This window comes from Lentzea sp. NPDC059081 (assembly GCF_042738015.1).
Lineage (GTDB): Bacteria > Actinomycetota > Actinomycetes > Mycobacteriales > Pseudonocardiaceae > Lentzea.
Genome location: NZ_JBHYGW010000004.1, coordinates 198,379 through 300,952, shown reverse-complemented (window position 1 = coordinate 300,952; position 102,574 = coordinate 198,379). Strand labels below are relative to the sequence as shown.

Below are 102,574 nucleotides of genomic sequence, written 5' to 3'. Positions count from 1 at the left end.
AGGAGCGGGTGTGGTTGTGGGGGGGGGAGGGGTGGGGGGGGGGGGGGGGAGGGGGGGGGGGGGGGGGGGGGGCCCCTCCCTCCTCAGTGGGTGGGGGGGCCGGGGGTGGGGGGGGGGGGCTCCCTCCCCCCACCACTCCCTCTCTTCACCCGGACAGGTGAACCTCGTCCTGATCCACGCGTGGCCGCGTCTGTTAGTCGTCCGGAACTCTTGATCGCCTTCCCCGCAAGCGGAAGGGGGCGGGCGGCGGCAGCGAGATGGCGGCGAGGCGAGGGAGCAAGGTGAGGGAGGTGAGGCGACGACGACCTGGCATCGGCGTTCTGTGGCGACACGGGTGCGGCGAGGCAGCGCCACCGGTGCGGCAAGGCCACGCGGCGGCGGCCGCGGGACCTGCCAAGGAAGAAGGAGGCGTGGTGCGAGAACTGACCGATGAGATGGCAGTCGACCACTGCCCACCACCCCAGACCAAGCAGCCGCCGACCGACATCAGGATCCCGGGCCGTCACGTGGCCGAGGTGGCCACGCACCCGGACGGGCGGCGGGCGGTGATCACCTGGTCCAGCACGAAGATCGATCCCGGTCTGCTCAACCCGGCGCTGCACGTCGTCCACCCGGATGGCACCGTCGTCGACCTCGGTCCGACACCGGCTGACGCGGGCAATCCGGTGTGGTGGGGCGACGAGGTCGTGTACCTGGCGCTGACGCCGCCGCATCTGCAGGGCGGCAACGCCGTCTTCGACCAGCGCCACCGCAACCTCACCGCAGGCATGCGGGCCTGCCCCGTCGAGCTCGTCCAGGACGACGGCGACGCGCCGATCATGGTGGTTGCCGCCGGCCTGGACACGGAGTTCCACCGTCTCAGCCGAACCAACGGCCAAGCCGACGGCGGGCGCGAAGGCAAGATCGACAACGCGAGCGAGCACGACAGCACGAGCGAGCACGACAGCGCGAACGAGCAAGGCGGCGCGAGCCCACAGAACAGCACGACCGGACCCAAGAGCGCGCCACAAAGCCACACCAGAACGGAAACCCTCCTGGCCCGGATCAATGGCTCCCACCGCCCATCCCACCGCCCACCCCCGAACGCCGACTGGGGCACCCAATCCCGCCTCCGCTACCAAGCCGAAGACGGCCTGCAACTGGACGCCCTACTGGTCCTCCCGCCAGGCAAGACCGAAAACGACGGCCCATTCCCCCTGGTGACCCTGATCCACGGCGGCCCCTACGACCGTTGGGCCGACGACCTGCAACTCCACTGGGTCCCGTCCGCCCAGTGGTTCGCCCACCAGGGCATCGCGGCGTTCCTCCCCAACCCGAGAGGAAGCCTGGGCAGAGGCCACGAGTTCGCCCAAGCGGTCGAGAAACGAGTCGGCCGAGAAGAGTGGCAAGACGTCGAAACCGGCATCGACCACCTGATCGGCAACGGAATCGCCGACCGGACGAGGCTCGGCATCTCCGGCTGGAGCCACGGCGGGTTCCTGGCCGCCTGGGCCACGACGAGAACCGACAGGTTCAAGGCCGCGCTCGTGGGCGCCGGCATCTCCGACTGGCCGAGGCAGATCACGAACGGCGAGTGGGGTGCGTTCGAGGCCGCTCTCGGTGACAGTCCCGAGCACAGTCCGATCACCTACGCCCACAAGATCACCACGCCGATGTTGATCGTGCACGGGGAGAAGGACACCAACGTGCCGTTGGAGCAAGCCGAGCTCTTGCACGCGGCGGTGAAGCACTCCGAGCTCGTCGTCTATCCGGGTGAGGGGCACTCGCTGCGGCAGCGTGAGCACAGGCTGGATCTGCTGAACCGTGCCAGAAGATTGTTCGCGGCGCTGTGAAACTTGCGCAAGCTTGCGGAAGCAGTCGCAAAGAGACCGCAAGCGGCCGCAAACCGGGACCACCGCGCAAACACCAATTTCCGCAGGACGTTCGGGCACGAACCTGACCGCGGCGCAACCAATTCGCCGCTGGTGGTCGGCGTCGTGCACGCAGCGGAGCCGACCGGACACCCGAACGAACCAGCGTCTTTCCAGCAGAAAGCTGGATGTCGCAAATTTGCGCAATCACGTCGAGATATTGCGGTAATCTGCTAGTCACTTCTACGGTGAGGCGCGCCACACCCCCTCGCGTCCCCACCGAGAAGGGCCAAGCACGCCATGTCATCGACGACACGCGCTCGCTCCCTGCTAGCCCCGCTGACGGCCTTGGTCACGGCCGCGGCGACCTTGACGATCACCCCTGCCGCACAGGCCGCGGCGGTCAGCCTCGACCTGGCGAAGCCGACCCGCATCGACCAGGTCACGCTCTCCGCGCCGCGCACCGGCACCGAGACCTTCGCCATCCAGACCAGTCTCGACGGCAGAGGCTGGTCGACGCTGGTGGCGGAAGGGCCGCACGACTTCCAGAACGGCAAGGCGACCTTCAAGGTCGACCCGACGGTCACGAAACACGTCCGCGCCACCAAGACCACGGCCAAGATCGAGGTACGCGAGGCCGCGGCGAGCGCGCAGCTCCAGGCCACCTATAGCGCCAGCAGCACCAACCAGAACTACGGCCCCGGCAACGCCGGCGACGGCAACCAGAACACCTACTGGGAGAGCGCTAACAACGCGTTCCCCCAATGGATCCAGGCCGATCTGGGCTCGGCGGTCAAGGCCGACCGGGTCGTGCTGAAGCTGCCGACCAACGGCTGGGGCACGCGCACCCAGACCCTCTCGATCCAGGGCAGCACCGACGGCACCAACTTCACCGACCTCGTCCCCAGCAAGGGGTACGAGTTCAACCCCGCGAGCAACAGCACCGCCACCATCGACTTCACCGCCGCCACCACGCGGTACGTGCGAGCGAGGATCACGGCGAACACCGGCTGGCCCGCCGGGCAGATCAGCGAGTTCGAGGTGCAGGGGCCGACGGGGGGTGACACGCAGGCGCCGTCCGCGCCGCAGAACCTCGCCCTCACCCAGCCGCAGTCCGGGCAGATCCGGCTGACCTGGAACGCCAGCAGCGACAACGTCGGCGTCACGGCGTACGACGTCTACGCCAACGGCAGCCTGCGCACGACCGTCACCGGCACCACCTACACCGACAGCCAGCCGGACGGGCTGCGGGTGACCTACCACGTGGTCGCGAAGGACGCGGCGGGCAACCAGTCCCCCGCCAGCAACACCGTCACCCGCGAGGGCGCCGGCGGCACGAACCTCGCCCAGGGCAAGCCCGTCACGGCCAACAACAACGTGCACGACTTCGTCGCCGCCAACGCCAACGACGGCAACGTGCAGACCTACTGGGAGTCCAACGGCTTCCCCGGCACGCTGACCGTCCAACTGGGAGCGAACGCCGACGTCAGCTCCGTCGCGGTCAAGCTCAACCCCGACACGGCGTGGGGTGCCCGCACGCAGAACGTCGAGGTCCTCGGCCGCGAGCAGAACGCCACCGGTTTCACGAGCCTCGTCTCCGGCCGCGACTACCGCTGGGACCCGGCGAGCGGCAACACCGTCACGATCAGCGCGAGCGCGCGGGTCGCCGACGTCCAGCTGCGGTTCACGTCCAACACCGGCGCGCCCGGCGGCCAGGTGGCGGAGATCCAGGTGTTCGGCACCCCTGCCCCGAACCCCGACCTCACCGTCACCGGCACGTCGTTCTCGCCCACCAGCCCCGTCGAGACCGACCCGATCACGTTGAACGCGACGGTCCGCAACGCGGGCGCGGCGGCCAGCGCAGCCACTGACGTCACGTTCTTCCTCGGCACCGCGAGTGTCGGCACCACCCAGGTCGGCGCTCTCGCCGCCGGCGCACAGGCGAATGTCAACATCACTACCCAAGCACGTCCGGAAGGTTCCTACGAGTACACGGCCAAGGTCGACGAGACCAAGAAGGTCGCCGAGCAGAACGAGTCCAACAACGCCCGCGTCCACCCGGACCGGATCGTCGTGACGCCGGTGCCGAGCTCCGACCTCGTCGCGGTGCCGTCCTGGTCGCCGAGCAACCCGGGCAACGGCCAGACCACCACGTTCACTGTCGCGATCAAGAACCAGGGCACCAGCAACAGCGCGTCCGGCGCCCACGGCATCACGGTCACGATCCTGAACAGCAGCGGCCAGGCCGTCCGCACGCTCACCGGCAGCCACTCCGGCACGATCAACGCCGGCGCCACGACCGCCGCGGTCAACCTCGGCACGTGGACCGCCGCCGACGGCCGCTACACGGTGCGCACCACCATCGCCAACGACGGCAACGAGATCCCCGCCAAGCAGGGCAACAACACCAGCGAGCAGTCGCTGTTCATCGGCCGCGGTGCCAGCGTCCCGTGGCAGCACGTCGAGGCCGAGGCCGAGGACGCGACCGTCGGCGGCGGCGCGCAGGTCCTGAGCCCGAACAGGACGATCGGCGACCTCGCCGGTGAGGCGTCCGGCCGCCGGGCCGTCACGCTGAACGGCACGGGCCAGTCGGTCGAGTTCACGACCGCGGGTCCGACCAACACCCTCGTCACCCGGTTCTCCATCCCGGACAGCTCCGGTGGCGGCGGCATCACCAGCACCCTCAACGTCTACGTCAACGGCCAGCTCCACAAGGCCATCGACCTGACGTCGAAGTACATGTGGCTCTACGGCAACGAGGCGTCCCCGAACAACTCGCCGGGGTCGGGCGGGCCGCGCCACATCTACGACGAGGCGAACGTCATGCTCAACCAGACGTTCCCGGCGGGCACGAAGATCAAGCTGCAGAAGGACGCGGCCAACACCACGAACTACGCGATCGACTTCGTGAACTTCGAACAGGTGACGGCCGCCGGCAACCCCGACGCGGCGAAGTACGCCGTGCCCGCCGGGTTCACCCACCAGGACGTGCAGAACGCGCTCGACCGCGTCCGGATGGACACGACCGGCACGCTGGTCGGCGTCTACCTGCCCGCGGGCACCTACCAGACGCAGCAGAAGTTCACCGTCTACGGCAAGGCAGTCAAGGTGATCGGCGCCGGCCCCTGGTTCACCCGGTTCCAGGCCCCGACGACCCAGGAGAACACCGACCTCGGCTTCTCCGCCCAGTCGTCCGCGAGCGGGTCGACGTTCAGCGGGTTCGCCGTGTTCGGCAACTACACGCAGCGCAACGACGGCCCCGGCAAGGTGTTCGACTTCGCCGGCGTCCAGAACATGACCATCGAGAACATCTGGGTCGAGCACATGATGTGCCTGTTCTGGGGCAACAACGTCGACAACAACGTCATCAGGGACAGCCGCATCCGCGACATGTATGCGGACGGCCTCAACATGACGAACGGCTCGTCGGGCAACCGGATCTCCAACATCGAGGCCCGCTCGACCGGTGACGACGCGTTCGCGCTGTTCGCCGCCACCGACAACGGCGGAACCGGTCAGCAGAACAACGTCTTCGAGAACCTGAGCGTCACGACCCCGTGGCGTGCCGCGGGCCTCGCGGTCTACGGCGGCAAGAACAACACGTTCCGCAACATCTACATCGCGGACACGCTGACCTACTCCGCCGTGACGATCAGCTCGCTCGACTTCGGCTACCCCATGGAGGACTTCGGGCCGGAGCCGACGACGTTCAGCGGCCTCACCCTGGTGCGCTCCGGCGGCCACTTCTGGGGCCAGCAGACGTTCGGCGCGATCTGGATGTTCTCCGCGTCGAAGAAGTACACGGGGATCCGCGTCAGCGACGTGGAGATCATCGACCCGACGTACAGCGGGATCATGTTCCAGACCAAGTACAACGGTGCCGCCGAGAACGTCTTCCAGGACACCGTGCTGTCCAACGTGAGCATCTCGGGCGCTCGCAAGTCCGGTGACGCCTTCGACGCCAAGTCCGGCTTCGGCATCTGGGCCAACGAGATGCCGGAACCGAACCAGGGCCCCGCCGCCGGCGAGGTCACGTTCAACGGCCTGAGGTTCAGCAACAACTTCCAGGACATCCGGAACACGACGTCCACCTTCAAGATCAACATCAACTGATACTCCCTGCCGCGAAGGAAAATCGATGAAATCCACGCTGTTCAAGCGTGCGGTGAGCGCTGCGGTCGTCAGCGCACTCGCACTGTTCGGACTGACCCCCACGGCAGGAGCAGCAGTCGTCCGGCTGTCCGCGAACCTGACCGCGTCCAGCAGCAACGGCCCGTACGGGGCCGGGAACGCCGGTGACGGCAACCAGGGCAGCTACTGGGAGAGCACGAACGGTGTGTTCCCGCAGTGGATCCAGGCCGACCTGGGCGCCGCGAAGAGCGTCAGCAAGGTCGTGCTGCGGCTGCCCGCGAACTGGGAGCAGCGCACGCAAACGCTTGCCGTGCAAGGCAGTTCGAACGGGTCGCAGTTCAGCGACCTCGTCGCGTCCGGCGGCAGGGTGTTCGCGCCCGGCTCGAACAACACGGTGACGCTCGACTTCACGGCGACCAGCGCCCGGTACGTGCGCGTCACGGTCACCGCGAACACCGGCTGGCAGGCCGCGCAGCTCAGCGAGTTCGAGGTGCACGGCGAGTCCGGCTCGGTGGAACCCCCGCCCACCGGCGACAACCTCGCGGCGGGCAAGCCGGTCGAGGAGTCCGGGCACGTGCACGACTTCGTGGCCGCCAACGCGGTCGACGGCAACACCGGCTCGTACTGGGAGTCCAACGGCCTCCCCGGTCACCTGACCGCGAAGCTGGGCTCGAACGCGGACGTCACCTCCGTCGTCGTGAAGCTCAACCCCGACTCGGCGTGGGGTGCGCGCACGCAGAACTTCGAGGTGCTGGGCCGGGAGGCGAGCGCGACCGCATTCGCGACGCTGAAGGCGCGGGCGGACTACCGGTTCGACCCGGCCACCGGCAACACGGTCACCATCTCGGTGAGCGGGCGGGCCTCGGACGTGCGGCTGTACTTCTACTCGAACACCGGCGCACCCGGCGGCCAGGTCGCCGAGTTCCAGGTGTTCGGTTCCTCCGCACCGGCACCCGACCTGACGGTCACGAACCTGACGTGGTCGCCGGCCAGCCCCAGTGAGGCGGACTCGATCAGCCTCACCGCCACCGTGCGCAACGGCGGCACGGTCGCCTCGGGCGCGACGACCCTGAACGTCGCCCTCGGCGGCACCACCGCGGGTACCGCGCAGGTCGGCGCGCTCGCGGCGGGAGCAACGACCACCGTCACCGTCAGCGCCGGCCGGCGGGGTGCCGGGTCGTACGCGGCCTCGGCCACCGTCGACCCGGCCAACCAGGTCGCGGAGACCAACGAGGGCAACAACACCTTCACGTCCGGCTCTCCCCTGGTCGTCGGCCAGGCACCGGGACCGGACCTGCAGATCACCGGCGTCACGCCGAACCCGTCGTCCCCGGCGGCCGGCCAGCAGGTGACGTTCGCGGTGCAGGTCAACAACCGCGGCACGTCCGCGGCGGGTGCCTCCGTGACCCGCGTGGTCGTCGGCGGCAGCACGCTCAACGCGAACACCGGCGCGATCAACGCCGGTCAGACCGTGACGGTGAACGTCGGCACCTGGACCGCCACCAACGGCGGCGCCACGGCCACCGCGACCGCGGACGCGACCGGTGTGGTCGCGGAGACCAACGAGAACAACAACACCGCGACCCAGTCCATTGTGGTCGGACGCGGCGCGGCCGTGCCGTTCACCAGCTACGAGGCCGAGTCGGGCCGCTACCAGGGCACGCTGCTGGAGGCGGACGCGGAGCGCACGTTCGGGCACACCAGCTTCGGCAGCGAGTCGAGCGGCCGCAAGTCGGTGCGGCTGGACGCGCAGGGCCAGTTCGTGGAGATCACCTCGACGGTCGGCACGAACTCGATCGTCGTGCGCAACTCCATCCCGGACGCCGCGTCCGGCGGTGGCCAGGAGGCGACGATCAGCCTCTACGCGAACGACCAGTTCGTGCAGAAGCTCACCCTGTCGTCACGGCACAGCTGGCTCTACGGCACCACCGACGACCCCGAGGGCCTCACGAACCGGCCGGGCGGCGACGCCCGCAGGCTGTTCGACGAGACCTCGCAGCTGCTCGCGAGCTCCTACCCCGCGGGGACGAAGTTCAAGCTGCAGCGCGACTCCGGTGACAACGCCCAGTTCTACGTGATCGACCTGATCGACCTCGAGCAGGTCGCGCCGGCCGCGGCCAAGCCCGCGGACTGCGTCTCGATCACGCAGTACGGTGCCACCGCGAACGACCAGACCGACGACGCGGACGCGATCCAGCGCGCCGTGACGGCCGACCAGAACGGGGAGATCCCCTGCGTCTGGATCCCGGAGGGGAAGTTCCGCCAGGAGAAGAAGATCCTGACGCAGTTCAACTCCGGCGGCTACAACCAGGTCGGCATCCGCAACGTCACGATCCGCGGCGCCGGCATGTGGCACTCGCAGCTGTTCTCCCTGACCCAGCCGCAGGACGCGGGCACGATCAACCACCCGCACGAGGGCAACTTCGGGTTCGACGTCGACGACAACACGCAGATCTCCGACATCGCGATCTTCGGCTCCGGCCGGATCCGCGGCGGTGACGGCAACGCCGAGGGCGGCGTCGGCCTCAACGGCCGGTTCGGCAAGAACACCAAGATCACGAACGTGTGGATCGAGCACGCCAACGTGGGCGTCTGGGTCGGCCGCGACTACGCGAACCTGCCCGACCGCTGGAACCCCGGCGACGGCCTGCAGTTCAGCGGCATGCGCATCCGCGACACCTACGCCGACGGCATCAACTTCACCAACGGCACCCGCAACTCCACCGTCCACAACTCGTCGTTCCGCACCACGGGCGACGACGCGCTGGCGGTGTGGGCGTCGAAGTACGTGAAGGACCAGAACACCGACATTGGCAGTGGTAACGCGTTCCTCAACAACACGATCGCACTCCCCTGGCGCGCCAACGGGATCGCGATCTACGGCGGGTCGAACAACCGCGCGGAGAACAACATCGTCTCCGACACGGCCAACTACCCCGGCATCATGCTGGCGACCGACCACGACCCGCTGCCGTTCGGCGGGACGACACTGCTCGCCAACAACGCCCTGTACCGCACGGGCGGCGCGTTCTGGGGTGAGGCGCAGGAGTTCGGCGCCATCACGCTGTTCTCCCAGAACCTGCCGATCCCCGGCGTCGTCATCCGCGACACCGAGATCCTGGACTCCACCTACGACGGCATCCAGTTCAAGGGCGGCGGCAGCGGCATGCCGGACGTGCAGATCACCAACGTCCGCATCGACAGGTCGAACAACGGCTCCGGCATCCTCGCGATGGCCCAGGCCCGCGGCTCGGCGAAGCTCACGAACGTGACGATCACCAACTCGCGGGACGGCAACATCACCATCGAGCCGGGCTCGCAGTTCGTCATCAACTAGATCACAGTTGAAGCCACCTCCGATCGGGTACTCCCCGGCCGGAGGTGGTTTCATGTCTGCCATCGTCGTCGGGTTCGACGGTTCCGACCTCGCCAGGCGCGCCGTCCTGTGGGCTGCCGAGGAAGCCGGGCGCAGCGGCGCGGACCTGGTGGTCGTGCAGGCCGTGCGCAGGCCGTTGCCCGAACCCGTGTTCACCCCGATGTCCACCCCGGTGCCGGAGTTCGTCACCGAGGAGACGATGTCCCGAGCCGCCGAGGAGCACCTGGCCGAGCTGGCCGGTGAGCTCCGGCAGAGCTTCCCGTCGTTGAACGTCACCACGCACGTCCGCCTGGGCCGTCCCGCCGACGTCCTCGCCGAGGAGCCCGGCGGCCTGCTGGTGCTCGGCTCGTCCGGCCGCACCGGCATCGCGGAGATGGTCCTGGGCTCCACGTCGGTGGAACTGGTGTCGAGCGCCGGCCGCCCGGTCGTCGTCACCCGGTCCGGCCCGCTGGAGGGCCGCGTGGTCGTCGGCGTCGACGGCTCCGACACGTCCACGGACGCCATCGCGTTCGCCTTCGAGTACGCCGCCCGCCACGGCCGCGAGCTGCTGGCCATCCACGCCTTCAACGACTCCGGCTGGGCCGAGCTGCCCGAACCCGACGTCGACCACGTCCGCGCGGACCTGGCGAAGCTCCTCGACGAACAACTGGCCCCGCACGCCGCCCGGCACCCCTCGGTGCACGTGGCGCAGGAGGTCGCTTTCGACGCGCCCGCCCGCGCGTTGCTGAACGCCGCCGACGGTGCGGCCCTGATCGCGGTCGGAAGTCACGGCCGCGGCGTGGTCACACGTGCGATCCTGGGTTCGGTGAGCCACGCTGTGCTGCACCACGCGCCGTGCCCGGTCGCGGTGGTCCATCGGAGGTGACGCGAGATGCGCGGGTTGGCGGCGGTGTTGCTGTGCCTGGTCCTGGCTTCGTGCGGTCAGGTGCCACCGGCCGAGGTGCCCGCGTCGCGCACCCAGGTCGTCTCCACCGCGACGCCGCCGAGCTCACCCGCGCCCAGCGTTCCCAGCAGCGTGGCGTCCTCGCCCGTTCCGACCACCACGCTGCCGTCGCGTGCCGGTGAGCCCGGTACGACGACCGTCCGCGGCACGGTGTCCGGCGGCGTCGAGTCGGGGTGCCTGATCCTCACCACCGGCACCGAGTCCTACCTGCTGCTCGGCGCCGACCCCGCGATCGCGGTGGCCGGCGCCGTGGTGGAGGTGAGCGGGCGGGCTGATCCGGGGGCGATGACGACGTGCCAGCAGGGCACGCCGTTCCACGTCACCCGGACGCAGCGCGGTTAGTCGTTCAGCGCCTTGCCGAGGAACGCGATCGCCTGGCTGATCGCACCCTCAGCGGCGTGCGTGCCGCGCAACGCGTTCAACATCACGAAGTCGTGGATCGCGCCCGCGTACCGGACCGCGGTGACGGGCACACCGGCCGACCGCAGCTTGTCCGCGTAGGCCTCGCCCTCGTCACGCAGCACGTCGGCCTCGGCAGTGATCACGAGCGCCTGCGGCAGGCCCGCGAGCTGGTCCAGGGAAGCCCGCAGCGGTGAGGCGGTGATCTCGGCGCGCTCGACCGGGTTGGTCGTGTACTGGTCCCAGAACCACTGCATCGCGTCGCGGCGCAGGAAGTAGCCCTCGGCGAACTGCAGGTACGAGTCGGTGTCGAACGACGCGTCGGTCACCGGGTAGAAGAGCACCTGGGCCTTCAGCGCCACGTCGCCGCGTTCCTTGGCCTGCAACGTCAGCGCCGCCGCCATGTTGCCGCCGACCGAGTCGCCGGCGACCGCGATGCGGGTCGCGTCGAGGCCGTGCGTCGCGCCCTCGCTCACCACCCACTGCGCCGTGGCGTAGTTCTGGTCGATGGCGACCGGGTAGCGGGCCTCGGGCGAGAGCGAGTACTCGGGAAAAACGACGGCCGCGCCGGTGCCTACCGCGAGCTCGCGGACCAGGCGGTCGTGGGTGTGGGCGTTGCCGAAGACCCAGCCCGCGCCGTGGATGTAGAGGACCACGGGCAGGGTGCCCTCGGCGCCCGCGGGCTTCACCACGCGGACCTTGAAGCCGTCGAGCTCGACCCACTGCTCGTCGACCTCGGGCTTGGCGACCTCACCCGACTGCACCTCGTCGACCGTCTTGCGGCCCTGCTCGGGGCCCAGGTCGAACAGGTACGGCGGCTGGGCGGTGGCGGCGGCGAACTCGGCTGCGGCGGGCTCGAGCACTGGGCGCTTCATGGCTGGCTCCTTCGATGAGGTCCGATGCCATGAAACTAGTGCGCGATTAAATCGTGCACAACGTAATCATGGCATCACCGGAAGCGGGAATAGTTCCGCGGTCGAACGAAGCGCGGCAACGACGATGTCGAGACAGGCAACGAAGTCTTCCCCCGTGTCGATCCACCGCTCGATCGCCTCCTGGAAGCACACGGCGACCAGCCGCGACACGAGCCGAGCCTCGTCCGCCGGACCACGTTCGGCCAGGGCGTCGCACAGCGCGGCCGTGATCGCGGCGGACTTGGTGCGCTCACGTTCCTGCAGCTCAGGGCTCGACGCGATCACCGCGCGACGTTCTGCGGTGCGGTCGACGCGTTCCACCAGCAGGGCACCGACCTGGCGGACGGCGTCGAGGGCGATAGCCGGCAACGACGTCTCGGACGACGCGCGCACCGCCTCCACGAGGGCCGGCGGGAGCTGTTCCGAACCGCCGAACAGCACCTCACGCTTGTCCGGGAAGTAGCGGAAGTACGAGCGACGGGTGATGCCCGCGCGTTCGGCGATCTGCGTGACGGTCACGTTGTCGTACCCGTGCTCGCCGAACAGGTCGAGCGCCGCTCGCCTGAGTCGGTCTTCGGTTCCGGGATCCCACCTGGCCACGACTCATCCTACCAAGTGATGTCTCACTGTGCCGTCACCCGTGCTAACGTCGGTGACGACACAGTGAGACATCACGAGGAGAACGATCATGAGCATCTGGGTCCTGGGCGCCACCGGACGTGTCGGCCGCGCTGTCCTCCCCCGCCTGCTCGACCGGGGCGAGACGGTGGTGCTGGTCGGCCGGGAGAGCGCGCGGCTGCGGGAGCTGGCGGCGCGCACCGGGCTGCGGGTCGTCATCGCGGACACGGCGGACCGCATCGCGAAGGCGATCGAGGCGGACCGGCCGGCCGTCGTGATCAACACGATCGGCGACTACGCCGAGACCGCGACCACCATCGCCCGCGCCTGCGTGTCCGGCGGCGGGCACTACCTCGACCAGGCCAACGACCTGGCCTCGGCGACCCGGCTGCTCGCTCTGCACGACGAGGCCGCGGCGGCGGGCAGCACGCTCGTCACCGGGGTCGGTTTCGGCGTGCTGGCAACGGAAGCCGTCGTGGCGAAGCTCTGCGAGGACCGCCCTGCGGCCGCGGAGGTGCGGGTCGACGCCGTCGCGTCGGTGGCCGTGGAGGCGGGCGCGCTGGGCGCCGCTCTCGCCGCGTCGATCATCGACGTCATGGTCACCGGCGGACGCCGTTACCGCGGCGGGAAGCTGACGAGGTCGCGGCTCGGCGCGGGCGCACACCGGCTGCGGCTGCCCGACGGTGAGCAGGCCACGACGTCGGAGGCGCCGACGGCGGAACTGCTGGCGGCGCGGAACGCGAGCGGTGCGGCCGACGCCACCGCCGCCAGCGCGATGATGCCGGCCTCGGCCGCGGCCAGGGCGGTGCTGCCCCTCGCGGGGCGGCTGTTCGCGCTGGAACCGGTGCGCCGCTTCGCCCTCGGCCGGCTGGCCGGGGTCGAGGGCAAGGCGGCGCCGAAGCCGCGGGCGCACTCCTGGGGTCACGCGGTGGTCACCTGGCCGGACGGCACCACCCGGGAGGGATGGCTCAAGACCGGTGACGGCATGGACTTCACGGCCGCGGTGAACGCCGAGGCAGCCGTGCGGCTGGCCAGGGGCGAAGGCAAGCCCGGCGCGTACACGCCCGCGGCCGCCTTCGGCCCCGACCTCGCCGTCGCGGCGGGTGCGGAGATCAGCTGACGGTGAAGCCCGCCGTCGCACCGGTGAAGCCGGTGATCTTGCCGGTCCAGCCGGACTTCTCGTCGCCGTGGTGCACGATCCGGTAGGTGCCCGCGGGCGTGTCCGCCGGGATCTGCCAGGTGATCGTGGCGTTGGAGAAGGCGATGCCGACGCGTTCCCACCTGTAGCGCGTGGACCAGTCGCCGTCGTCGGCGACGCGCACCCACTGGCCGTTCACCTGCCGCTGCACCTCCAGGAAAGTCCCGTTGCGGTGCAGGTTGTTCTTCGGGTGGCCGGTGACGAACACGGACGTCACGGTCTCGCCGCGGCCGTACGACGCCTTGGGAGCGCTCAGAACGTCGCCGTACCGCTTGTCGGCGGGCTTGTCGTCCAGCACGACACCGGTCTGCAGGTTGATCTCCGTGAACGGCGGCTTGCCGGGGTTCGGACCGGCGGGCAACGACGAGCCCGACCTCATCGACGCGGCGAGCTTGCCGAACTCCTGCTGGTACGCGGGCGTGGTGTTGCGACCGAACAGGGTCGACCCGCCCTCGTACTGCTGCGAGTCGTACTCCTCCGGCGTCGTGACGTACTGGCTGTAGTCGTTGGCATAGCCCTGGATCAGCACGTTCTGCACCGGCACGCCCAGCTCGGACGCCACGGCCTTGCGGATGCGCAAGCCCGCGGTGATCGTCACCTCACCCGGCATCGCGACGAGGTGCACCTGTCCGATCCGGACGATCTGCAGCGGCACGATGTTCGGCGTCGCACCGATCAGACCGGTCGGGACGAGGGAGGCCTTCGGGAACTGGCAGTCCCGCAGCCACTGCGGGACCTCCATCTGCAACGGCTCGAACAGCTTCTTCCACGGTGACTGCATGCCCTCGGAGAAGCCGGGGATCGCGGGACCGTCCTCGACGCTGCCCGCGATCGTCGAGGCGCCGACGACGCCGGAACAGGTCGTGCCCGCTTGGCCGTCGGAGGTGAACCGGCCGTCGACCTGCACGGCCGACATGTCCACGAACCGCATCCGGGAGTCGACGCCACCGGCGACCGCGGTCTGCGCGCCGTTGTAGATCTCCTGCGCCTTGCGGTTCTGGCGCTCGCCGATGATGCGGGCGTTCTCCCACTCGTTCTCGGTGGGGCCGGAACCGGGCTTCAGGTTGAGGTTCGGCGACATGTCGCCGGCGTTGGTGTTCGGGAACGCCGCCACGAAGCCCGCGGTGTCGTCCAGGTAGCGCACGCCCTTGTCGTCGTGCTCCCACTGGTAGGCCGCGTAGCCCTTGTTGTCCGGGCTGATCAGCGTGTTGGCGTTGGTGACCGACGTGTTGTGCGTGGCGAACCAGCTGATCGCGCCGACGTCGGTGCCGGACTGCCGGAACCTGAGCACGGTCATCTGCGGGTCGATGCCGGCGGGGAACGCGCCCCTGTCCGGGTTGCGGTCGAACGCGACGCGCGACCGGTTGACCGAGGCGGTCGTGAGCTCGCCGAAGCCGAGGCTGATCGAGCCCGGCTTCACGTCCTCGTGCGCCTCGACGACCGACTCGGTGATGCCGTCGACCACCGCCGCGAGCGCCTGCGGCTGCATGCCCAGGATCGACAGGTTGTAGGCGAGGTTGTGCGACTGGCCGCCGGGGCCGCTGTGCGTGTGCGTGGCCGAGAGCAGCAGGTTCTCGCGGGTGTAGGTGCTGCCGTACTTGGCCTGGAGCTTGGCGAGCACGCCCTCCTGGACCGCGCGGAAGATCATCGCGAGGTCGGCGTTGACGTAGGCGACGCGCTTGTTCGTGGCCCGGTCGACCACGACGTAGGCCCGCGACCGCAGCCGCTGGTGGATGCCCGTCGTCTTCTGGTCGAACTTGGAGTAGCCCATCATGCCGTTCTCGGCGGCGGGACCCGTGACGTCCGAGATGCCCCTGCCCACCAGGTACGGCTCGGGTTCCGCCCACGCGAACGGGCCGCTGACCAGCACCGCACCGACGAGTGCGGCTACCACCGTCAAGACTGTCGTCCGCATGAGCACCCCGCTGAAGTGAATTGGATTCACGTTTCTCGGGTCACGGTAGGTGATCCAGACCACGGAGAGCAAGTGACGGCCAGTGCGTTGGCGGTGACCACGAGCAAGATTCCGGCCCAGTGGTGGAGCTCGAGCCGCTCCCCCAGCAGCACCAGGCCGGCCAGCGCGGCCAGCACCGGGTGCACGCTCATCGCCAGCCCGAACAGGCGCGCGGGCACCTTCCGCAACGCGATCAGGTCGACGGCGTACGGCACGACGCTGCAGAAGACGCCGGCGCCGATCGCGTAGAGGACCGCCATCCCGGTCAGCTTCCCGTTCAGGACCAGCAGCACGGCGACCGGGACGTAGAGCATCGCCGACATCGCGGTCGCCACGGCGGGCGCCTGCAGGCCGGGCAGCCGCGCGCCGACCAGGCGGTTGAGCAGGATGTACGCCGCCCAGCAGGCCGCCGCGAGCAGCCCGAGCCCGACGCCGAGGTAGTCGCTGCTCGGACCCGGCAGCACCAGCACGTACACGCCGACAGCGGCGATCACGACGAACAGGAAGTCCCGGCGGGTGCGGGACCCGGCCAGCGCGACACCGAGCGGTCCGAGCACCTCCAGCGTGACGGCGAGGCCGAGGCCGATGCGGTCGATCGCCGTGTAGAGGCTCAGGTTCATGGTCGCGAACACCAGGCCGAGCGCGACCGTCGGCCACCACTGGGCGAGGGTGAACCTCCGCACGTCCGGCCGGGCGACCGGCAGCAGCACCGCGGCGGCCACGAACTGACGCACGGCCACGACCCCCGCCGGGCCGATGGAGGCGAACGCGTGGGCGCCCACCGCGGCGCCGAGCTGGTTGCTGGCCGCGCTGGCGGTCATCGTCGCGAACCCGCTGATGCTCTTCATGACACCCAGCCTGCGACGCGGGCATCGATACGGGAAATGCATGAGCCGCTGCACCTATACGCTGGACGCATGGATCTGCGGCACGTGCGGGCGTTCGTGGCGGTGGTCGACGCGGGCACCTTCACCGACGCGGCACGGGAACTCGACCTCACGCAGGCGTCGGTGTCGCGGTCGGTGGCCGCGCTGGAGGCGGCGCTGGGCGTACGTCTGCTGCAACGGTCCACCCGGCACGTCGCGCTCACGGCCGTCGGCACGCAGGTCCTCGAAGGCGCGCGACGGGTGCTGGACGAGGTCGCCCACCTGCACCGGATCGCCGCGCAGTCGCTGACCGAGCTGCGGATCGGCTACGCCTGGGCGGCACTGGGCAAGCACACCCGGCGCGTGCAGAAGGCCTGGGCGACCGAACATCCCGGGCTGCCGCTGGTGTTCGTCCAGTCGAACTCGCTGACCGCCGGTCTCGCCGAGGGCACCGCCGAGGTCGCCGTCGTGCGCAGGGCACTGGAAGACCCGAGGTTCGAGACCGCGTTGCTGGGCACCGAACGGCGCTACGGCGTGGTCGCGACGGACAACCCGTTGGCGCGCAAGCGTTCGCTCAAGCTCGCGGACCTGGCCCGCTACTCGCTCGCGGTCGACGACCGCACCGGCACGACCACCCTGGACCTGTGGCAGCCGGGCACCGCACCCGCCGTCGTGCGCAACACGAGCAGCGTCGACGAGTGGCTGACGCTGATCGCCGCCGGGCAGGCCGTGGGCATGACGTCGGAGGCCACCGCGAGCCTCAACCCACGCCCCGGCGTCGCCTATCGCGCCGTGGCGGACGCACCGCTGATCGCGGTCTGGCTAGCGTGGTGGAAGGACCAGCCACCTCAGCACCTGACCGACCTGATCACGCTGGCGTGCGACGCCTACCGCGCGTGACCCGTGCCCCCGCACACGTCCGCGCGAAGGCGAAGCCGAGCAGTCCGAGCTTGAATCGGGAGGTTCCGGTGGGGTGGTCCCGTCCCGAGCCGTGGCACACCCCTCCCTGCTTGTGGCTCGCTCTTGCCTCGGTTCGGGACGAGACCACCCCACCCGAACCGCACCACGCACACAGCCGCAAGCCGCCGAAAGCAACAGGCGTGCCATCAACCCGCCCACGGCGCTGGCCGGTCTTTGATCAGTTGGCGGGGTCCGGGGCAGAGCCCCGCGCACGAAACAGGAACCCTCAACGACAACAGGACCACAACGACCACCCGTGGAGGAAATCGCCGCCACAACACCAGAACAAGTGGAACTTTCCTCCCTCTCCCCGACCCGAAAGCTAACTTAGGGTCACATCCCATGGACGGGCTGATGCAACCTCGGCCGCTCACCATCGCGCACATCCTGGAGCGGGCCGAGCGACTCCACGCGCACAAGACGGTCGTCACAGCCGGCACAGAGCGGGTCACCTTCGCCGACGTGGCCAAGCAGACGCGGCGCCTCGCGACAGCGCTCGACTCGCTCGGTGTGCCGGCCGGTGCGCGCGTCGCCACGTTCGCGAGCAACACGCGGCGGCACCTGGAGCTGTACCTCGCGGTGCCGGTCACCAAGCGGGTGCTGCACTCGATCAACATCCGGCTGTCGGCCGAGCACCTCGAGTACATCGTCAACCACGCCGAGGACGACGTGGTGTTCGTCGACCGCGCGCTGCTCCCCCGGATCTGGCCGAGCGCCGACCGCATGCCCAAGGTGCGGCACTGGGTCGTGCTGCCCGACGACAGCGACGTGGAGATCCCGGCCGACCCGCGCGTCCTGGACTACGACGAGCTGGTCTCGGACGCCGAGCCGGTCACCGGGTCGTTCGAGGACACCTTCACGCTCGCGGACGAGAACCTCGCCTCCGGGCTCTGCTACACCTCCGGCACGACCGGCCCGCCCAAGGGCGTCCTCTACAGCCACCGGTCGACCGTCCTGCACTGCCTGGGCACGCTCGCGGCCGGGTTCATCGGCCTGTGCGAGAGCGACGTCGTGATGCCGATCGTGCCGATGTTCCACGCCAACGCCTGGGGCCTCCCGTACGGCGCGATGATGACGGGCGCGTCGCTGGTGCTGCCCGGCCCGTCGTCGGACCCGACCCACCTGCTGTCGCTGATGGAGTCCGAACGCGTCACCGTCGCCGGTGCCGTGCCGACGGTGTGGACGAGCCTCGTGCCCCAGCTCGCGTTCCACGACCTGGGTTCCACGCGGTTCCTGCTCGGCGGCGGGTCGGTGATCGCCCCGGCGTTGTCGGAGACCTACCGCGTCGCGATCGGCGTCCCCATCACGCACTCGTGGGGCATGACGGAGATCAGTCCGGTCGGGACGATCGGCGGCACCCGCACGCGGCACCAGGACGCGACCGCCGAGGAGCTGGTCGCGGTGCGGGCGGCGCAGGGCCAGCCGCTGCCGCTGGTGAACCTGCGGATCGCCGACGTCGAGACGGGCGTGGAGCTGCCGCGCGACGGCCAGGCGGTCGGTGAGCTGCAGGTCGCGGGTCCGTGGGTCGCGGGCGGCTACTTCCAGGTCGACTCGGCCGAGAGCTTCACCGACGACGGCTGGCTGCGCACCGGTGACCTCGCCACCATCGACACCGACGGCTACATCCGCCTCGTCGACCGGATGAAGGACCTGATCAAGTCCGGCGGCGAGTGGATCTCCTCGGTCGAGCTGGAGAGCGCGCTGACCTCGCACCCCGACGTCGTCGAGGTCGCGGTGATCGCGCGGCCGGACCCGAAGTGGGGCGAACGCCCGGTGGCCTACGTCGTGCTGCGCGACGGCAGCGCCGCCACCGGTGACGACCTGGTCCGCCACATCACGCCGAAGGTCGCCAAGTGGTGGCTGCCCGACGAGGTCGTGTTCCGGACCGCGCTGCCGAAGACGGGCACCGGCAAGCTGTCGAAGAGCGCCCTGCGCGACTCAGCCCGGATCGCGTAACCGGTAGAGCTGCAGCCCGAGCTGCAGCTCCAGGTCGTTCTCGCTGCGCCAGTCGGCACCGAGCACGTCGCTCACCCGGTCCAGCCGTTTGAGCAACGTGTTCACGTGGACGTGCAACGCGCGCGCCGTCGCCGCGACGTTCGCACGGTGGTCGTAGTAGGCGCTCAGCGTGCCGACCAGGTCGGTGCCGCGGCGCTGGTCGTAGTCCACCAACGGGCCGACGGACGCCTCCAGGAAGCGGTCGAGCTCGCGGACCCGTTCGGTGTCGAAGATCAGGGCGTAGAGCGCGTAGCGGGCGGTCGTGACGCCCCGGTCGGTGTGCCCGATCGCCCGCATCACCGAGGCGCAGCGGTGGGCCAGGGAGAACGCGCGCGCCCAGTCGTGGCCTGCCGCCCGCTCCCCCACGACGGCGACGGGCACGCCGACCGCGCGCCGGAGCCTGCGGTGGACCTGCTCGGCGGTGTGGTCGTCGTCGGTGCTCGGCACGATCGCCGTCGCCCGGCCGAGGTGCTCGCCAGCGAGTCCCGCGCTGTCCCTGGCGATGTCGTGCAGGTGCCGGGCGAGGTCGGTCGAGGACAGCGCCGGCGACTCGGCGACGAGGACCAGGGTGAGCCGGTCGGCGTCGATGTGACGAGCCGCGGCGCGGGTGCGCTGGGACGGGCTGATGCCGGGGCTGCCGACCATCAGCTCGGTCAGCAGCTCACCGCTGAGGCGTTCACTCGCGTCGGCGACGGCGCGTTCCTTGAGGATCAGCAACCCGAGGATGTGCGTGGCCCGTTCGAGGGTGCGCAGGTCCATGTCGTCGGAGACGCCGCGCTCCGCCACCGCCTCCCGGCTCCACGAGAGCGCTCCCAGGTAGCTGTCGCCCGCGCGGATCGGGGCCACGCTGTGCGCGACGCCGCGGGCGTCGACGGTGGTCGTGACCCGGCCGGAGTGGTGCCCCGCGGCCCGGTCGAGCACGACCACGGTGCCGCCCAGCTGCCCGGCGAGGAGCTGGGCGACGTCGGCCGGTGTGCCGCCCTGCAGCACCACACCCGTCAACGTCTCGTGGATCGCCTGCGCCCGTTCGACGACGGCGACGTGCTCCCGCAGCTCCCGCAACGCCGTGCGGCTCTCCTCGTACAGACGCGCGTTGTCGAGTGCCACGGCGGCGTGGTCGGCGAACGCGCTCAGCAGCGCGATCTCGCCGGGATGGAACGACCGCTCCGACCGGTCCGCGGCGAACAGCGCGCCCACCACCTCGTCGCGGATCACCAGCGGCACGCCCAGCAGCGCCACCAGGTCCTCCGTCACGACGAGGCGGTCGAAGCCCGCGTCGTGGTCGATCAGCGTCGAGGCGGCGTAGTTGCTCACCCACTGCGGGCGCCGGGTGGCGAGCACCTTGCCGCCGAGCCCGACACCCGCCGGGATGGTGGCGCTGAGGAACGCCCCCGAGATCGTGCCCTCCGCCGCCTTGGCCGACAGCCGGCCGTCCGCGACCAGCGAGAGGTAGGTGAAGTCCGTGCCCATCAGGTCGTGGGCGTGCCGGACGATCGACTGCAGCACGTCGTCCAGTTCGCCCAGCGCGGTGAGCGACTTGGCCGTCGCGTACAACGACGCCAGCTCCCGCTGCCGGCGCACGAGCGCGTGCGAGTCCGGTTCCTCACTCGGGTCGATGGTCACCCGGCACATTCTTCCCCAAGCGGAGGTGGAGGAATGGTCCACCGAACGCGGGCCAGGCGTGTGTGATCCAGACCTCAACCACATCGTGGTGCCGCCCTAGCATTGGCCGTCATCACCTGCCGGTTCATCGACGAAGGCGGCATGTATGGCAACCCCTCTGGCCCAGCCCGACGAACAGTCCGCCGAAGAGTCCGCACAGTCCCCGGTGCGGCGCCGAGGTTTCCGGAAGCTGCTGACCGTCGGGCTGATCGGCAGCTCGATCGAGTGGTACGACTTCTTCCTCTACGGCACCGCGGCCGCGCTGGTGTTCCCCAAGGTGTTCTTCCCGCAGTCCTCGGCGCTGACCGGGACCCTGCTCGCGTTCAGCACGTTCTGGGCGGGCTTCGTGGCGCGTCCGATCGGCGGCGTGCTCGCCGGGCACTTCGGTGACAAGTACGGCCGCAAGCCGGTCGTGGTCACGTGCCTCGCGCTCATGGGCGGCGCGACGTTCCTGATCGGCTGCCTGCCGACGGCGTCGGCCGTGGGAGCGCTCGCACCGATCCTGCTGGTGACGCTGCGGTTCCTGCAGGGCCTCGCGGCGGGCGGCCAGTGGGGCGGGATCATGTTGCTGCTCACCGAGTCCGCCGGTCCGAAGCAACGCGGGTTCGCCGGCACGTTCGGGCAGACCAGCGTCCCGGTCGCGGTCATCATCTCGAACCTGATCTTCGTGGCGGCCAGCGGCCTGATGCCGAACGACGCGTTCCTGTCCTGGGGCTGGCGGATCCCGTTCCTGGTCAGCATCGTGATGTTCGCCGTCGTGCTGTACATCCAGTCCAAAGTGGAGGACACGCCGGAGTTCCGCGCGCTGGAGAAGGAGGTCGAACGGCCCGAGCGCGCCGTCGTCCGCGCGCCGCTGGCGAACGTCGTCCGCGGCAAGTGGGGCACCATCCTGCTCGCCTGCGGCATCCTCTCGGCCACCAACAGCCTCTTCTACGTCAGCATCGCCGGCCTGCTGAACTACGGCACCACGTCGCTGAAGCTCGACCGCAACGGGCTGCTCACCGTCGTGCTGCTCAGCTCCGTCGCGATGCTCGCGGTCATGCCCTGGTCCGGGTGGATGTCCGACCGGATCGGCCGGCGGCCGTTGATCCTGATCGGCGGCCTCGGCGTCGCGGCGTGGGGCTTCCCGTACTTCGGGCTCGTGAACACCGCGTCGCTGCCGCTGATCTTCGTCGCCGTGGTGACCGGGTTCGTCTTCCAGAGCCTCACCTACGGCCCGATCGCGAGCTTCCTCGGCGAGCTGTTCGCGCCCAACGTCCGCTACTCGGGCGCCTCGCTGTCCTACCAGCTCTCCGCGATCATCATCAGCGGTGGCACGCCGTTCCTGATGACCGCGCTCATCGCGGAGACCGGCAGCACCCTCCCGGTGGCGGCCTACATCACGCTGATGGGCCTGGTCACGTTCGTCTGCGCGTACTTCCTGCCCGAGACGAACCCGGCCGAGGTCCGCGCGGACCCGCACGCCGTCCCCGGCACGCACCTCTACCGCTGAAAGGCCCATTGCCGTGCGAACTCGCCGTCTCGCGGTGCTGGCCGCCGCGGTCCTGCTGCTCGGTGCCCAGCCCGCTGTCGCCTCGTCCCCGACCACGCCCTCGTGCGCGTCGTTGGGCCAACTGAAGATCCCCGCTTCGGTGATCAGCCTGCCGACCACCGGCGGCCAGGTCACGGCGGCGGTCGTGACGTCCTCCGTCGTGAGTGGACAGACCGTCGAGTACTGCCAGGTCGACGCCGACGTCCACCCCGTCGACCCGGCGGCGCCCGACATCAAGCTGCGCGTCGCCCTGCCGTTCGGGTGGAACCGCAAGGGGTTGATGTTCGGCGGTGGTGGCTACAACGGCACCATCCCCGCGGTGACGGGCACCGTGCCGTTCGCCGCCGCGGACGCCCTGGCGCCGCTGGCCCGCCGGTACGCCACGTTCGCGAGCGACTCCGGCCACCAGCAGGGTCCGGCGGCCGTGCCGTCGCTCGACGGGTCGTTCGGCGTGAACGACGAGGCGGTCAGGAACTTCTCGGCCGGTGACGCGCTGAAGAAGACGCACGACGCCAGTCAGTTCCTGATCCGGCACGCCTACGGGCGCGGTCCCACCGAGACCTACTTCGCGGGCGGCTCGACCGGTGGCAGGGAGGCGCTGGTCGTGGCGCAGCGCTGGCCCACGACGTTCGACGGCGTGATCTCGGCGTTCCCGGCGTGGAACAACCTCGCCGAGGGCCTCTACCTCGGCTACCTCACGCAGGTGTTGTCCCGGCCCGGCGCGTTCCCCGGTCCGGACAAGCAGACCTTGTTGTACACCAGCGTGATCGCCGCGTGCGACGGCGCGGACGGGGTCACCGACGGGATCGTCTCGAACCCCCGCTGCACCCTCGACCCGCGCGTGCTGCGGTGCCCCGGCGGCGCCGACACCGGCCCCGGCTGCCTGTCGGACGTGCAGATCGACGCGGTGAAGGCGATGTCGACGCCGTTCCGCTGGAACTACCGGGTCGCCAGCGGCGAGACGCAGTACCCCGGCTTCCCGTTCCTGTCCGGCGCGGACATGCGCACGCCGTTCCTCGGGTTCGGCACCACCGCGCCCGCAAACCCGATGCCGGTCACGAGCGGCTACGGGATGCAGTACTGGGACCAGTGGGTGAAGTACTTCCTCACCCGCGACCCGTCCTCCAACTCGCTCGACGTGGACCCGCGGCATCCCGGCGAGTGGCTCGACCGGATCAGCCGGCTGTCCACGGTCATGGACCGCAACAACGCCGACCTCCGCCCGTTCGCGCGCTCCGGCGGCAAGCTGCTGATGGTGCACGGTTCCGCGGACGAGCTCGTCTCGCACCGCTCGACCAACGACTACTACGAGCGGGTCCGCGACGTGGCCGGCCCGTCGACGCGGGACTTCCTGCGGTACTACGTGATTCCCGGCGCCAACCACGCGAACTTCGGCGCACCGGCGCTCGCGGCGGGCTGGGACTCGCTGACGGCGCTCGAACGCTGGGCGGAAGGCGGCCGGTCGCCGGAACACCAGGTGGTCACCGATCTCACGCACGCCCGAACGCGGCCGTTGTGCGAGTACCCGGCGTGGCCGCGGTACCGCGGCGGCGACCCGGACAGCGCGTCCAGCTTCGTCTGCGCGAGGTGAGCCTCAGGCGGCGCTGAACACCTCGTGCACCACCGCGATCAACGCCCTGGCCGCCGCACTCGGTGTGCGGCCGGCCGGGCGGGCGAGGCCGAGCGGCCAGCACAGGTCCGCCCCGGTCACCCGCAGCCGGGTCACGTCCCGCGCGTCGCGGAGGATGTAGCCCGGCAGCAGGGCGATGCCGAGGCCGTGCCGCACGAAGTCGACGCCGGTGAAGATGTCGGAGATCTCCAGCGTCACGCGGCGGGGCACGGCGCCGGCGGCGAACGCGCGGTCCACGACGGCGCGGTTGCCGTAGCCCAGCGGTGAGTCGATGAAGTCCAGGCCGGCCAGGTCGCCGATGGGTACCTCCGCCCGCGTGGCCAGCGGGTGGCCGGTCGGCACGACCAGGTCCATCACCGAGTGCGCCAGCTCGTCGACGACGACCCCGTCCGGCACCTCGCCGGGCAGCGACACGAACGACAGGTCGAGCCTGCGGTCCAGCAGCTGCTCGACGAGGCCCACCGAGCCCGACGTGGCCGCGCTCGTGCGGACCAGGACGCCGGGGTGGCGGCGGTGGAACTCGCCGAGCAGCGCCGGCAGGTCGATCAGCGTCATCGCGTTCAGCATGCCCAGCCGGACGGTGCCGGTGAGGCCGCCCTCGACCTGGGCGACGGCGTCCCTGGCCTCGCCGACCGCCTCCAGCACGGCCCGCGCCTTCGGCAGCAGCGCCTCGCCGGCCTCGGTCAGCCGCACGCGCTTCGGGTTGCGGTCGAGCAGCGTGGTGCCGAGCTCGCGTTCCAGGGTCTTGATGGCGGCCGACACCGCGGACTGGACGACGTGCACGCGGGCCGCGGCGCGGGTGAAGGTGCCCTCGTCCGCGATCGCGACGAAGTACTCGAGCTGACGGAGGTCCACACCAGCGAGTATCTCAGAAAGTGATGATCGTCAGCTTCGACATTCGTTGGACTTGATGGCCGGTGCGGCGCACGGTGGTGGCATGTCCGTGCTCGTCGAACCCCAGGTCACCCCGTCCGTCAGCAGGCACCACGGTCGCGGCTTCTGGGCCGTGGCCGCCACGTTCCTGGTCGCGATGGCCTACTCGACCGTCCCCGCTCCCCTGTTCCCGCTCTACGTGGCCCGCGAGGGCCTCTCGACGCTCGACGTCACCATCGTGTTCGGGGCGTTCGCGGTCGGCGTCGTGATCAGCCTCGTCCTCGCCGGCCACGTCTCCGACTGGGTCGGCCGCAAGGCGGTCCTCATCCCGGCACTGGGCCTGGAGCTCGTGTCGGCGCTGCTCTTCCTCACCAGCACCGCGCTGCCCGTGCTCATCGTGGCCCGCGTGGTCAACGGCCTGGGCGTCGGCATGATCGCCGCGACCGCCACCGCGTTCCTCCACGACCTGCACACGCGGCATCGCCCCGGTGCGTCGACCAGGCGGTTCGAGGTCGTCTCGACCGCCGCGAACATCGGCGGCCTGGGCGTCGGCGCGTTGGTGGCCGGTGTGCTCGCGCAGTACGTGTCGACGCCGTTGAGCACGCCGTACGTCGTGCTCGCCGTGCTGCTCGTCGTCGCCATCGCCGCCGTCGCGCTGACGCCGGAAACCGTGGTGCGGCACCGTGTCCGGTACCGGCCGCAGCGGATCAGCGCCGACCACGGCGACCGCAGGGCCTACTTCGCCGCAGCGGCCGGTGCGGTGTCCTCGTTCTCGGTGTTCGGGGTGTTCACGTCCGTCTCCCCCGGTTTCGTGGCGGGCGAGCTGCACCACCCGTCGCGCACGCTCGCCGGGCTCGTGGTGTTCATCGTGTTCGGCGGCGCGGCGTTCGCGCAGACCGTGACGGGCTCGCTGCCTCTGCCGGTCCGGCGCGCGCTGGGGCTGGGCGGGCAGGCGGCCGGCGTGCTGCTCGTGGTGGCCGGGATGTACGCGACGAGCTTCCCGGTGTTCCTGGTCGGCGGCGCGATCGCGGGCGTCGGCGCCGGTGTGCAGTTCAAGGCGTCGATCGGGGCGGTCGCGGCGATGGCGGCACCGGAGAAGCGCGGCGAGGCGTTGGCGGGCCTGTTCTTCATCGCCTACGCCGGCCTGAGCGTGCCTGCCGTCTCGATCGGGCTGGCGACGCGCTACCTGGCGCCGACGACCGTGATGGCGTGGTTCGCCGGGCTGCTGCTGGTGCTGCTGGCCGGGGTGGCGGCGCTCAGCCGACGTGCACGCTGACGGGGTGCCGGACGTCCTCGGGGCAGGTGAGGACGTTCAGGTTGCCCTCGTCGCCGAACTCCCACTCGACGTCGTCCCCGGACGGTTCGTGCGTCGCGAGCGACAGCGTCTGCCGTTGCGCCGCACCGCACTCGGGGCAGGCGAACTCGACCGGCTCCGACCCCCACCACGCGGTCCAGCCGCCGATCTTCGTGCCGCCGGAGACCTTCGTGGCGCGTTCGCTGAACCGGACGGGCTCGAGCACGTTGACCGTGGGGACGTAGAGCTCCTCCTGGACCGAGGGCTGCGGTTCCTCCTCGATCAGCTCGACCACCTCCGCGGAGTCGCGCCACACCAGCCGCACGTCCGGCCCGTACGCGTGCGGGACGTCGTGGTGCAGCGTGCACAGGAAGACCTGGAGGAGATCGGTGCCGTCGGGGAACGGCAGCTCCGGGAAGTCACGCCGATAGAGCTGCACGGCGCCGACGAACGGCTCACGGCCGCTTTTCGGGTCGTGGGCCGTCCCGTCGCACCACGGCCACGGCTCGTCGATCGGCCACAGCATCGGGCCCCCGATGTGGCTGTCGGCGTCCGTCGGGTCGCCTTCCAACGGGTTCAGCAGCACCGCAGGGCGCGCCTGCTCAGCCTTCGTCGACACGAGCGGAGAGGCTAGCGAATACCGGATCGGAGTAACGATGCCGAGGTCCGCGCCGAACCCGCAGGCATGAGGTTCTTGATCGCACCCGTGCTCGTCGCCGTCCTCGCCGCCGGCTGCACCTCGCAGGTCACCGGCTCCGGTTCCGGCTCGGAGGCCACCACGTCCACGACCGGGAGCGAGACGACGACCGGAAGCGAGACCACGACGCGTCCGCCGACCACCACGAGCAGGGCCACGGCTCTGAACGGGGTGTCACCCGAGGAGTACGACGGCCTGCCCTCGCAGTTCTGCGACAAGCCCTTCACCGGTGCGCTCGGCAAGCCGATGCTCGCCGTCGTGGTCGAGACCCCGCAGGGACGGCTGAACTGCGACCAGGCCGGCGCGGTGCTGTTCGACTACTACGCCGAACGCTCCGAGCCGAAGACCGGCCTGCCGCCGATCGAGATCGGGACGCTGTCGTGCAACCAGGTCGCCGAGGGGATCATGCCCCAGGTCGTGTGCGCCGACGCGGAGAACGTCATCTACTCGATGTGGCCGCAGACCTGAGGTCCGCGGCCACGTCGTGAGTGCCGTCAGTCGGTGCCGGACTCGATCGCCGCGGCGTCGAGCAGCGCGTCGGCCTCGGAGACCTCACCGCGGGAGGCGATGACCTCGGCGCCGCCGTCCGGCACGTCGCCGATCAGCTTCGTCGGCTCGACCTGGGCGGAGATGAGCGCCGACTGCCGGGTGCCGACCATGCCGAGGCCCGCGAAGAGCTCCAGCTTGGCGCGCGAGTCGGCGATGTCGAGGTTGCGCATGGTCAGCTGGCCGATGCGGTCGACCGGGCCGAACGCCGAGTCCTCGGTGCGCTCCATCGACAGCTTGTCCGGGTGGTAGCTGAACGCGGGGCCGGACGTGTCGAGGATCGAGTAGTCGTCGCCCCGGCGCAGCCGCAGCGTGACCTCGCCGGTGACCGCGGAGCCGACCCAGCGCTGCAGCGCCTCGCGGATCATCAGGGACTGCGGGTCGAGCCAGCGGCCCTCGTACAGCAGCCGGCCCAGCTTGCGGCCCTCGGTGTGGTACGAGGCGACGGTGTCCTCGTTGTGGATCGCGTTCACGAGGCGGTCGTAGGCGATGTGGAGCAGCGCCATGCCGGGCGCCTCGTAGATGCCGCGGCTCTTGGCCTCGATGATGCGGTTCTCGATCTGGTCGGACATGCCGAGACCGTGGCGACCACCGATGGCGTTGGCCTCCAGCACGAGGTCGACGGCGTTGCCGAACTCCTTGCCGTTGATGGTGACCGGCCGGCCCTGGTCGAAGCCGATGGTGACGTCCTCGGCCGCGATCTCGACCGACAGGTCCCAGAACTTGACGCCCATGATCGGCTCGACGATCTCGATGCCCTCGTTGAGCAGCTCGAGCGACTTGGCCTCGTGCGTCGCGCCCCAGATGTTGGCGTCCGTCGAGTACGCCTTCTCGACGCTCGACCGGTAGGGCAGGTCACGCTCGAGCAGCCACTCGGACATCTCCTTGCGGCCACCGAGCTCGGTCACGAAGTCCGCGTCGAGCCACGGCTTGTAGATCCGCAGCGACGGGTTCGCGAGCAGGCCGTAGCGGTAGAACCGCTCGATGTCGTTGCCCTTGTAGGTGGAACCGTCGCCCCAGATCTGCACGTCGTCGTCGAGCATGGCGCGCACGAGCATGGTGCCCGTGACGGCCCGCCCGAGCGGGGTCGTGTTGAAGTAGGCGCGGCCACCGGACCGGATGTGGAACGCCCCGCACGCGAGCGCGGCGAGCCCCTCCTCGACGAGCGCGGCCCGGCAGTCCACCAGGCGGGCGATCTCGGCGCCGTACGTGCCGGCGCGGCCGGGGACGGTCTCGATCTCGGGCTCGTCGTACTGACCGATGTCCGCGGTGTACGTGCAGGGCACAGCGCCCTTCTCACGCATCCACGCGACGGCGACGGAGGTGTCGAGACCACCGGAGAAGGCGATGCCGACGCGTTCGCCGGCGGGAAGTGAAGTGAGCACCTTGGACACGGTGAGAATTATGCACGAGAATGTATGAGCATGCACATCGGGGTGCCTGTTAGGTACGACTCAGGATCGTTACTTAGGCAAGCCTTACCAAAGCTGTAGGGTCCTCGGCATGTCGCGCTACTCCGCCTTCGAACGGTTCACGATCAAGGCCGCCACCAAGGCGGCCGAGCTGGTGATGGCCCCGGCGAACCGCCGCGAGGTCTTCGAGCAGTTCGTCATGACGGTCACCGCCGTGACCGACCTGGGCGAGCACATGCGCCGGATCACCTTCCACGCGCCGGAGTTCGCCGAGTACGCGGTGACGGGCCCCGACGAGTACTTCGGCCTGATCATGGCGCAGGGCGACGACCTGGTCATGCCCGCCGACGACCGCATCAACGTCCGCGCGGCCCTGCAGGCGATGCCCGAGGACCTCCGCCCGGACCTGCGCTGGTACACGGTCCGCGCGCACCGCCCCGAGCGGGCCGAGATCGACGTCGACTTCGTGGTCCACGGCGACGCGGGCCCCGGCACGCGCTGGGCCCGTCGCGCCACCTCGGGTTCGCGGGCGGGTTTCCGCGCTGGCGGCTCGGCCTACCGGCCGCCCGCCGAGGGCTCGGTGCTGCTGGTGGCCGACGAGACGGCGTTGCCGGCGCTCGCGGCGATCCTCGAGGTGGAGACGCGGCCGTTGCACGTGTTCGTCGAGGTGCCGGACGAGTCGTTCCGGCTCGACCTGGAGGCGGAGTGGGTGTTCCGGGGTGACGCCGAGCCGGGAACCGCCGTGCTGCGGGCGGTCCAGGGCCGTGCGCTGTCCACTGTGGACTACGCATGGGCGTGTGGCGAGTCGGCGCTCGCGACCGGGGTGCGGCGGCACCTGGTGAAGGACCGCGGGGTGGACCGGAAGGCGATCCTGTTCAGCGGGTACTGGAAGGTCGGCGCGGCCCGGACGTGATCGATTCCGTCCCGGAGTTGTCAAAATCCCGGTACGACCAGATGGCAAAGATTCAGTGAACCACCTAGACGTGAACGCTGTTCATGTACCACCTTCAGCCTCGCAAGCCTCTCCCCTGCTGCTCACGGAGGCCACTGTTGAGGAAGAAGCTCCTGTCCGCACTCGCCGGCGCCCTGCTGATCACCGCGCTGTTCCCCGGCATCGCGCTCGCCGACCCACCGGCGGCCATCCCCGCCAACTACGAGGAGGCCGACGGCAAGTGGCAGCCGGCCTTCGACTACGACGGTGACGGCTGCTACCCGACCCCGGCGATCTCGCCGACCGGTCAGGTCGCGCCCGGCCTGAACAACTCCGGCGCGTTGAACGGCAACTGCCACGACAAGTCCGACCTGGACAACACCAACTCCTACAGCCGCTCCAAGTGCAACAACGGCTGGTGCGCCTACCTGTACGACCTGTACTTCGAGAAGGACCAGGCCGTGCCGTTGTGGGACTGCTGCGGTCACCGGCACGACATCGAGCACGTGGTCGTCTGGGTGCAGAACGACGTGGCCCAGTACGTCTCGACGTCCGAGCACGGCAAGTACAAGACCCACCCGCGCGCCAACGTGCAGTGGGAAGGCACCCACCCGAAGATCATCTACCACAAGGACGGGGCCAGCACGCACTGCTTCCGCCTCGCCGGCAACGGTGAGCTGGCCGAGAACCACTACGGCGTCTACCAGTACCCGGACCTCGTGAGCTGGGACCGGTTCCCGGCCGGGGTGCGCGACATCCTGGTCAACGCGAACTTCGGCAGCGCGTCGCTCGCGATCAAGGACGGCGCGTTCAACTCCAACCTGAGCAGCGCCAAGCCCGCGGGGATCGCGTTCGACCCCAACGCCTGACGCCCGGCCGGGGCGTGGCTACTTCGCCACGCGGTCGAGCCACTCGGCCAGGAGGGCCCGTTCCGCCGGAGACATCATCCGGGGCGGGTCCTCCTCCAGGGCCGTCCGCAACGCGATGGCGCGGCTCGGGATGTCCGTCGGCTCGTCCGGCGCGACGTCCACCGTGATCGCCCTGAGCACGTTCTCGCGCGTGAACGCGATCAGGCCGAGGTCGCGTTCGTCCTCGGGCGTCGCGATCAGGGCCAGCACCACGCCCAGACCCGTCGCGTGCACGAACTGCGCCGCCTGCTCGACCGGGACCGCCAGCCGGCCGGCCGACGCGATGCGGCTGATGATCTCGCGGAGCATCGCGTCCGCCTCCAGCCGCGCCTCCCGCTTGCGCGGCTCGCCGTACATCAGCAGGTAGAACGCCGGCCGCTCCAGGCCGAAGCCGATGTGCAGGTCCCAGCCCCGGCGCAGGTCGTCCACCGGGTCGTCGGTGGCGCCCAGCGCGTGCTTCGAGGAGAGGTAGCCGGCGAACCCGTGCGCCGCGACGGCGTCGAGCAGCCCGTCCTTGTCGCCGAACAGCCGGTAGAGCGTCGGCGCCTGCACGCCCGCCGCCGTGGCGACCGCGCGCGTCGAGACCGCCTCCTTGCCGCCCTCGACCAGCAGGTCGGCCGCAGCCTTCACCAGCCGCTCCCTCGTGTCCATGTAACGACGATAACACATCACCGGTAGCGCTGATTCGATATCGGTGATACGTTGAAGATGTTAACAACGGAAACACCAGCTAGGAGCTTCGACATGACTCGCGTAGCGATCGTCACCGGCGGATCGAGGGGCATCGGGCGGGCAGCCGCCGAACGCCTCGCCGCCGACGGAACCGCCGTCGTCATCGTGTACGCCGGCAACAAGACCGCGGCCGACGAGGCCGTCGAGAAGATCACGTCGGCCGGTGGCCAGGCCGTCGCCGCCCAGGCCGACGTGGGCGACGAGACGGCCGTGGCCGCCGCGTTCGACCTGGCCGAGGAGACCTTCGGCGGCGTCGACGTCGTCGTGAGCTCGGCGGGCATCATGCCGCTCGCCACGGTCGCGGACATGGACCTCGCCGACTTCGACCGCATCATGCGCACCAACGCGCGGGGCACGTTCGTGGTCTCGCAGCAGGCCGCACGTCGTGTGCGGGACGGCGGCGCGATCATCAACGTCTCGTCGTCGGTCGTCGGCCTGCGCTTCCCGCAGTACGGCGCCTACGCGATGTCGAAGGGCGGCGTCGAGGCGCTGACCCTGATCCTGGCCCGCGAGCTGCGCGGCCGCGACATCACGGTGAACACCGTCGCGCCCGGCCCCACGGCCACCGAGCTGTTCCTCGACGGCAAGGACGAGGCCACCGTCGCGAACCTCGCCAAGCAGGCCCCGCTGGAGCGCATCGGCGAGCCCGGCGACATCGCGGAGATCGTCTCGTTCCTCGCGGGTCCCGCCCGCTGGATCAACGGCCAGACCATTCGTGCGAACGGAGGCATCATCTGATGGGCAAGGTCATCGTCGTCACGGGCGCGTCCAGCGGGTTCGGCGCCCTGGCAGTGAGGCAGCTGGCCATCGCGGGCCACACCGTCTACGCAGGCATGCGAGCGACCGCCGATCGCAACGCGGCCGCCGTCGCCGAGCTGTCCGCTTTCGGTGCCGAGGAAGGAGTCGACGTCCACGCCGTCGAGCTGGACGTGCAGTCGCAGGAGTCGGCCGACGCGGCGATCGCCACGATCGTCGCGGAGCAGGGCCACCTGGACGTGGTGGTGCACAACGCCGGCCGCATGGTCACCGGTCCCGCCGAGGCGTTCACGCCGGAGCAGTACGCGTCGCTCTACGACGTCAACGTCCTGGGCACGCAACGCGTCAACCGCGCCGCCCTGCCGCACCTGCGCGGCCGGCGCTCGGGACACGTCGTGTGGGTGGGGTCGAGCTCGACCCGTGGCGGCACTCCCCCGTACCTGGCCCCGTACTTCGCGGCGAAGGCGGCGATGGACGCGGTCGCGGTCTCCTACCGCGCGGAGCTGCTGCGGTTCGGCATCGACACCACGATCGTCGTGCCGGGCGCGTTCACCAGTGGCACCAACCACTTCGCGCACAGCGGCACGCCCGAGGACACCGACCGGGCCGGCGCGTACGAGGAGCTCTACCCCGGCCTGATGGACCAGGTGGGCGCGAAGCTGGCCGAGCTGGAACCGTCGTGGGCGGACGTCGGCGCGGTGGCGGACGCGATCGTGTCGGTGGTGGACGCCGAGAAGCCGCCGTTCCGCGTGCACGTCGACCCGTCGTCCGACGGCGCCGAGGTCGTGAACGCGGTGGCGGACCGGGTGCGCGCCGAGTTCCTGCGCAGGACCGAGCTGGCCGACCTGATCTGACTGCCCTGATCCAATGGCCCTGGAGGAGCGCGGACACGGTGACGAACCGTGGACCGCGCTCTTTCACGTGCCCACGAGGGCCAGTTCCGCCTTGCCGGTGCGCAGCACTCCGTCGTCCAGCGGCACGCACCGCACGCCTCCCTTGCCCCGCAACGCCTTGAAGGCACCAGGGGCGATCACGGAGTCCATCCACGCGCACGGGTGGGCGGGCCGGTGCACCTCGAACCGCACGGGCCCGTCACCGCTATCGAGGCTGAACACCGTGCCGCGGGCCAACGCGTCCACGTCGAACCCGCGCACGACGACGTTGCGCCGTGCCACCAGCGGGTCCACCGGCCACGGGGCGAGCGACTCGGCCGCGATGACCGTGACGGCCGCGTTGCGGTGGGCGGGGTGGTTGAAGTAGCGGTCGCCGACGATGCCGAGCCCGGCGCGCACGTCCACCCGCGAGCACGCGACGGGCTCCGGATCGGGACGAGGGCCGTCCGACGGACGGCCCTCGAACGCGTGCACGGGTGAGACGTGCAACCCGGCGATCTCTACCTCTCGCCGAGCTGCCACTCGGGCCTCACGTAGTGGCACGTGTAGCCGTTCGGGTAGCGCTCCAGGTAGTCCTGGTGCTCCGGCTCGGCCTCCCAGAAGTCCGACTCCTGCGTGACCTCGGTGACGACCTTGCCCGGCCACTTGCCGGACGCGTCGACGTCCGCGATCGTCTCCTCCGCGACCTTCTTCTGCGCGTCGTCGGTGTAGAAGATCGCCGACCGGTAGCTCGCGCCGATGTCGTTGCCCTGGCGGTTGCGGGTCGACGGATCGTGGATCTGGAAGAAGAAGCCCAGGATCTGCCGGTAGCTCAGCTTCTCCGGGTCGAACACGATCTCGATGGCCTCGGCGTGGTTGCCGTGGCGGCGGTAGGTCGCGTTGGGCGTGCTCGGGTCGCCGGTGTAGCCGACGCGCGTGGAGACGACGCCGGGGTGGCGGCGGAACAGGTCCTGCATGCCCCAGAAACAGCCGCCCGCGAGAACAGCCTTCTCCGTCACAGTGGTTCTCCTCTGCTAGGTCCTCACTCAGGAGAACGTTCGGTCTCCACCGGATCATCCCCGTCGAGATGTGACGTGGTGCTTACGGACCTCGCCTCGATGACCTCGCCCAGGTAGCGCACGACGACGGCCACGGCGGCGGCGACCGGCACGGAGAAGAACGCGCCCGCGATGCCGTAAAGCGTAGTGCCCGCCGTCACGACCAGCAGGACGACCGCCGCGTGCAGGCGCAGGCCGCGCGACTGCAGGATGGGCTGCAGCACGTTGCCCTCGACCTGCTGCACCACCACGACGATGACCAGCATGATGATCGCCGTGGTCAGCCCGTTGCTGACCAGCGCGACCAGCACCGCCAGCGCTCCGGCGATGAACGCGCCGATGATCGGGATGAACCCGCCGAGGAACGTCAGCGCGGCCAGCGGGATCGCGAGCGGCACCCCGAGGATCAGCAGCCCCAGGCCGATGAACACCGCGTCGATCAGCGACACGGCCGCCTGGCTGCGGATGAAGCTGCCGAGCGTGGCCCAGATCCGCTCCAGCACGACGGTGATGTGCCCGCCGGCGCGTTCACCGACGACCCCGCGCAGCCACGGCGTGAACCGCGTGCCGTCCTTGACGAAGAAGAACGCGAGCAGCAACGCCACCAGCCCCGTCACCAGCCCGGACGTCACCGCGCCCGCACCCGTGAGCAACCCGTTCGCGATCGACCCGATGCTCGCCTTGAGCTGGTCGACGCCCTGCGCGATCAACCGGTCGAGGTCGCTGCCCTCGAGGTTGAACGGCGGCCCGCTCGCCCAGTCCTGCAGCTGCGTGACGGCCTTCTGCGCGCTCTGGGCGATCTCCGGCACACCCGACGCGATCGAGCTGGAGATGGCCGCGATCACCCCGCCCAGCACACCCAGCCCGACGAGCAGCACGATCGTCGCCGCCAGCGCCGAGTTCATGCCCTTCGACATCATCCAGCGAGCAGGCGGCCACAGCACGGTCGTGATCAGCAGGCCGAGCAGCACGGGCAGCACGACCACCCAGAGCGTCCCGACCAGCCAGAACACCATCCAGAACCCGAGCGCCGCCAGCGCCGTCCGCAGACTCCACCGCGACAGCCAGCTCACGCCGTGCCCGATGGCCTCACCCTTGTCCGCCCACCGGCGTTCCCCATCCACGCCCGCCAGTCTGTCGTGATCTAGCCCGAACGGGTGGCAGGACATGCCGTTTCGTTAGCGCACCTTGTCCAGGTATGCCCTCACCGCGGCCTCGCAGGGCAGTTCGGGGTCTTTGGCCGGGTCGTAGGGCGGGAGGGTGGGGACGGGAACGCCGAGTTCTTCGAGGATGCGGGAGGCGTGGTTCAGCGAGTACCGGCGAACGTACGGCTCACCATCAGCCCACGCGAACCGGTGAGCCCTGATCGCGGGTCGCACGGCTCGCTCCGGTTCGCCGGCCGCGATCCACAGGTCGGGCAGCAGTGCGTGGCCGCGGGGGAAGCGCTCGATCTCGGCTCCCGGATGCTCGACAAGTCCCTGCCGCACACGTGCCAGCAGCAGCGCTCCCTCCTCCCAGAGGCTCGGAACCCCGGCCTGGCGAGCCATGCTGATGATCGTCTGGAACTCACCGGCAGCGGCTGACCACTCGCCGCGTTCGAGGTGCAGGCGTCCTCGCAGCCGGTGCACGCCCCTGATGACGAACCGCCGCCCCTCCGCGTCGATCTCGTCCAGTTCCCGGTCGTCGAGCAGGCCCAGGTCGAACCGGTGTTCCGCTCTGGCGAGATCGGCCTTCCCCGCTCTGACGTCCTGCCGGTCCAGACGCGACCAGACGGCCTCGGCCTCGTCGGTCTTTCCCAGCCAGGCGAACGACCGGTAGAGCTGCAGACCGCTCGTGAACCGCGACGCCGGCCTGACGTGTGCCGCGAGCCGCCAGCCGAGTTCTGCCACGAGGTGGCCTCGGGCCGAGCGGTTCTGGCTCCACAGGGAAACGGAAGCATCCGCCAGCCTGCCGACGACTTGCAGGATGTCGTCCGTCTCCAGGTACGCGCTCACCGCGGCCGTCGCCAGCTCCAGCGCCTTGCCGTCATCTCTGAGGATGTTGAACGCGTTGCCCAGATCGCTCCACAGGTAAGCCAGTTCCTGCGGGGGAAGCAGACTGCTGGTCCAGTCGCCCCCGAAGAACGGGCGGAGCAACGACAGCACTTCCGGAGCCGCTTCGAGGTCGCGGAGTGCAACGTCCAATCCTCGGCGGTACGACCTGAACGCCGCGGAGTCCCTTCCCATCTGCAGCAGCGTGCGAACCACGGTCATGTGACCACGCAGCTCGTCGAGACCGCTGATGCTGCCGTAATGCCCGTGCGCGTCCGCCGAGAAGTGGTCGACCACGTGCTGGCCGAGGATCTGCCGGTCTTCCGGGGGCAGGTCGCAGGCCGCGACGCCGCGCACGACCGGGTGCAGGTCGTAGTCCTTGGACTGCCAGTCGTACTGCAGCAGCCCACGCCGTTCGAGGTCCGACACCGCCTGCCCGAGATCCGGCAGCTGCGGACAGATCGCGCTCAACGTGTCGTACTGCACCGACTCGGAGAGCATCGCCAACGTCGACAGCAGCTGACGGCTCGTGTCCGGCAACGCGGCCAGGGCCTCGCGCAGGATGTGGTTGCGCTTCTGCACCAGGTTCAGCTCGCCGATGTCGAGAGATCCGCCGGCACCGGCGTCCTCCGACCAGGTGTCGAAGTCGCCGCGCGCCGGGAGGTAGTCGTTCACCAAGCCGGCGACGATGCCGGTGAGCAACGGGTGGCAGTCGCAGTGGCGCTGGAGGTAGGCCCGCATCCTCGGCCCGTCCCCCGTGACACCACAACCCCGCATCAACGCTTCGGCGTCGGCCGGGCGCAGGCCGGGAAGTCGTTGGTGCAAGACACCCGGGATCGCTTGCGACGCCTGGTTCAGCAGCACGCGCGGCACCAGGCGCGAGCTGATCAGGATCTTCGACGGGGACGCGGCGGCGAGGCGGCGCAACAGGTCCTCGTCCTCCGGCCGGATCGTCGCGCACGGGTGGCGATCGCCGATCTCGTCGGACGAGCCGGCGTCCTCGTCCATCACCTGGGCGGCGTCGAAGCGGTGGTAGGCGACCAGGACGCGTTCGAGGCCGTCCAGCACCAGCAGCCACGGGCGGGACTCCAGCTGCTGCAACAACAAGTCGCCCAGCTCGGCCTGGCCGCGTCCCACGAAGTCGGAGAGCGGCCGGCCGGTCATGTACGCCAGCGCGTGGTGGCAGAAGTCGGACATCACGGCACCGGCCTCGTAGAACGAGTACCAGAACCGGCCTGCCCACTCGCGGACGCCGGGGGCGTAGTGGTTGATCCACTCCCAGGTCAGGATGCTCTTGCCGGTGCCGCCGATCGCCTCGAACAGCAGCACGGTCCGCGACTCCGCCTCGCTCGCCCAGTCGCTCAACGTCGTGAGCTGCTCCTGGCGGCCCACGAACGGGTGCGAGCCGAGGTAGCGCGGGCGGGCGTACAACGACTGCTCCGGGGTCGAAGCACCCGGTTCCAGCAGCTGACGCAACGAGGCGACGGACTGGATGGCGCCCGCGGTGAAATCGGCGAGGCTCGTGAACTGGCGGTAGACGCGCTGCAGTTCGCCGTTCGCCAGCTTCACCTCCTCGCGGAACGCGTCCAGCTTGAGCTTCTTCGCCGGGTCGTCCTCGACGTCGGCCACAGTGATCGGGTGGTCGGGGCCCATGATGAAGATCAGGATCGGGCGGCCCAGGCGCACGGCCTCGCGGTATTCCAGGTGGGTCAGGGAAAGGCCGTCCGGGTTGGCCTCGCACACCGGCACGGCGCCGTAGCGGTGGCTGACGATGCCCACGTAGGCGGCGGCCTCGCGCACCTTGCGCAGCGACGAGTCCAGCACGGTGCCGGCGGGCAGGGCCGAGTCGGACTCCATCGCCACGGGGAACAGCTGCTGGCCCTGCAACGCGCTCATCAGGGCGGAGCGGTGGTCGCGCAGGTCCGCGAAGGTCGAGGAGACCATCACACCGGGGTACTGCCGTGGCGCGGGCATGCCGGGTTCTCGCACCACGGCACGGAACCGTTACCCGGCGCGCAGGCTCTCGGCGCACTCCTTCACGGTGACGGCGGCGGGGCGCGGGTCCCAGCCGAGCACGCGCGACGCCTTGTCGTGCGAGTAGGTGAAGCGGCGGCCGAGCATCGGCACGAGCGAGCGGAGCTCCTTGTTGAACACCGACGAGACGCGCAGCAGCAGGTCCGGCAGGACCCGGTCCGAAGCACCGATTTCACGGGCCACCTCGTGCATCCACATGTGCTCGTTGACGGCGATGAACCTCTCCCCCGCCGCCTCTGGAGAGGTCATGGCCCGCACGTGCAGGTCGGCCACGTCGCGCACGTCCACGATGTTGAGGCCCACCCGCGGCACGCCCGGCATGCCGTCGAGCATGCGCCCGATCACCTGGACCGAGCCGAGGTTGTCGTGGGACTGGACCGGGCCGAACACCGCGCCGGGCAGGATGGTCACCAACGAGGTTTCCTTGTCGCGCATGAAGTCCCACGCCGCTCGTTCGGCGAGGAGCTTGGAGCGGCGATACTCGTCGAGCTTCTGGCGGTCGTCCGTCCACAGCGTCTCGTCGAACTCCCCGACCGATCCCGGCGGCGGGGTGGCGGCGGCGCACGACGACGTCATCACGACGCGCTGGACACCGGCCTCCACGGCGAAGCGCAGCACTCGCAGCGTGCCGTCCCGCGCGGGCGTGACCAGGTCGTCGCCCCCGCCGACCATCGGCGAGGCGACGTGCAGCACGTGCGTGACGCCGGACATCGCCTCGGCCCAGCCCTCGTCGGACAGCAGGTCGGCGCGCACCACCTCGTAGTCACCCTCCACGGCGGGACGGCGGCCGCGCGTGGTCGTGCGCACCTCGTGGCCTTGCTCCAGCAGCGCGGCGATGGTCCAGCCGGCGACGAAACCCGTTCCGCCGGTCACCAGCACGGTCATGACTCAGTCCTCCTGTTTCATTAGCCGATCGGCTAATGAAATCGACTGTAGCATCACCACCGTGACCCGTGCCGCCCAAGCCGAACGCACCCGCGCGCAGATCCTCACCACCGCTCGCGGGCTGTTCGCCACACGCGGGTACGACGCGACGTCGTTGCAGACGATCGCGGACGAGATGGACGTGACCAAGGCGAACGTCTACTACTACTTCCGCACCAAGTCGGCGATCCTGGAAGCGTTGCTGGACAACACGATCGCGTTCTTCGGCACGCTCATGGAGGAGACCGCGAAGATCCGCGGAAGGCGGGCCCGCGCCGAGCACCTGGTCGCGGGGTTCGTCGACCAGGTCGTGGCGAACAGGGCGCTGTCGCCGCTCGGGCAGACCGATCCGAGCGTGCGGCGCAACGAGCGGATCAACGCCGAGCTCGCACGGCTGGCGACGACCGCGATGGGCTTGCTCTACGGCGACGAGCCGACCGACGACCAGCGGGCCGCGTGGTTCCTCGCGAGCGACGTCGGCCCGGTGATCGCCGGCCTGCCCCACCTGACCGACGACGAGCTGCGCGAGGTGCTCAGGCGGTTGTGCCTGCGGGTGCTGAAGGTCTGAGCAAGTCCACTTCGGACACTACGGGTGCATCCGGCGGCTGCTGCGCCCGCGGCTCCACCACCAGATGCCCGCGACGGCGGCCACGACCACGCCGAGTCCGAGCAGACCGTCGGGGAGGCCGTCCTGCTCCCGCCGCTGCGTCGAGATGACGGTCCGCGGGGCGAGCGACGGCGTGGGGGCGACGGAGGACGGCTGCGCGACCAACGCCAGCGGGATCGCCTCGGTGTCGGCGAAGTCGACCATCCCGGTGGCCTCGAGCACCGTCATGTGGTCGAGCACGGTGTCCATGCACACCTTGGTGTAGTCACGGATCGCCGTGTTGCGCGTGCCGGTGCGCACGGTGGCGAGGAACTTGTAGACGACGCCGTGCGCGGCGCGGAGGCGGTTCGCGAACACGCGGTCGAACGCCTGGCTGCGCGCGGGCGCCGCCTCCATCTCGTCGAGCCAGCCCTGCTGCGCCTCGTTGGGCCGCGTGGGCAGCGGCACGTCCAGCGTCCTGGCGAGCTCGACGGTTCGCCGGTCGAGGTCGGCGTGCCCCTCGACCAGGTGCCGACCGGCCTCCCGCACGAGCGGGTTGGCCGACTTCTCCAGGCCCATCCGCCCGGCGGGCCCCTCCCACAGCCCGGCGAGCGCCACCTTCTGCAGCAGGTCCCGGCCCGCCGGGCCCATCGGCCCGAACCGGGTCTGCACGTAGTCGGGCCCGAGGTCCTGCTGCGCGAGTGCTGGCGATGCACCCAGCACCAGCGCCACCAATGCCACGACGAGTATCCGCATGCCGAGAGGTACGGCCGGACGCCCGGCCCACGACCGTTGCACAGTGCAATGGTTACCGTTTCGTTATCCCGATCACGACTGCCAGACTGGGCGGGTGAGCGACGCCGACGAGCTGACCGACGCGGTCCTCACCGCGTCCCGCCTGCTGGTCGCGGTGTCCGCGCGCTCACTGGCGGCCGTCGAGGAGACGCTCACGCTGCCGCAGCTGCGGATGGTCGTCCTGCTCGACAGCCGCGGCCCGATGAGCCTCACCGCGCTCGCCGACCTGCTCGGGGTCAACCCGTCCACGGCGAAGCGCATGATCGACCGCCTGGTCGCCTCCGGGATGGTCGACCGCGAGCCGAGTCCGGTGAGCCGGCGCGAGGTCGTCGTGGTGGCCAGCGAGGAGGGCAGCCGGGTCGTGGGCCAGGTGATGGCCCGCCGCCGCGCCGAGATCGGCACGATCGTGGCGCGCATGCCGGAACACCTGCGGCACGGCCTGGTCGAGGCGCTGACGGCGTTCGCCGAGGCCGGTGGCGAACCGCGCTGGTCCGCCCGCGACGAGGCACGGGAAACCGTCTCGGGCGAGTGAGCCCGAGCCTCCGGAAGTGAGCGCGGTCACACCCCGGGGACGCTCGCGCCCGGTGCGGACAAGTAGTGGTGTGACGAAGCCCAAGGAGCGCGCCATCGACGGCAGCCGGCCGGACCACAGCCCGGATCCGGGCGGGGCGGATCCCGCCGGCACGGTGGCCGCGCTCTTCGACACCCATGCCCATCCCCTGCGCGGGTACCTCGCGGGACGAGTCGGCGTCGACACGGCCGACGACCTGGTCGCGGAGACGTTCCTCGTCGCGTTGCGCCGCCTCGCCGACTACGACCCGGCACAGGCGCCGGTGCGCGGCTGGCTCTACGGCATCGCGACGAATTTGTTGCGCAACCACGTCCGCCGCGAGCTGCGCGGCTACCAGGCCACCGAGCGCCTGCACGCCGAGACCGGCACCGAACCCGGGCACGCGCACGACGCGCGGGTGGCCGCGCAGGTCGACGCGCAGCGCCAGCTCGCGCGGGCGCTGCCGAGGTTGTCCCCGCAGGAGAGGGACCTGTTGCTGCTGACGTCCTGGGCGGGGCTGGACCCGTCCGAGGTCGCGACCGCGCTGAACCTGCCTGCCAGCACGGTCCGCTCACGGTTGCACCGTGTGCGCACGAAGGTGCAGGCGATGCTGGAAGGAGAAGAGTCATGACCGATCTGGACGAGGCCCTCGGCCTGTTGCACAAGGAGGACCGCGAGAACGCCCGGTCACTGCAGGACGTGCGCGTCAAGGTGCTCGATGCCGCCTCGGGCACCGTGGTCCCGCTGCGCCGCCGCCGGTTCGTGCCGGTGACCGTGGCCGCGGCGGCACTGGCGGTCGTCGCCACCGGCGCGGTGGTGATGAAGCCCAACGACGCGGCGCCCCAGGCACCGCCCGTCGCGGGCTCGACCGGGCCCGCCGCGCCCACCGCCGAGGAGCGCGCGGTGTCGAGGATGTCGCTCGTGTCGGCGAAGGACACGCTCGTCGGCGCCGCGAGCAAGATCAAGACCTCGGACCAGCCGGTGCCGCCCGGCAAGTACCGGCTGATCGTCGTGACCGGCGAGTACGCGCGCGGCGTGTCGTTCGGGTCGTCCGTGGACGACCCGCAGCCGCTGCAGGGCGGGACCTGGATGCTGCCGCAGACCACGAAGACGTGGATCCCGTCCGACGTCACCGGCGAGTGGCTCAACCGGCGCACGGTGGACGGCCCGCCGAAGTGGCTGGGCGGCAACGTCTCCCAGCAGAAGGCGGCGTACCAGCCCTCCCCGACCGACACCGGTGAGCGCAAGGGCGTCTGCGGCGACTTCTTCCCGCAGTCGCAGCCGCGCAAGGTGTGCGGCGACCCCGGCGACTGGGACTCCCCCGCGTTCTACGAGCGCCTGCCGCGCAACCCGCAGGCCCTGTACGACTGGCTGCGCAGCTACACGAGCCCCAAGGGGTCGACGCCGCAGGCGATGTTCCACATCGCGACGGAGATCCTGAGCTCCGGTCTCATGCCCGCCGACCTGCGGGCCGAGTGGTACCGGGCGATCGCGCAGATCGACGGCGTCGTCCTGTCGGAGGGCAAGGTGACCATCGACGGCCGCACCGGCATCGGGATCACGCTCGCCGACAAGCTCCAGCGCACCGAGCTGATCATCGACCAGGAGCGCGGTGACTTCATCGGTCAGCGCACCCTCGTCGGCCCGGAGACCGACGAGACCTGGCTGCCCGAGGGCACGGTGACGACGTCGGTGACGATCACCACCACCGTGGTCGACAGCACGGGCTGATCGACCCGGTCCCCCAGAGGCCGGAGGGCGGCGAGCACGTCGTCCTCCGGCCGGTCAGCTCTCGGCCCTCTTCGCGAACGCGTCGAGCACCTCGGCCCAGCCACCGGTGTTGTCCTGGTGCGCCTTGGCCTTCAGCTCCTCCGAGCCGGCCAGCGCGGAGAACCCGCTCTCCACGACGCGCAGCCGCGTCGCCGCCCCCTCGGGCGTGAGCGTGAACTCGACCAGCGTGGTGTTGTCCGCACTCAGCTCCTGCCCGGCGAACGCGCTCGCCCACCGGTACGCGACGTAGGTCTGCGGCGTCACGGTCTCGACGCGCACCGGGAAGTCGCCGTACTGCTCGTTGTGGCAGACGGTCGTCTCCCCCTCGACGGCCGTGCCCGACGGCTCCGACCCCACCCAGAACCCCGGTTCGGTCACCAGCCGCCAGACGCGCTCCAGCGGCGCCTCGATCAGGGTCTCGCGTTCGATCCGGTCCACGCTCACGACATCTCCTCGGGTCCGCCACAATGTGCAACCCCAGAGTTGCACATGTCTCCACCGACGCGCAACCCCAGGGTTGCATGTCTTGCGGCCGATCGCGCGACCACCCGTTCGTGTCAGGCACCCCGATTACTACTATCGGCCCCGTGACCGCCTACGACGATCTCGAACTCGACACGACGGTGCTGCCGGAACGCCAGCAGAGGATCCTTGTCGCCATCCGCGACTGGGTCGTCGAGCACGGCTACTCCCCCAGCACCCGCGAGATCGGCGAGGCGGTCGGGCTGAAGTCCTCGTCGTCGGTGTCGAAGCACCTGGCGGCGTTGGAGGACAGGGGTTTCCTCAAGCGCGGCGCCTCGGTGACGCGGCCGATGGACGTGCGGGTCTTCCTGAGCGAGACGGTCTCCGCACCGTCCTCCGAGGACTCGGTGACCGTGCCGGTCGTCGGCGACATCGCCGCCGGCACACCGATCTCGGCCGTGGAGCACGTGGACGACGTGCTGAGCCTGCCGCGCACGCTGGTCGGCCGCGGCAGCAACGTCTTCGCGCTGCGCGTGCGCGGTGACTCGATGATCGACGCCGCGATCTGCGACGGCGACACGGTCGTGGTGCGGCAGACGCACGAGGCGTACAGCGGGCAGATCGTCGCCGCGATGATCGAGGAGGAGGCGACGGTGAAGGTCTACCAGCGCCGCAACGGCCACGTGTACCTCGAGCCGCGCAACGCCGAGTACCCGGTGATCGACGGCGACCGGGCCGTGATCCTCGGCATCGTGGTCTCGGTGCTGCGCAGCGTTTAGCGCGTATCCCGGTCGCGCACTTTCGGGTGCTCCACGACGGCGTCGACGGCCGGGGTCGTCGCACTGCCGTCAGCGCAGGGCGGCCGCGATCCGTTCCAGCAGAACGGTTTCGTCGGCCTTTCGGTGGCACTGGCTCGTGGACAATGACGGCGGCAGCCGGCCGCGGGCAGCCCCCACTCCGCGGCTACGCCCTCGACGTCCGCCGGTGACGAGTGCAGCCACGCCAGCAGCCGCAAATGCTCCATCGCGGAGACGTCCGGGAAGTAGCCAGCGTCGTCGAGCAGCGAGGCGATCCGCGACCGCACCGCGGGCGACGACTCGTCCAGCTCGGCACCGTCGAGCAGCACCGACCCCGTGTCGAGCACCTCGGCGCCCACCAGTCACCGCAGCAGCGTCGACTTGCCAGAGCCGTTCGGGCCCGTGACCGCGACCGCCTCGCCCAGACCGGTGGCGAACGACAGACCTGCGAAGACCGGGACCCTCGCCGTAGCTGTAGCCGGCGTCCACCACGGCCAAGGACATGCGGTCAGCGCAGTGGGAATAGCTCGCACCCCCGTGCGTTAAGGTAGATGCAAACGCATTAATCACCAAGGTTGAAGGAGGCGGGGACCGTGCAGTTCGGAGTGTTCTCGGTGAGCGACATCACCAGGGATCCGGTGAGCGGCGAGACCCCCAGCGAGGCCGAGCGGATCGACGCGATCGTGCGGATCGCCGAGAAGGCCGAGGAGGTCGGGCTCGACGTCTTCGCGATCGGCGAGCACCACAACCCGCCGTTCTTCTCGTCCGCGCCCACCACGCTGCTGTCGCACATCGCGGCGAAGACCCAGAAGCTGATCGTCAGCACCGCGACGACGCTGATCACCACGAACGACCCGGTGCGCATCGCCGAGGAGTACGCGATGCTGCAGCACCTGTCGAAGGGCCGCATGGACCTGATGCTCGGCCGCGGCAACACCGCGCCGGTCTACCCGTGGTTCGGCGCGGACATCCGGCAGAGCCTGCCGCTGGCGCTGGAGAACTACAACCTACTGCACCGGTTGTGGCGCGAGGACGTCGTGGACTGGGAGGGCAAGTTCCGCACCCCGTTGCAGGGCTTCACCTCCACGCCGCGGCCGCTCGACGACGTGCCGCCGTTCGTGTGGCACGGCTCGATCCGCACGCCGGAGATCGCGGAGCAGGCCGCCTACTACGGCGACGGCTTCTTCGCGAACAACATCTTCTGGCCGAAGGAGCACTACATGCGGCTGATCAAGTTCTACCGGCAGCGGTACGCGCACTACGGCCACGGCACGGAGAAGCAGGCCATCGTCGGCCTGGGCGGTCAGGCGTACATCGCCAAGCGGTCGCAGGACGCGATCAGCGAGTTCCGCCCGTACTTCAACGAGGCCCCCGTCTACGGCCACGGGCCGCGGATGGAGGACTTCATGGAGCAGACGCCGCTGTCGGTCGGCAGCCCGCAGGAGGTCATCGACAAGACGCTGACCTTCCGCGAGCACTTCGGCGACTACCAGCGCCAGATGTTCCTGATGGACCACGCCGGCCTGCCGCTCAAGACGGTGCTCAACCAGCTCGACCTGCTCGGCGAGGAGGTCGTCCCGGTGCTGCGCAAGGAGATCGAGGCGCGCCAGGACCCGGAGACCGCCAAGCCGCCGACGCACACCGGTCGCGTCGAGGCCAAGTACGGCGACCAGCCCGCGCGTCAGCCGCGGCCCAACGCCAACCGGGGTGACAACGTCACGGGCGGCTCGCCGTACCAGGACGCGAGGTGACCCGTGCGAACGAGGCGTGGGAGTCCCTGATGAAGGCCTACGCCGTGCTGATGAAGCAGTTCAACGCGGAGGACGTGTGGGGCGAGCTGACCATGCGGGAGTACGACGTGCTGTACCAGCTGTCCAAGTGCGGCAGTCCGCTCAGGATGAGTGAGCTGAACCGGCACGTGCTGCTGAGCCAGCCCGCCCTGTCCCGCATGGTCGACCGCCTGGTCGACCGGGGTCTCGTCGAACGCTGCCCCGACCTCGGCGACCGCCGGGGTGTGCGCCTGTCGCTCACCCCGGCCGGCCGGGACACCCAGCGCGAGATCGGCCGCCCGCACGCCCGCAGCGTCACCCGCGCCCTGAGCGTGCTCAGCGCGGAGGAGCTCGACCAACTCGCAGTCATCACCGGCAAACTGGCCGGGAACGAGGAGAGATGACCACACAGTTCCAGCTCGTGGTGGTGTCCGCCGGCACGAGCGACCCGTCGTCCACCCGCCTGCTCGCCGACCGCGTCGCCCAGCGCGTCGCGTCGCTCGGCACGCAGAAGCAGCTGACCGTCGAGATCCGGACGGTCGAGCTGCGCGAGCTCGCCGGTGAGATCGCTACCGCGCTGGTGTCCAACCACGTCGGCGCCAAGCTGCAGCAGGCGATCACCGCGTTGCAGCACGCGGACGGCATCGTCGCGAGCACCCCCGTCTACAAGGCGGGCGCGAGCGGGCTGTTCACGTCGTTCTTCCAGCTCCTCGACAACGACCTGCTGATCGCGAAGCCCGTCGTGCTCGCCGCGACCGCCGGCACCGCCAGGCACGCGCTCGTCGTCGACGACCAGATGCGCGGACTGTTCGCCTACCTGCGCACGGTCGTCGTGCCGACGTCGCTGTTCGCCGCGACCGAGGACTGGACCGACACCGGCCTGAACAAGCGGATCGACCGCGCCGCGCTCGAACTGGTGACGCTGATGGCCGCCGGGTTCGAGAAGACCGTGCGCGACGAGTCGTGGGGCCGCTACCAGCACGAGTTCGGCAGCGCGGGCGGCACCGAGCTGTCGATCGACTTCGACTCGGACATGATGCGGCTCGCCGCGGGCGGCGGCGCCAACTAGCGAGGCAGCCGCGCGTTCCCGCCGTTCGACGGGAACGCGCCGCACCTCCGGCTACTTGGTCAGGTAGGGCTCGATGTCCTCGAACTCGGCCACCTGACGCACCTCGACCGACATCTCCTCGACGCCGGCGAAGCAGGTGATGTACTCCTGCGCGACCGCGGTCGCCTCGGCCAGGTCCGCAGCGCTGATCAGCAGGAACCCGCCGACGACCTCCTTGGCCTCGGCGAACGGGCCGTCGGTCGACCTGATCGCCGTGCCGCGCCTGCGCACGACGACGCCGACCTTCTGCACGCCCTCCGCGCCGAGCATGACACCGTCCGCCGTCAGCTTCCCGACGAAAGCGTTCATCCGCTCGATCAGCTCCGGGTTCGGCTCCCAGGACGTCGGATCGTCCTCCAGGACCCGGTGCATGAGCATGAACCGCATGTCTCTCTCCTCGTTGTCGACTGGCGGCGTTCCGACGCCGCCACCCCTGCGTCGATCGACGTCACGGAGCTTTCGACATTCTGCGCGGAACTTCCGTCAGCGCACCTGCGACACGAGGTGCCCGGCGGTCCGCAGGGCGAGCGCGGCCATCGTGAGCGACGGGTTGGACGTGCCGAGCGACGGCATGCTGCCGCACCCCACCGCGTACAGGTTGGGGTGGTCCCAGCACCGCTGCCATTCGTCCACGACGGAGTCCCGCGGCGACGTGCCCATCACGTGCGTGCCGCCGCTGTGCCCGGCGCCCCAGTACCGCAGCGGTTCGCCGCGGTGCTCGAAGTAGTGGTGGTCGTCCGGCTTGTACGCGGTGAAGTCCTCGGCGCCGAGCATCTCGAAGAGCTGGTCCGACACCCGTTTCGCGGCCAGCAGACCGTCCTTCACGTAGTCGGACAGCGCGTAGTGGACGGACGGCCGCGGGTTGCCGAGCGCGTCGAGGTCCGGTGCCAGCGTGACGCGGTTTCCGGGGTCGGCCTCCTGCTCCACCTCGATCTGCAGCGTGAACTGCCGGCCGACCCGCTCCGCCACGGCTTTCCGCAGAGCGGCACCGCGCAGTCCCGCCGCGACGAACTCCGCCGTGTCCGAACCGGGGCTGCCCGCCGACCAGCCCCAGCCCCAGTTGCCGATCTCGATGCGGAACGGTGCTCGCGCACGGCGTTCGGGACCCGACCGGAACGTCTCGATGCCGGTCGTCGAGCCGGGACCGCGGAACGGGCCGATCGCGTGCGGCATCAACGCCCACGTCAGCAGCACCGGGTGGCCCATGAGGTTGCGGCCGACCTGGTCGCTGCTGTTCGCGAGCCCGGACATCAGCAGCAGCTTGGCGTTCTCGATGGCGTGCGCGGCGAGGACGACGACGTCGGCGTCCTCCTCGTGCCGGGTGTGCGTGCCGGTCGTGTCGTCCTCGTAGTGCTGGTAGCTGACCTTGGTGATGCGGCCGGACTCGTCGGCGTGCACCCGGTTGACCACGCACCGCGTGCGCAGCTCGACGGCGGGCGACCACCGCCGCTGCGTGCGGTGGGGCGTGTACTTGGCGTTCTCCGGGCAGACCGGCACGCAGCTCGCGAACCCGGCGCAGAGGTTGCCGTCCGGGCGGTAGCCGTCGACCGGAACGCCGTTGCGCGCCTGCGGTGTTCCCACGACGAGGAGCTCGCGGCCGCCGATGCGCCGACCGTCCACAACGGACGCGATGGCGTCGTCGAGGAACGTGCGGGGCAAGGCGTGCATGGGATAGCGGTAGCCGTCGGCGACCGGGAGGTGCTGCCGTTGCTCGTCCGCGTCGGCCGCGATCCCGATCTCCCACTCCGCCGCGCGGTAGTGGGGCTCCAGGTCGTCGTAGGACAGCGGCCAGCTGCGGCCGCGGCCGAGGTCGGCGGTGTGGAAGTCGTCGGGGCGCATCCGCGGCGTGATGCCGGTCCACGCGGTGCCGGTGCCGCCGTTCATGCGCAGGTACGGGCTCGCGAGGGAGTCCGGTCCGGTGGTGACCACGTAGTCGCTCGACGGCGCGGCGACCGTGCGGCGGAACGGCACCAGCGGCGTCTTGACCAGCGCGCCGCGGTACCCGGCGACCGCGGCGTCGTGGTCGGCCTCGGCCCCCGCCTCCAGGACGAGCACGCGGAACCCGTTGTCCCCCAGCACCTTCGCGATCAGCGAGCCGGCGAACCCCGCGCCGACCACGACGGCCTTCACGCCCGGCTTCTTCCCGGTCCGCGCTCCCAGGTGCCGAAACCGGGCCCCCTGGTGCCCGGCGGCGCGACGCCCACGGCCTTCCAGGCGAGCCCTTCGGCGTAGGCGCGGGAGCTCGGCAGCGTCCCGCGCCACTCGCCGGTGTACCAGAGCTGGATGATCTCGGCCTCGGACGCGCCCGCTGCCAGCGCGCGGTACTGCTCGACCAGTCCGGTCGACGTCAGCTCTTCCGCCGAGAACCCGGTCAGCTCGGCGGACAACTCCACGAAGGCGTCCACGGGCCCATCCTCAACGGGGCACCGGCGCGCGCCAAACGATCCGGGGCAGACTCACCCGCGTGGTGGAACCTCCATCTCGCCGAGCCGCGACCAGTCGTCCTGCTCGATCGACTGGCTGACGATGCGCGGCGTCTCCGCGAGGTACTGCGGCAGTTCCAGCTGGGCCTTCTTGAAGTGCTGCGAGCCGACGTGCTCGCCGCCCGCGTCGCCGTCCCGGAACGCCTCGACCAGCACGTACTCGGTCGAGTCTGCGAGGCTGCGCGACCAGTCGAACCACAGGCAGCCCTCCTCGGCGCGGGTGGCCTCGGTGAAGCTCCTGCTGAGCTCTGGCCACGCCTCGGCGTGCTCGGGCAGGACGCGGAACTTGGCGGTGATGAAGATCAAGACAGCCTCCTCGGTGCTCTGGTCCGACCCTATGACGGGTCGGTGAGCGGGACCAGCGAGCCGTCCGCCGCCAGCGTCATCCGGCGGGGGCCGGCCTGCACCATCCGCGCCACCGCGGCGTCGAACGCCGCCGCGCGTGCGGCCTGGTCCGGGTGGGTCACGCGGAAGCCGTGCAGCACCGCGGAGGGCGGGTTCTCGGAGGTGAAGCCGAACAGTTCGGTTGCGACCGCGTCGGCGAGCCCGTTCTGGCCGTGGTCCTCGGCGTCGTGCGCGCGGACCAGCTCGCCGTCGGCGGTCCACTCGGCGAACGCGAGCCACCCGGACGTCGAGTTCTGGGCGAACACCACCAGTGGCCGGTCCCCCGCGTACTCCAGGACGTGCTCCGCCACGGGCACCGTCGCCAGCTCCTGGTCGCACACGATCGTGGCTTCCGGCAACACCGCCACGTACGTCAGCCCGTCGGCCGGATAGGCGTCCTCACACAGGTCACCGTCGTCGGCCGGGGTGATCTCGCAGCCCGGCCGCAAGGCGCGGACGACCGCCTCCGCCGCGTCCCGGTCCGGTGTCGCGCCGTTCTGCAGCGCTGCCTGGACGTCGCCGAACACCACCAGAGCCGCCTTCGCCCCCATCAGGTCCCTCCGTTCGGCCCAGCCTGCGGGGCCGGGCAACCTGCGCAATCATCGGCCACGTGCCCGAGCTGATCGACACCCGCCGCCGGAACCTGGTCGTCGCGGCCGTGCTGCTCGCCATGCTGCTGGCGGCGCTGGACCAGACGATCGTGTCCACCGCGCTGCCCACGATGGTGGCCGACCTGGGCGGCGGCGCGCACCTGTCGTGGGTGGTGACGTCGTACCTGCTCGCCGAGACGATCATGACGGTGCTGATCGGCAAGTTCGGCGACCTCTACGGGCGCAAGAGGACGTTCGTCATCAGCGTCGTGCTGTTCCTGGTCGGGTCGTTCTTCGCGGGCTGGTCGGAGTCGATGGGCACGCTGATCGCGTTCCGCGCGGTGCAGGGCCTGGGCGCGGGCGGGCTCATGGTGACCTCGACGGCGATCATCGCGGACGTCGTGCCGTTGAAGGAGCGCGGCAAGTTCCAGGGCTTCGCGGGCGCGGTGTTCGGCATCGCGACGGTCGCGGGACCGTTGCTGGGCGGGCTGTTCGTCGACCACCTGAGCTGGCGCTGGGCGTTCTACGTGAACATCCCGCTCGGCATCGCCGTGGTCCTCGTCGCGCTGGCCGCCCTGCCGACCATCAGGACCGACGCCCGGCCTCGAATCGACTACGCGGGCATCGCGCTGATCGCTCTCGCCGCCACCGGGTTGACGCTGGTCACGAGCTGGGGCGGCACCGAGTACCCGTGGACGTCGCCGACGATCCTGGGGATGGCGGCCGGGTCGGTCGTGCTGCTGGTGGCGTTCGTGCTCGTGGAACAGCGCGCGGCCGAGCCGATGCTGCCGATGAGGCTGTTCCGCAGCCGGGTGTTCACGGTGTCGGGCATCCTGAGCTTCGTCGTCGGGTTCGCGATGCTCGGCGGCATCACGTACCTGCCGATCTACCTGCAGTACGTGCGCGGCGAGTCGGCCACGTCGTCCGGCCTGTGGATGCTGCCGCTGATCGCCGGGCTGATGGCCACCGCGCTGCTCACCGGCAACACGATCAGCCGCACCGGCAGGTACCGGATCTTCCCGCTCCTCGGCTCGGTCGGGCTGTCGGCCGGCCTGTTCCTGCTGTCCTTCCTGGACGCCTCGACGAGCTACCTCGTGATGGGCGCGTTCATGGCCGTGCTCGGCGCGGGCATCGGCCTGGTGATGCAGGTGCCGGTGATCGTCGTGCAGAGCACCACGAACTACGGCGACCTCGGCGTCGCGACGTCCGGCATCAGCTTCCTGCGCACGATGGGCAGCTCGTTCGGCGTGGCGATCTTCGGCACGATCTACGCCAACCAGCTCCCGAAGCACCTGGTCGTCCCGCCCGGCGTGGACCCGCGCGCCATCGCGAGCCCCGCCGCCGTGCACGCGCTGCCGGAGGCGGTGAAGCTGCCGATCGTCACCGGCTACGCCGAGACCGTGCAGACGATGTTCCTGATCGCCGCCCCGATCGGCCTGGTCGCGCTGGCCGTGGCGTTCTTCCTGCCGCAGGTGCAGCTGCGCGACACCTCGCGTGCCTCCGCGACCGGCAACAGCGGCGTCGGCGAGAGCTTCGCGGCGCCGCCGTCCAACTCCTACGACGAGCTGCGCAAGCTCGTGTCCACGGTGGTCTCGAAGTCGGCCGTCGACCCCGGCCCGGCGGTGCTCCGGCGGTCAGGCGTGGCCCTGCCGCTGGAACAGGCGTGGCTGCTCGGGCGCGTGTACAAGGCGTCGACGGACGACGGCGTCGCCACGCTCACCGAGATCGCCGAGATGACCTCCGTCCCCGGCGGCATCTTCGAGCCCACCGCGCAGGCCCTCGTCCGGTCGGGACACCTGGCCTACAACGACGACGGCTACCGGTTCACCGACCGGGGCACCGAGGTCTTCACGCAGCTCGTGCGGGCGTGGCGGCAGTGGCTGCTCGAACAGCTGCAGGACTGGCACGAGCCGGACCAGCGCGACTTCGCGCTGGCGCTCGACTCGTTCACCGACGAGCTGATCGAGAGCAGCCGGCAGATGAGCCGGGTCTAGCCGGGGGTTCACCTCCGGTTCACCGGTTGTCCCGCTGACCAGCGGCTTTCCGCCGCGAAAGATCACCCGAGCGGACCAGGGCGGCGGCGTGCCTCCACATGCGACCCTGGGTTCGTGAGCACCACCCGGATCGGGTCGTTCAACGTGGAGAACATGTTCGAGCGCCCCAAGGTCATGGGCCGCAACGCCACCCGGCACGCGGCCCCGATCCTGGCCGCCCACGCCCGGTTCAACGAGCTCATCGCCGCCGAGTCCTACACCCCCGAGGTCAAGGAAGAGCTCAAGGAACACCTGACGACGTTGGAACTCCTGCGCAGTGATCGCAGCAAGTACGCGGTCCTGCGCCGCATCCGCGGCCGCTTCCTCGCCCGCCACCGCACCGGTGAAACCTCTGTGGTGGCAAGCGGTCGCGAGTCGTGGGTCGGCTGGGTCGAGCTCACGACCGAACCCATCAGCGAGCTCGCGACCCGCCACACCGCGCAGGTGATGCGCGACGTCGGCGCCCACGTCCTCGGCGTCGTCGAGGCGGAGTCGCGCGAGCTGCTGCACATGTTCTCCGCCAGCATGCTCAAGCACGTCGGCTGGACCCCGTACGAGGAGGTCCACCTGATCGACGGCAACGACGAGCGCGGCATCAACGTGGGCTTGCTGACCCGCGACGCGCACGAGGTCATCACGATCCGCACGCACGTGTACGCGCGGGACAAGTCCGGCGTGATCTTCTCCCGCGACTGCGCCGAGTACCACGTCCGCACGCCCGCGGGCCCCGAGGTCGTCGTGCTGGTGAACCACCTGAAGTCCAAGGGTTACGGCGCACCGGGCGACCCGATCGGCGCCCGCCGCCGCTTCCGCCAGGCGGTGCGCATCGCCCGCATCGTGAACCGCCTGCGCGACGAGGGCCACGAGCACATCGCCGTGGTCGGCGACCTGAACGACACGGCCGACAGCGAGGCGCTGCGCCCGTTGTTCCAGCGCACCGGCCTGCGCGACATCAGCGAGCACGAGAGCTTCGACTGGGACCACCGCCTCGGCACGTACCGGGGCGTGAACGAGAAGGGCAAGATCGACTACGTCCTGCTCACCCCGCCGCTGTTCGCCAAGGCGGTCGGCGGCGGCGTCTTCCGCAAGGGCGTGTGGCGCGGCCCGCGCACCAAGAACCGTTGGGACGTCTACGAAACCATGACCAGCGAGGTGCACGCGGCAAGCGACCACGCCGCCATCTACGCCGACATCGACTGGAGCCACTAGATCAGCTCGACCGTCACCTCGATGACGTCGCCGGGCTCCACGTCGTTCTTCTTGCGCACAGCGGCTTTCACCGGCAGGACGTAACAGCCGGACTGCTTGTCGGGGAAGACCGAGGTGGACCAGGTGCTGGCGCCGACACCGGCCCGGACCTTGACGGACCCGAAGCCGGCGCCGGGCGTGGCGACGTCGCGGATCTGGTCCGAGACGTCCTCGGGCAGCGTCACGAAGGTCCAGGTGTCCAGGCGGCGGGCGTCCCAGAGCCACAGTTCCGCGTCGAAGACGAACATCGACCCATTCTCACAGAGGTACCCCTTCCGGTCGTCCTGCGTTTCAGACGGTCACGCCGGGTACTCGATTCCTCGTGAACAAGCACAGACGAGTGCCGAGCACTCCCCCGTTGGAGTGACGAACGCCACCGACCAAATCGGTCGGTTTACCTACCGAACCGGTCGGTAAACGGCGTAAAGTCGGCGACATGCCACGACCGCTCAGGGCCGGAGTCGACGAGAAGATCCTCGACGCCGCCGCCGCTCTCTTCGCGCGGCACGGCTTCGAGCAGACCTCGCTCAAGACGCTCGCCGACGCCGTCGGCCTGTCCAAGGCCGGCCTGCTGCACCACTTCCCGAGCAAAGACGCTCTCTTCGACGCCGCGTGGGAGCAGAGCCGGGTCATCTGCCGGCACGTGCTCGAGCTGGTCGGCGACATGCCGGCCGGGCCCGCGCGCGAACGGCGGTCGATCGAGCTGCTCACCGACTACGCGCTGGACCGGCCGGGCATGGTCGCGCTGCTGTTCCGGTCGATGACGGCGCCCGGTGAGGACCCGCAGCAGGCTCAGGACGAGCTGCTGCTGAACGAGATGTTCGTCATCGAGCCCGAAAAAGAGCTCGGCCGCGCCATCCGGATCGTCGGCGCGCTCAGCGCCATGGCCGTGCTCACCCTCCTGGCCAACCAGGAGAACGGTGACAAGACGACGTGGCGCCCCCTGATCCTCGCTACCTGTTACGACGCACTCGGGCACCGGGAGGCCTGACCACCATGGCGAAACTGCTCTACAGACTGGGAAGGGGTGCCCACCGGCACCGCCTCCTGGTCGTCCTGATCTGGCTGCTCGTGCTCGTCGGCTCCGGCATCGGCGCCTTCACGCTGGGCGGTGAGACGTCGAACTCGATGTCCATCCCCGGCCAGGAGTCGACGACCGCGCTCGAGCGCATCCAGGAGAAGTTCGGCTCGGGTGAGACCGCCACGGCGCGCGTCGTCATGAAGGCGCCCGAGGGGCAGAAGCTGCCGCAGCACGTCAAGGCGATCACCGACCTGGTGGCCGACGAGTCCGCGCTGAAGGGCGTGCGGTCGGCGACGAACCCGCTCGACCCGGCGGCGCCCAGCGTCAACAAGGACGTCGAGGTCGGCTACAGCACCGTCACCTACGACGTGAAGCCCGGTGAGGTCACCGACGAGCAGCGCGCCGAGCTCACCAAGGCCGTCGACAAGGCCCGCGCGGCCGGTCTGACCGTCGAGGTCGGCGGCACCGCGATGCAGGAGACGCCGCACGTCGGCGGACCCACCGAGGCCGTCGGTGTCGTGCTGGCGCTGGTCGTGCTCGCGCTGACCTACGGCTCGCTCGTGACGGCCGGCATGAACCTGCTCAGCGCCGCGATCGGCGTCGGCATCGGCACGCTCGGCATCACCATCGCGACCGGGTTCATGGACCTGCAGTCGACCACGCCGATCCTCGCCTCGATGCTGGGTCTCGCGGTCGGCATCGACTACGCGCTGTTCATCATCAACCGCTACCGCCAGGAGCTGCGCCGAGGCTCGGACGTCGGCCACGCCGTCGCCACCGCGGTGGGCACGGCGGGGTCCGCGGTCGTCACCGCCGGCCTCACCGTCGTCATCGCGCTCGTGGGCCTCGCGATCGCCGGAATCCCGTTCCTCACGCAGATGGGCGTCTCGGCCGCGGCCACGATCGTCGTCGCCGTGCTGATCGCCATCACCCTGGTCCCCGCGGTGCTGGCCATGCTCGGCCGCCGCGTGCTGACCCGCAAGGAGCGCTCCGCCGCGAGCATCGAACCGAAGGACCGCGGCGTCATCCGCGGCTGGGGCGGCGCGATCACCCGCAACCGCGTGGTCGCCCTGCTGCTCTCGGTCGTGGCACTGGGCATCGTCTCGATCCCGGTGGCGTCCATGGACACCACGCTGATCCAGAGGCCGCCGACGGGTTCCACCCAGGAACGCGCCGACCAGCTCCTCGCGCAGGGCTTCGGCGAGGGCTTCAACGGCCCGATCATCGTGCTCGTCGAGGGCGACGGCGCCGCCGCGACCGCCACCAAGGCCGCCGAGCCGCTCGCGAAGCTGAACGACGTCGCCCTGGTGACGCCGGCCCAGCCGAGCCAGGACGGCAAGTCGGCGATGGTCACGGTCATCCCGAAGTCCGGCCCGGACAGCACGGAGACCGAACAGCTGGTCGCCGACCTGCGCGCCGAACTGTCCGACCTGGACGGCGGCAAGGCCTACGTCACCGGCGCCACCGCCGTGAGCGTCGACGTGGCCACCTCCCTCGACCGCGCCCTGCCGATCTACCTGGCCGTGGTCGTGGGCCTGGCCCTGGTCCTGCTGATCCTGGTGTTCCGCTCACTGCTCGTCCCGGTCGTGGGCGTCCTGGGCTTCCTGCTCACCATCGGCTCCTCGCTGGGCGCGACCGTGGCGGTGTTCCAGTGGGGCTGGCTGGCCGACGCGGTCAACCTGGACACCACGGGCCCGCTGATCAGCCTCACCCCGATCCTGGTGATCGGCATCCTGTTCGGCCTGGCCATGGACTACCAGATCTTCCTGGTGTCCCGCATGCACGAGGCACACCACCGAGGCGCCAAGCCGATCGAGTCCATCACCACGGGCTTCCGCCAGGCAGCACCGGTGGTCGTGGCGGCCGCACTGATCATGTTCTCCGTCTTCGCCGGCTTCGTCCCGGCAGGCGAGGCGACGGTGAAGTCGATCGCCTTCGCCCTGGCGGTGGGCATCTTCGTGGACGCCTTCGTGGTCCGCATGGTCCTGGTCCCGGCCGCCCTCGCCCTGCTGGGCGAACGTGCCTGGTGGCTGCCGAAGTGGCTGCGCTGGCTGCCCGAGCTGGACGTGGAGGGCACCGCCCTGGACGACCTCTCGCCGAAGGACGACAAGCGGGAGCCGGTCACGGTCAGCTAATCCGCAGATCCCACAGGTTCGCCCTCACCCGCGATGCGGGTGGGGGCGGACCTGTTCTCGCCGACAGAAACGGAGGGCCGGGCCAGGCGGCGGGCGGCAGGGGCGGAGATACGGGCGCGCCCGCCAACGGCGAAGCCGAGGCCCCAAGCGATGCCGAAGGCGAGCAGTAACAACCCCCGCACTTCCAACCGCGATGCCGAAGGCGAGCCGTCTTCCCTGACGCCGATGGGTAGCGGTGCACCCACTCGTTTTTTGCGATTGGGGCTTGACTTTGGGTGCGAGGTGCTACCACTCGTGGATCGGCCGGTTGCGGAGCATCCGGCCTTTTCCGGCCGACCAAGCGCCTCGCAAGGGCCCCGAAGTCAAGCCCCAATCGCAATCGTCGCGGAGCGGCGATGTACATCAGTCTTTCGTCCGAGGTGCACGCCCACGCTGGAACAGGAACCCGACCGCAATGGCGACCACGCTGGAACGGAACCTGTCTCGACCAAGGTGACCACGCTGGAACTCAGGCCACACACCCGGCAGACGGCACCGACGAACCACTCTCCACCATCAACCGCCGAACCCACCGAGCCACAGTGCGAGGCGGCGGCTCCACAGCGCCCCCAAGCCGTGCCACCTCGGTCAGCTCCACCCCACCAGGAGCCTCGACAGCGACAGCCCACCCCACCCCGGCACTCCACAGCAGAGCGACGTCCAGCCCCGGATGCCCGGGAAGCTCCCCGTCGACAGCGATGTACACCCGCAACGGCTTCTCCCGGTCCACACACGAGGACTCGCCGGAAAGACCCAGTTCGCGCGTGACCCGCAGCGCGTAGTCCAGCTCCACCGCCATCAAGTCGCACCGCCCTCCGTACACCGGGTAGCAGCGCCGACTGTTTGACGCAGAGCGCGGTTACCCCGGTGGGCGGAACGCAAACTTCCGCTGCCGCCGAACCTGCCGATGTGGATATCGTCAGCAGGGACCGCGAGGAGGCGCTCAGTGGGACTTCGCAGCGAGCAGTGGTACGCCGGTGACGACCGCAACGCCTACATCCACCGCGCCTGGATGCGCCGCGGTGAACCCGACGACGCCTTCCGCAGGCCGCAGATCGCCATCGCCAACTCCGCGAGCGACCTCACGCCGTGCAACGCGCACCTGAACGAGGTGTCCGCCTCCGTCGCCAACGGCGTGCGCGAGGCGGGCGGCATCCCGTTGAACCTGCCCGTGGTGTCGCTGGGCGAGACGAACGTCCGGCCGACCGCGATGCTGTGGCGCAACATGGCCGCGATGGCGACCGAGGAGATGTTGCGCGCCAACCCGGTCGACGGCGTGGTGCTGCTCGGCGGGTGCGACAAGACGATCCCGGCGCTGCTGATGGCCGCGGCGTCGGTCGACATCCCGGCGGTCGTGGTGCCGGGCGGGCCGATGCTGACCGGCACGTTCCGCGGGGTGCCGCTGGGCTGCGGCACGGACGTGTGGCGGCTGTCGGAGGAGGTGCGTGCCGGAACGCTGTCGCAGGCGCAGTTCCTGCGGTCGGAGTCGGCGATGATCCGCAGCCGCGGCCACTGCAACACGATGGGCACGGCGTCGACGATGGCGCTGGTCGCGGAGGCGCTGGGCACGGTCGTGCCCGGGGTGGCGGGCACGCCGGCGCCGGACAGCAGGCTGCTGGAGGCCTCGCACGGCACCGGGCGGCTCGCGGTCGAGCTCGTGGACAAGGACCGGCGGCCCAGCACGTTCCTCACGAAGGCCAACTTCCACAACGCGATCGTCGCCCTGGCCGCGATCGGCGGGTCGACCAACGCGGTGGTGCACCTGCTCGCGATCGCCGGGCGTCTCGGCGTGGACCTGACCCTCGACGACTTCGACCGCATCGGCTCCGGCGTGCCGCTGCTGGTCGACCTCCAGCCGGCCGGCCGGTTCCTGATGGAGGACTTCCACCGCGCGGGCGGGCTGCTGGCCGTGCTGCGGGAGGTGCGCGACCTGCTCGACCCCGAGGCGTTGTCCGTCACGGGGACCCCGCTCGTCGACCACCTCGACGACGCGCCGATCTGGGACCCCGAGGTGATCAGGAGTCGCGAGCTGCCGATCATCGCCGAGGGCGGGATCGCGGTGCTGCGCGGCAACCTGGCGCCGTCGGGGGCGCTGATCAAACCGGCCGCCGCGTCCGCACACCTGTTGCAGCACCGGGGAAAGGCCGTGGTGTTCGACAGCATCGAGGACTTCCACGCGCGCGTCGACGACCCCGATCTCGACGTGGACGCCGACTCGGTGCTGGTGCTGCGCGGCTGCGGGCCGCGCGGGTACCCCGGGATGCCGGAGGTGTCGAACATGCCGCTGCCCAAGAAGCTGCTGGAGCAGGGCGTGCGCGACATGGTGCGGATCTGCGACGGGCGCATGAGCGGCACCGCGTACGGCACGGTGGTCCTGCACGTGGCGCCGGAAGCGGCGGCGGGCGGGCCGCTCGGGCTCGTCCGCACGGGTGACGTCATCGTGCTGGACGTGGAGAACCGGCGGATCGACGTGGAGGCGCCGGACTTCCTCGACCGCACGCCCAGCGCGGCGATGGCGGCGGCGTTCGCGGCACCGCGGCGCGGCTGGGAACGGCTCTACATCGACCACGTGCTGGGCGCCGACACCGGCGCGGACCTGGACTTCCTGACCGGGTCCAGCGGCAGCGAGGTCACGCGCGAGTCGCACTGACGGGCCGGCGACGCGGCGCTGAAGCCCAGGACACCCCCGAGAAACCCGGCCAGCACCCGGATCGCGGGGGTACTCCGAGCACGACCCTGGCGACCACGCCTCCCCGATCCCCCGGAGGAAAGTCAGCGCGGTCGCCTCAGCTCAGGGGCCGTTTCAGTGCGAATGCTCGTGCTGCTCCACGTGATCCGAGTCGTGCACGTGGGTGTGCGTGTGCTCCTCGCCGCCGTGCGAGTGCGTGTGCTCGTGCTCAACGTGATCGTGCTCGTGCTCGCCGTGCGGGTGCGTGTGGGTCTCGTCGCCGTGGCTGTGCTCGTGGGAGTGCACTCCGTTGGTCATGACCTCGACTCTGGCATGAGTCCGGCTTGAGTGCATAGATGCAACCTCTTGCCTGTTGCAAGTTGCTTGCTGTTAGCTGCAGCTGGCAACACGGACTTCTGGGGAGGAACTGGATGCGGCGCGCCCTCGTGCTGACCGTCGTCCTGCTCGCGGGGTGCTCTTCCCCCGACGGCGCGACGACCGGCTCGGCGACCTCCATCGTGATCGGCGCGGGAAGTGAGCCGGAGAACCTGAACCCCGTGCTCGGCTACGCGCCCGACGGTGCCGCGAAGATCTTTGACGGCCTGGTCGCGCGGGACGCCTCACTGGCGCTCAAGCCCGCTCTCGCCGCCGAGCTGCCCACGGCGTCCGCGGACGGCCTGAAGTGGACGGCCAAGCTGCGCAAGGACATCTCGTTCTCCGACGGGACGCCGTTGACCGCGCAGGACGTCGTGTTCACCTACAAGTCCGTGCTGGACAAGAAGGTGAACTCCACGATCGCCTCGCGGTTCGACGCGGTGACCGACGTCGTGGCCGCCGACGAGCACACCGTCGAGTTCACGCTCTCCTACCCGTACGCGCCGTTCGCCCAGCAGCTCGCGCTCGGCATCGTGCCCGCGGCGAAGCTGTCCGGTGCCGACATCAACACCGCGCCGTTCAACACCGCCCCCGTCGGCACCGGTCCGTACACCGTCGCGGAGTGGCGCAAGGGCGACCGGATGGTGTTGAAGGCCAACGAGAAGTACTGGGGCGGCGCGCCCGCGATCAAGTCCGTGACGGTCGTCTTCGTGCCGGACGACAACGCCCGTGCGACCCGGATGGCCGCCGGCGAGTTCGACGGCACCGTGCTGCCGCCCAAGCTCGCCAGGACCTACCGCGACAGATCGGGCTACAAGATCGTGCAGAACCCGTCGGCCGACTACCGCGGCATCGGCATTCCGGCGGAGCTGCCCTTCACCTCCAGCGCGGAGGTACGGCGCGCGATCAACCTCGGCCTCAACCGCCAGGCCATGATCGACGCCGTGCTGGCGGGCTCCGGCAAGCCCGCGTCCACGCCGATCTCGCCGTACCTGAAGGACTGGTACGACGAGGGTTCCGCGTTCCCCTACGACGTCGCCGAGGCGGAGAAGCTGCTCGACGGGGCGGGCTGGCGCAAGGGTGCCGACGGCAAGCGCGCGAAGGACGGCCAACCGGCCCGGCTGCCCGTGCTCTACCCGGCGCCGGACGTGCTGCGCAAGGAACTGGCGCTCGCCGCCGCGTCCGACATCGCGAAGCTCGGCATCGACGCCCCGGTCGAGGCCACGACGTTCGACGTGATGCTGCAACGTCGTCGCGAGGCCGCCGCGGTCTGGGGTGGCGGCGACCCGTACGACCCGGACACGGCGGCGTACACGTTGCTGCACAGCAAGTACGCGGGCCAGGACGGGTACGTGAACATGACGCTGTACCGGAACTCCACTGTGGACTCCGCACTCGACACCGCGCGCCGCAGCCTCGACCCGGCCGCGCGCAGGCAGGCCTACGCCGACTTCCAGAAGGCGTACGCGGCCGATCCCGGCTGGGCGTTCCTGGTGTTCCTGGACCACACGTACGTCCTGCGCGACAGGTGGAACGGCCAGGAGACCCAGGTCGAACCGCACGACCACGGGCTGGTGCACGCGGTGTGGTGGAACCTCGAGCGCTGGACGCCGAAGTCGTGACCCGCGGCAAGGCGATCGGCCGGTTGGCGCTGCGCCGCCTGGCCTTCGCGGTCCCGGTCCTGCTCGTGGTCAGCTTCGCGCTCTTCGTCCTCGCCAAGGCCTCCCCCTTCGACCCCGTCGAGCGCTACTTCGGCGTCCGGATCATCGGCGCCTCCCCCGAGCGCGTGGCCCAGCTGCGCGCGAACTGGGGTGTCGACGAACCCGTCGTCGCGCAGTACTGGGCCTGGCTGCGGCACGCCGTCGCGGGCGACCTCGGCGACTCGTTGTCGTTGCAGCAACCCGTGTCCGCCGTGATCGGCGACCGTCTCGGGTGGACGGTGCTGCTCGTGTCCGTCGGCTTCGCGCTGGCCCTGCTGCTCGGGCTGCTGCTCGGCACGGTCGCGGCGTGGTTGCAGGGGTCGTGGCTCGACCGGCTGGTCACGGGCGGCTGCTACGCCCTGGAGGCCGCGCCGGTGTTCTGGGTCGGGCTGGCCGTGCTGTACGTGTTCGCGTTGCAGCTGCGGTGGCTGCCCGGCGGTGGCGTGACGACCGGGTCCGACCCGGTGTCCGTCGGCGGCGTGGCCGCGCACATGGTGCTGCCGGTGGCGGTGCTGGCGATCTCGCAGGCGCCGTGGTTCGTGCTGTTCGTGCGGCAGAACCTGCTGGAGTCGTTCACGCAGGACCACGTGATCGGTGCGCGGGCGCGCGGGCTGTCCGACCGCCGGGTCGTGTCCGGGCACGCCCTGCGCACCTCGCTGCTGCCCTTCCTCACCCTGCTGGGCGCGCGGCTGCCCGAGCTGATCACCGGAGCGTTGCTGGTGGAAACCGTGTTCTCGTGGCCGGGCATCGCGCGGGCGACCGTCGAGGCGGCGTTGAACGTCGACTTCGCGCTGCTCGGCGCGCTGACCGTGATGGCGACCGGCGTCGTGCTGCTGGGCAACCTGCTGGCCGACGTCCTGTACGCGCTGGCCGACCCGAGGGTGGCGCTCGATGGCTGAGCTGACCTGGCGGCCCGCGCCGCGCAGCCGTCTCACCGCGGCGAGCCCTCCCCGCGCGCCGAAGTGGCGGCTGCTGCCGTCCGCGACGATCCTCGCGGTCGTCGCGCTCACGGTCCTGGTCGTCCCGCTGGTCGTGGAGCTCAACGAGCAGTACGTCGACCTCGCGATCGCCAACCGGCCGCCGAGCGCGGCACACCTCTTCGGCACCGACGAACTGGGCCGCGACGTGCTGCTGCGCTGCGTCTACGCCCTGCGGGTGTCGCTCACGGTCGGCGTGGTCGCGGCGGTGATCTCCGCAGTCGTCGGCACGGCGGTCGGCGCGCTCGCGGGGTCGGTCGGCGGCTGGTTCGACCGGCTGCTGATGCGGCTGGTCGACGCCATCGCGTCGGTCCCCCACCTGCTGCTGGGCATCGTGATCGTCGCCGTGCTGCGGCCGAGCCTCACCGCCGTGATCATCTCGATCGCGCTGACCCACTGGCTCACCGCCGCGCGGATCGTGCGCTCCGAGGTGCTGTCGCTCAAGACCCGGCCGTTCATCGACGCGGCGATCGTCGGTGGCGCGTCCCGGCTCCAGGTCCTGACCAGGCACCTGCTGCCGAACGTCGCCCCGCAGGTCCTGCTCGCGACGACGCTGATGGTGCCGCACGCCGTGTGGCACGAGACGGCGCTGTCGTTCCTCGGCCTCGGCCTGCCCCCGCACGCGGCCAGCATCGGCAACATGATCAACGACGCCCAGCGGTCGCTGCTCGTCGGCGGCTGGTGGATGTCGCTCGCGCCCGGCCTGCTGCTGGTCGTCACGACGCTCGCGGTGTCCGGCGTCAGCGGCGTGTGGCGGGACCGGCTCAACCCCAAGCGGCGCACGGAGCTGACGTGGTGAACCTGGAGATCGACCGGGTGTCGGTGCGGTTCGCGCTCAAAGGCGCGACGGTCGAGGCGGTCAACGACGTGTCCCTGCGGATCCGGCCCGGCGAGTGCGTCGCGCTGGTCGGTGAGAGCGGCTGCGGCAAGACGGTGCTGGCGAGCGCCCTGCTCGGGTTCCTCCCGGGCAACGCCGAGACCAGCGGCAACGCCCGGCTCGGCGACATCGACCTGCTCGCGGCGACCGACCACGAGCTCGCGACGACGATTCGCGGCCGGCAGATCGGGCTGATCCCGCAGAGCCCGGCCAGCCACCTCACGCCCGTCCGCACCGCCCGGTCGCAACTGGAGGAGGCCGCGAAGGTCCTCGGCGGTGACGCGGCCGAGGCGGCGAGGAGGGCGGGCCTCGAACCCGAGCACCTCGACCGCTACCCGCACGAGCTGTCCGGCGGCATGGCCCAGCGCGTCGCGAACGCGTTGGCGCTGGTGGGAGACCCGTGGCTGCTCATCGCCGACGAACCGACGACCGGTCTCGACCGCGACCTCGTGGACGGGCTGCTCGACGAGTTCCGCCGGCTGGTCGACGACGGGCACGCCGTCCTGCTGATCACCCACGACCTCGCCGCCGCGCACAAGATCGCCGACCGGATCGCCGTCATGTACGCGGGACGGATCGTCGAGATCGGCCCGGCGCACGAGGTGCTCGACCACGCCAGGCACCCCTACGCCCGCGGCCTCGCCAACGCCCTGCCGGACCGGGACTTCCTCCCGGTCCCCGGCCAGCCGCCCCTGCTCACGAACCTGCCGGACGGCTGCGCGTTCGCCCCGCGCTGCGACCAGGCCACCGCGATCTGCGAGGAACGCCCCGTGCTGACCGACGACCCGCACGCCGTCGCGTGCCACCGCCCGTGCTGACCGGGACCGGCATCACCGCCGGCTACCGGCACCCGGTGGTCACCGACGTCAGCCTGACCGTCCGGCCGGGACAGACGGTCGGTCTCGCCGGGCCCAGCGGCTCGGGGAAGTCCACCGTGGCGCGCGTGCTCGCGCTGCTGCACAAGCCGTTCGCCGGCACCGTCGAGATCGACGGCGAGACGGTCACCGGGTTCCGCTTCAAGGCCGCCCAGCGCACCAAGATCGGTGTGCTGTTCCAGCAGCCGAGGCTCTCGGTCGACCCGCGGTTCACCCTCCGGCAGGCCATCGCGGAGCCGGGCGGCGACCGCGTCGAGGAGCTCGCCGACCTCGTCATGCTCACCGGCGACCTGCTCGGCCGCAGACCGCACGAGGTGAGCGACGGCCAGTTGCAACGCGCCTGCCTCGCCCGCGCGCTCGCACTGGACCCGCGCTACCTGATCTGCGACGAGATGACGACGATGCTGGACGCCTCGACGACCGCCGCGCTGGTCGGCGTGATCCGCGCCTACCAGGACCGCACCGGCGCGGGCGTGCTCGCGATCTCGCACGACGCCACGCTGCTGACCAGGTGGGCCGACGAGACGGTCAGACTTTCAGCACCGCTTCCACGATGACGTTGTCGCGATAGCTGCCCGCGACCCGGTCGAAGTCGCCGCCGCACGTCACCAGCCGCAGCTCCGACAACGGCGTCGGCGCGTACACGACGGCCGTCGGGAACGCGGTCTTCTCCGTCGAGTAACTGCTGGTCACGACGAACGTGAGCGTGCTGCCGTCCTTGCGCTCGACGAGCACCTCGGCGCCGGGCTTGAGCTCAGGCAGCCGGAAGAACACCCCCGGCCCGGTCTTGGAGTCGACGTGCCCCGCGATCACCGCCGGCCCGGTGTCCCCCGGCGCGACGCCCTTGGCGTACCACCCGGCCTCGTCCGCACGCGTGGGCGGCTCCAGCACCCCGGCGGAGTCGACCGCCAGGTCCTCGAGCTTCGTCTCGACCCCGATGGACGGGATGCGCACGGTCACCGGCTCCGGCGCCTCGTCCGCTCCCGGCCCCTTGACGATGTAGACCAGCGCGACGAGCACCGCGGTGCCCATCAGGAGCTTGCCCTTGGCCATCAGCCGAACCGGAAGAGCCTGCCGCGCACCGAGTACATCGCGACGCCCACGATGAGCGCGATGACCAGCGCGGTGAGCCAGTCCCAGCCGCCCGCCATGCCGCCGAACCCGGTCTCCTGCCCGCCGCCCGGCACGACCTCGGCGGCCTTGGCGTCGGTCCGCAGCTCGATCCGCCGCGTGCTGACCAGCAACGAGTAGACGGCACCGGCCTCGGTGGGCGCCTCCAGCCTCGTCGGCTCCTTGCCGCGCTGCAGCACCTCCAGCGCGTCCGACCCGGCGTCCAGGGTGACGTAGCCGGTCGTGGAGTTCGCCTGCACGGCGCGGTGCACGGCGACACCGCCGCGCACGACGTCCAGCTCGGCGTCACCGCCGTTGATCACCCGCAGCCGCGCCTTCCCGCTGGGCGGCAGGCTGACGTCGTCCTCCAGCACCTTCATGGAGGAGGCGATGTCGATGGTCGTGTACGCCTTCCCTGGGCTCGCGATCACGAGCACGGACCGCAGCACCGGGCTGCCGGGATCGGACCCGGCCGTGCGGAGCTCGACGGTGTGCTCCCCCGGTTCGATGCGCCGGTACTCGTAGAGGTCCGCGTAGTCCAGGGTGCCGAGCTTCACCCCGTCGAGTGACGCGTCGACACGGGACTGGTCCGTCGAGAAGTGGCCGAGCCTCACGTACGTGCCGGAGGCGGCGTGTGCGGGCGTGGCCGAGAGCAGCAGCAACAGCACGACAGCGAGCACTCGCACGCGGGACCTCCTCTCACCGGACGTGGACAACGATAACTCGCCTGATCACAGTGCGGTGAGCGTCGGGCGGCCGCCGAGGTGGGCCACGGTGTCCCCGGACGCCCTGACCGCGAGGCGTGCGGCCTCCTCTGACCCGTCGCCACGCGTGAGGGCGAACGTCAGCGCCGCCACGAACGCGTCACCTCCACCGGTCGTGTCGACCACCTCGACGTCCCCCAGCGGCAGCACGAGGTCGCCGGACTCCCACACGACCACGTTGCCGACGTCGTCCACGGCGAACGCCACCAGACCGGGACCTGCCGCCAGCACCTCGCGGGCCGCCTCCACCGCGTCGTCGGCGGTCTTGATCGTCCGGCCGGCCAGCAGCTCGGCCTCGCGGTGGTCGGCGCGCACCACGTCGGCGCACGCGAGCAGTTCGTCCCGCAACCGCGCCGGTGAACCGTCCAGGACCACCCGGCCCCGCGCCGCTCGTGCAGCGGTAAGCGCGACCTCGGGCGGTTGCTGCAGCTGCACGACCACGGTCGCCGCACGCGCGATGAGGTCCAACGGCAGGTCGTCCTCCCGCAGCAGCACGGCGTCCGGCAGGTGCTCCAGGTACCGCCAGCCGTCGGCGACCAGGTCGATGATCAGACCCGTCTCGGTGTCCGGCCGGCGCACGACGGCGTCGGTGGCGATCCCGTCCGCGGCGGCCCGCGCGATCAGCCGCGCGCCGAGGTCGTCGTCCCCGACCACGCCGACGAGCGCGACCGGGGCGCCCAGCTGGGCGAGACCGACGGCGATGTTCGCGCCCTTGCCACCCAGCATCTCCCGGCGCTCCCGCACGGGCGTCGTGCCGCCGGGGCCGGGCACCTCGTCGACGACGAGGACCAGGTCCCGCGCGAGCTGCCCCACCACGACGATGTCGTCCACACCGCTGGGCTACCCAATCGGCGACCGATCAACTCCGCGAAAAGCGGTCGGTGACGTCGAGCCCGTCGGGCAGCACCTCGAAGAGGTCGACGGGCGTCCGCTGCGAGACCATCTCGCTGCGGTGCAAGCGCTTGAGGCGGTCGCGCGCGACGACGACCTGCTGGCTCGGCCCCGTCAGCACCAGCACGGGCACCGCGCCCTGGGCGACGTGCGCGGCGACGCGGTCGGCGTTGCCCCGGCCGAACTTCAGCACCTTCCCGTAGCGCACGAGGTACAGCAGCGTCGCCTCGCCGCGTGAGTGCTTGAGCCGCTGCACCTCGCCCGTGTCGTCGTTGCGGCCCCACGTGCCGTGCGACTTCGTCAGCCACCGGAACCCGGTCCACGGCAGGCCGTGCACGTCGGTGGCGAGCACCGTCCAGCCGGGCTGGAAGTACTTGGCCAGGCGGACCTTCACCGTCGTCGCGGCGATCAGCTCGGAGCTCTCCCGCCAGGTGCCGTCGAGCTCCAGCCGGTGCGCGATCCGCTGCACCGCCGGGTCCGGCACGGACCTGTCGTCCAGGCACACCAGGCACCGCGTGCGCGAGCCGACGCCGCAGGACCGTGCGACACCGCACCAGCCGCACTGCAGGATCCGCACGGACGCGCCGCCCGGCCGGTCGTGCAGGACCTTCATCTGGTCCGCCACCACGTCCAGGCACGGCGCGCACAACCCGCACCACGCGACCTCGGTGACCTCCTTGCGCGGCAACCGGGTCATGCAGTTGATGCACTGCTTCACTTCGCCCTCCCCGGCGGGAAAGCCTATTCCAGTGCCCTCCTCAGGCGCGAGGAGACAAGTGCGTGACGCGGGTCCGTCGCGGGGAGCAACCGGTGCAGCCGTTCGAGCACCTCGGCGTCCTCCCCGCTGTCCGCGAACGCCAGCAGCGCGTCGAGGTCGCCCCGCTCCAGCACGCCCCTGCGCACCGCGGCCGCGAGGTCCAGCCGTTCCTCGCGGACCAGCGGAGCGTCCGACCGGGCCAGCAGCTCGCCGCTGTAGCGCCGGGTCGCCCCGCCCGCGTCGCCCGACCGCAGCGCCGTCCGCACGTCCAGGAAGTCGCCGCGCACCACGGCGTCGAGCCGGTACGGCCTCGTCAGCAGGACACCGCCGAGCTGGGCGCGCAGCCGGTGCAGCTCCGCGCGGACCGTCGTCGGGTTCCCGCGCTCGCCGTAGAGCAGCAACGCGAGCTGCTCTGCCGTGAGTCCCCTGGGGTGCAACGCGAGCGCCGTCAGCACCTCGGCGTTGCGCAACGTCAGCGCCAGCGACCGGCCGTCGAGGTCGGCGTGCAGCCCGCCGAGGAAGTTCAGGGTGAGCACGTGCCGGCGCGGCGCGAACTGCTTGAGGTGGTGCTGGGCCAGTTGGGCGGCCGCGGACACGAGCTGGGCGACGGCCGGGTGCATGGTCTTGAGCGGCCCGCTGACGTCGACGACGCCGAGCACCACACCCGTGTGGGGGTCGGTGATGGGGCTCGCCGCGCAGGTCCACCCATGGTACGTGCGCACCAGGTGCTCGCGGGAGTGGACGGTGACGGGCCGGCCGGTCGCGAGCGCCGTGCCCATCGCGTTCGTGCCGATGGCGTCCTCGCTCCAGCGCGCGCCCTCGGTGAGGTGGACGCGTTCGGCCTTGTGCCGGACCTGGTTGTCGCCCTCGCACCACAGGACGTGCCCGCGGGTGTCGGTGACGATCATGATCGTGTCGTCCATCGACAGCGTGTGCGTCAGCAGCGGCACGGTCTCGGCCAGCGGGTGCGTCCCGCGCAGGTCGGCGACCTCGTCGGGGGCGTACACGACCGGCGCCTCGTGGCGGTCGGGGTCGACGTGCGCGGCGAGGGAGCGCCGCCACGACTCGAAGATCTCCGGACGCGCGGCACCCAGCTCCACTGGGTCCATCGGTCCAGGATGCAGTCCGCACCGCCGCAGCGGCAAGCCCGCGACTGCTCCGATCGGATGCAACGGGGGTGAAACGTTCGCGGTTCTACGGTCGCCGCCTGGTCGCAACGACGCGGGAGGCCCGACGATGGCGAAGTACGCCGCTCCAGGACAACCGGACAGCGTGGTGACGTACCGGGACCGGTACGACCACTTCATCGGCGGCGAGTACGTCCCGCCCGCCAAGGGCGAGTACTTCGCCAACCCCACCCCGGTCACCGGTGAGGACTTCACCGAGATCGCCCGCGGCACCGCCGAGGACGTCGACCGCGCGCTCGACGCGGCCCACGGCGCCGCCCGCGCGTGGGGCAAGACGTCGGTCGCCGAGCGCGCGAACGTGCTGAACAGGATCGCCGACCGGATGGAGGCGAACCTCGAGAAGCTGGCCGTCGCGGAGACGTGGGAGAACGGCAAGCCGATCCGCGAGACGCTCGCCGCCGACCTGCCGCTCGCGGTTGACCACTTCCGCTACTTCGCGGGTGCCATCCGCGCCCAGGAGGGCGGCATCTCGCAGATCGACGAGGACCTGGTCGCCTACCACTTCCACGAGCCGCTCGGCGTGGTCGCGCAGATCATCCCGTGGAACTTCCCGATCCTGATGGCGGTCTGGAAGCTCGCCCCCGCGCTCGCGGCGGGCAACGCCGTCGTGCTCAAGCCAGCCGAGCAGACCCCGGCGTCGATCCACGTGCTGATGGAACTGATCGCCGACCTGCTGCCGCCGGGCGTGGTGAACGTCGTCAACGGCTTCGGCGTCGAGGCCGGCAAGCCGCTCGCGTCGTCGCGGCGCGTCGCGAAGGTCGCGTTCACCGGCGAGACGACCACCGGCCGGTTGATCATGCAGTACGCCAGCGAGAACATCATCCCCGTCACGCTGGAGCTCGGCGGCAAGTCGCCGAACGTGTTCTTCGCCGACGTGGCCGCGCAGCGGGACGCCTTCTACGACAAGGCACTCGAGGGCTTCACGATGTTCGCGCTGAACCAGGGCGAGGTCTGCACGTGCCCGTCGCGCGCGTTGATCCAGAGCTCGATCTACGACCAGTTCCTCGGCGACGCCGTGGAACGCACCAAGGCCGTCAAGCAGGGCCACCCGCTCGACACCGAGACGATGATCGGCGCGCAGGCGTCGAACGACCAGCTCGAGAAGATCCTGTCGTACATCGACATCGGCAAGCAGGAAGGCGCGAAGGTGCTGACCGGCGGCGGGCGCGCCGACCTCGGCGGCGAGCTGTCCGGCGGCTACTACGTGACGCCGACGGTGTTCGAGGGCGACAACAAGATGCGGATCTTCCAGGAGGAGATCTTCGGCCCGGTCGTCTCCGTCGCGCGGTTCGACGACTACGACGACGCCATGAAGACCGCCAACGACACCCTCTACGGCCTCGGCGCCGGCGTGTGGTCGCGTGACGGCGGCGTCGCCTACCGCGCGGGCCGCGACATCCAGGCGGGCCGCGTGTGGGTGAACAACTACCACGCCTACCCGGCGCACGCGGCGTTCGGCGGCTACAAGCAGTCCGGCATCGGCCGCGAGAACCACCGCGTGATGCTCGACCACTACCAGCAGACCAAGAACCTGCTCGTCAGCTACTCCCAGAACGCCCAGGGCTTCTTCTGATGCCCCGCGTCGCGCTGACCCCGGGAGCGGCGGACGTCCTCCGCCGCCTCCGGGCGGACCACGGCGAGCTGATGTTCCACCAGTCCGGCGGCTGCTGCGACGGCTCGGCCCCGATGTGCTACCCCGCCGGGGAGTTCCGCACCGGGTCGTCGGACGTGCACCTGGGTGATCTCGCGGTGAAGCCGGGTTTCACCGTTCCGGTCTGGATGTCCGCGGCGCAGTTCGAGTACTGGAGCCACACCCACCTGACGATCGACGTGGTACCCGGTCGTGGGAGCGGTTTCTCGCTGGAGGCGCCACTGGGAGTGCGCTTTCTGGTGCGTTCACGTTTGCTGAACGAGGAAGAGCTCTAACATGCGCGCATGACCGTCCAATGCGGATGCTGCGGAGCCGAGATCACGTCGACGGACCGCATCGACTACCGGTTGAACCGTCCGGAGCAGCTGATCGGCGTGCCCGGTGAGCAACTCGGCGCGCCGACAGGCGGCCTGCTCGTCGGACCGGACGGTGACACATACATCCGTTGTCTGCTCCCGGTTCAGCTGACCGGTGGAACAGAGCTCGTGTTCGGCGCGTGGATGCAGATCAGCAAGGTCGACGCCATGTACGCCCACGCGGTGTGGGACAACGACGGCGAATATTCGAACCTGCGTGTCTCGGGCAGGTTCGCGAACGTCATCAGGCCGTGGGACGTGCTGGGCGTGCAGGCCGAGGCCGCCGTGTTGAACGCCGACGAGCTGCCGTACTTCACCTCGCACCCGTTGCTGGAGCGGGACTGGGACCGCGACGAGGTGCTGAGCCGCATCCGCCACCCGTTGCCGGTGCCCGTGCGGGAGAAGTTCGGCGAGGTGTGGACGATCGAGCGCACCGAGGGCATGCGCTGCCTGATCGAGGGCAGCACGGTCCGGTTCACCAGCCCCGGCCGGACGGTCACGATCGACGTCTACCGCGACCTCACGGGCGGCAGCCCGAGCGACTTCCTGGGCGCTGTGCTCGACGGCTACCCGGCGAACGCGGAGCACTCCGTCGAGCACGACGGTGAGGAGCTGCGGCACGCGTTCTGGCTCAGCGAGGTCATCTACGGCCACGAGGAGCAGGTGTTCCACGGGCACGTCGTGCGACGCGGCACCATGCTCTCCGTGCGGTGCGTCTACCGCTACCCCACCGACAGCGCGTGGGCGCAGCACGTGCTCAACAGCGTCCGGTACATCGGGTGACGGCCTGCGCGTGCTGCGGCGCCGAGGTCGACGAGGACGGCGCGATCGACCTCGACCTCGGCCTGCCGCCCCGCTCGGCGGGTGCCGAACGCCTGGCGGGCGGCAACGTGCTGCTGGGCGCCGAGTCGTACGTCCGGTGCGTGCTGCCCGTGGAGCTGACCGGTGACCTGGAGCTGTGGTTCAGCGCGTGGATGCGGGTCACGCCGGAGGACGCCCGGCGCGCCGCCGCGTCGTGGGGCGTGGAGTCGCTGCGTCTGACCGGCACGTTCGCGCACGACATCAAGCCGTGGGACGACCTCGACGGCGCCGAGGTCGTCGCGGAGGTCGTGGAAGCCGGCGCGCCACCGGACCTCGTCGCGCATCCGTTGCTCGGCAAGGTGTGGGACCGCGACCACGTGCTCAGCGCGTTCCCGGTGGAGCTGCCGATCTCGATCCGGCAGGAGCTGCGCGACTCGTGGTCCGTCGAACGGACCTCAGGCCTGACCCCGCACCTGGTCCCGGACGGCCTGCGGTTCACGGGCCCCGGCCGCACGGTCTTCCTGGACACCCGCAAGGCACCGGGTGTGTCCGCCCGCTGCGTGCTGGAACTGGCGCTCGCGGGGGCGCCGTCCGTGCCCGCCGACCAGAAACTGCTGGTCGCGGACGGTGTCGAGCTGCGGCACGCGCTGTGGCTCACGACGATCCGGCACGAGTTCTACGGCCACGTCGCCCGCTTCGGCGAGCTGCTGATCGTGACGTGCCTGTACGACGACCCCGCCGACCACGCGTGGGCGCGGCACGTGCTGAACAGCGTCCGCTACCGGGCCTGACCGAACGTCAGCCGCATGTCGTCCAGCACGACGCTGACCAGCGGCTTCCGTCCCGCCAGGTAGCCGAGCGGCCCGTCGGCGGGGATCAGCCACGCGGTGGAGACCAGGCGGAGCCGGCCGGACATGGCCGCGTGCGCGCGCACGTCCCTGCCGTCGAGGCGATGCGCCGTGGGACCCGCGAACCGCCACCCGCCGGGCAGCCTGACGCCACCGGTGACCGCGACCGCCGCGATCGACGAGCCCTGGCCGAAGCGGGCGAGCTGCTTCGGGATGGCCCAGAGTTCCCGGCCGCCGTCCCGGGACGCCTCGCTGTCGACCCAGATCTGCGGCACCGTCACCGCCACCGAGCCGCCGTCGCGCACCGGCGCCGCCACGAGCAGCTCCTCGTAGGTGAGCACGCTGCCCGGTTCGTACGAGACGAACGCGACAGCGATGAAAGTCTTGCCCGCCAACGTGATCAGCCGCGCACCGGACGGGAGGTGCTCGCTCGGGACCTGGCCGCGGGGAACGCGGAACACGGAGATCACGGCAGATCCCCGCATGTGCCACGGTTCTGGTGGGTACCGCACACCGGAACCGTACCGCGATCATGATCGGCGCACGCGGGACACCAGGACCGTAACGTCAGGGAAATCCCAAGTTTGCGCGAGTGAGCTGGACCACTCGGCGGACCGGACTGACGATTCCCGCCATGAACGTCCTGCTGGCATTCGCACTCACCGCGAGTCTCACGTCTCCGGTGCACCTGCCCCCGACCGCGCCGTGCCCGGAGAACGTCCCCGCCGGCACCACCTGTTACGAGGGCAGAGACACCAACGGCGCGTACTACACGATCGCCGTGCCGAAGAAGTGGAACAAGACTCTGGTCGTGCACTCGCACGGCGGCCCCGACCTCGGCGACCCCACGCCCGAGCGCACCCGCGACGACCTGAACCGCTGGGCCGTCATGGTGAAGGAGGGCTACGCGTGGGCGGGCACGTCGTACCGGCGCGGTGGCTACGGCACGCGGATGGCGGCCGAGGACACGGACAACCTGCGCAAGATGGTCAGCGCGATGCTCAAGCCCCACAAGGTGTTCATCCACGGCCAGTCGTGGGGCGGCAACGTCGCGGCCAAGACCATCGAGCTGTACAAGGGCTATGACGCGGCGCTGCTCACCAGCGGCGTGATGGCCGGCGGTTCACGAGGCTACGACTACCGGGTCGACCTCCGCGTGGTCTACCAGTACTACTGCGGCAACCACCCGCGCCCGTCCGAAGTGCAGTACCCGCTGTGGCAGGGCTTGCGCGCCGACTCCACGATGACCACCGCGGGCCTGCGCGGCCGCATCGAGGAGTGCCTCGGCGTGGCCGGCAGCCGCACGCCCGAACAGCAGCAGAAGCTGAACGACATCCTCGCGGTCACCAAGATCCCCGAGGAGACCCTGAGCTCGCACCTGAACTTCGCGACGTTCACCTTCCGCGACATCGTGCACAACCGCCTGGGCGACCGGAACCCGTTCAGCAACACCGGTGTCGTCTACAAGGGCTCACACGACGACAAGGCCCTGAACGCCGGTGTGGAACGCTTCGCGGCCGACCCCGCGGCCCGCGCCGAGCTCGCCTACGACAGCGACCTGACCGGCAAGATCGACATCCCGGTCCTCTCGGTCCACGCGATCGGCGACCCCACGGCGTTCGTCGAGCACGAGTCGGCCTACCGCGACACCGTGCTGAAGGCGGGCCGTTGGTACAACCTCGTGCAGACCTTCACGACAGAGGCGACGCACAGCGCGTTCAGCGACTCCGAGTACGCGGCGGCCATGCAGTCGCTCGACGCCTGGGAGAAGTGGGGCGTGCGCTCGAACCCGTTCCTGATCGCGGCCTCGTGCCCCAGCCACGACCAGAAGTACGGCACCGGTTGCTTCTACAACCCGTGGTACCGCCCGGCCCCCTATGAGTCACGGGTGGCACCGCGCGCTTGACCTCCAGCTTGATGGAGGTACGACGATCATGGCCATGAGCGACACCACCGAGATCGAGCAGCTCGTGGCCACCGTCCAGCACTCGCAGCAGAACGAGCTGGCAGAGGAGTTCCTCGGCCTCTTCCGCGCCGACGCGATCTGGACGACCGCCCACGGCAAACGACTCACCGGCCTCGACGAGATCGCCTCCTTCACGCGCCGGAGACTCCCCGGCTCGACGAAGGAGGCGACCGCCACGTACGAGGTGGAGAACGTCCTGTTCATCCGCCCCGACGTGGCGGCCGTGAAGATCCGCCAACGCCCGGTCACCCCGGACGGAACCGCTCTCCCTGAGCAGAACGAGGGCTCCCCGCTCTACATCCTGTCCAAAGAGGACGGAACCTGGAAGATCGCCGCGGGCCAGAACACCATCGTGCTCTGATCCCCTACCGCCCCTGCAGCGCCTTCACGTTGTCCCCGAAGGTCCAGCTCTTCGACCCGTCCCAGTTGACCGACCAGGTCATCAGCCCCTTGAGCTGACCGCCGAAGCTGTTCCACGCCTGCCCGACCAGCGAAGGACTCAGGTACCCGCCCCCGGCGCCCGGCTGGGCGGGCAGGCCCGGCACCTGCTTGTCGTAGGGCACCTTGATCGTGACCCCTTGCACGACCAGCCCCTTGTTCAGGCACTGCGTCTGCGCCACGAACCCCTGCACGGTCCCGGCCTGGTAGCTGTCCCCGGCACACCCGTACATGGACCCGTTGTAGTACTGCATGTTCAGCCACCACAGACGCCCGTTGTCCGCGTACTTCTTGATGATCGGCAGATACGCACCCCAGATCGACCCGTAGACGATGCTGCCACCCGTCACGTACGCCGTCTCGGGCGCCATGGTGAGCCCGAACCCGGCCGGCATCGCGTTCAGCACGCCGTCGATGATGCGCACGAGGTTGGCCTGCGACGCCGACAACTGGCTGATGTTCCCGCTGCCCACCAGCCCGGTCTCGATGTCGATGTCGATCCCGTCGAAGTTGTACCTCTTGAGGATCGGCACCACCGTCGCCACGAACCGGTCGGCCACCGCACTGGAACTGAGATCGATCCCCGCCGTCGCACCCCCGATCGACAACAGGATCGCCGCCCCGGCCGCCTTGGCCGCACACATCTCCGCGGGCGTGGCCACCTTGACCCCGACGTCCATGCCGTCCTCCCACAGCACGGTGCCGTCGGAGCGAATGACGGGGAACGCGGCGTTGATGACGTTGTAGCCGTGCTGCTTGATGCGGCTGTCGGTGATGGGCGTCCACCCGAACGGCGGGTGCACCCCGTTCGAGGAGCCGTCCCAGTTCTCCCAGTACCCGTGCAGGACCTTGCCCTGCGGCCGTGACTTGAGCGCGCACGTGTCGGCGGCTTGGGCGGTGGGCGGGATGAGGAGTGTGGCTGTGAGCAGGAGCAGGGCTGTCAGTGCCCTGGGCAGGATTCGGGCGGACATTCGCTCACCTTTCGCGTTCAGGCGGCGACCCGCTGTCATTGAAGCACGAAATGGTCCAGACCTCTACGGGCGGAGGTGGGGATGGTAAGCGGAGGTGGGCAAAGGGCGGTGCGGCCGGGATGGAGGCGGGTGAGGTGTCGCAGGCAGCGCGGCGAGGGGTGGGGCGCAGGTGGCGGCGGGCTCAGGTGAGTGTCGGGGGTCGGGGTGGTGGGCAGGGCGCGGCCGGCAGGCAGCGCACCGGGGCGCCCAGAAAGGGCAGGCGGCAGGGCGCGACGGTGGCGGCGGGCGGCAGGGTGCGACCGTGACGGGCGGCCGGGCAGGGCAGACAGCGGGGTCGGCGGCCGGGTGGGTGGGGCGAGCGCGGACGGCGACAGCCCTTGGGCAGCAAGGTGAAGGCGGAGTGCGGCGGTGCGAGAGCGAAGTGCAGCATGCGGCGGGGCGGGGCGGGGCGAAGGCGAGCGCAGCAACAGCACAGCCCAACCCACACGAAGCCGAAGGCGAGCCCGGCAACGCCGCAGCCAAACCCCAGCACGAGGCCGGAGGCGAGCCCAGCGATGGCGCAGCCGAGCAGTCTCTTGCAAAGCGAGGTCGCGGTGGTGGCTCCCCCGTCTAGCGCGACTCAGCTCTCGCTGCACGTGAGGTGGGGTGTCAACTCGACACGCTTTTCGTCGAGTTGACACCCCTCCTCACGTGTGGCTCGCTCGCTAGCGCTGGACGGGGGAGCCACCACCGCAACGCAACCACCAACGCAACAGCAAGCCGCCCAACACAAACAGGCGTGCCATCAACCCGCGAGCGGCGCTGGAGGGGCTCCTTTGGGAGTGTCGGGGGATTGGGGGCAGCGCCCCCAACACCACGCACGCACCAGGAACAGGCCCCACGCAACGCGAGGCCCTACGCAAGCCGCCCTACACAAGCCGCCCTACGCAGACTCCCGCCGAACCAACACAGTAGGCAGCATCTGCTTCTTGGACTTCACAGTCTCATCCCGAAGCAACTTCATCAGATGCTCCACCATGTGCTTGACCTGCTCATCAGAATCCTGCCGAACGGACGTCAACGGCGGCGAAGTGTGCTCAGCAATCGCCACATGATCGTCAAACCCGACAACAGCGACATCCTCAGGAACCCGCCGCCCGGCTTCGTGCAACGTCTCCAACGCCCCAGCAGCCATCAGATCGGAAGCGACGAAGACCGCGTCCAACCCGGGAACCCGCCCCAGCAGAGCGGACATGGCCTTGCGCCCACCCTCCCGAGTGAACCCGCCGTCCTCCATCACCCGAGCGGCACCGCGATCGTCCAGCCCGAGAGCGGACCGGAACCCGTTCATCCGGTCGATGGCGGACAGCTCGTCCACCGGCCCGGAAACGTGCACGATCTTCCGGCGCCCGAGCGACTTCAGGTGCTCGGTGGCGAGAACGGCCCCGCCCTCGTTGTCGTTGTCCACGAGGTGCATCCCCCGCAACGACCCCCAGGGCTTGCCGGCGTACACCACCGGCAACGGCAGCTTCTTCACAATGGACACGAGCTCGTCGTTGCGGTGCGGCGCGAACACCAGCGCACCGTCCACGTGCCCGCCGGCCAGGAACCGGTGCGCGCGCATCTGGTCGTCGTGCGAGTGCACGAGCATCAGGACCATCTGCACGTCGACGTCGGCCAGCGCACGCGCCCCCGCCCGGATCAGGCGGGCGAAGTGCGGGTCATCGAAGATCTTGGGCTCCGGCTCGGAGAACAGCACGGCCACGGCGCCGGTGCGGCGGGTGACCAGTGCCCGCGCGGCGCGGTTCGGCTGGTAGCCCAGCGCCAGCACGGCTGCGTTGACCGCTTCCAGCGCTTCCGGACTGACGCGCGGGGACGCGTTCAGCACTCGTGACGCCGTGGCGCGGGAGACCCCAGCCCTCGCGGCAACGTCTTCCAACGTCGGACGCGCGTGGATGGACACGAGCACCACCACTCCTCGATGAAAACCTTTGATCCGCTAAGCAGCTTAGCCCCAAAGGATCTCCCAGGAGGGTTTCCGCGCTGTTCACCGTGTTTTTTCGGCTATCACCGCAGCAATCGACGCTTTCGGGGCACGCCCGCGCGGCGTGATCGAAACGCGGAGCAGGCCGTCCTCCCGGCGTGTCGTGGTCGCGAGGCCAGCACGGGCGGCGGTGCGCACGAGGGCGGTCTCCGTCGGCAGGCACCACGCCACCAGCTCGGCGTAGCCGGCGGCACGGGCGTCGGAGGCCAGTGCGGCGAGCAGGGCGGTGCCCACGCCGCGGTGCTGCCAGGCGTCCTCCACCAGCAGGGAGATCTCGGCACACTCGGGCGTACCGGTCTGGATGAGCTGGCCGAGGGCGACCACCTGGTCACCGGACTGGGCGAGGATCGTGGTGCCGCGGGGCGGGTTCAGCAGGCGGTGCAGCCAGCGGCGCGGCACCGTGCGCATGCCGGAGTGGTAGCGGTTGAACAACGTCCTCATGGAACAGCGGGAGTGCAGGGCGGCCACGGCGTCCTCGTCGGAGCCGGTGCCGGGACGCAGGACCAGGGCCATGCCGTCGTCGCTCAGCGCGCCGCGCAGCGCGGGTGCCGGCGCGTCCACCAGGTCGAGCAACGCCTGCGCGCGGGCCAGCTCGACCTGGGTGAACCGCGCCCAGCCGCGCCGGGCCACCAGGTCGCCCAGCTGGGCCTGGCCGTCCTCCGCCTCGCCCGGTGCCACGGCGTCGGCGGACAGCACCAGCCGCAGCGCCTCCGCGGTCCGGTTCGGATCGGTCAGCGCCATCCTCGCCGCGCGCAACGCCGCCGTGGGTTCGTCGACGAGATCGCGCAGGTCGGCGCTGGTGATCCCGACGCACTTCGCACCCTCGCTGCGGACCGCCTCGACCAGGTCGGCGGGCAGCACGCCCTCGCCCGCGCGCACGACGATCTCGTCGAGCACTCCGCCGGGGACCGGGATCACGTGCAGCGCGAGGACGTTGCAGTCGGCCGAGGCCAGTCTGACCGTGACGCGCGCGAGCGCGCCGGGGCTGTCGCTGAGTTCGAAGCGCATGCGCCAGGTCGTCGTCATGACGCCAAGAGTTCATCGAGCTTGTTGCCGCGAGGGGAACCACGGGTAAAACGATCGAAATAGGGTCACGCGCATGAGGAGATCTCTGGCCGCAGGCCTCACCCTGCTCACCGTCACCGCGCTGGCCAAGCCCACCGCCGCCGCTCCGGAAGCGGCCGGACACGGTGGGCGGAAGCAGGCGACGCTGACGAACTTCGCCTCGCTGCCCGCCGAGACCTACGTCCCGGGGAGCGAGCCCAGCGGGTCGGCCCTCGGCACCACCCCGGTCAACGGCGTCACGCCGCCGTTCGCCGACCAGCCCGTCCAGGGCTTCAGCGGGGTGCTGCGCAACAGCGACGGCACCTACGACGTGCTGTCCGACAACGGTTACGGCACCAAGGCCAACAGCGCGGACTTCAACCTCCGCATCCACCGCATCGCGCCGGACTTCAAGACCGGCCAGGTCGACGTCCTCGGTGGCATCACGCTGACCGACCCGAACGGACGGATCAAGACCCCGCTCGCCCGCGCCGACCGCGTGCTCACCGGCGCGGACCTCGACGTCGAGTCGTTCACCAGGGGCGCGGACGGCACCTACTGGATCGGCGACGAGTTCGGCCCGTACCTGCTGCACTTCGACCGCGCGGGACGCCTGCTCGCCGCGCCGGTCCCGCTGCCGGGCGTGCGCGCTCCCGAGAACCCCGAGGGCACCCCGAACCTGAACAGCAGCAAGGGGTTCGAGGGCATCACCCTCTCCCCCGACGGCAAGACGATCAACGCGCTGCTGGAGGGCACGGTCGCCGGTGACACCCCCGGAACGTTGCGCCTCAACGAGTTCGACATCGCATCGCACCGCTTCACCGGCAAGACGTGGCTTTACCAGCTGGAAGACCCGGCGTTCGCCATCGGTGACGCCATCGCCGTGGACGCCAACAGGCTGCTCGTCATCGAACGCGACGGCGCACAGGGTGCCGACGCCCTGGTCAAGCGCGTCTACCTGGCGGACAAACGCGACCGGGACAGGGACGGCAAGCTCGACAAGACGCTCGTCGCCGACCTGCTGAACCTCGCGAACCCGAAGCACGTCGGCGGCCAGGCCGACCCGTTCCGCTTCCCGTTCACCACGATCGAGGACGTCACCATCCTCGACGACCGGACGATCGCGATCCTCAACGACAACAACTTCCCGTCGTCGTCGGGCCGCACGCCGGGCAAACCGGACAACAACGAGTTCATCACCATCAGGCTGGCCGAGAACCTGCACGCCGACCCGCGCGTGCTGGGGCGCCGCTAGCAGAGAGCGCTCTCACCTGCGGACGGAGATGTCCGCCGGTGAGAGCGCCCAGGCCCCCTCGGCCCGGCTAGACGGTGTAGCCCTGCGCGGGAAGACCGTTCTGCCCGATGATCCGCGACAGCGCGACCGCGCTTTCCTTCACCGTGCGCTGCTGCGTCTCGAAGTCGACGTGCACGATCCCGAACCGCTGCGAGTACCCGGCCGCCCACTCGAAGTTGTCGAGCAGCGACCACGCGAGGTAGCCGCGGATGTCGGCGCCCTCGGAGATCGCCCGGTGCACCGCGCGGACGTGGTCCAGCAGGTACTTCGTGCGCTGGGTGTCGGCCACGCGCCCGGCGTCGACGACGTCGGGGAACGCGGACCCGTTCTCCGTGACGACGAGCGGGATCCCGTCGGTGTCGCGGGACAGCCGGACCAGCAGCTCCGTGAACGCGTCGGCGTTCTGCTCCCACCCGAACCCGGTCAGCTCGCCCTGCGGCGGCTCGATCGTGACGCCGCGCAGGCCCGCGTGCGGCCCGGCCGGTGCGAAGTCGGCGGCGGCCGGAGCCACGCGGGTCGGGTTGTAGTAGTTGACGCCGATCCAGTCGACCGGGGTCGCGATGGTCTCCATGTCCCCGTCGCGCACCACGTTCGTCCAGTCGCCCAGCCACGACGTGTCCTGCAGGACGTCGAGCGGGTAGCCGCGCCCCAGCACCGGCTCGAGCAGGATGCGGTTCTGCAGGCCGTCGACCTTGCGGACCGCCTCGGCGTCGTCACCCCAGATGGTGCTGAAGTTGAGCACGATCGACAGCCGGTGCGACTCGGGTGCCTGCGCGCGCAACGCCTGCGTGGCGAGGCCGTGGGCCAGCAGCAGGTGGTGGGCCGCCTCCAGCGACGCCACCGGGTCGCTGATGCCGGGCGCGTGGATCCCGTTGCCGTAGCCCAGGAACGCCGAGACCCACGGCTCGTTCAGCGTCGTCCAGGCCTGCACCCGGTCGCCGAGCCGGTCGTGCACGATCGTCGCGTACTCGGCGAACCGGTACGCGGTGTCGCGGTTGCGCCAGCCGCCGAAGTCCTCCAGGACCTGCGGGAGGTCCCAGTGGTAGAGGGTGACCAGCGGCTGGATGTCCTTCTCCAGCAACGAGTCCACCAGCCGGTCGTAGAACGCGAGACCGCGCTCCTCCACCTGGCCGCTGCCGCTGGGCTGGATCCGGGGCCACGCGACCGAGAACCGGTAGGAGGCCAGCCCGAGCGAGGACATCAGCTCCACGTCGGAGGCGTACCGGCGGTAGTGGTCGCACGCCGGGTCACCCGTGTCGCCGGCCAGGACCTTGCCGGGCGTGGCCGCGAACGTGTCCCAGATCGAGGCACCGCGACCGTCCGCGGTGGTCGAGCCCTCGATCTGGAACGCCGCGGTGGCCGCTCCCCACAGGAAGTCCGGCGGGAAGGTCAGCACCTCCCGCCCGACCTCGACGTCCGAGTCGGTCGTCATCCTCATCCCTTCACGGCGCCCTGCATGATGCCGCCGACGATCTGGCGGGACAGCAGGACGAAGATCGCGATCACCGGCAGCACCGCGAGCGAGGCGCCGGCGAGCATCAGCGAGTAGTCGGTGTAGTAGCCGCTGGCCAGCGTCGACAGCGCCACCTGCACCGTCGGGCTGTCGTTGGGGTCCAGCACGATCAGCGGCCAGAAGAAGTCGTTCCACGCGGTCATGAACGTGAACATGCCGAGCACCGCCGCCTGCGACCGCACCGCGGGGAACCCGACGTGCCAGAACGTCCGCAGCACCGAGCACCCGTCGACGCGCGCCGCCTCGATCAGCTCGTACGGCACGGTCTCCTCGCACGCCTGGCGCATCCAGAACACCGCGAACGACCCGATCAGCGCCGGCACGATGACCGCCTGCAGCGTCCCGTACCAGTCGAGGTCGGACATCAGCATGTACAGCGGGATCACGCCGAGCTGCGTCGGCACCATCGCGGTCCCGAGCACCAGCAGGAACAACGAGTCGCGTCCCTTGAACCGCAGCCGCGCGAACGCGAACCCGGCGAGCGAGCCCAGCACGACGTTCGTGATCGCCACGGTCGCCGCCACGACGAACGAGTTCTGCATGGCGAGCCAGAAGTCGACGGTGTCGAAGACGCGCGTGATGTTCTCGACCAGGTTGCCGCCGGGCAGCAACGGCGGCGTCTTCTCGCCGAGGACCGAGTTGTCCTTCGACGCCACGATGAACGAGTAGTACAGCGGGAAGATCGACGCGGCGAGCACGGCGACCAGGAACCCGTAGAGCAGGGGACCTGCCTTCGCGTTCTTCATGCCCTCACTCCTTGCCCGCGATGCGCCGCGTCAGCGTGAAGTTGACGATCGCGACCAGCAGGACGACCAGGAACAGCATCCACGCGACGGTGGCCGCGTACCCGGCGTCGAACAACCGGAAGCCCTTCTCGTACATGTAGAGCACCAGCGTCTGGAACTGCCGGTCCGAGCCACCGGTCGAGTTGCTGGTGGCGAACGCGGGGTCGAACAGCGCGGGCTCGACGAACAGCTGCAGGCCGCCGATCGTCGACGTGACGACGGTGAACAGGATGGTCGGGCGGATCGACGGCACGGTGATCGACCAGAAGATGCGCCAGCGCGACGCACCGTCCAAAGTGGCCGACTCGTACATGTCCTTGGGCACCGACTGCATGGCCGCCAGGTACAGCAGCGCGTTGTAGCCGGTCCAGCGCCACATGACCATCGTGGAGATCGCGAGGTGCGACGCCCACGTCTCCGCTCGCCAGTCGATCGGGTCGACGCCGACGAACCCCAGCAGGAAGTTCACGATGCCGAAGTCGCGGCCGAAGAACTGCGCGAACACCAGCGCCACCGCGGCGACCGAGATGACGTTGGGCAGCAGCACGCCCGCGCGCCAGAACGCCCTGCCGCGCAGGCCCCGGTCGAGCAGCGCCGCGAGCCCGAGGGCGGCGAGCAGCTGGGGCACCGTGGACAGCACGAACAGGCTGAGCGTGTTGAACAGCGCGTTCCAGAAGTTGCCGTCCGCGAACAGCTTCACGTAGTTGTCGAGACCGACGAACCCCTGGTCGCCGTCGATCAGCTGCCAGTCGTGCAGCGACACCCACGCCGTGTACACCAGCGGGTAGAGCCCGAAGATCCCGAACACCACGAAGAACGGCGCGATGACCAGGTACGGCGTGTACTTGGTGTCCCAGTTGGTCAGCCGGAAGCGCTTCGGCTCGGAGGAAGGCGAAACCGAGGCGGCCTGGGCCGCCTCGGTCTCCTGGCGCGTCACCGTCACTTGGCGGCGTCCGCTGCTTCCTTCAGGGCCTGCGTCCACGCGTCAGCCGCGGACTGCTTGCCCTGCTCGACGCGGGTGAGCGCCGTGCCGAACACGGGTCCGACCTTCGAGTCCTTCGTGCCGCGGTAGGTCGGCTTCAGCGACTCCGCCGAGGTCGCGAAGATCTGGCCCACCGGAGCCTTGTTGAAGTAGTCGTTGACCGTCGCCTGCACCTCGGCGTCCTGGTAGACCTTCGGCTGGCTCGGCAGGTTGCCGGTCTCCTTGAAGATCCGCTTCTGCTGCTCGGGCGCCGTGAGCCACTTGGCGAGCTCGTAGGCCTCCTTCGGGTGCTTGCCCTGCTTCGGGATGGCGAGGAACGAGCCACCCCAGTTGCCGCCGCCACCGGGCGCCGTCGTCACGTCCCACTTCCCGGCCGCGGCGTCGCCGGCACCCGCCTTGATCAGCGCGAGCGCCCACGCGGGGCAGGTGGTGGTGGCGAACGAACCCTGCTTCAGGGCGACGTTCCAGTCCTGGCTGAACGGCTCGAGCGCACCGGTCTGCTGCTTGGTGCCCAGCGCCGCCGCCGTCTCGAACGCGGTCTTGACCTTGTCGTTCTTCTCCGCGATGTACGAGTCGTCCTTCGCGGCGAAGTAGCCCTCCTCGGTCTGGTCGAGGATGGCCTTGTAGACGTTGCGACCGGTGTCGACGAACTTCACGTTCGGCGTGGCGGCCGAGAACTGGTCCGCCACCTTCGCGTAGTCCGCCCACGTCGGCCACAGCTTGGCGACCTCCGCGCGGTCCGTGGGCAGCTTGGCCGCCTCGAACAGGTCGCGGCGGTAGCAGAGCCCGAGGCTGCCCATGTCCGTGCCGAGCCCCAGCACGAACTCGCCGTTGTCAGCGGTGCCCTGGTTCCACTTCCACCCGGCCCACTGGTCCTTCAGGTCCTTCGCCCCGTACTCCGCGAGGTTCACGAACTTGTCCTTGGAGGCGCGGAACTGCGAGACCACGCCCTCCTCGAGAGCGACGATGTCAGCGGCGCCACGGCCACCCGCGAGCTGGGTCGCGAGCTGCGTGTTGTGCTGCTCCATCTTGACCTTGCGCTGCTCGATCTTGATGTTCGAGTGCGAGGCCTGGTACTCCTCGATGAGCTTGTCGTACCCGAAGTCGGAGAAGAGGCCCAGCGACAGCTCGACCTTGCCGTCGGCCGCGGAACCCCCGCCGCACCCCGCGGCCAGAACCATCGTGAGGGTCGCAGCCACGCTGCCGACCAGCCTTCTGTCCATCCGTTCCGTCCTCCTCGACGACGCCGGTGTGGCGCAGCTAACTGTGGTGAGAGCGCTCTCACACTCAACTGGAGAGGCGCGGGTGTCAAGCGGTCGACATCGTTCCGTAACTTTGTGGAGACGGGCAACAAAAACCCGCACCGGATTCGCGCGCGTCTCGATCGGGGCGGTCCGAACGGTCCCCGGAACGACGAAGAGGGACGACCGGGCCCTCGCTCCGGTCGTCCCTCACCCCAGGTAGAGGGGCTTGCGCGCCGTTCGTGACGCGCGTCCCCGAACTTTTTTCGCCGGCCGTGATTGGAGCCGTTCCGACACGGGTAGCGCTCGCTGATCACCCACGTGAACCGATCTCGACACGCCTGTCGCATTGCGTAGTCATCCGATCACGGAAATGGCGTGGATCGGCCACAGCGGAGGCCCGGTGCCCCGACAGCACCGGACCTCCACCGATCCCCCGGTCGCACGGGCCCCTGTTCCCGCGCGCCCGCCCCGCCCGGCCCTGATCCCCCGACGAGGACCGGGCGGGTCGTCCTCTACGCCTCCGCCATCCCCGCGACCACGGAGTTGCGCGCGGCCCTGCGCGCCGGCAGCGCCGCCGCGGCCACCGCCGCGATCACCGCCAGCCCGAGCATCACGCCGATCTGCGCGAACGGCACCGAGAAGCTGACCTTCAGCTCCGGGTTGGACAGCGCCTCGACGAGCAGCCACCCGAACCCGGCCCCGAGCAGCACCCCGACCACGGCGCCGATCAGCGCCATCAGGATCGACTCGACCACCAGCATCTGCCGCAGCTGACCGCGGGTGAGCCCGAGGGCCCGCAGCAGAGCCGACTCGCGGGTCCGTTCGAGCACCGACAACGTCAGCGTGTTCGCGATGCCGAACAGGGCGATGACCAGCGCCAGGCCGACGAGGGCCCAGATGAACAGCAGGATCTGGTCGAGCTGCGCGTTCAGCTCCGCCTTGGTCTCGGCGGCGGAGTTGAGCACCGCCACCGGCGAGGTGGAGATGACGCGTTCGAGATCGGTCCTGGCGGTCGCGATGTCGGTGCCGGGAGCCAGCTTGACCAGCAGCTTCTCGTAGCCCTTCGGCGCTTCCCTGGACAGCGCGGTGGCCGCCGGGAGCGTCACGATGCCGGTGCCGTAGGTGTTGTCCTTGATCAGCGCGGCGACCTTGAAGGTCTTGCCGCCGAGCTCCAGCGACGAGCCGACGGACAGGCCGGACTCCTTGGCCTCCTTCTCGCGCATCGCGATCTCGTCGTCCTTCAGCGCGGTCAACGGGCCGGTGGTCGTCTCGGCCCGGATCAGCGAGCCGATCGCGTCGGACGGGTACCCGGTCACGTAGGCGTACCTGAGCCTGAGCTGCGGCGACTCGGTGGACGCGCTGAGCTCCGGCGCGATCTTCGCGACGTTGTGGACCTTCGCCAGCTCGTCGGCGAACTTCTGGGTCAGCGGCTGGCTGTAGACGTTCGAGCTGACCTCGTAGTCGGCCGGGAAGCGGTCGTCGACCTTCTGGTTCATCGTCTCGCGGGCGCTGCCGGCCACGACGGTCACCATCGCCACGACGGTCACGCCGATCATCAACGCCGCGGTGGTGGCGGCGGTGCGTTTGGGGTTGCGGCCCGCGTTGGCCGAGGCGAGCTTCGCCGGGACACCGCGCAGCGCCTTGCCGAACAGGCGGTTCACCAGCGGCACGTACAGCGGGCCGAGGAGCAGCACCGCGAGCAGCAGCACCATCGTGCCGCCGCCGGTGATGAACAGCGCGGCCTCTTCCTCCTGCTTCATGCCGAGGACGACCGCGGCGACGCCGGCCAGGGCGATGAGCGCGGCGACGACGATCCGGACCTTGCCGGTGCGGGCCACGTCGTCGTGGCTGTCCGGCTGCGAGCGCAGGGCCGCCACGGGAGCCACGCGGGTCGCGCGGCGGGCCGGCAGCACGGCCGACAGCACCGTCACCACGACACCGACGCCGAAGCCGGCGACGATCGTCGTCCACGTGAGCGGCAGGCGGATCTCGACGTCGCCGCCGCCGTCGGGGCCGCCGACCGAGCCGACGAGCATCTGCAGGCCGGCCGAGACGCCGAACCCGCCGAGGATGCCCAGCACGGACGCCGCGAGGCCCATGAAGACCGCTTCGGCCAGCACGCTGCGGAACACCTGGCCGCGTTCCGCGCCGACGCAGCGCAGCAGCGCGAGCTCCTTCGTGCGCTGGGCGACGAGGATCGTGAAGGTGTTGTAGATGACCATGCCCGCGACGACGAGCGAGATCGCGGCGAACGCGAGCAGAAACGACTTGATCTCGCCGGCGGCGTCACCGACCTGCTCCAGCGTCGCCTTGGTGAGCTCCTCACCGGTCTGCACCTGGTAGCCGGAGCCGACGACGGCCCTGATCCTGTCCGCGAGCTGCTGCTGGGACACGCCGGGACCCGCGACCGCGACGATCTCGTAGATGCGCTGGTCCGGGATCAACGCGCGGATGCCCTCCGGCGAGACGATCACGTGGTCGCTGCCGGACATCGAGATGCTGCTCGCGCCCTGCTGATAGGTACCGACGATCGTGTACGCGTGCTCGGCGTTCTCCTTGTCGAGCAGCGTGAGCTTGTCGCCGACCTTGAGCTTCGCGATCTGCGCGGTCTTGGTGTCGACGGCGATCTCGTCGGCCTTGCCGGGGAACCGGCCGTCCTGGAGGTTGAAGTCGCGCAGCTTCTCGGTCGTCGGCAGCGGCTGGACCAGCGCGTTGCGCGCCTTGCCGTCGCCGCCGAGCAGGGCCGCGCTGCCGAACTCGCGCGAGTCGGCGCCCTCGACGCCCTGCGTGGAGCGGATCTTGCCCAGGAGATCGGCCGGAATGCCGGTGTCCTGGCGCTCGCGGTTGTTCTCGTCGAGGTGCACGGCCGCGTCGACGTTGCGTGCGCTGCGGGCGAAGTTGTCCCTGGTCTGGGCCTCGACGGCGTCACCGAGCACGAGCGTGCCGGTGACGAACGCGACGCCGAGCGCGATGGCGATGCTGGACAGCACCAGCCGCGCCGTGCGGGCGCGCAGGCCCGCGAGGATGGTCTTCAGCATCGGTAGCTCACGCCCCCAGGTGCGTGAGGGCGTTGACGACGGACTCGGTGGTGGGCTGGTGGATCTCGCCCGCGAGCCGGCCGTCGGCGAGCAGCACCACGCGGTCCGCGTAGCTCGCGGCCACCGGGTCGTGCGTCACCATGATCACGGTCTGGCCGAGCTTGCGGACGGACATGCGCAGGAAGTCGAGGACCTCGGCCCCGCTGCGGGAGTCCAGGTTGCCGGTCGGCTCGTCGGCGAAGATGACCTCGGGACGGGCGACGAGCGCGCGGGCGCAGGCCACGCGCTGCTGCTGGCCGCCGGACAGCTCGGTCGGGCGGTGCGTGAGGCGGTCGCGCAGGCCGAGGACGTCGACGATCGTGTCGAACCACTGCTTGTCGGGCTTGCGGCCGGCGAGCTCCAGGCCCAGCAGGATGTTCTGCTCGGCGGTCAGCGTCGGCAGCAGGTTGAAGGCCTGGAACACGAAGCCGACGCGGTCGCGGCGCAGCTTGGTCAGGTCCTTGTCACCGAGCTTGGTGATCTCCGTCTGTCCGATGTGGATCGCACCGCCGTCCACGGTGTCCAGTCCCGCGAGGCAGTGCATCAGCGTGGACTTGCCGGAGCCGGAGGGACCCATGATCGCGGTGAACCGGCCGGCCTGGAAGGCCACGTCGATGCCGTCGAGCGCCCGCACGGCGGTGTCGCCCTTGCCGTAGACCTTCACCAGGTTGTGGGCCGCCGCCGCGGTCCGGGTCCCGACCTCGGACACCAGTGCAGACATGTCGCTTGCCTTCCTCACAGGGGTTCTAGCTCGATGAGGAAGAAGCTATGAGGAGCCTGAGTGCGCGGTCATCAACTCCGCGACCCGTTGCGCATCAGCCTGAGGTATGACAACCGGGACTACTCCAGCAGACCCCGGTCGTACGCGATCGCCACGGCCTCCGCGCGCCGCGACGCGCCCAGCTTGGCCATGATCCGGGACAGGTGCACGGAGACGGTCTTCTCGCTGATGTAGAGCTCCTCGCCGACCTCGCGGTTCGTCCGCCCGGAGGCCACCAGGCCGAGCACGTCGCGTTCGCGCGGGGTGAAGAGGTCGACCTGCTCACGGGCCACCGGTTCGTCGGCCTTGAGCGTGATCCGGGCGCGTTTGGCGCACGCCGCCACGGCCTCGGCGAGCGGACCGGCCTGCAGCCTCGTCGCCACCTCGTCGACCAGCTTCAGCTGCTCCGCGGCCTCGTCGCGGCGTTCGGCCCCGAGCAACGCCTCCGCGCACCGCCAGCGGCACCACGCCTGCTCGTAGACGAGCCCGTAGGCGAACCCGTCGACCGCGGCCTGCCACAGCTCCGGGTCACCGGCACCGGTCAGCCTGGACTCCTCCGCGACCGCACGGGCGAGCCACGCCCGTCCCTCCGGCCCGAGCGAGGTGCTGCGCGGCACACCGTTCTTCGCGGTGAGCCGGACGTGCTCGGCCATCTTCCTGCCCGCCTCGACGGCCTTCTCCTCGGCTTCGGCGTCCCGCTTTCGGCGCGCCTTGGCCGCGATGTCGGCGTACCCGGCGACCCCGATCGCGCCGATCCGGATGTCCGCGAGCGACCACGGCCCGCCGAGCTTCTTGGTCCACTCCACGGCGTCCGCGACCCGTTCGACCGCGAGCTCGGGACGGCCGCGCCACAACGCGAGCTCGCCGCCGGTGCCGCCGGTGATCAGCGCGATCTGGATGTCGCGGTGCCAGTCGTTGCGCAGTTTGGTGATCATGCGCTCGGACTCGGCCAGGTCGCCGCGCGAGACCGTGAGGTGCGTGCCGGCGGCGGCGAGCCGGGCGAGGACCGTGGAGGACACGGACGTGCCGGGCGGTTCGCTCGCCCACTCCGCGTACGACCAGTCGCCGAGGTAGTAGTGCACGAGCACCTGGAGGATGCGGATCTCCACGCCGTACGTGCTCCACGTGAGACCGGTCTCCTGGGCGCGGTCGCCCGCCTCCTTGAACACGCGCGCGGCCTCGGCGAGCTCGCCCGCGTCGTAGTACATCAGGCCGAAGTAGTACCAGGCCCGCAGCTCGGTGTTGACCGCACCGACCTCGCGGGCGCTCTCGATCGCGTGCTCGAAGTTCGTGCGCGCCTCGTCGTGACGGCCAGCGTAGTCGCCGAGGAGACCGAGCGTGCCGAGCGCGTCCGCCACCGCGCCGGGAGCCCGCGCGGCCCGACCGTCCGCGATGGCCTTCTCGGCGAACTCCCCTGCCGCCGTGTGCCGCCTTTGCTGGCGCAGCAACGAAGCCATGCCCGCCAGCACACGGGCGCGGGTGGGACTGGCGTCGCGGTCGCGCACCAGCTCCCACGCCCCGGTCATCACCTCGTGGTGCTCCCGGTCGTTGCCGTCGAGCGTCGACAACGCCTGGGCGAGCCGCAGCAGCACCTCGGCGGCGTCCTCGGGAGGCTGTCCGTCGAGCGCTTTCTTGGCGCTGCGGCCGAAAGCGACCGCGCGTTCCGGCTGGCCGGCCGTGCCCGCGACCCAGGACGCGCGCCGCAACAGCACCGCCTCGTCCACATCGGACGGACGGTCCGCCTCCGGTACGGCGGTCCACAGGTTGAGGGCCTTCTCCAGGTACCGCAACGACTCCGCGGGCGCACCGGCCCGTTCGGCCTCCTTGGCGGCCTTGATCGAGGCCTGCAACGCCTGCGGCAGGTCGTGGCTCTGGAACGCGTGGTGCGCCAGCGCCGCCGCGGCACCGCGCTCGTCCAGGTGCTGAGCCAGGTGGTGGGCATAGCCGGCGTGCAGCCGGACCCGTTCGCCGGGCAGCAGGTCGCCGTAGACGGCCTCGCGCACCAGGGCGTGGCGGAACGCGTAGACCTCGTCGTCCTCCACGACGAGCAGGTGGTGCTGGACCAGCTCGCGCAACGCCGTGTCGAACGCGATGTCCGTCATGCCGCAGACCTCGCGCAGCCGGTAGTGCCGCACGCGCCGGCCGCGGACGGAGGCGACCCGCACGACGTGCTGCGCCTCGGGACTCAGTCGTTCGACGCGGCTCAGCAGCACGTCGGCGAGCGCGGACGGCAGCGACCTGTCGTCGCACGTGGCGACCGCGATCAGTTCCTCGGCGAAGAACGCGTTGCCCTCGGAGCGTTCCGCGACCTGGCGCACGACGTCGGCCGGGAGGTCGTCGGACAGCTCCTCGACGAACCTGCGGGCGTCCGCGGCGTTGAACGGCGTGAGGTCCAGGCGGTCGACGGCGGGGAGCCGGACCAGCTCGGACAGCAAGGGGCGCAACGGATGGCTGCGGTGCAGGTCGTCCGCGCGGTAGGTGCCGACGACGAGCAGGCGCTGGGAACGCAGGCGGGACAACAGGAACGACAGCAGGTAGCGGGTGGAGGCGTCCGCCCAGTGCAGGTCCTCCACGACGAGCAGCACGCGCCGGCGTTCGGAGAGGTCGCCGAGCAGCCCGAGCACCGCGTCGAACAGCTGGAGCTGACCGACGTCCTGCTCCGGCCGCCGCCCGGGGATGAGGCTCGGCGCGATCATGCTCTCGGTGCCGGGCTCGCGTTCGGCGGGCAGCGCGAGCTTGGGCAGCAGCATCGCGAGCGCGGGCCGGTTCGCCGTGTTCCCCAGCGCGCTCAACGCCTCCGCGAACGGCAGGTACGGCAGCCCGGTCTCGCCGGCGTCGAGGCACCGTCCCGTGAGGACCAGCGTGTCCTCGGCGCCGGCGGCCAGCTCGTCGACCAGCCGGGTCTTGCCGACCCCGGCGTCACCCGCGAGCAGCACCGCCCCGGCGTTGCCCTCACCCGCCTGCGCCAACGCGGCGCGCAACCGGCCCAGCTCCCGGTCGCGCGCGACCAACGGGATTCCGGAACCGAGGCGCGCCACGAGTGGCATGCTCGCACACGTCATGCCCCGACGCCGCCGTGTTTCCGCGAGGTGCGGTGGATCACCCGCCGCAGCCACGACGGGCCGGTGCCGTGGGACCGCTGCCAGTTGCACCGGGCGTTGCCGCGCCGGTACTCGATTTCCGCCTTGATCGCCTCAGGGGTCCATTCCGTCATGACGACGAGGGTCGTCCTGAGGCCGGGCCGGAGGCATCGGGCGATCACGCAGACCCCGGCGGCGAACCCCTTACCCGGCCGGCGACCCCTTACGCCACGGTCACCGCGCGCGTCCTGGCCAGCCGGGCCCGCACGCCGTCCGCCTCCGGTGCTCCCAGCTCGGTGAACAACGCCAGCGCCCGCTGCCAGTGCGCCACCGCGCCCGGAGCGCCGAGCTGGTCGAACACCGCCGCCAGCCGGTCGTGCGCCAGCGCCTGGTGGTAGGGCGAGACGGCGTCCGAGGCCACCGCCAGCGCCGTCCGCGCCGACGAGAGCGCTCCCTCGGTGTCGCGCGTCTCCAGCAACGCCGTGGAGATGTCGACGTGGCACGCCGCCTCGCCGCACTGCTCACCGACCTCGTGGTACATCTTCAGCGCCACCCGCAGCCACGGCATCGCGTCGTCGAACCGCTGCGTCGCCAGGTAGAGCAGGCCCAGGTGGTGGTGCGCGTTGGCCTCGGCCCACTTCGACCCGGCGATCCGCGAGACCTCCATCGCCTCGCGGTAGTGCGCCTCGGACTCCTCGGCGCGGCCCAGGTCCAGCAGGGTGCCGGCGACCGTGGTCAGTGCGCGGGCCTGCTGGTGCACGTCCTCCTTGCGGCGAGCCGTTTCCAACGCGCCGCGCTGCGCCTCCAGAGCCTCCTCGAAGCGTTCGAACTGCAGCAGTGCGACGCCGAGGTTGAACTGCATCACGAACCGCGCGTCGTCGTCGTTCAGCGCGATCGCGGCCTGCAGCGCGGCTTCCGTGATGCGCAAGGAGGTCTCGCGCTCGGTGCGCAGCCAGAGGTAGCGCGACAGCGTGTACGGCAGCTGCCAGGCGTGGACGTGCCAGCCGGCGGCAGCGGCGTGTTCGGTCACGGCGATCAGGTTCGCGCGCTCGGCGTCGAACCACGCCATCGCGTCCGCGGCACCGGACAGCGTGGGCACGTGCACAGGCCGGTGTTCCGGCGCGACCAGGACGCTGCCGCGGTTGATCGGCAGCATGCCGTCCGCGAGGTCCGCGCAGTGCAGGTAGTAGTCGAGCATCCGGCCCGTGGCGGCCCGGCGTTCCGGTTCGGACAGCTCGCCGGCCAGGGTCTTGGTGTAGACGCGGACCATGTCGTGGGCCACGTGCCGGCCGGGTTCGCTGACGGACAGCAGGTTCGCGGCGGTCAGCGCGTCCAGCGCGCGTTGCGCCTCCACCAGCGCCACGTCGCCCATCGCCGCCACCACGAACGCGGTCAGGTCCGCTCCGGGGTGCAGGCCGACGATCGCCAGCAACCGCGAGGGCAGCGCGGGTAAGGCACGGCGGGAGGCGTCCAGGGCGGCGCGCACGGTGCCCTCGCCGTCCTCCAGGCCCAGGGCCGCCAACCGGCCGTGCTCGTCCTGCAACTCCTCGACCAGCTCGGCGACGGCGAGCTTCGGCGCCACGGCAAGCCGGGCCGCGGCGATGCGCAACGCCAGCGGCAGGCCGTCGCAGAGCGCCGCGAGCTGCCGCAGTGCGTCGGACTCCATGCCGGACCGGCGGGCGATGCGGCCCAGCACGTCGACGGCGGCGTCCGGGTCGAGCATGTCCAGCTCGACCAGCTTCGCCTCGACCTGCGCGACCAGCCCGACCAGCCGGCGCCGCGACGTCACCACGACGCACGACGGCGCGCCCGGCAGCAGCGGCAGCAGCTCGGCCGAGCTGCGGACGTTGTCGAGCATCACGAGCATGCGGCGGTCGGCCAGCAGCGTCCGCAGCAGGGCGGAGCGCTCGTCGACGGAGACCGGCGTGTCCCCGGCCGGGACGCCGAGCGCGCGCAGGAACCGGTTGAGCACCTCGCCGATCTCCAGCGGTTCCCGGTTCGGGTCGTAGCCGTGCACGTCGACGTAGAGCTGGCCGTCCGGGAAGTCCTCGCGCACGCGGTGCGCCCAGTGCAGCGCCAGCGCCGTCTTGCCGACGCCCGCCGGACCCGTCACGAGCAGCACCGGGCCGTCGTGGTCGCGCAGCACGGCGTCCATGGCCGCGAGCTCGGGGTCCCTGCCGACCAGCGCGACCGGCGCCCGCGGCAGCTGGGCCGGGATCGTCACCGGGACGGGCTCTGGCGCCTGCGGGGCCACGCGCACCGGCGCGCGTTCCGGCTCGGGACTGTCCCCCGCCAGCACGGCCTGGTGCACGCGGCGCAGCTCGGGCCCCGGCTCGACGCCGAGCTCCTCGATCAGCACGCGCCGCGCCTCCCGGTAGGCGGCCAGTGCCTCGGCCTGGCGGCCCGCCTGGACCAGCGCCCGCATCAGCAGGCCGTGGCCGCGTTCGCGCAGCGGGTGCTCGACGACCACCGTGCCGAGCTGCGAGACCAGCTCCGGTCCCTGCCCGATCGCGAGGCCGAGCTCGGCGCGTTCCTCGAGCACCGCGAGCCGCCGTTCGACGAGACGGCCGCGTTCGACGTCGGCGTGCAGGCCGGAGACACCGCCCAGCGGCTCGGCGCGGAACAACGCCAGCGCGTCGTCCAGCTCGACCGCGGCTCCGGCCAGGTCCCCGGCGGCGCGCATGCGGTTCGCGAGCAGGACTTGACGTTCGAAGACGTCGAGGTCGAGCGCGCCGGGCTCGACGCGCATCAGGTAGCCGTCGCCCACGGACGTCAGCAGCTCGGCGGGAGCGCGGCGGGCGCGGGCCGGTTCGAGCGCCCGGCGCAGTCCGGCCACATAGGTCTGGACCAAATTCACGGCACTGGAGGGGACGTTGTCGCCCCAGACGGCCTCGATGATCTGCCCGCGGCTCACCGGGGTGTTGCGGGCCAGCAGCAGGACCGCGAGCACGGCGCGTTGCTTCGCCGCCCCGAGATCGACGTCCTGACCTGCGCGAACGACTCGGAGAAGGCCGAGAACCTCGTACCTGAGGGGTTCCTCGCCGTGCGTCACCGATCTGTCCTTCGCCTGGTGGCCACCTGGAGCTTGAAGATCACTTCAGTCGGGCTCCAGTCGTGCTGTAGAAGCCATTCTTACGCTTAGCGTGTCCAACCAACCACAGACGGCGAGATCAACGGAAACCGGTGATCGAACAGTCGACGGGAGTTGGACCGGACAGCGGAACACCCGCTGCTCCCCATGATCGACGTGGGGCGGCCGGCGTGCAAGGGGCATCCAGCCCGCGGCGGCGGAACGCCGGCCGGCCCACGTCCCCCTTCCAACCCCCTTGGAACGGGCAACGCCCCGGCTGGGTCATCCAGCCGGGGCGTTGCTCTGCACCTGTCGATCAGCTGACGAAAGAGCCGGTCTTCGCGGCGGCGAGGAAGGTCTCCCACCCTCCGGCGCCTAACCTCAGCCGACCGCCTTCCGCGTTCTTGCTGTCACGGACCGCCGCTCCGGGCCCGACGAGCGCGATCTCCACGCAGTCGGGTCCGCTGGCGGACGAACGGCTGCTCTTGCGCCAACGCAAGCTTTCCACTCTGTGCTCACTCCTGGTCTCGACTCACGCGAGGGTGCGAGCGACTTCGGTGATCAGGGAAGCAGATCCCGCCGGGGGCAGGGCGGTTGTCACCAGACGCTCGAACACCTCGGCGTACCAACTGACGTCACCCGGCTGCTCCAGGTAGACGCCGCTTCTGGTGCTCTCGATGTAGACCACGTCGGGGTCGAGCTGCTCCGGGAAGCTCAGGATGACGAACGGCCCGTCCATCGCAGCGTAACCACCGGCGTCGAACGGCACGACCTGCACCGTGACGTTCGGCATCGCACCGGCTTGGAGCAGACGCGCCATCTGCGCACGCATCACCCCGGTGCCGCCGACGAGCCTGCGCAGGGCCGCCTCGTCGATGACGACGTGCAGGCGCAACGGGTCGTCCTCGCTCAGCAAGGCTTGCCGTGCCTTGCGCAACCGGACGCGCCGGTCGATCTCCGCGGCGCTCGCGTCCGGCAGCACCTGCGAGATCAGCGACCTCGTGTACGCCTCGCACTGCAGCAGTCCGGGGATCATCAGGCCCTGGTAGGCCCTGATGGAGTCCGCGTCGGCCTCGTACCCCACGTAACGACCGGGCACGATGTCGCCGAACTCGTCCCACCACCCCTTGCGGCGGGCTTCCCTGGCCAGCTGGACCAGTTCATCCAGGGTGGCGGAGTCCGCACCGTAGGCGGTGAGCATGTCCCGCACGTCCCGCGGGCTCACCCCCACACGCCCCGTCTCGATGCGGCTGATCTTGGAGGCGGAGCACTCCAGGCGCTCTCCGACCTCCTCGATCGTCAGCTCGGCCGCCTCGCGCAGTCGCCGGAGCTCGCTCACGAGCCGCCTCTTGCGCACGGTCGGGCTGCTACCCCGTGGCATCCACACCTCCTGGTCGCTCTCAGTTTGAAAGCAAAGGAGCGAACCGCAAAGGGACGTCATCCATTCGTGTACTGCAACTTGCAGTTCTCATGAGGAGGGGGACAGGCTGCATGGGTTGCTCACGCTAGGACTGGAGCTCTGAGCCTGATGGCCGTCACGGTGTTCAGCCAACTGGACAAGTCGCTGCACTCCCACCTGGCCACGCTCACCGATCTGGCCCAGCGCGGTGACGACCAGACCGCCCTCGTGCTCGCCAGGGTTGAGCTGCCGAGGGTGGTCGCGGTGGTGAAGGCGCTGCTGGACGAGCACCAGCCCGACGAGCACGGCAGGTGCGCGACGTGCAAGCGCGGCTGGCTCTCCCGCCGGGTGCCGGCACCGTGCCGCGCCTACCTCTCGGCGCAGCTGATCCTGACCGTGGTCGGCCAGGAGACTTCGCACGGCAAGCACCTGCGCCCGGTGGGCTGAATCCGCGGAACCCGATAGTTCCTCGGAACTCGTCACGACCTGGGCCGGCTCCGCACCCCCCGACCGGAGCCGGCCCTCCTTCGTCGTCACCAGCTGTGACGTCTGCGAGCGAAGATCAACACGGTTGGCTGAAACATCTGTCACAGCACCGTTTTCGCCGTCATCATGGTCGTGACGCGGCCTGATCCCGACCCCTCGATGCCTGTGCCGACACGGAGGTGTTCCCGTGCCGACCCCGCATGACCGCGCCGACGCGCTCGAAGCCGTCCGGCCGCGCCGAATGCTGCCCTTAGAGCGCCTGCCTTAGCGCGCCCGCAGCGCGCGACCTCGTCTCGCTCCCCTCCCCGCCCTGTGCGTCTCGTCGCGCAGGGCCATGCCGCCGTTCCAGGAAAGGGAAACGACTGCCGTGAACCACCTCCAGAGGTCCAACGCCGGTGACCACACCCCGCACGGTCCCCCGGTGATCCTCAAGAACGACCTGCCCGCGAGCCTCGTGCTGTTCCTGATCTCGATCCCGCTGTCGCTCGGCATCGCGCACGCGACCGGCGCGCCGTTGATGGCCGGGATCATCTCCGCGGTCATCGGCGGGGTGGTCGTGGGCGCGATCAGCGGCGCGCCGTTGCAGATCAGCGGGCCGGGGACCGGGCTCGTGGTGATCGTGGCGAGTCTCGTGGCGCAGTTCGGGTGGGCGGCCACCGCGGCGATCACGCTGGCGGCGGGCGCGCTGCAGATCGCGCTGGGGCTCACCGGGATCAGCCGGCTGGTGATGTCGCTGTCCCCCGCCGTCGTGCACGGCATGCTCGCGGGCATCGGCGTGTCCATCGCGGTCGGGCAGCTCGTGGTGGTGCTGGGCGGCACGGCGGCGCCGACCGTGCCGGGCAACATCGCCCTGCTGCCGGGTGAGCTGCTGGACTTCCGGGTGGGCTCCGTCGTCGCCGGGGTCGTGGCGATCGCCGTTCTGCTGCTGTGGCCCCGTGTTCCGCGCGCCTCGGTGATCCCCGCCCCGCTCGTCGCGGTGGCGGCGGCGACCGCGCTGGCGTTCGCGTTCCGCCTCGACGTCTCCCGCGTCGACCTGCCGGACAGCCACGCGCTGGTGTTCCCGGAGATGCCGCGGGGCAGCGTCGGCACGGTGCTGACGGCCGTCGTGACGGTCGCGCTGGTGGCGAGCATGGAGTCGTTGCTGTCGGCGGTCGCCACGGACCGGCTGCACGACGGGCCGCGCGCCCGGCTGGACAAGGAGCTCGTCGCGCAGGGCACCGGCAACGTGCTCGCGGGCGCGCTCGGCGGGTTCCCGATCAGCGGTGGTCTCGCGCGGAGCTCCACGAACGTCGCCGCGGGCGCGAAGACCCGGTACGCGGCGGTGTTCCAGGGCGTGTGGATCGCGGTGGCGGTGCTGGCGTTCGCGCCCGCCCTGGAGCTGATCCCGCTGTCCGCGCTCGCGGGCGTGCTGTTCGTGGTCGGGTTGAAGCTGGTGTCGGTCAGCAGGATGAGGAACCTGCTGCAGCACCGGGAGTTCCTCGTCTACGCGGCGACGGCGCTCGGCGTCGTCCTCTTCGGACTCCTCGAGGGCGTGGTGGCCGGTCTGGTCGTCGCCCTGCTGCGCGCGCTGTACCGGTTGACGCACTGCTCGGTGCGCGTCGAGGGCGACCGGGTGTGCGTGCGCGGGTCGCTGGTGTTCCTCGGCGTCGGCCGGCTCGTGCGGGAGCTGCGGCGGATGCCGGCGGGGCGGACCGTGGTGCTGGAGCTGCACATCGACTACCTCGACCACGCGTCGTACGAGGCGATCAACGACTGGCGTGAGAACTACGAGCGCACGGGTGGTTCGGTGCGGGTCGACGAGGTGCACGACACCTGGTACGACCGGGCGAGCCAGGGGAAACCGGGAGGCCGCAAGACGTTGCCGGGCCCGCTGCCCCGGTGGTTCGCGCCGTGGTCGCACTGGCAGGGCGCTCCGGACGCGGTGACGCTGCCCGCGCAACGGTCGTCCGTCGAGCAGTCGTCCGACCCGATGCTGCTGGGAATGCACGAGTTCGAGCGCAGGTCGGCGCCCTTGGTGCGGCCGTTCCTGCACGAGCTGGCGGTGCGCGGGCAACGTCCCCAGCAGCTGTTCATCACGTGCGCGGACTCGCGCGTGGTGCCGAACCTGATCACCACGTCCGGGCCGGGTGACCTGTTCTGCGTGCGCAACATCGGCAACCTGGTGCCGATGGCGTCCGCCGACGACAGGTCGGTCGGGGCGGCGGTCGAGTACGCCGTGGAGATCCTGAACGTCAGCACGATCGTCGTGTGTGGACACTCGGACTGCGGCGCGATGAAGGCGCTGGTGCAGGGGTCCGCGTCGCGCGGGTCGCACCTGCACTCGTGGCTGCGCAACGCCGAGCCGTCGCTGATCCGGTTCCACGCGCCGACGTCGCCCGGCTGCGCGGACCTGCCGGTGGCCGACCGCCTCGCGGTCGCGAACGTCGCGCAGCAGCTCGACAACCTGCTCGGTTTCCCGAGCGTGCGCGAGGCGATCGCGGCGGGCACGCTGACGTTGAAGGGCATGTACTTCGACATCTCGAACGCCCGCGTCTACCTGGTCGACCCGGACCGCAACGGGCTGGAGCCCGTGCCGTCACCGGCCTAGAAAACGCTGGGGCCGCCCCGGTTTCCCGAGGCGGCCCCAGTTCCGTTCACCGATCTAGCAGGTGCCGATCCAGGAGCACTCCACGTCGAAGCGCTCCTTCGCCGGAACGTCGGCGCGTTCCTGCGCGGGGACCTTGCGCTGCTGCGGCACCGACTGGACCTGCGGCTGCTGCGCAACCTGGGTCCCGCCGTCGGAGGCGAGCCGCACCGCGACCCTGTCCTCGATGGACTTCGGGCTGTTGAACAGCAGCACGTTGTTCTGCACGATCGAGAACACGAGATCACGTCCCGCCGCCGTGCGCACGTAGCCGGACAGGGCCGACACGCCGCTGAGCGAGCCGGTCTTGGCCTTCACGTTGCCCGCGGCCGGGGTGTTCTTCATGCGGTTGACGAGCGTGCCGTCGACACCGGCCACCGGCAGGGTCGCCTGCCAGGTGGAGAACCACGGCTTCGTCTTCGCCTTGATGAGGATCGACGCCAGCGCGTCCGGCGAGAACTGGTCCAGCCGGGACATGCCGGAGCCGTCGAAGACCTCGACCCCGTTCGGGTCGACGCCGAGACCGGACCACTTGGTGCTCAGCTGGTTGACCCCGTTGGTGAACGACCTGCCCGCCGACTTCACGAGCACCTCGGCCAGCATGTTGTTGCTGTCCTTCATCAACGGCGTGAGCAGCTGGCCCAGCGTCTGCGACTGGTCCGACGCGAGCACCGCGGCACCGGCCGGGGCCGCCGCCCTGCGCACGTCGCCGGTGAACTCGATCCCGTTGTCCCGCAACGCGTTGCGGAACACGGACGAGACCAGCGCGGTCGGGTCCTTCACCGACGCCAGCGCCACCGTCTCGACGTTCGTCGACCCGCTGACCCTGATCACGTTCGTGCCGTGGTCGCGCTCGACGCTCACACCACCGCTGCCGGTGGTCGCCGTGCTGACCACGTGGACGACGTCGTTCTCCGGCTCGGACGTGGCGATGACCGGGGCACCCGCCGCGGCGCCCGGCTTGACCCGCACGAGCACCGTGCCGGCGCTGAACTTCGCGTCCGGCGACAGCGTCAGCGCGGAGGTCTCCGCGTTGTAGGAGAACGGCTCGTCGTCCCACGCCCAGCCCGAACCGTAGGGCTGGGCGTCGAACGCGGTGCCGTCGAGGACCAGCGAACCGCTGATCTTCGTGACACCGCTGTTCTTCAGCGTCGTCGCCAACGCCGCGTACCTCGACCTGCTCATCGTCGGGTCGCCGGTGCCGCGCAGGACGAGGTCGCCCTGCAACGTCGATCCGTTGCGCGTGCCCGAGGACAGCAGCTCGGTCTTCCACTTGTAGTCGGTGCCGAGCAGGTCGAGCGCCGACGTCGTCGTGAGCAGCTTCATGTTCGAAGCGATCTGCTGACGACGCGAGCTCGTCCTGGTGTAGACGACATCGCCCGTGTTCGCGTCCCGGACGACCAGGCCGACGTCCGCGCCGTTCAGCGCGGGGTCGGCGAGGATCGTGTCGAGATCCGCGGTCAGGGCCTCGTTGTCGACGGCCACCGCGCCGCCGCTGGACGTCAGGGTCAACCCTGCCGCCGCAGCGACGACCACCCCCAGAACCTTTAATTTCACGCTTCCACCTCAGACCTGTCGCCTGACCACAAAGTGTGGAAGCTACCGGTCTTGTCGGTGCGCCTGTACGTGTGTGCGCCGAAGAAGTCGCGCTGCCCCTGCACGAGGGCGGCAGGCAGTCGCTCCGAACGGAGGCCGTCGTAGTAGGCCAAAGCGGACACGAAACCCGGCGTTGGGACGCCGGACTCCACCGCACGGACTACCACCCTGCGCCAAGCGGCCTCCGCGTTCTGCACGGCGTCGCGGAAGTACTCGTCCACCAAAAGAGACGCCAGATCCGCGTTCGTGTCGTATGCCTCACGAATGCGGTTGAGGAACTGGGCGCGAATGATGCAGCCGCCGCGCCAGATCGTCGCCATCGCGCCGAGGTCGATGTTCCAGTCGAAGTTCTTCGACGCTTCCCTGATCATGTCGAAGCCCTGCGCGTACGCGACGACCTTCGACGCGTAGAGCGCCTGGCGCACGTCGTCGACCAGTTCGACGTCCGGCTTCGCGACGACCTCGCTGGCACCGAACGCGGCGCGCACGGCCTTGCGCTGCTCGACGTGCCCGCTCAGGCTGCGCGCGAACACGGCCTCGGCGATACCGGTGACCGGCACGCCCAGTTCCAGCGCCTCCTGCACGGTCCAGCGGCCGGTGCCCTTCTGCTCCGCGGCGTCCTCGATCACGTGCACGAGCGGCGTGCCGTCGGCGTCGACGTGCTTGAGCACCTCGGCGGTGATCTCGACCAGGTACGACTCCAGGTCGCCCGAGTTCCACTGCGTGAAGACCTCGGAGATCTCCGCCGGCGACTGCCCGCCGATGCGGCTCAGCAGGTCGTACGCCTCGGCGATCAGCTGCATGTCGGCGTACTCGATGCCGTTGTGCACCATCTTCACGAAGTGCCCGGCGCCGTCCGGCCCCACGTGCACGCAGCACGGCTGACCGTCCACCTTGGCGGCGATCTCCTCGAACACCGGACCGACGTGCTCGTAGGACTCCGCGGGCCCACCGGGCATGATGCTGGGCCCGTTGAGCGCGCCCTCCTCGCCACCGGAGATGCCGGCGCCGACGAACAGCAGCCCCTTCTCCTTCAGCGCGGCCTCACGCCGGCGCGTGTCGTTGAAGTGCGCGTTGCCGCCGTCGATGACCATGTCGCCCGGCTCGAGGATCCCGCTCAGCTCGTCGATGACGGCGTCGGTCGGGCCACCCGCCTTGACCATGATGATGATCTGGCGCGGCGTCTGCAGGCTGTCGACCAGGTCCTGCAGCGTCTCGGCGCCGACGAAGTCGCCCTCGTGGCCGTGCTCCTCGAGCAGGGCCTTCATCTTCGCGGGCGTCCGGTTGTGCACGGCGACTTTGAAGCCGTGCCGCGCGAGGTTGCGCGCGAGGTTGCTGCCCATGGTGGCAAGACCGGTGACCGCGATACGTGCTTTGCCTTCCGTCATGCGCACAGCCTGCCGTGTTCTCCGCCTTTGCGCGAGACGTCACAGGGTGTTCTCAGACTCCGTTTTGCCAGGTGAACCGCGTCACGTGCCCGTACGTATGGCTAGGCGTAAGTTGGCTTCATGACCGAATTCAC

The 102,574-nt window shown here is 70.3% G+C and carries 92 protein-coding genes (1 of these 92 cut by a window edge); 44 read left to right on the top strand and 48 right to left on the bottom strand.

The window, feature by feature from the left end; all coding sequences use genetic code 11:
• The first annotated feature begins 506 nt into the window (after positions 1–506).
• From ACFWV3_RS11890 to ACFWV3_RS11870, 5 genes are all read left to right on the top strand, one after another.
• A complete protein-coding gene (locus ACFWV3_RS11890) occupies positions 507–1,832 on the top strand; it encodes an alpha/beta hydrolase family protein (protein WP_382411019.1) in 1,326 nt (441 codons plus the stop codon).
• 318 nt (positions 1,833–2,150) lie between these two features.
• Positions 2,151–5,963 (top strand): discoidin domain-containing protein, encoded by a 3,813-nt coding sequence (locus ACFWV3_RS11885; RefSeq protein WP_382411017.1) that lies wholly within the window; start codon positions 2,151–2,153, stop codon positions 5,961–5,963.
• A gap of 25 nt (positions 5,964–5,988) precedes the next feature.
• The gene (locus tag ACFWV3_RS11880) at positions 5,989–9,318 is read left to right on the top strand and encodes a CARDB domain-containing protein (RefSeq protein ID WP_382411015.1); all 3,330 of its coding nucleotides are present in this window, start codon (positions 5,989–5,991) and stop codon (positions 9,316–9,318) included.
• A gap of 52 nt (positions 9,319–9,370) precedes the next feature.
• Positions 9,371–10,222, top strand: coding sequence for a universal stress protein (locus ACFWV3_RS11875; protein WP_382411013.1), 852 nt, complete (start codon positions 9,371–9,373; stop codon positions 10,220–10,222).
• Positions 10,223–10,228: 6 nt separating this feature from the next.
• A complete protein-coding gene (locus tag ACFWV3_RS11870; RefSeq protein WP_382411011.1) occupies positions 10,229–10,642 on the top strand; it encodes a hypothetical protein in 414 nt (137 codons plus the stop codon).
• On the opposite strand, the gene ACFWV3_RS11865 is transcribed toward ACFWV3_RS11870, so the two are convergent.
• Complete coding sequence (locus ACFWV3_RS11865) at positions 10,639–11,574, bottom strand: alpha/beta hydrolase (RefSeq protein ID WP_382411009.1); 936 nt, start codon at positions 11,572–11,574, stop codon at positions 10,639–10,641. The two genes, ACFWV3_RS11870 and ACFWV3_RS11865, sit on opposite strands and share 4 nt — an antisense overlap.
• A gap of 66 nt (positions 11,575–11,640) precedes the next feature.
• Positions 11,641–12,213 carry a TetR/AcrR family transcriptional regulator gene (locus tag ACFWV3_RS11860; protein WP_382411007.1) on the bottom strand — a complete coding sequence of 191 codons (573 nt, stop codon included), beginning with the start codon at positions 12,211–12,213 and terminating at the stop codon, positions 11,641–11,643.
• Between the two features lie 88 nt (positions 12,214–12,301).
• On the opposite strand from ACFWV3_RS11860, the gene ACFWV3_RS11855 reads away from it, so the two are divergent.
• On the top strand, positions 12,302–13,351 hold the full coding sequence (locus ACFWV3_RS11855) for a saccharopine dehydrogenase NADP-binding domain-containing protein (RefSeq protein ID WP_382411005.1): 1,050 nt from the start codon (positions 12,302–12,304) through the stop codon (positions 13,349–13,351).
• On the opposite strand, the gene ACFWV3_RS11850 is transcribed toward ACFWV3_RS11855, so the two are convergent.
• Both ACFWV3_RS11850 and ACFWV3_RS11845 read right to left on the bottom strand, forming a co-directional pair.
• Positions 13,344–15,344 carry a neutral/alkaline ceramidase gene (locus ACFWV3_RS11850; RefSeq protein WP_382411003.1) on the bottom strand — a complete coding sequence of 667 codons (2,001 nt, stop codon included), beginning with the start codon at positions 15,342–15,344 and terminating at the stop codon, positions 13,344–13,346. The genes ACFWV3_RS11855 and ACFWV3_RS11850 overlap by 8 nt on opposite strands.
• Before the next feature lie 26 nt (positions 15,345–15,370).
• Positions 15,371–16,231 (bottom strand): DMT family transporter, encoded by an 861-nt coding sequence (locus ACFWV3_RS11845; protein ID WP_382411001.1) that lies wholly within the window; start codon positions 16,229–16,231, stop codon positions 15,371–15,373.
• 69 nt (positions 16,232–16,300) lie between these two features.
• On the opposite strand from ACFWV3_RS11845, the gene ACFWV3_RS11840 reads away from it, so the two are divergent.
• Together ACFWV3_RS11840 and ACFWV3_RS11835 are read left to right on the top strand one after the other, a co-directional pair.
• Positions 16,301–17,149: a LysR family transcriptional regulator gene (locus ACFWV3_RS11840; protein WP_382410999.1), complete on the top strand. Its 849-nt coding sequence runs from the start codon at positions 16,301–16,303 to the stop codon at positions 17,147–17,149.
• Positions 17,150–17,551: 402 nt separating this feature from the next.
• A complete protein-coding gene (locus ACFWV3_RS11835) occupies positions 17,552–19,165 on the top strand; it encodes a long-chain fatty acid--CoA ligase (protein ID WP_382410997.1) in 1,614 nt (537 codons plus the stop codon).
• Here ACFWV3_RS11835 and ACFWV3_RS11830 read toward each other — a convergent pair.
• A complete protein-coding gene (locus ACFWV3_RS11830) occupies positions 19,148–20,827 on the bottom strand; it encodes a helix-turn-helix domain-containing protein (RefSeq protein WP_382410995.1) in 1,680 nt (559 codons plus the stop codon). The genes ACFWV3_RS11835 and ACFWV3_RS11830 overlap by 18 nt on opposite strands.
• Positions 20,828–20,972: 145 nt before the next feature.
• Between ACFWV3_RS11830 and ACFWV3_RS11825 the strand changes: the two genes are divergently transcribed.
• On the top strand, positions 20,973–22,358 hold the full coding sequence (locus tag ACFWV3_RS11825) for an MFS transporter (RefSeq protein ID WP_382410993.1): 1,386 nt from the start codon (positions 20,973–20,975) through the stop codon (positions 22,356–22,358).
• A gap of 13 nt (positions 22,359–22,371) precedes the next feature.
• On the top strand, positions 22,372–23,988 hold the full coding sequence (locus ACFWV3_RS11820) for a tannase/feruloyl esterase family alpha/beta hydrolase (RefSeq protein ID WP_382410991.1): 1,617 nt from the start codon (positions 22,372–22,374) through the stop codon (positions 23,986–23,988).
• Positions 23,989–23,991: 3 nt separating this feature from the next.
• On the opposite strand, the gene ACFWV3_RS11815 is transcribed toward ACFWV3_RS11820, so the two are convergent.
• On the bottom strand, positions 23,992–24,882 hold the full coding sequence (locus ACFWV3_RS11815; protein WP_382410989.1) for a LysR family transcriptional regulator: 891 nt from the start codon (positions 24,880–24,882) through the stop codon (positions 23,992–23,994).
• An 82-nt stretch (positions 24,883–24,964) separates the two neighbouring features.
• Here ACFWV3_RS11815 and ACFWV3_RS11810 point away from each other — a divergent pair, with 82 nt between their 5' ends.
• Entirely contained in the window at positions 24,965–26,176 is a 1,212-nt protein-coding gene (locus ACFWV3_RS11810) for an MFS transporter (RefSeq protein WP_382410987.1), read from the top strand.
• Here ACFWV3_RS11810 and ACFWV3_RS11805 read toward each other — a convergent pair.
• Positions 26,157–26,813, bottom strand: coding sequence for a hypothetical protein (locus ACFWV3_RS11805; protein WP_382410985.1), 657 nt, complete (start codon positions 26,811–26,813; stop codon positions 26,157–26,159). The two genes, ACFWV3_RS11810 and ACFWV3_RS11805, sit on opposite strands and share 20 nt — an antisense overlap.
• Before the next feature lie 66 nt (positions 26,814–26,879).
• On the opposite strand from ACFWV3_RS11805, the gene ACFWV3_RS11800 reads away from it, so the two are divergent.
• Positions 26,880–27,359: a hypothetical protein gene (locus ACFWV3_RS11800; protein WP_382410983.1), complete on the top strand. Its 480-nt coding sequence runs from the start codon at positions 26,880–26,882 to the stop codon at positions 27,357–27,359.
• Between the two features lie 26 nt (positions 27,360–27,385).
• Here ACFWV3_RS11800 and argG read toward each other — a convergent pair whose 3' ends face one another.
• Positions 27,386–28,831, bottom strand: coding sequence for an argininosuccinate synthase (gene argG, locus ACFWV3_RS11795; RefSeq protein WP_382410981.1), 1,446 nt, complete (start codon positions 28,829–28,831; stop codon positions 27,386–27,388).
• A gap of 109 nt (positions 28,832–28,940) precedes the next feature.
• On the opposite strand from argG, the gene ACFWV3_RS11790 reads away from it, so the two are divergent.
• Both ACFWV3_RS11790 and ACFWV3_RS11785 read left to right on the top strand, forming a co-directional pair.
• Positions 28,941–29,762 (top strand): siderophore-interacting protein, encoded by an 822-nt coding sequence (locus ACFWV3_RS11790; RefSeq protein ID WP_382410979.1) that lies wholly within the window; start codon positions 28,941–28,943, stop codon positions 29,760–29,762.
• A gap of 137 nt (positions 29,763–29,899) precedes the next feature.
• Complete coding sequence (locus ACFWV3_RS11785; RefSeq protein ID WP_382410977.1) at positions 29,900–30,649, top strand: NPP1 family protein; 750 nt, start codon at positions 29,900–29,902, stop codon at positions 30,647–30,649.
• A gap of 18 nt (positions 30,650–30,667) precedes the next feature.
• Here the strand turns inward: ACFWV3_RS11785 and ACFWV3_RS11780 are convergent, their stop codons facing one another.
• On the bottom strand, positions 30,668–31,339 hold the full coding sequence (locus ACFWV3_RS11780; RefSeq protein WP_382410975.1) for a TetR/AcrR family transcriptional regulator: 672 nt from the start codon (positions 31,337–31,339) through the stop codon (positions 30,668–30,670).
• 93 nt (positions 31,340–31,432) lie between these two features.
• On the opposite strand from ACFWV3_RS11780, the gene ACFWV3_RS11775 reads away from it, so the two are divergent.
• Together ACFWV3_RS11775 and ACFWV3_RS11770 are read left to right on the top strand one after the other, a co-directional pair.
• The gene (locus tag ACFWV3_RS11775; RefSeq protein WP_382410973.1) at positions 31,433–32,158 is read left to right on the top strand and encodes an SDR family oxidoreductase; all 726 of its coding nucleotides are present in this window, start codon (positions 31,433–31,435) and stop codon (positions 32,156–32,158) included.
• Entirely contained in the window at positions 32,158–33,030 is an 873-nt protein-coding gene (locus ACFWV3_RS11770; protein ID WP_382410971.1) for an SDR family NAD(P)-dependent oxidoreductase, read from the top strand. Before ACFWV3_RS11775 ends, ACFWV3_RS11770 begins: the two co-directional genes overlap by 1 nt.
• A 63-nt stretch (positions 33,031–33,093) precedes the next feature.
• On the opposite strand, the gene ACFWV3_RS11765 is transcribed toward ACFWV3_RS11770, so the two are convergent.
• From ACFWV3_RS11765 to ACFWV3_RS11745, 5 genes are read right to left on the bottom strand one after another with little or no spacing between them, the layout of a single operon-like run.
• Positions 33,094–33,591 carry an MOSC domain-containing protein gene (locus ACFWV3_RS11765; protein ID WP_382410969.1) on the bottom strand — a complete coding sequence of 166 codons (498 nt, stop codon included), beginning with the start codon at positions 33,589–33,591 and terminating at the stop codon, positions 33,094–33,096.
• Complete coding sequence (msrA, locus tag ACFWV3_RS11760; RefSeq protein WP_382410967.1) at positions 33,570–34,067, bottom strand: peptide-methionine (S)-S-oxide reductase MsrA; 498 nt, start codon at positions 34,065–34,067, stop codon at positions 33,570–33,572. Before msrA ends, ACFWV3_RS11765 begins: the two co-directional genes overlap by 22 nt.
• Positions 34,068–34,090: 23 nt before the next feature.
• Complete coding sequence (locus ACFWV3_RS11755; RefSeq protein WP_382410965.1) at positions 34,091–35,230, bottom strand: AI-2E family transporter; 1,140 nt, start codon at positions 35,228–35,230, stop codon at positions 34,091–34,093.
• Positions 35,231–35,284: 54 nt separating this feature from the next.
• Positions 35,285–38,110, bottom strand: coding sequence for a DUF4062 domain-containing protein (locus ACFWV3_RS11750; RefSeq protein ID WP_382410963.1), 2,826 nt, complete (start codon positions 38,108–38,110; stop codon positions 35,285–35,287).
• Between the two features lie 30 nt (positions 38,111–38,140).
• Complete coding sequence (locus ACFWV3_RS11745; protein ID WP_382410961.1) at positions 38,141–39,055, bottom strand: NAD-dependent epimerase/dehydratase family protein; 915 nt, start codon at positions 39,053–39,055, stop codon at positions 38,141–38,143.
• A gap of 61 nt (positions 39,056–39,116) precedes the next feature.
• Between ACFWV3_RS11745 and ACFWV3_RS11740 the strand changes: the two genes are divergently transcribed.
• Positions 39,117–39,662, top strand: coding sequence for a TetR/AcrR family transcriptional regulator (locus ACFWV3_RS11740; protein ID WP_382410959.1), 546 nt, complete (start codon positions 39,117–39,119; stop codon positions 39,660–39,662).
• Between the two features lie 18 nt (positions 39,663–39,680).
• Here ACFWV3_RS11740 and ACFWV3_RS11735 read toward each other — a convergent pair whose 3' ends face one another.
• The gene (locus ACFWV3_RS11735) at positions 39,681–40,436 is read right to left on the bottom strand and encodes a DUF4142 domain-containing protein (RefSeq protein ID WP_382410954.1); all 756 of its coding nucleotides are present in this window, start codon (positions 40,434–40,436) and stop codon (positions 39,681–39,683) included.
• 94 nt (positions 40,437–40,530) lie between these two features.
• Between ACFWV3_RS11735 and ACFWV3_RS11730 the strand changes: the two genes are divergently transcribed.
• From ACFWV3_RS11730 to ACFWV3_RS11720, 3 genes are all read left to right on the top strand, one after another.
• The gene (locus ACFWV3_RS11730) at positions 40,531–41,007 is read left to right on the top strand and encodes a MarR family winged helix-turn-helix transcriptional regulator (RefSeq protein ID WP_382410952.1); all 477 of its coding nucleotides are present in this window, start codon (positions 40,531–40,533) and stop codon (positions 41,005–41,007) included.
• 70 nt (positions 41,008–41,077) lie between these two features.
• Complete coding sequence (locus ACFWV3_RS11725) at positions 41,078–41,656, top strand: RNA polymerase sigma factor (protein WP_382410950.1); 579 nt, start codon at positions 41,078–41,080, stop codon at positions 41,654–41,656.
• On the top strand, positions 41,653–42,756 hold the full coding sequence (locus ACFWV3_RS11720; RefSeq protein ID WP_382410948.1) for a CU044_5270 family protein: 1,104 nt from the start codon (positions 41,653–41,655) through the stop codon (positions 42,754–42,756). The genes ACFWV3_RS11725 and ACFWV3_RS11720 overlap by 4 nt, the downstream gene beginning before the upstream one ends.
• A 54-nt stretch (positions 42,757–42,810) precedes the next feature.
• Here ACFWV3_RS11720 and ACFWV3_RS11715 read toward each other — a convergent pair whose 3' ends face one another.
• Positions 42,811–43,239, bottom strand: a complete 429-nt coding sequence (locus ACFWV3_RS11715; RefSeq protein ID WP_382410946.1) for an SRPBCC domain-containing protein — start codon at positions 43,237–43,239, stop codon at positions 42,811–42,813.
• A 143-nt stretch (positions 43,240–43,382) separates the two neighbouring features.
• Here ACFWV3_RS11715 and lexA point away from each other — a divergent pair, with 143 nt between their 5' ends.
• Entirely contained in the window at positions 43,383–44,036 is a 654-nt protein-coding gene (gene lexA / locus ACFWV3_RS11710) for a transcriptional repressor LexA (protein ID WP_382410944.1), read from the top strand.
• Here lexA and ACFWV3_RS11705 read toward each other — a convergent pair.
• Complete coding sequence (locus tag ACFWV3_RS11705; RefSeq protein ID WP_382410942.1) at positions 44,033–44,413, bottom strand: hypothetical protein; 381 nt, start codon at positions 44,411–44,413, stop codon at positions 44,033–44,035. The two genes, lexA and ACFWV3_RS11705, sit on opposite strands and share 4 nt — an antisense overlap.
• Positions 44,414–44,416: 3 nt before the next feature.
• On the bottom strand, positions 44,417–44,587 hold the full coding sequence (locus tag ACFWV3_RS11700) for an ATP-binding cassette domain-containing protein (RefSeq protein ID WP_382410940.1): 171 nt from the start codon (positions 44,585–44,587) through the stop codon (positions 44,417–44,419).
• A 60-nt stretch (positions 44,588–44,647) separates the two neighbouring features.
• Between ACFWV3_RS11700 and ACFWV3_RS11695 the strand changes: the two genes are divergently transcribed.
• From ACFWV3_RS11695 to ACFWV3_RS11685, 3 genes are read left to right on the top strand one after another with little or no spacing between them, the layout of a single operon-like run.
• Positions 44,648–45,805 carry an LLM class flavin-dependent oxidoreductase gene (locus ACFWV3_RS11695; protein ID WP_382410938.1) on the top strand — a complete coding sequence of 386 codons (1,158 nt, stop codon included), beginning with the start codon at positions 44,648–44,650 and terminating at the stop codon, positions 45,803–45,805.
• Complete coding sequence (locus ACFWV3_RS11690) at positions 45,802–46,227, top strand: MarR family winged helix-turn-helix transcriptional regulator (RefSeq protein WP_382410936.1); 426 nt, start codon at positions 45,802–45,804, stop codon at positions 46,225–46,227. The genes ACFWV3_RS11695 and ACFWV3_RS11690 overlap by 4 nt, the downstream gene beginning before the upstream one ends.
• Positions 46,224–46,892 carry a CE1759 family FMN reductase gene (locus tag ACFWV3_RS11685; protein WP_382410934.1) on the top strand — a complete coding sequence of 223 codons (669 nt, stop codon included), beginning with the start codon at positions 46,224–46,226 and terminating at the stop codon, positions 46,890–46,892. The genes ACFWV3_RS11690 and ACFWV3_RS11685 overlap by 4 nt, the downstream gene beginning before the upstream one ends.
• 51 nt (positions 46,893–46,943) lie before the next feature.
• Here ACFWV3_RS11685 and ACFWV3_RS11680 read toward each other — a convergent pair whose 3' ends face one another.
• The 5 genes from ACFWV3_RS11680 to ACFWV3_RS11660 form a co-directional block, all read right to left on the bottom strand.
• Positions 46,944–47,318, bottom strand: a complete 375-nt coding sequence (locus ACFWV3_RS11680) for a YciI family protein (protein ID WP_382410932.1) — start codon at positions 47,316–47,318, stop codon at positions 46,944–46,946.
• A gap of 96 nt (positions 47,319–47,414) precedes the next feature.
• Entirely contained in the window at positions 47,415–49,061 is a 1,647-nt protein-coding gene (locus ACFWV3_RS11675; protein WP_382410930.1) for a GMC family oxidoreductase, read from the bottom strand.
• Positions 49,058–49,336 (bottom strand): hypothetical protein, encoded by a 279-nt coding sequence (locus tag ACFWV3_RS11670; RefSeq protein ID WP_382410928.1) that lies wholly within the window; start codon positions 49,334–49,336, stop codon positions 49,058–49,060. Before ACFWV3_RS11670 ends, ACFWV3_RS11675 begins: the two co-directional genes overlap by 4 nt.
• Positions 49,337–49,387: 51 nt before the next feature.
• On the bottom strand, positions 49,388–49,720 hold the full coding sequence (locus ACFWV3_RS11665; protein WP_382410926.1) for a putative quinol monooxygenase: 333 nt from the start codon (positions 49,718–49,720) through the stop codon (positions 49,388–49,390).
• Between the two features lie 29 nt (positions 49,721–49,749).
• On the bottom strand, positions 49,750–50,349 hold the full coding sequence (locus ACFWV3_RS11660; protein ID WP_382410924.1) for a DUF6928 family protein: 600 nt from the start codon (positions 50,347–50,349) through the stop codon (positions 49,750–49,752).
• A 59-nt stretch (positions 50,350–50,408) separates the two neighbouring features.
• Between ACFWV3_RS11660 and ACFWV3_RS11655 the strand changes: the two genes are divergently transcribed.
• Positions 50,409–52,382: an MDR family MFS transporter gene (locus tag ACFWV3_RS11655; protein WP_382410922.1), complete on the top strand. Its 1,974-nt coding sequence runs from the start codon at positions 50,409–50,411 to the stop codon at positions 52,380–52,382.
• Between the two features lie 114 nt (positions 52,383–52,496).
• Positions 52,497–53,630 carry an endonuclease/exonuclease/phosphatase family protein gene (locus ACFWV3_RS11650; RefSeq protein WP_382410920.1) on the top strand — a complete coding sequence of 378 codons (1,134 nt, stop codon included), beginning with the start codon at positions 52,497–52,499 and terminating at the stop codon, positions 53,628–53,630.
• On the opposite strand, the gene ACFWV3_RS11645 is transcribed toward ACFWV3_RS11650, so the two are convergent.
• Positions 53,627–53,917 (bottom strand): DUF1905 domain-containing protein, encoded by a 291-nt coding sequence (locus ACFWV3_RS11645; protein ID WP_382410918.1) that lies wholly within the window; start codon positions 53,915–53,917, stop codon positions 53,627–53,629. The genes ACFWV3_RS11650 and ACFWV3_RS11645 overlap by 4 nt on opposite strands.
• A gap of 188 nt (positions 53,918–54,105) precedes the next feature.
• On the opposite strand from ACFWV3_RS11645, the gene ACFWV3_RS11640 reads away from it, so the two are divergent.
• Together ACFWV3_RS11640 and ACFWV3_RS11635 are read left to right on the top strand one after the other, a co-directional pair.
• A complete protein-coding gene (locus tag ACFWV3_RS11640; protein ID WP_382410916.1) occupies positions 54,106–54,660 on the top strand; it encodes a TetR/AcrR family transcriptional regulator in 555 nt (184 codons plus the stop codon).
• A gap of 5 nt (positions 54,661–54,665) precedes the next feature.
• Entirely contained in the window at positions 54,666–56,825 is a 2,160-nt protein-coding gene (locus ACFWV3_RS11635; RefSeq protein WP_382410914.1) for an MMPL family transporter, read from the top strand.
• Positions 56,826–57,333: 508 nt separating this feature from the next.
• On the opposite strand, the gene ACFWV3_RS11630 is transcribed toward ACFWV3_RS11635, so the two are convergent.
• Entirely contained in the window at positions 57,334–57,663 is a 330-nt protein-coding gene (locus tag ACFWV3_RS11630) for a DUF6292 family protein (RefSeq protein WP_382410912.1), read from the bottom strand.
• A 147-nt stretch (positions 57,664–57,810) separates the two neighbouring features.
• On the opposite strand from ACFWV3_RS11630, the gene ACFWV3_RS11625 reads away from it, so the two are divergent.
• Positions 57,811–59,514, top strand: a complete 1,704-nt coding sequence (locus tag ACFWV3_RS11625) for a dihydroxy-acid dehydratase (protein WP_382410910.1) — start codon at positions 57,811–57,813, stop codon at positions 59,512–59,514.
• Between the two features lie 153 nt (positions 59,515–59,667).
• On the opposite strand, the gene ACFWV3_RS11620 is transcribed toward ACFWV3_RS11625, so the two are convergent.
• Complete coding sequence (locus tag ACFWV3_RS11620; protein WP_382410908.1) at positions 59,668–59,850, bottom strand: zinc transporter Slc39a7; 183 nt, start codon at positions 59,848–59,850, stop codon at positions 59,668–59,670.
• Between the two features lie 113 nt (positions 59,851–59,963).
• On the opposite strand from ACFWV3_RS11620, the gene ACFWV3_RS11615 reads away from it, so the two are divergent.
• Genes ACFWV3_RS11615 through ACFWV3_RS11595 form a run of 5 tightly spaced genes read left to right on the top strand, consistent with a single transcriptional unit; the run spans position 59,964 to position 64,893 of the window.
• Complete coding sequence (locus ACFWV3_RS11615) at positions 59,964–61,529, top strand: ABC transporter substrate-binding protein (protein WP_382410906.1); 1,566 nt, start codon at positions 59,964–59,966, stop codon at positions 61,527–61,529.
• Positions 61,493–62,506, top strand: coding sequence for an ABC transporter permease (locus ACFWV3_RS11610; protein ID WP_382410904.1), 1,014 nt, complete (start codon positions 61,493–61,495; stop codon positions 62,504–62,506). Before ACFWV3_RS11615 ends, ACFWV3_RS11610 begins: the two co-directional genes overlap by 37 nt.
• Positions 62,499–63,383 carry an ABC transporter permease gene (locus tag ACFWV3_RS11605; RefSeq protein ID WP_382410902.1) on the top strand — a complete coding sequence of 295 codons (885 nt, stop codon included), beginning with the start codon at positions 62,499–62,501 and terminating at the stop codon, positions 63,381–63,383. Before ACFWV3_RS11610 ends, ACFWV3_RS11605 begins: the two co-directional genes overlap by 8 nt.
• Complete coding sequence (locus ACFWV3_RS11600) at positions 63,377–64,279, top strand: ABC transporter ATP-binding protein (RefSeq protein WP_382410900.1); 903 nt, start codon at positions 63,377–63,379, stop codon at positions 64,277–64,279. The genes ACFWV3_RS11605 and ACFWV3_RS11600 overlap by 7 nt, the downstream gene beginning before the upstream one ends.
• On the top strand, positions 64,273–64,893 hold the full coding sequence (locus tag ACFWV3_RS11595) for an ABC transporter ATP-binding protein (RefSeq protein ID WP_382410898.1): 621 nt from the start codon (positions 64,273–64,275) through the stop codon (positions 64,891–64,893). The genes ACFWV3_RS11600 and ACFWV3_RS11595 overlap by 7 nt, the downstream gene beginning before the upstream one ends.
• On the opposite strand, the gene ACFWV3_RS11590 is transcribed toward ACFWV3_RS11595, so the two are convergent.
• From ACFWV3_RS11590 to ACFWV3_RS11570, 5 genes are read right to left on the bottom strand one after another with little or no spacing between them, the layout of a single operon-like run.
• Complete coding sequence (locus tag ACFWV3_RS11590) at positions 64,865–65,389, bottom strand: class F sortase (RefSeq protein WP_382410896.1); 525 nt, start codon at positions 65,387–65,389, stop codon at positions 64,865–64,867. The two genes, ACFWV3_RS11595 and ACFWV3_RS11590, sit on opposite strands and share 29 nt — an antisense overlap.
• Positions 65,389–66,132, bottom strand: coding sequence for a DUF4397 domain-containing protein (locus ACFWV3_RS11585; protein ID WP_382410894.1), 744 nt, complete (start codon positions 66,130–66,132; stop codon positions 65,389–65,391). The genes ACFWV3_RS11590 and ACFWV3_RS11585 overlap by 1 nt, the downstream gene beginning before the upstream one ends.
• 45 nt (positions 66,133–66,177) lie before the next feature.
• Positions 66,178–67,041, bottom strand: coding sequence for a PfkB family carbohydrate kinase (locus tag ACFWV3_RS11580; RefSeq protein WP_382410892.1), 864 nt, complete (start codon positions 67,039–67,041; stop codon positions 66,178–66,180).
• 28 nt (positions 67,042–67,069) lie between these two features.
• Complete coding sequence (locus ACFWV3_RS11575; RefSeq protein ID WP_382410890.1) at positions 67,070–67,819, bottom strand: hypothetical protein; 750 nt, start codon at positions 67,817–67,819, stop codon at positions 67,070–67,072.
• A gap of 23 nt (positions 67,820–67,842) precedes the next feature.
• A complete protein-coding gene (locus ACFWV3_RS11570) occupies positions 67,843–68,967 on the bottom strand; it encodes a GAF domain-containing protein (protein ID WP_382410888.1) in 1,125 nt (374 codons plus the stop codon).
• Positions 68,968–69,094: 127 nt separating this feature from the next.
• Here ACFWV3_RS11570 and ACFWV3_RS11565 point away from each other — a divergent pair, with 127 nt between their 5' ends.
• From ACFWV3_RS11565 to ACFWV3_RS11550, 4 genes are read left to right on the top strand one after another with little or no spacing between them, the layout of a single operon-like run.
• Positions 69,095–70,618 (top strand): aldehyde dehydrogenase family protein, encoded by a 1,524-nt coding sequence (locus tag ACFWV3_RS11565; protein WP_382410886.1) that lies wholly within the window; start codon positions 69,095–69,097, stop codon positions 70,616–70,618.
• Positions 70,618–70,971, top strand: coding sequence for a DUF779 domain-containing protein (locus ACFWV3_RS11560; protein WP_382410884.1), 354 nt, complete (start codon positions 70,618–70,620; stop codon positions 70,969–70,971). Before ACFWV3_RS11565 ends, ACFWV3_RS11560 begins: the two co-directional genes overlap by 1 nt.
• A 9-nt stretch (positions 70,972–70,980) precedes the next feature.
• The gene (locus tag ACFWV3_RS11555; protein WP_382410882.1) at positions 70,981–71,835 is read left to right on the top strand and encodes a hypothetical protein; all 855 of its coding nucleotides are present in this window, start codon (positions 70,981–70,983) and stop codon (positions 71,833–71,835) included.
• Positions 71,832–72,644 (top strand): hypothetical protein, encoded by an 813-nt coding sequence (locus ACFWV3_RS11550; RefSeq protein WP_382410880.1) that lies wholly within the window; start codon positions 71,832–71,834, stop codon positions 72,642–72,644. Before ACFWV3_RS11555 ends, ACFWV3_RS11550 begins: the two co-directional genes overlap by 4 nt.
• On the opposite strand, the gene ACFWV3_RS11545 is transcribed toward ACFWV3_RS11550, so the two are convergent.
• Positions 72,632–73,171: an acetoacetate decarboxylase family protein gene (locus ACFWV3_RS11545; RefSeq protein WP_382410878.1), complete on the bottom strand. Its 540-nt coding sequence runs from the start codon at positions 73,169–73,171 to the stop codon at positions 72,632–72,634. The genes ACFWV3_RS11550 and ACFWV3_RS11545 overlap by 13 nt on opposite strands.
• 164 nt (positions 73,172–73,335) lie before the next feature.
• Between ACFWV3_RS11545 and ACFWV3_RS11540 the strand changes: the two genes are divergently transcribed.
• Both ACFWV3_RS11540 and ACFWV3_RS11535 read left to right on the top strand, forming a co-directional pair.
• Entirely contained in the window at positions 73,336–74,607 is a 1,272-nt protein-coding gene (locus ACFWV3_RS11540; RefSeq protein ID WP_382410876.1) for an alpha/beta hydrolase family protein, read from the top strand.
• A gap of 34 nt (positions 74,608–74,641) precedes the next feature.
• On the top strand, positions 74,642–75,028 hold the full coding sequence (locus tag ACFWV3_RS11535; RefSeq protein ID WP_382410874.1) for an SgcJ/EcaC family oxidoreductase: 387 nt from the start codon (positions 74,642–74,644) through the stop codon (positions 75,026–75,028).
• Between the two features lie 4 nt (positions 75,029–75,032).
• Here ACFWV3_RS11535 and ACFWV3_RS11530 read toward each other — a convergent pair whose 3' ends face one another.
• From ACFWV3_RS11530 to ACFWV3_RS11520, 3 genes are all read right to left on the bottom strand, one after another.
• Complete coding sequence (locus ACFWV3_RS11530) at positions 75,033–76,076, bottom strand: chitinase (protein WP_382410872.1); 1,044 nt, start codon at positions 76,074–76,076, stop codon at positions 75,033–75,035.
• Between the two features lie 922 nt (positions 76,077–76,998).
• Entirely contained in the window at positions 76,999–78,027 is a 1,029-nt protein-coding gene (locus tag ACFWV3_RS11525) for a LacI family DNA-binding transcriptional regulator (protein ID WP_382410870.1), read from the bottom strand.
• Positions 78,028–78,102: 75 nt separating this feature from the next.
• Positions 78,103–79,125: a GNAT family N-acetyltransferase gene (locus ACFWV3_RS11520; protein ID WP_382410868.1), complete on the bottom strand. Its 1,023-nt coding sequence runs from the start codon at positions 79,123–79,125 to the stop codon at positions 78,103–78,105.
• Between the two features lie 73 nt (positions 79,126–79,198).
• Between ACFWV3_RS11520 and ACFWV3_RS11515 the strand changes: the two genes are divergently transcribed.
• Positions 79,199–80,398, top strand: coding sequence for an esterase-like activity of phytase family protein (locus tag ACFWV3_RS11515; RefSeq protein ID WP_382410866.1), 1,200 nt, complete (start codon positions 79,199–79,201; stop codon positions 80,396–80,398).
• Positions 80,399–80,465: 67 nt separating this feature from the next.
• Here the strand turns inward: ACFWV3_RS11515 and ACFWV3_RS11510 are convergent, their stop codons facing one another.
• From ACFWV3_RS11510 to ACFWV3_RS11460, 11 genes are all read right to left on the bottom strand, one after another.
• Positions 80,466–81,869 (bottom strand): GH1 family beta-glucosidase, encoded by a 1,404-nt coding sequence (locus tag ACFWV3_RS11510; RefSeq protein ID WP_382410864.1) that lies wholly within the window; start codon positions 81,867–81,869, stop codon positions 80,466–80,468.
• A 2-nt stretch (positions 81,870–81,871) separates the two neighbouring features.
• Positions 81,872–82,696: a carbohydrate ABC transporter permease gene (locus tag ACFWV3_RS11505; RefSeq protein ID WP_382410862.1), complete on the bottom strand. Its 825-nt coding sequence runs from the start codon at positions 82,694–82,696 to the stop codon at positions 81,872–81,874.
• A gap of 4 nt (positions 82,697–82,700) precedes the next feature.
• Positions 82,701–83,600, bottom strand: a complete 900-nt coding sequence (locus tag ACFWV3_RS11500) for a carbohydrate ABC transporter permease (protein WP_382411330.1) — start codon at positions 83,598–83,600, stop codon at positions 82,701–82,703.
• A 74-nt stretch (positions 83,601–83,674) separates the two neighbouring features.
• Positions 83,675–84,940: an extracellular solute-binding protein gene (locus tag ACFWV3_RS11495; protein WP_382410860.1), complete on the bottom strand. Its 1,266-nt coding sequence runs from the start codon at positions 84,938–84,940 to the stop codon at positions 83,675–83,677.
• A gap of 533 nt (positions 84,941–85,473) precedes the next feature.
• Positions 85,474–87,999: an ABC transporter permease gene (locus ACFWV3_RS11490; RefSeq protein ID WP_382410858.1), complete on the bottom strand. Its 2,526-nt coding sequence runs from the start codon at positions 87,997–87,999 to the stop codon at positions 85,474–85,476.
• A gap of 7 nt (positions 88,000–88,006) precedes the next feature.
• Positions 88,007–88,759, bottom strand: coding sequence for an ABC transporter ATP-binding protein (locus ACFWV3_RS11485; protein ID WP_382410856.1), 753 nt, complete (start codon positions 88,757–88,759; stop codon positions 88,007–88,009).
• Positions 88,760–88,878: 119 nt separating this feature from the next.
• Positions 88,879–91,845 (bottom strand): helix-turn-helix transcriptional regulator, encoded by a 2,967-nt coding sequence (locus ACFWV3_RS11480; protein ID WP_382410854.1) that lies wholly within the window; start codon positions 91,843–91,845, stop codon positions 88,879–88,881.
• Between the two features lie 11 nt (positions 91,846–91,856).
• Positions 91,857–92,012, bottom strand: a complete 156-nt coding sequence (locus ACFWV3_RS11475) for a hypothetical protein (RefSeq protein WP_382410852.1) — start codon at positions 92,010–92,012, stop codon at positions 91,857–91,859.
• An 89-nt stretch (positions 92,013–92,101) separates the two neighbouring features.
• Entirely contained in the window at positions 92,102–94,930 is a 2,829-nt protein-coding gene (locus ACFWV3_RS11470; protein WP_382410850.1) for a BTAD domain-containing putative transcriptional regulator, read from the bottom strand.
• Between the two features lie 334 nt (positions 94,931–95,264).
• Positions 95,265–95,456: a DUF397 domain-containing protein gene (locus tag ACFWV3_RS11465; protein ID WP_382410848.1), complete on the bottom strand. Its 192-nt coding sequence runs from the start codon at positions 95,454–95,456 to the stop codon at positions 95,265–95,267.
• Between the two features lie 24 nt (positions 95,457–95,480).
• Positions 95,481–96,329, bottom strand: coding sequence for a helix-turn-helix domain-containing protein (locus ACFWV3_RS11460; protein ID WP_382410846.1), 849 nt, complete (start codon positions 96,327–96,329; stop codon positions 95,481–95,483).
• Positions 96,330–96,476: 147 nt separating this feature from the next.
• On the opposite strand from ACFWV3_RS11460, the gene ACFWV3_RS11455 reads away from it, so the two are divergent.
• A complete protein-coding gene (locus ACFWV3_RS11455) occupies positions 96,477–96,794 on the top strand; it encodes a hypothetical protein (protein ID WP_382410844.1) in 318 nt (105 codons plus the stop codon).
• 406 nt (positions 96,795–97,200) lie between these two features.
• The gene (locus ACFWV3_RS11450) at positions 97,201–99,420 is read left to right on the top strand and encodes a SulP family inorganic anion transporter (protein ID WP_382410842.1); all 2,220 of its coding nucleotides are present in this window, start codon (positions 97,201–97,203) and stop codon (positions 99,418–99,420) included.
• Positions 99,421–99,474: 54 nt separating this feature from the next.
• Here ACFWV3_RS11450 and dacB read toward each other — a convergent pair whose 3' ends face one another.
• Complete coding sequence (dacB, locus tag ACFWV3_RS11445) at positions 99,475–100,992, bottom strand: D-alanyl-D-alanine carboxypeptidase/D-alanyl-D-alanine-endopeptidase (protein WP_382410840.1); 1,518 nt, start codon at positions 100,990–100,992, stop codon at positions 99,475–99,477.
• A gap of 17 nt (positions 100,993–101,009) precedes the next feature.
• Positions 101,010–102,440 (bottom strand): NADP-dependent phosphogluconate dehydrogenase, encoded by a 1,431-nt coding sequence (gene gndA / locus ACFWV3_RS11440; RefSeq protein ID WP_382410838.1) that lies wholly within the window; start codon positions 102,438–102,440, stop codon positions 101,010–101,012.
• A 120-nt stretch (positions 102,441–102,560) separates the two neighbouring features.
• On the opposite strand from gndA, the gene ACFWV3_RS11435 reads away from it, so the two are divergent.
• A protein-coding gene (locus tag ACFWV3_RS11435; RefSeq protein WP_382410836.1) for a DUF2218 domain-containing protein crosses the window boundary here: on the top strand, positions 102,561–102,574 show its beginning. Its footprint extends 289 nt past the window's final position; the window shows 14 of its 303 coding nt (coding positions 1–14); it begins with the start codon at positions 102,561–102,563; its stop codon lies off the right edge, out of view.

What these genes read in the sequence shown, in the direction of transcription:
- ACFWV3_RS11885 (WP_382411017.1), top strand. Translation starts at nt 2,151, where the DNA reads ATGTCATCGACGACACGCGCTCGCTCCCTGCTAGCCCCGCTGACGGCC.
- ACFWV3_RS11880 (WP_382411015.1), top strand. Translation starts at nt 5,989, where the DNA reads ATGAAATCCACGCTGTTCAAGCGTGCGGTGAGCGCTGCGGTCGTCAGC.
- ACFWV3_RS11875 (WP_382411013.1), top strand. Translation starts at nt 9,371, where the DNA reads ATGTCTGCCATCGTCGTCGGGTTCGACGGTTCCGACCTCGCCAGGCGC.
- ACFWV3_RS11870 (WP_382411011.1), top strand. Translation starts at nt 10,229, where the DNA reads ATGCGCGGGTTGGCGGCGGTGTTGCTGTGCCTGGTCCTGGCTTCGTGC.
- ACFWV3_RS11865 (WP_382411009.1), bottom strand. Translation starts at nt 11,574, where the DNA reads ATGAAGCGCCCAGTGCTCGAGCCCGCCGCAGCCGAGTTCGCCGCCGCC.
- ACFWV3_RS11855 (WP_382411005.1), top strand. Translation starts at nt 12,302, where the DNA reads ATGAGCATCTGGGTCCTGGGCGCCACCGGACGTGTCGGCCGCGCTGTC.
- ACFWV3_RS11850 (WP_382411003.1), bottom strand. Translation starts at nt 15,344, where the DNA reads ATGCGGACGACAGTCTTGACGGTGGTAGCCGCACTCGTCGGTGCGGTG.
- ACFWV3_RS11845 (WP_382411001.1), bottom strand. Translation starts at nt 16,231, where the DNA reads ATGAAGAGCATCAGCGGGTTCGCGACGATGACCGCCAGCGCGGCCAGC.
- ACFWV3_RS11840 (WP_382410999.1), top strand. Translation starts at nt 16,301, where the DNA reads ATGGATCTGCGGCACGTGCGGGCGTTCGTGGCGGTGGTCGACGCGGGC.
- ACFWV3_RS11835 (WP_382410997.1), top strand. Translation starts at nt 17,552, where the DNA reads ATGGACGGGCTGATGCAACCTCGGCCGCTCACCATCGCGCACATCCTG.
- ACFWV3_RS11825 (WP_382410993.1), top strand. Translation starts at nt 20,973, where the DNA reads ATGGCAACCCCTCTGGCCCAGCCCGACGAACAGTCCGCCGAAGAGTCC.
- ACFWV3_RS11810 (WP_382410987.1), top strand. Translation starts at nt 24,965, where the DNA reads ATGTCCGTGCTCGTCGAACCCCAGGTCACCCCGTCCGTCAGCAGGCAC.
- ACFWV3_RS11800 (WP_382410983.1), top strand. Translation starts at nt 26,880, where the DNA reads ATGAGGTTCTTGATCGCACCCGTGCTCGTCGCCGTCCTCGCCGCCGGC.
- ACFWV3_RS11790 (WP_382410979.1), top strand. Translation starts at nt 28,941, where the DNA reads ATGTCGCGCTACTCCGCCTTCGAACGGTTCACGATCAAGGCCGCCACC.
- ACFWV3_RS11780 (WP_382410975.1), bottom strand. Translation starts at nt 31,339, where the DNA reads ATGGACACGAGGGAGCGGCTGGTGAAGGCTGCGGCCGACCTGCTGGTC.
- ACFWV3_RS11775 (WP_382410973.1), top strand. Translation starts at nt 31,433, where the DNA reads ATGACTCGCGTAGCGATCGTCACCGGCGGATCGAGGGGCATCGGGCGG.
- ACFWV3_RS11770 (WP_382410971.1), top strand. Translation starts at nt 32,158, where the DNA reads ATGGGCAAGGTCATCGTCGTCACGGGCGCGTCCAGCGGGTTCGGCGCC.
- ACFWV3_RS11750 (WP_382410963.1), bottom strand. Translation starts at nt 38,110, where the DNA reads ATGCCCGCGCCACGGCAGTACCCCGGTGTGATGGTCTCCTCGACCTTC.
- ACFWV3_RS11745 (WP_382410961.1), bottom strand. Translation starts at nt 39,055, where the DNA reads ATGACCGTGCTGGTGACCGGCGGAACGGGTTTCGTCGCCGGCTGGACC.
- ACFWV3_RS11735 (WP_382410954.1), bottom strand. Translation starts at nt 40,436, where the DNA reads ATGCGGATACTCGTCGTGGCATTGGTGGCGCTGGTGCTGGGTGCATCG.
- ACFWV3_RS11720 (WP_382410948.1), top strand. Translation starts at nt 41,653, where the DNA reads ATGACCGATCTGGACGAGGCCCTCGGCCTGTTGCACAAGGAGGACCGC.
- ACFWV3_RS11685 (WP_382410934.1), top strand. Translation starts at nt 46,224, where the DNA reads ATGACCACACAGTTCCAGCTCGTGGTGGTGTCCGCCGGCACGAGCGAC.
- ACFWV3_RS11680 (WP_382410932.1), bottom strand. Translation starts at nt 47,318, where the DNA reads ATGCGGTTCATGCTCATGCACCGGGTCCTGGAGGACGATCCGACGTCC.
- ACFWV3_RS11660 (WP_382410924.1), bottom strand. Translation starts at nt 50,349, where the DNA reads ATGGGGGCGAAGGCGGCTCTGGTGGTGTTCGGCGACGTCCAGGCAGCG.
- ACFWV3_RS11645 (WP_382410918.1), bottom strand. Translation starts at nt 53,917, where the DNA reads ATGTTCGTCTTCGACGCGGAACTGTGGCTCTGGGACGCCCGCCGCCTG.
- ACFWV3_RS11640 (WP_382410916.1), top strand. Translation starts at nt 54,106, where the DNA reads ATGCCACGACCGCTCAGGGCCGGAGTCGACGAGAAGATCCTCGACGCC.
- ACFWV3_RS11635 (WP_382410914.1), top strand. Translation starts at nt 54,666, where the DNA reads ATGGCGAAACTGCTCTACAGACTGGGAAGGGGTGCCCACCGGCACCGC.
- ACFWV3_RS11630 (WP_382410912.1), bottom strand. Translation starts at nt 57,663, where the DNA reads ATGGCGGTGGAGCTGGACTACGCGCTGCGGGTCACGCGCGAACTGGGT.
- ACFWV3_RS11620 (WP_382410908.1), bottom strand. Translation starts at nt 59,850, where the DNA reads ATGACCAACGGAGTGCACTCCCACGAGCACAGCCACGGCGACGAGACC.
- ACFWV3_RS11615 (WP_382410906.1), top strand. Translation starts at nt 59,964, where the DNA reads ATGCGGCGCGCCCTCGTGCTGACCGTCGTCCTGCTCGCGGGGTGCTCT.
- ACFWV3_RS11605 (WP_382410902.1), top strand. Translation starts at nt 62,499, where the DNA reads ATGGCTGAGCTGACCTGGCGGCCCGCGCCGCGCAGCCGTCTCACCGCG.
- ACFWV3_RS11590 (WP_382410896.1), bottom strand. Translation starts at nt 65,389, where the DNA reads ATGGCCAAGGGCAAGCTCCTGATGGGCACCGCGGTGCTCGTCGCGCTG.
- ACFWV3_RS11570 (WP_382410888.1), bottom strand. Translation starts at nt 68,967, where the DNA reads ATGGACCCAGTGGAGCTGGGTGCCGCGCGTCCGGAGATCTTCGAGTCG.
- ACFWV3_RS11565 (WP_382410886.1), top strand. Translation starts at nt 69,095, where the DNA reads ATGGCGAAGTACGCCGCTCCAGGACAACCGGACAGCGTGGTGACGTAC.
- ACFWV3_RS11560 (WP_382410884.1), top strand. Translation starts at nt 70,618, where the DNA reads ATGCCCCGCGTCGCGCTGACCCCGGGAGCGGCGGACGTCCTCCGCCGC.
- ACFWV3_RS11555 (WP_382410882.1), top strand. Translation starts at nt 70,981, where the DNA reads ATGACCGTCCAATGCGGATGCTGCGGAGCCGAGATCACGTCGACGGAC.
- ACFWV3_RS11540 (WP_382410876.1), top strand. Translation starts at nt 73,336, where the DNA reads ATGAACGTCCTGCTGGCATTCGCACTCACCGCGAGTCTCACGTCTCCG.
- ACFWV3_RS11535 (WP_382410874.1), top strand. Translation starts at nt 74,642, where the DNA reads ATGAGCGACACCACCGAGATCGAGCAGCTCGTGGCCACCGTCCAGCAC.
- ACFWV3_RS11530 (WP_382410872.1), bottom strand. Translation starts at nt 76,076, where the DNA reads ATGTCCGCCCGAATCCTGCCCAGGGCACTGACAGCCCTGCTCCTGCTC.
- ACFWV3_RS11520 (WP_382410868.1), bottom strand. Translation starts at nt 79,125, where the DNA reads ATGACGACGACCTGGCGCATGCGCTTCGAACTCAGCGACAGCCCCGGC.
- ACFWV3_RS11515 (WP_382410866.1), top strand. Translation starts at nt 79,199, where the DNA reads ATGAGGAGATCTCTGGCCGCAGGCCTCACCCTGCTCACCGTCACCGCG.
- ACFWV3_RS11510 (WP_382410864.1), bottom strand. Translation starts at nt 81,869, where the DNA reads ATGACGACCGACTCGGACGTCGAGGTCGGGCGGGAGGTGCTGACCTTC.
- ACFWV3_RS11505 (WP_382410862.1), bottom strand. Translation starts at nt 82,696, where the DNA reads ATGAAGAACGCGAAGGCAGGTCCCCTGCTCTACGGGTTCCTGGTCGCC.
- ACFWV3_RS11495 (WP_382410860.1), bottom strand. Translation starts at nt 84,940, where the DNA reads ATGGACAGAAGGCTGGTCGGCAGCGTGGCTGCGACCCTCACGATGGTT.
- ACFWV3_RS11490 (WP_382410858.1), bottom strand. Translation starts at nt 87,999, where the DNA reads ATGCTGAAGACCATCCTCGCGGGCCTGCGCGCCCGCACGGCGCGGCTG.
- ACFWV3_RS11485 (WP_382410856.1), bottom strand. Translation starts at nt 88,759, where the DNA reads ATGTCTGCACTGGTGTCCGAGGTCGGGACCCGGACCGCGGCGGCGGCC.
- ACFWV3_RS11480 (WP_382410854.1), bottom strand. Translation starts at nt 91,845, where the DNA reads ATGCCACTCGTGGCGCGCCTCGGTTCCGGAATCCCGTTGGTCGCGCGC.
- ACFWV3_RS11475 (WP_382410852.1), bottom strand. Translation starts at nt 92,012, where the DNA reads ATGACGGAATGGACCCCTGAGGCGATCAAGGCGGAAATCGAGTACCGG.
- ACFWV3_RS11460 (WP_382410846.1), bottom strand. Translation starts at nt 96,329, where the DNA reads ATGCCACGGGGTAGCAGCCCGACCGTGCGCAAGAGGCGGCTCGTGAGC.
- ACFWV3_RS11455 (WP_382410844.1), top strand. Translation starts at nt 96,477, where the DNA reads ATGGCCGTCACGGTGTTCAGCCAACTGGACAAGTCGCTGCACTCCCAC.
- gndA (WP_382410838.1), bottom strand. Translation starts at nt 102,440, where the DNA reads ATGACGGAAGGCAAAGCACGTATCGCGGTCACCGGTCTTGCCACCATG.